This is a genomic window from Shinella sp. WSC3-e, from assembly GCF_945994535.1.
Lineage (GTDB): Bacteria > Pseudomonadota > Alphaproteobacteria > Rhizobiales > Rhizobiaceae > Shinella > Shinella yambaruensis.
This window is the reverse complement of sequence record NZ_OZ000530.1, coordinates 1,455,852-1,566,765: the sequence shown is the minus strand read 5'-3', so window position 1 is coordinate 1,566,765 and position 110,914 is coordinate 1,455,852. Positions and strand designations below refer to the sequence as shown.

Genomic DNA, 110,914 nt, shown 5'->3' with positions numbered 1-110,914 from the left:
GCTCGCCTATCACAAGGAAGGCCTCGACGACGAGGTGCTGGCCGCCTTCGGCATCGAGCCGGCGCCCAAGCCGCGCCTCGAAGCCTGGCAGACCGTTTCCGATCGCATCAAGACGCCCGAGGGCGAGGTGACGATCGCCATCGTCGGCAAGTATACCGGCCTCAAGGACGCCTACAAGTCGCTGATCGAGGCGCTGTATCACGGCGGCATCGCCAACCACGTCAAGGTCAAGCTCGAATGGATCGAGTCGGAGGTCTTCGAGAAAGAGGACCCGGCGCCCTACCTCGAAAAGGTGCACGGCATCCTCGTTCCCGGCGGGTTCGGCGAGCGCGGGTCGGAGGGCAAGATCAACGCGGCGCGTTTTGCCCGCGAGCGCAAGGTGCCCTATTTCGGCATCTGCTTCGGCATGCAGATGGCGGTGGTGGAAGCGGCGCGCAACCTCGCCGGCATCGAGAAGGCCTCCTCGACCGAATTCGGCAAGACGGCGGAACCCGTCGTCGGCCTGATGACGGAATGGGTGAAGGGCAACGAGCTGGAGAAGCGCTCGGCGTCCGGCGACCTCGGCGGCACGATGCGCCTCGGCGCCTATCGCGCGGCGCTGAAGGGCGGCACGAAGATCGCCGACATCTACGGCTCGACGGATATTTCCGAACGCCACCGCCACCGCTACGAGGTGAATGTCGACTACAAGGACCGGCTCGAAAGCTGCGGCCTCGTCTTCTCCGGCATGTCGCCGGATGGCATCCTGCCGGAGACGGTGGAATATCCCGACCATCCGTGGTTCATCGGCGTGCAGTACCACCCGGAGCTGAAGAGCCGCCCGCTCGATCCGCATCCGCTCTTCGCGAGCTTCGTGGAAGCGGCGCTGGAACAGAGCCGCCTCGTCTGAGGAAAGCCTCCTTCGCGTCTGTCGGGCCAGACCCGACCAGCCATGCCGCGGGTGCGGTGGTGGATCCTCGGGTCAAGCCCGAGGATGACGGCAGAGGGCTGGGAGAGGCTTGTCAAAGAATCGAGCCCGGTGGCGACACCGGGCTCTTGCTTTTGGAAGGACCACCTTTCCGTCATCCTCGGGCTTGACCCGAGGATCCACACGCACCCGTGGTTCGGAGAGGTTGATTGCCTTGGCGATGGAAGGAGCCCGGCATTTCTGCCGGGCTTCCTGCTTTTGTCATTCGGCCGCCTGGGCGAGGGCGCCGATCCCGTCGTCGGGATTCTGGCCGGCGAGGACGCGCTGGCCGATGCCGATGGTGAGCGCCGCGCCGAGGCCGGCGGCGACGGAGACCCAGAAGCCGTTCTGGGCGCCGAAATTGTCCACCGCCCAGCCGGCGACGAAGGCGCCCAGCGCCATGCCGATGCCGATGCCGGTCGTCACCCAGGTGACGCCTTCCGTCAGCATGGCGGACGGCACGCGGCGTTCGACGAGGCCGAAGGCGGTGATGAAGGTGGGCGAGATGGCGATGCCGCTGACGAAGACGGCGAAGGCCAGCAGCGGCACCGTGCCGGCGAAGGGCAGCGGCAGGGCGGTGAGCGCCAGCACGGCGACGGCGATCATCAGCTGCTTCTGCAGCGCCATCCTCGGGTTCAGCGCGCCGAGGACGAGGCCGACGACGAAGGAGCCGATGGCATAGACGCCGATGACGAGGCTGGCGGCGTTCGGCTGGCCGAGGTCCTTGGTGATCGCCACGGCCGAGACCTCGGCGGTCGCGAAGGTGGCGCCGACGAAGACGAGGGCGAGCGTGATGATCTGGACGGGGCGCAGGCGGATCGCCGATTTCTGCGGCGCGCTGCCGGCGACATGCTGCACGGCCGGCTCCGTCGCGCGCTGCAGCACGAAGGCGAGCGTGCCGACGGCGAGGAAGGCGGTGCTGACCAGCATGCCGGCCTCCGGGAAGAGCGCGACGGCAAGGCCGACCGAGAGCGAGGCGCCGGCGATGTAGACCAGCTCGTCGGCGGCCGATTCGAAGGCGAAGGCCGTGTTGAGCTCGGGCCTGTCGCGAAAAATCTCCGTCCAGCGGGCGCGCAGCATGGCGGGCATGGAGGGCATGGCGGCAGCGAGGAAGGCGGAGGCGAAGAGCGTCCAGGCCGGCCAGCCCTGGTGGGTGGCGGTTATCAGCGCCAGGAAGGCGAGGACGGAGACGATCGTGGCGGGCGTCAGCACCGCGGCCTGGCCGAAGCGGTCGACGAGGCGGGAGACCTGCGGGGCGATGAGCGCATTGGTGAGCGCGAAGGTGGCGGAGACCGCGCCGGCGAGCCAGTATTCGCCGTGGGTCTGCGAGAGCATGGCGACGATGCCGATCGGCGCCATGGCGATGGGAAGGCGGGCGAGGAAGCCGGCGGCGGAGAACGACTTCGTTCCCGGCACGCTGAAAATTTCCTTGTAGGGGTTGGACATGGCCTGCTCCTGGAAAGGGACGGGTTCGATAATTACATACGCGGCGTATGTTGAAGAGATAGTTGCATACGTGGCGTATGTCAAATAAAATACGCGGCGTATGTGAATGAGGAGACGCCATGCGCAAGCCGCGTGAGGAAATGATCGCCGAAACACGGGCCAAGCTGATCGCCGCCGGACGGCAGGCCTTCGGCACGGTGGGCTATGCCGCCGCCTCGATGGACGATTTCACCGCCGGGGCCGGGCTGACGCGCGGCGCGCTCTACCACCATTTCGGCGACAAGAAGGGGCTGCTCCAGGCGGTGATCCAGCAGATTGACGCGGAAATGACCCTGCGGCTCAACCGGATCTCGGCCGCGGCGCCCGACCGCTGGCAGGGTTTTGTCGCGGAATGCGTCGCCTATATCGAGATGGCGCTGGAGCCGGAGATCCAGCGCATCATGTTCCGCGACGGGCCGGCCGTGCTCGGCGACGTCTCGCAATGGCCGACCAACAATGGCTGCATCGCCGCCCTCAGCCGCAGCATCGAGCAGCTGAAGGCCGATGGCGTGATGGGGGACATCGACACGGAGGCGGCGGCCCGGCTGATCAACGGGGCGAGCAGCCATGCCGCCCTGTGGATCGCCAAGTCCGACGATCCGGAGGAGACCTCCAGGCGGGCGGTCAAGGGGTTCCGGACGCTGCTGGAGGGGCTGCGCGTCAAGGGCTGAGGGCCGCCTACGGCCCTGCCGGCGCTTCCTTCAATTCGCAGGCATTCGTGCCTATCGTCATCGTGTTGCCGCGCCAGTCGATGGCGCCGCCGATCCAGGCGCGCAGCCAGATGGCCGGCATCATGGCGTCCCGCACCATCATCGCCGGCACGGACCACAGGGAAAGCCGCCAGCCCTTGGCAAGCGCAAGGGCGGCTTCCGGCAGGTAGAGGCCGGCGAGCACGAGCAGCACGGCGGGCAGGACCGGCGCAACGCCGAGGAGCACCGCGGCGAGCGCGAGAAGCAGCGGCGGGACGGCGCCGAGCAGGATTTCCGGGCTGAAGAAGGCGGGGAAGGTGACGCGGCGCAGGCGCGACCAGCGGCACTGGCGCGACCAGACCTCCTGCCCGGTGCGCCGCCCCAGCGGCTGCTCGAAGGGCGAGGAGACGAGGTGCACCTTGAGGCCGAGCCGGCTGACGAGCTTGGTGGAGGCGGCGTCCTCGGCGATCTCGGCGTTCAGCGCCTGGATGCCGCCATTGGCATCGAGCATCGGCTTGTACCAGAGCATGCTCTTGCCCTGCGCGAAACCGAGGCCGAGCGCCTCGCCGGCATATTGCCAGCGGGCCTGCTGGGTGTTGAGGAACATGCATTCCACCTCCGCCCAGAAGCCGTCCGGCCGCGAGCCGAGCGGCGTCGAGCAGACGAGGCCCGAATCGCTGCGCCAGCCGCCCATCAGGTGCCGGATATAATCGGGCGGCATCAGGACGTTCGAATCGGCAAGGATCACCCAGTCGTGCCGCGCCGCCTGCCAGCCCTTGACGCAATTGTTGAGCTTCGGATTGGCGCTGATGCGATCATCGCCGACAAGGATGCGCGCGGCGACATGCGGATGGGCGGCGGCCGCCGCCTCGATCAGCGGCACGATGGGATCGCCCGCATGGGCGACGCAGAAGAGCAGCTCGTAGTCCGGCCAGGTGAGGCGGAAGGCGCGCTCCAGCGTCTCCGCGGAGAAATTCTCGATGCCGCGCACGGGAATGACGATGGAGACGGGCGGTCTCTCCTCGATCTCGGGCGGCGCCGCGCCCGTCGGCTTCAGCCGCTTACCGGCGATGAGGATGCTGAGGAGGTTGGTGGCGACGAGGGCGCCCGAGGCAAGGGCCAGGGCCTGAGCCGTATCCATTCACGCGTACTCCGCTGGGCGCCGGATCACGATGCGGCCGCCGGGGTGCATTCACGCGCGAAGAGACACCATCGTCCCATGACAGGGGAATGACGGGCGGCGCGACGGGCTTTGGCGGGGGTGTCCGCGCTCCACAGACCGCGCCTGCCAGGGCCGGGCCATATGCGGCATCGTCTTCTTCCCTTCTCCCCCTGGGGAGAAGGTGGCCCGAAGGGTCGGATGAGGGGGCGATACGGACGAATCCTTTGCTTTTCTTGCCTTCGCCATCCCCCTCATCCGCCTGCCGGCACCTTCTCCCCGCGGGGGAGAAGGGGATGTGGCGACGGTTTCCTTGCCTGTGCGATAGCCCTTGCGCCCGGGGCAGGGACGGCCGTTGCCGGGGATTATGACAGGAAATCGGCGGTCGTGGTGACCTTGCCGTAGCCGAATTCCAGCGCCGACATGATGGTGGCGTGGACCTGGGCGGCCGGGACGAGCGAATCACCGAAGGCCTTGTCGCGCGTGGCGCAGGCGTCGTGCACGACGGTGAGGTTGTAGCCGAGGTCGGCGGCGGCGCGCGCCGTCGCGTCGATGCAGACGTCGCTCATCGCGCCGACGACCACCACGTCCTCGATGCCGCCGTCCCGCAGCGTCTCGTCGAGCGCCGTCCCGCGGAAGGAATTCGGATGGTTCTTGACGATGACCGTGTCGTCTTCGCGCGGCGTGACGGCCGGGATCGGCTCGATGCCCTCCGTGCCCGGGGCGAAGAGCGGCGAGGCGGCTTCCTTCGCGACGTGGTGGACATGGATGATCCGGTCGCCCCTGCCGCGCCCGGCCTCGACGATACGCGCGGCATTGGCGGCGGCGGCATCGATGCCCGCCAGCGCGAAGCTGCCGGAGGAAAGATAGTCCTTCTGGAGGTCGACGATGATGATGGCGCGCTTGCTCATGGCGGTTCCTTCTTGCAGGCGATGGACGATGTGGACATTCTGCCCCCGGCCTGCCATCTCTCGCCATTGGCGGGACCGACATAATCCGGGGTGAAAGTGACATGGCGCGTGCAGCCGAGATCGGACTGGTTCTCTATCCCGGCGTGCAGATGGCCGCCGTGCTCGGCATGACCGATCTCTTCCGGTCGGCGATGGAACTCGGCCGGAAGAAGGGGCGGGCAGGGCCTCTCCTCACCGTCAGCCACTGGCGGCTGGAGGACGGCGTGCCGGTGCGGGTGGACGCGGAGGGCGACGCGGCGTCGCGTCCCTGCGTGCTCGTCCTGCCGCCGGCGCTCGGCGATCCGATCCGGCGCGAGGAGGCGGCGCCCTTTGCCGCCTGGCTGCGCGAATGCCATGCGGGCGGCATCCAGCTCGCCTCGATCTGCGCCGGCGCCTTCCTCCTGGGCGAGACGGGGCTTCTCGCCGGCCGCACGATCACCACCAACTGGGTGATCGCCGAGACGTTCGAACGGCGGTTTCCCGACGTCACCGTCGATACCGACCGGCTGCTCGCCGACGACGGCGACATCGTGACGGCCGGCGGCGTGATGGCCTGGGTCGATCTCGGGCTGAAGCTCATCGACCGCTTCCTCGGGCCGACGATCATGCTGGAGATCGCCCGGCAGTTCGTCATCGATCCGCCGGGCCGCGAGCAGCGCTATTACAGCACCTTCTCGCCGCGCCTCCTGCATGGCGATGCGGCGATCCTGAAGGTGCAGCATTTCCTGCAGGCGAGCGAGGCGCGCGAGATCGGCCTCGACCTGCTCGCCGCGCAGGCCGGGCTGGAGGAACGCACCTTCCTCAGACGCTTCCGCAAGGCGACGGGGCTGACGACGACGGACTATTGCCAGCGCCTGAGGGTGGCCAAGGCCCAGGAGCACCTGCAGTTCACCACGCGCTCCGTCGACCGCGTGGCGCTCGATGTCGGCTACAACGATCCCGGCGCCTTCCGGAAAGTCTTCGCCCGCATCGTCGGGCTGACGCCGGGGGAGTATCGCAAGCGGTTCCGTTCGTGAGCGCGCGCGGCTGACGAGGTGCCCCCCTCTGGCCTGCCGGCCATCCCCCTTGAGGGGGAGATGGCCGGCAGGCCAGAGGGGGGATTGCGGCACGCTCCACCCTACACTCGCGACTGCCGCTCCTTAGGGTCTCACCCCGTATCGGGCGCCCCTCCCGGCCGCGGGCGGTTGCGCACCACGGTGACGGTGCAGGGGGCGTGGGCGGCGACCTCGCCGGAGACGCTGCCGAGCATGGAGCGCATGGCCGATTCGGCGCGCGCGCCCATCACGATGTGGTCGACATAGTTTTCCCGCGCATAATCGAGGATGGCGTCGGCCGGCGAGACGGCCTCCAGCACATGGAAGGTGATGCCGCCGCCGGGGACGGCAAGGCCTGTCGACCAGGTGCGCAACTCGACCAGGCGCAGCACATGCTTGTTGCGGCCTTCCTCGTCCAGCGAGGTGTCGATGGCGATGCGGTTGATCTTCAAGACGTTGATGCAGGCGATGCGGGCGTCCGGCGTGTTCTCGATGATGCGGGCGACGGTCCTGTGCATGGCGTCGGCAAGGTCCGGCGTGCTGGCGGCAAGGTCGATCGCCACGGCGACGATCGGCGCATTGGCGAGCTGGGCCTCGGCGGTCTGCGGCTTGACGGTCTCGATAGGCACCGGGTTGAAGCGGCGGCGCAGCACCATGCCGAGCGGGTCCCGCTTCATCTTCTCCGCCCGTGCCGTCAGCTTGACGGCGGAAAGGTCCTGCAGGTCGAGCGCGAGCTGGGCGGCGCTCGGATAGCGCCAGGCGGGGTTGACCTCCAGGCAGCGCAGGATGACCTCCTGCAGGGCGGGCGGGATGGCGGCGTTGCGGGCGCGCGGCGGCAGCGGATCGCGCCATAGGCGCCGCTTCAGGCCCTTCAGGCGCTGCGGATCGCCGAAAGGACGCTCGCCGGTCGCGAAGAAGTACAGGAGGACGCCGAGGGCGAAGAGATCGCTGCGGAAATCGCTGCGCGTGCCGAGAACCTGTTCCGGCGCCATGTAGGGCGCGGTGCCGTAGGGCAGGCGGAACTGCTCGTCCATCAGGTCGGGCAGGTGGATGTGGCGGGCAAGGCCGTAGTCGATCAGCACGGCCTCGCCGCTTTCGCGGAACATGACGTTGGAGGGCTTCAGGTCGAGATGCACGACATGCTGGCGGTGCAGCGAATCGAGCGCGACGGCGATCTTCGCGCCGAGCGCGGCGACCTCCTCCGGCGGCAGCGGAAGGCGCTCCAGCAGCGGATAGAGCGAGGTGCCGGGCAGGCGCTCCATGACGATATAGGGCAGCGTCGCGAAATCGCCGTTGGCGACGAAGCGCGGCACATGCGGGCCGGACAGGCGCGGCAGGATCATCTGCTCCATCTCGAAGCCGACGATGGCGGCCGGATCGTCGCCCTCGCCGATGACGGGCACCTTCATCAGGATCGGGAAATCGATGTCGGGCCGCGACACGGCCCAGATGCGCGCCATGCCGCCATTGTGCGCGATGGCCTCGATGAGGAAGCCGTCGATGACATCGCCGGGTTTCAGCCGTGCCTTGACCATCAGCGCCCCCGCAAGAGCCGGTCGGCGAGCGAGGCCGGCAGCCCGGCCGCGCGGATCTTCCCGGCCGCGCGCTCCACGTCATAGGCGGCGCGCTGGAAGCGGAGCTCGGCGCTCTGTGTGTCGTAGAGCGCGTAGGCGGCCGCGGGATCGCCGTCGCGCGGCTGGCCGACGGAGCCCATGACGGCGAGCCAGCGGCGCTGCGGCAGGAGCGGCACGGGGGTGGCGGCGACAGGGCGGAAATGCGTGACCCTGCCGCCCGGCGCCGTCGAATAGAGCGCCGGCTTGTGCACATGGCCGCAGAAGCTGACGCGCGCCGCGCAGGCCGCTAGGTGCCGGCCGGCATCGCTGGCGTCGAGCACATAGTTCCAGGCGGGCGGCGCGCTGGCATCGGCATGCACGAAGAGGCAGTCGCCCTCGCGCGCCTCGAAGGGCAGGGCGGCGAGGAAGGCGCGGCTTTCGCCGCCGAGCTGGCGGCGCGTCCATTCGAGGGCGAAGGTCGCGGTCGGGTTCATCGAGACGGCGGGATTGCCGACCGCCTCGTCATGGTTGCCGCGCAGCACGACGGCGCCGCCTGCGGCAAGCGCCATCGCCCGTTCCGCGCACCATTCCGGATCCGCCCCGTAGCCGACGATGTCGCCGAGCAGCACGAGGCGGTCGGCCCCGGCGCCTTCGACGGCGGCGAGCACGGCCTCGAAGGCTTCGCGGTTGGCGTGGATATCGGAGAGGATGGCAAGCAGCATGGCAGTCCGGCTTCGTCGACGTCGGGCGAGCATAACCCGGCTTTGCGCCTGCAGCCATTCAACGGAAGGGGAATATCGGCCGGCCGGACCTTCGCTTCGTCAAGTCTGGCGGCTGGGGAAGGCGAAGAGGTCGGTATCCGCATCGGCATGGCCGGCGATCCCGGCCGCGACGATCTCGGCGGCGATCTGGCTGAAGGTGATGCCGTTGCCGCCGAAGCCCATGACGGCGAAGACATTCTCGAGGCCCGGCACGCGCCCGATCAGCGGCAGGCCGGTGCGGGTGATGCCGAAGGGGGCCGCCCAGACGTGGTCGGGCTCCGGCAGGGCAAGGCCGAGCAGGGTTTCGGCCTTGCGGCGGATGGTCGCCGCCTTCTGCCGCAGCTTCCTTGCGGACGCATAGGCCTCGGCGCTGTCCTCGTCCTCGCCGCCGACGATCAGCCGTCCGTCGCGCGTGCGGCGGAGATAGAGATAGGGGTCGGCGCCCTCCCAGACGATGCACGTCTTCAGCCAGTCCGGCAGCGTGGTGCCGGGCGGGGTGGCGAGGGCCCAGGTGGAGACGATGGCATGCTCCTTGTCGGCGACGGCCTCCAGGAACTCGTAGCCGGAGCAGAAGGCGGCGTGGCCGGCCGACAGGATCCGTCCTTCCGCCGTCGCCAGGAACACCCGGCCCGCGGCGCTGCGCAGGTCGGTGATCTCCAGCGGGCTGACGAGCTCCACGCCGCGCGCCATCGCCGCGCGCAGGATGCCGGCGGCCATCTGCGCCGGATTGGCCGCGGCGGAGATGTCGCTGAGGATGGCGCCGGTGCGCGTGATCGAAAAGCGTTCGGCAAGGGTGGCGGTGTCAAGATATTCCGCCGCGATGCCGGCGGCGCCGCGCGCCTCGGCCTCCTCCCGCAGGGCCCGGCGGCCATAGGCCTCGCCGGCGAGGAACAGGGTCTGCTTGCGCTCGAAGCCGCAGGTGAGGCCGAGATCGGCGACGATGCCCGACAGGCGCTCGACGGCGCGGGCGGAGCGCTGCCAGGCACGGCGGGCCTTCGGCGCGCCGATCATGTCCGAGAGCCTCGAGAGGGGGATGTCGATCTCGTGCTGGATCATCGCGGTGCTGGCAAGCGTGCTGCCATGCACGGGCAGGCGCCGGTCGACGACGAGCACCGAGCGCGTGCCGTCCGCCAGCGCATGGGCCATCAGCGCCCCGGAAATGCCGGCGCCGACGATGATGACGTCATAGTCGGTACGCGACGGCCTTGGCCGCGCGCGAAGCGAAAGGCGCGGCGAACCGGCCCAGAGGGGGCGGGATTCGTGGAGGTCGCGCTGGCGGGTGATGTCGCGGGATCTGGAAATGGGCGGGCTCCGGTGCGGGGACGCTGCGGGAAATGATCGGGTGGCGGAAAAGTTCCCGCAGGGCGCGGCGGGCCGTGCTGGCGCTTGCATTGCGCGCCGAAAGCGGGCAAAGCACGGGGCGCCTGAAACACGCCGGATTTTTCGCCATGACCGTGAGTTCGAGAACGCCCCGCCCGATCGACCATCTGGTGCTGCCGGTGTCCGACCTCGGGGTGGCCCGCGCGCGCCTGACCGCGCTCGGCTTCACCGTCGCCAGGGACGCCCGCCACCCGTTCGGCACGGAGAACTGTTGCGTCTTCCTTGCCGACGGTTCCTATCTCGAACCGCTCGGCATCGCCAACCGCGAGGAATGCGAGGAAGCGGCGCGCGGCGGCAATGTCTTCGTGGCGCGTGACCAGGCCTTCCGCTTCCGCCGCGGCCTCGAGGGCTTTTCCGCCATCGCCATGGCGAGCGGCGATGCCTGGGAGGACGACCAGCGCTATACCAATGCCGGCCTTTCCGGCGGCGAGGTGCTGGAATTTTCCCGCGACATGCTGCTGCCCGACGGGACCAGCGCGACCGGCAGCTTCCGCCTTGCCTTCGCCGCCGACCTGCGCAGCCCCGATTTCTTCTTCTTCGCCTCGCAGCGCATCCTGCCGCTGCCGGCCGACCGCAAATCGCTGGAGGCGCACGAGAATGGCGTCACCGCCCTGTCGGAGGTCGTCCTTTCGGAACAGAACCCGACGGATTTCCAGTATCTCGTGCAGGAGGCGGCCGACGAGCGCGCGGTCGAGGCCCTGTCCTTCGGCATGTCCGTCGATACGCCGCGCGGGCGCATCACCGTGCTCAACGATGCGGGCCTGGAGGGGTTTTACGGGATCGCGCCGGTCGCCGGCACGGATCGCGGCCTGAAAGGGCGCGCGGTCGTCTTCAAGGTTGAAAATACAGCGGAATGCGAGCGCCTCCTGACGGAACGCGGCGTCGCCTTCCATAAACGGGACAACCGCCTCCTCGTGCCGCCGGCACCCGGGCAGGGCGTCCTCCTTGTCTTCGGAGAATGAGATGAACACCAATTCCACCGTCGTCGTCGGCGAAGGCGCCAAGAAGGTCACCTTCGCCCAGGACAAGCGCTTCTCGCTGATCGCCGGCCCCTGCCAGATGGAGAGCCGCGACCATGCCTACATGATGGCCGGGGCGCTGGTCGAGATGACCGACAAGCTCGGCCTCGGCCTCGTCTACAAGTCCTCCTTCGACAAGGCCAACCGCACCTCGCTCTCCGGCAAGCGCGGCATCGGCCTTGAAAAGGCGCTGGAGGTCTTCGCCGACCTCAAGAAGGACTTCGGCTTCCCTGTCCTCACCGACATCCACACGGAAGAGCAGTGCGCCGTCGTCGCCGGGACGGTCGACATCCTGCAGATCCCGGCCTTCCTGTCGCGCCAGACGGACCTGCTCGTCGCCGCCGCCAGGACCGGCCGCGCGATCAACGTCAAGAAGGGCCAGTTCCTGGCGCCCTGGGACATGAAGAACGTGCTGGCGAAGTTCACCGAGAGCGGTAACCCCAACGTCATGCTGTGCGAGCGCGGCGCCTCCTTCGGCTACAACACGCTCGTCTCCGACATGCGCTCGCTGCCGATCATGGCCTCGCTCGGCGCGCCCGTCGTCTTCGACGCCACCCATTCGGTGCAGCAGCCGGGCGGGCAGGGCGGCTCGACCGGCGGCGACCGCCGGTTCGTCGAGACCCTGGCACGCGCGGCCATCGCCGTCGGCATCGCGGGCCTCTTCGTGGAGACCCACGAGGATCCGGACAACGCCCCCTCGGACGGCCCGAACATGGTGCACCTGAAGGACATGCCGCGGCTCCTGGAAAAGCTCGTCGCCTTCGACGACATCGCCAAGGCCTGACATTTCAAACGGATGACATGGAGACATGCCATCCGTTTTTCCCAAGGCGACGCACGCCATTGTAATTTCTGCATCCTCGATTAAAAGTGGATTTTAATCGATTTATAAACCCCGGAACAGGACGATCTCCATGACTGCAATCATCGACATCATCGGCCGCGAGATTCTCGACAGCCGCGGCAACCCCACCGTCGAAGTGGACGTGCATCTCGAAGATGGCAGCTTCGGCCGCGCGGCCGTTCCGTCGGGCGCCTCCACCGGCGCGCATGAAGCCGTCGAACTGCGCGACGGCGGCCAGCGTTACCTCGGCAAGGGCGTCGAAAACGCCGTCGCCGCCGTCAACGGCGAGATCTTCGAGGCGATCGGCGGGCTCGACGCCGAGGACCAGATCGCCGTCGACCAGACGATGATCGAGCTTGACGGCACGCCGAACAAGGCGCGCCTCGGCGCCAACGCCATCCTCGGCGTCTCGCTCGCCGTCGCCAAGGCCGCCGCGGAAGCCGCCAACCTGCCGCTCTACCGCTATGTCGGCGGCCCGAACGCCCGTGTCCTGCCGGTGCCGATGATGAACATCATCAATGGCGGCGCGCATGCCGACAACCCGATCGACTTCCAGGAGTTCATGATCGTCCCGGTCGGCGCCGACACCGTCCGCGACGCCGTGCGCATGGGCTCGGAAGTGTTCCACACGCTGAAGAAGCAGCTTGCGGCGGACGGCCACAACACCAATGTCGGCGACGAGGGCGGCTTCGCGCCGGGCCTCGCCTCCGCCCCCGCCGCCCTCGACTTCATCATGAAGTCGATCGAGAAGGCCGGCTACCGCCCGGGCGAGGACATGTTCATCGCGCTCGACTGCGCCTCGACCGAATTCTTCAAGGACGGCAAGTACGTGCTGGAAGGCGAAGGCCGCACGCTGGAGCCGGGCGCCATGGCCGATTACCTTGCGGAGCTCGCCGGCAAATACCCGATCTTCTCGATCGAGGACGGCATGGCGGAAGACGACTGGGACGGCTGGAAGGCGCTGACCGACAAGATCGGCAAAAAGGTCCAGCTCGTCGGCGACGACCTGTTCGTGACGAACTCGGCGCGCCTTCGCGACGGCATCAAGATGGGCGTCGGCAACTCGATCCTCGTCAAGGTCAACCAGATCGGCTCGCTCTCCGAGACGCTCGACGCCGTCGAGACCGCGCACAAGGCGAGCTACACCGCCGTCATGTCGCACCGCTCGGGCGAGACCGAGGATTCGACGATCGCCGACCTCGCCGTCGCCACCAACTGCGGCCAGATCAAGACCGGCTCGCTCGCCCGCTCCGACCGCACCGCCAAGTACAACCAGCTGATCCGCATCGAGGAACAGCTCGGCGCCCAGGCGAAATACGCCGGCCGCGGCATCCTGCGCGGCTGATCGGCTGCACGGCATCTTCCGGCGGCAGGGCGCAAGCGTTGCCGCCGGTTTCTTTTTGTGGAGGGCAAGGCTGCGGCATGTGGCAAAGCACCCCCCTCTGGCCTGCCGGCCATCTCCCCCTCAAGGGGGGAGATCGGATGGAGCAGCGCCTCGCCTCTCTTCAACGGTGCTGATCAAGCCAGGTTTGCACGTCTTGCCAATCTCCCCCTTGAGGGGGAGATGGCCGGCAGGCCAGAGGGGGGGACGCAAAGCGCAGACTGCCTATCCTTGTGCAATCGCCCCACGCAAAGGGCAGGCCCCCGGGCCGGCGGCTCAGTCCGCCAGTGCCACGGCGATTTCCGCCGCCAGCCGCGCATTGTTCTCGACGAGCGCGATGTTCGTCTTGAGGCTGCGGCCGTCCGTCAGGCGGAACAGGCTGTCGAGCAGGTAGGGCGTGACGGCCTTGCCGGCGATCTCGTCGCGTTCGGCATTGTCGAGCGCGCGGGCGATGTAGATCTCCATCTCCTCGCGTTCGATCTCGTCGGCCTCCGGCACCGGATTGGCGATCAGCATGCCGCCGTCGACGCCGAGCTGGTCGCGCACCTTCTGGAAATTGGCGATGGCCGCCGGGCTGTTCAGCGTCAGCGGGCTCATCAGGCCCGAATCGCGCGACCAGAAGGCCGGGAAGACCGGGCTGTCATAGGTGACGACGGGCACGCCGCGCGTCTCCAGCACTTCCAGGGTCTTCGGGATGTCGAGGATCGCCTTGGCCCCCGCGCAGACGACGATGACGCCGGTGCGCGACAGTTCGTCGAGGTCGGCGGAGATGTCGAAGGTCTCCTCGGCCTTGCGGTGCACGCCGCCGATGCCGCCGGTCGCGAAGACCCTGATGCCGGCGCGCGCCGCGCCGATCATTGTCGCCGCCACGGTCGTCGCGCCCGTGCGGCGCTCGGCGATCGCGAAGGCGAGGTCGGCGCGCGACAGCTTCATCGCGCCCTCGGTCTGCGCCAGCGCTTCCAGCCGCGCATCGTCGAGGCCGATATGCAGCACGCCGTCGATGACGGCGATGGTCGCCGGCACGGCGCCTTCCTCGCGGATGATGCGCTCGACGCTGCGGGCCATGTCGAGGTTGCCCGGATAGGGCATGCCGTGGGTGATGATCGTCGATTCGAGCGCGACGATCGGTGCGCCGCGGCTCTTGGCGGCGGCGACTTCGTCCGAATACTGCATCGGCAGGAGGGTGGAAACGGGTCTGGTCATGCGGTGTCCTTGCAGGAATTTCGGCAAAAAAGTCTCATGCCATCCCTTCGGCCTCCGGCACAAGGGAAAGTGCGGCCTGAAGCGCCGCCTGCGACATTTCTTCGGCGACGGCCAGCGGCGAACGCACGGTGATCGCCGCGGCGGCGACCCCGCGGCGCAGCGCCTCGCCGATATCGTGGCCGGTCATCCAGGCATCGAGGAAGCCGGCGGCGAGCGAATCGCCCGCCCCGGTGACGTCGCCGAGCGCGGGCGCCTCCGGCGGCGTGACGAGAACCGCCTTTTCCGCATCGAAGGCGACGACGCCCCGGCCGCCGCGCGTCACGACGCCGGCGCAAAGGCCGGCCGCGCGCAGCGCCTTCGGCCAGCCGGCCGGGTCCTCCGGCGCCGCGCCCGCCAGCGTGCGTGCCTCCGCCTCGTTCATGAACAGGAAGGCGAGGGCGGAGAGGCTCGCCGCAAAGCGCGGCACCTTGGCCGGCGAGATGGCGATGCCGGCGATATGCACGCCCGCGGCGCCCGCCGCCGTCGTCATCGCCGCCAGCGTCTCGGCCGGCAGGTTGGCGTCGGTGAGGATCAGCCCCGCTGCCGCGACCGCCTCGCGCATCGCCCGCTGCTGCAGGCGGCGCGGCGAGAACAGGCGGTAGAGCTCCATGTCCGCCAGCGCGATGACGAGGTTGCCGTCGCGCTCGATGATCGCCGTGTAGCTCGGCGTCGCCCGGTCGAGGAAGGTGAAGGGCGTATCCTCGACGCCTGCCGCCTCCGCCGCCGCCGCGACGATGGCACCGTCCGCATCGCCCCCGCGCGGCGAGACGAGCCGCACCGTGCGGCCGAGCCGGGCCAGGTTGCGCGCCGCATTGAAGGCGCCGCCGCCCGCTTCCACGAACCAGGCGCCGGGATTGCTCGCCCCCGGCGCCGTCTCGCCGGCGATGCGTCCGCGCCTGTCCACATGGGCGCCGCCCATCACCAGTATCGTCTTTCCCGTCATCGTCTTCCTTCATTCCCGCGAGGGACGCGATTCGCCGGCAAAAGCGAGGCGCCCGCGCGGATACATCCTTGTTCCGCCACGGCTTTCAACAGCCGTAAACGAAAAGAGAACACACGCTCGATTCACGAAATCATTCAAATGGATGAATGGACCTTGCAAAAAGAGAACAAAATGTGTACATAGCTTTCATCGACGGCTTCGTTGCCTGTCTTGCTTCAATAACCTAAAGGTGGACCAAATGGCACAGAACACTTTGCGGCTCGTAGAGGATAAAGCAGTGGATAAAAGCAAGGCACTCGAAGCGGCACTCTCCCAGATCGAGCGCTCCTTCGGCAAGGGCTCCATCATGAAGCTCGGCTCGAAGGACAGCGTCGTCGAGATCGAGACGGTGTCGACGGGCTCGCTCAGCCTCGACGTCGCGCTCGGCATCGGCGGCCTGCCCAAGGGCCGCATCATCGAGATCTACGGCCCGGAAAGCTCGGGCAAGACGACGCTGGCGCTGCAGACCATCGCCGAGGCCCAGAAGTCGGGCGGCATCTGCGCCTTCGTCGACGCCGAGCACGCGCTCGACCCGGTCTATGCCCGCAAGCTCGGCGTCGATCTCCAGAACCTGCTGATCTCGCAGCCCGACACCGGCGAACAGGCGCTCGAAATCACCGACACGCTGGTGCGCTCCGGCGCGATCGACGTGCTGGTGGTCGATTCGGTCGCCGCGCTCACGCCGCGCGCCGAAATCGAGGGCGAGATGGGCGAGAGCCTGCCGGGCCTCCAGGCGCGCCTGATGAGCCAGGCGCTGCGCAAGCTCACCGCCTCGATCTCCAAGTCGAACACGATGGTGATCTTCATCAACCAGATCCGCATGAAGATCGGCGTCGTCTACGGCTCGCCGGAAGTGACGACGGGCGGCAACGCGCTGAAGTTCTACGCCTCCGTCCGCCTCGACATCCGCCGCATCGGCGCCGTCAAGGAGCGCGACGAGGTGATCGGCAACCAGACGCGCGTCAAGGTCGTCAAGAACAAGATGGCCCCGCCCTTCAAGCAGGTCGAGTTCGACATCATGTACGGCGAGGGCGTCTCCAAGACCGGCGAGCTCATCGACCTCGGCGTCAAGGCCGGCATCGTGGAGAAGTCCGGCGCCTGGTTCTCCTACAACAGCCAGCGCCTCGGCCAGGGCCGCGAGAACGCCAAGACGTTCCTGCGCGACAATCCGGACCTCGCCCGCGAGATCGAAATGGCACTGCGCCAGAATGCCGGCCTGATCGCCGACCGCTTCCTGGAGAACGGCGGGCCGGATCCGAACGACGCCGACGACGCGGCCGGCATGTAATCGCCGCGCAACGGTTCCGCAAAAATGGGAAAGACCGGCCTCTTCTTCGCGAAAGGCCGGTTTTTTGGTGTCTGGACAGGGGCCGAGGCGGGCGATAAAAGCCTTCAGTTCTCGCGCGCGCCAAGGTTTTCGGCCTTTCCGCATCCAAGCGGCAGGCGCGGGCGGTTTCGACGGAATTCGCAAAAGGGCGGCCTTGTGGGGTCTTCCGGGCGGGCACTCCGGCCGGCGAGGCGGTTTTACCGTCGTTGCAGTGACATTGGGTGGGTGATGCGCCGGTCTTCCGGCGTGAATGGGCAGAGATGAAGGACGCGATATGAGCGGCGTGAATGAGATCCGGTCGACTTTCCTCGACTATTTCCGAAAGAACGGCCACGAGATCGTGCCGTCCAGCCCGCTCGTGCCGCGCAACGACCCGACGCTGATGTTCACCAATGCCGGCATGGTGCAGTTCAAGAACGTCTTCACGGGCCTTGAATCGCGCCCCTATTCCACCGCGACGACCGCCCAGAAGGTCGTGCGTGCCGGCGGCAAGCACAACGACCTCGACAATGTCGGCTATACCGCGCGGCACCTGACCTTCTTCGAGATGCTCGGCAACTTCTCGTTCGGCGACTACTTCAAGGAGCGCGCCATCGAGCTTGCCTGGACGCTGGTGACCAAGGGCTTCGACCTGCCGAAGGACCGGCTGCTCGTGACCGTCTATTCCGAGGACGAGGAGGCGGCGGTCCTCTGGAGGAAGATCGCCGGCCTGTCCGACGACCGGATCATCCGCATTCCGACCTCCGACAATTTCTGGCAGATGGGGGACACCGGCCCCTGCGGACCCTGTTCGGAAATCTTCATCGACCAGGGCGAGCACGTCTGGGGCGGCCCGCCCGGCTCGCCCGAGGAGGACGGCGACCGGTTCCTCGAATTCTGGAACCTCGTCTTCATGCAGTTCGACCAGACGGCGCCCGGCGAGCGCAGCCTTTTGCCGCGCCCCTCGATCGACACCGGCATGGGCCTCGAGCGCATGGCCTGCATCCTGCAGGGCGTCCAGAGCGTCTTCGAGACCGACCTTTTCCGCACGCTGATCTCGGCCGTCGAGGAGACGGTCGGCATCAAGGCGGAAGGCGAGGCGGCCGCAAGCTGCCGGGTCATCGCCGATCACCTCCGCTCCTCCGCCTTCCTGATCGCCGACGGCGTCCTGCCGTCGAATGAAGGCCGCGGCTACGTGCTGCGCCGCATCATGCGCCGCGCCATGCGCCACATGCAGCTGCTCGGTGCCCGCGAGCCGCTGATGTGGTCGCTGCTGCCGGCGCTGGTCGGCGAGATGGGCCGCGCCTATCCCGAGCTCGTGCGGGCCGAAGCCCTGATCTCCGAGACGCTGAAGCTGGAGGAAACCCGGTTCCGCAAGACGCTGGAGCGCGGCCTGTCGCTGCTGTCGGATGCCACCGTGACGCTCAAGAAGGGCGACATGCTGGACGGCGAGACCGCATTCAAGCTCTACGACACCTACGGCTTCCCGCTCGACCTCACCCAGGACGCGCTGCGCGCCCGCGACATCAATGTCGACCTTTCCGGTTTCAACGATGCGATGCAGCGCCAGAAGGCGGAAGCGCGGGCGAACTGGTCCGGCTCCGGCGACAAGGCGACGGAAGCGGTCTGGTTCGAGCTGAAGGAAAAACACGGCGCGACCGAGTTCCTCGGATACGACACCGAGGCGGCCGAGGGCGTGGTGCAGGCGATCGTCAGGGACGGCAGGACGATCGACGGCGCCAGTGCCGGCGACACTGTGCAGATCGTCGTCAACCAGACGCCGTTCTACGGCGAATCGGGCGGCCAGATGGGCGATACGGGCGTGATCGCCAGCGACCATGCGCGCCTTTTGGTGACCGACACGCAGAAGAAGGGCGAGGGCGTCTTCGTCCACAGCGCCGTCGTCGAGAGCGGCAAGCTTTCCGTCGGCGATGCCGTGGCGCTGACGGTGGACCATGCCCGCCGCGCGCGCCTTCGCGCCAACCACTCCGCCACCCACCTGCTGCACGAGGCGCTGCGCGAGGTGCTCGGCACCCACGTCGCCCAGAAGGGCTCGCTGGTCGCGCCCGAGCGCCTGCGCTTCGACGTCTCGCATCCCAAGCCCATGTCGGCGGAGGAGCTGCGCGTCATCGAGGACATGGCGAACGAGATCATCGTGCAGAACGCCCCGGTCACCACCCGCCTGATGACGGTGGACGATGCGATCGCGGAAGGCGCCATGGCGCTCTTCGGCGAGAAGTACGGCGACGAGGTGCGCGTGGTCTCCATGGGCACCGGCCTGCACGGCGCCAAGGCGAACCGGCCCTATTCGGTCGAGCTCTGCGGCGGCACGCATGTGTCGGCGACCGGCGAGATCGGCCTCGTGCGCATCCTTTCGGAGAGCGCCGTCGGCTCCGGCGTGCGCCGTCTGGAAGCGCTGACGGGCGAGGCGGCCCGCGCCTACCTTGCCGAGCAGGACGAGCGCGTGAAGGCGCTCGCCACGACACTGAAGGCGCAGCCGGGCGACGTGCTCGCCCGCGTCGAGGCGCTGGTCGAGGAGCGCCGCAAGCTGGAGCGCGAACTGACCGAGGCGAAGAAGAAGCTGGCGCTGTCGGGCGGCACCGCCGGCGGCGACGAGGGCGTGCGCGAGGTCGCGGGCGTGAAATATCTCGGCAAGGTCGTCACCGGTGTCGAGCCGAAGGACCTGAAGAGCCTTGCCGACGACGGCAAGAAGAGCCTCGGCTCCGGCATCGTCACCTTCGTCGGCGTCTCGGCGGACGGCAAGGCGAGCGCCGTGGTCGCCGTCACCGAAGACCTTACCGGCCGCTACAGCGCCGTCGATCTCGTGCGCCGCGCCTCCGAAGCGCTCGGCGGCAAGGGCGGCGGCGGGCGTCCCGATATGGCGCAGGCCGGCGGCCCGGACGGCGCCAGGGCAGGCGCGGCGATCGAGGCGGTTGCCGGCGCCATCGCCGGCTGAACCTTCCCGCAGCCGCGCGATCGCCTGTGCCTCCACAAGGGTAGGCGATCATATATCGAGTTCGACATTGCCCCATCCCCTTCTCCCCGCGGGGGAGAAGGGGATGGGGTGGCGTTTCATTCCCCATGCGACGACCCTGCACGCAAGGAACGGATCACGGCGGCGGGCTTCGGCCCGCCGCTTTTGTTTGCGAAGTCTTCAAGGTTTGCCCCTAGCATCCTGCGCGTGCGGAGTGCGTATTTTGATTGAAGACATCATCAGCATCTCAACCTTGATGATCTGTACGTTCCTGGCGACGACCGCCGTCGGGATCTTCATGCTGCAGGTGTGGCTGACCGACCGGCGGCACAGGGCGGCCGGCTACTGGTGCCTGTCCATGTGGGTCGGCTCGCTCTGCACGCTGCTGTTCGCGCTGCGCTCCGTCGGCCCGCCGCTTCTGACCGTCGGCCTCGGCAATGCGCTCGCCGCCTGCGGCTATGCGTTCATGTGGGCCGGCTTCCGCGTCTTCGATCGCCGCCGCGTTTATCGTTCCGTCGTTCTGGCCGGCCCCGTCCTGTGGGGCCTCGTCTATCTTCTCGTCCCGCAGGTGTCGGAGGATGTGAACAACCGCATCATCGTCAGCTCGACCATCATCACCGCCTATTGCCTGTGGATCGGCATCGACATCTGGCGCGGGCACCGCACCGAGCCGCTGCCGACCCGCATGCTTGCGGCGGCCTTCTTCGTCAGCCATGGCATCATCTATGGCCTGCGCATTCCCATGGCGATCGCCCTGCCTGCGGCCTTCGGCCATGGCACGGCCTATTCCGCCTGGTTCGCGGTCTTCTCCCTGGAACTGTTCGCCCATACGATCCTTGCCGCCGTCGCCATGCTGGTGCTGATCAAGGAGCGGGGCGAGGCGCTCTACCGCCAGGCCTCGCGCACCGACGCGCTGACGGGCATCGCCAACCGCGGCTCGTTCCTGGACGACATGCAGAAACTGCTGGGCGACCGGCGGCAGGGCACGCTGATGATCTTCGATCTCGACCGGTTCAAGGCGATCAACGACACCTACGGCCATGTCGCCGGCGATCTCGTGCTGAAGCGGTTTTCCGCGCAGGTCGCCGCCCGCCTGGAGGCGAACATGCTGTTCTGCCGCTTCGGCGGCGAGGAATTCGCGCTCTTTGCGCCGGGGCGCGACATGGCGCCCGCCGAACAGTTCGCCGAGGCGCTGCGGCTGGAGGTCGCCGCCCTGCCGGTGCGCGCCGGGGATCACGAGATCGCGGTCTCGGTCAGCATCGGCCTTGCGGATGTCGCGACCTTCGGAGCGGATTTCGACCGCCTGCATTCGGCGGCCGACGGCGCGCTCTATGCGGCCAAGGAGGCCGGCCGCAACCAGGTGAAGCGCGCAGCGCCCTCGCTGGGGCTTCCGGGTGTCGCCGAGCGCATGAGGAACCCGGCCGCCTCGGATGTCGCCCGCGCCGGCTGAGGCGTCTGCGCTTTCCTTTGCATGACAAGCACCGGACGGAGAGCCGTTCGCGCCGCTCCGGCACGGTTTCAGCGCGTGGCCGCGGCGATCTCGCCCATGGCGGCGTCCACGGTGGCCGTGAAGGTGACGCGCGGGGCGTGCAGCTCATGGGCTTCCAGCATGCGGCGCATGTCGGGTTTCAGGCCCGTGATGAAGACGCGCACGCCGGCCCGCTCGGCCTTGCGCACCAGGCCCTCGATGACGCTGGCGGCGGTGGAATCGAGCAGGGGCACGTCGGCGCAGTCGAGCACGAAGTTGCGCCGCTGGTCGGCGATGCGATCGAGCACGGAGCCGACGCTGGCCGCCGCGCCGAAGAAGAAGACGCCGCTGATGCGGTAGATCACCGTATCCGGATCGTCGCCGGCGACCGGCCGCTCGGGCAGGCCGCTGTCCTCGCCGGCATTCTCGATGGCCCGCACGACGCGCGGCACCGTCTCCTCGCGGATGTCGACGGACTTGCCCATGCGGTCGATGAACAGCACCGCGCCGAGCAGGAAGCCGACGACGATGCCCTCCGTCAGGTCGCGGAAGACGACCAGCAGGAAGGTGACGACGAGCACCGCCGCATCGCCGCGCGAGGAGCGGAAGAGGGCGGCGATGGCCGGACGCTCCACCATGTTGAACGCGACGACCGCCAGCACGCCGGCGAGCGCGGCGAGCGGGATATAGCTGGCGAGCGGCGCGGCGACGAGCATGAAGAGCAGGAGGAAGACCGCGTGCAGCATGCCGGAGACCGGGCTGGTGGCGCCGGAGCGCACGTTCGTGGCGGTGCGGGCGATGGTGCCCGTCACGCAGATGCCGCCGAAGAGCGCCGAGCCCACATTGGCGACCCCCTGGGCGACAAGCTCCATGCTGGAGCGGTGCCTGCGCCCCGTCATGCCGTCGGCGACGACGGCCGAGAGCAGCGATTCGATGGCGCCGAGCAGCGTGAAGGCGACGGCGTCCGGCAGGACGGCGAGCACGAGCTCGGGGGAGAAGGACGGCAGAGCCGGCAGGGGCAGGCCGCGCGGAATGCCGTTGAAGCGGGTGCCGATCGTGTCCGCCGGCAGGGCGAGAAGCGCGGTGGCGAACGAGGCGACGGTGACGGCGATGAGCAGGTTCGGCCAGCTCGGCCGGAAGCGGCGCAACAGCAGGATGACGGCGATGGTAAGCCCCGCGACGCCGAAGGCGGCCGGATTGAAGCTGGGCCGGGCGGCCCAGAGCGCCTCGAGCTTCTCGACGATCGGCCCCGGCTCGCGCCCGTCCAGCTTCAGGCCGAACAGTTCGCCGATCTGGCTGGCGAAGATGATGACGGCGATGCCGGCCGTGAAGCCGACCGTCACGGGATAGGGGATAAACTTGATGTACTTGCCGAGCCTGAGATAGCCGGCCAGCGCGAGCATGAGGCCGGAGAGCAGCGTGGCGACCAGCAGGCCCTCGACGCCGTGGCGGGCGACCGTGGCCGAGACGAGCACGATGAAGGCGCCGGCCGGCCCGCCGACCTGGAAGCGGCTGCCGCCGAGCGCGGAAACGAGGAAGCCGCCGATGATGGCGGTGTAGAGGCCACGATCCGGCGTGACGCCGGAGGCGATGGCGATCGCCATGGACAGCGGCAGCGCGACGATCGCCACCGTGAGGCCGGCCAGCGCATCGGCCTTGAAACGCGCGGGGCCATAGCCCTCCGCGAAAACGCTGGCGAGCTTCGGCGTCAAGGTATCGGTCATGGGTGCCTCGGAAGGCCGGAGGATGGAGTAAGGGAGGGCCGGCGGGGGCATCTCACGCCGAGTCGCCCGTTTTTGCAATGGCACAAGGCAAGGCTATGCAGAAATTGCAGAGCATGACAGAAGCGCAGGATTTGTGAAATCGCTCCGTGCTTGGTTGAATGCGTTCCGGCGAGAGGGAAGCGGCATGAGCGAGAGCGGGATCTGGGCGGCCTATGAGAAACGCCTGCTGCGGGTTTCCGCCTATATCCACGAGCACCTGGAAGAGGATCTCGACCTCGACCGGCTGTCGGAGATCGCCTGCCTTTCCGCCCATCACTGGCACCGCGTCTACCGCGCCGTGCACAACGAGACGCTGGCGGCAACCGTCCGCCGGCTGCGTCTGCACCGTGCGGCGGGCGATCTGGTGCGCAGCGACCGCTCCGTCCGGGACATTGCCGCGCGATGGGGGTACGCCAACCTCCAGTCCTTCACGCGTACCTTCGCGGCTGCCTATGGCATGCCGCCGGCACGCTACCGCAAGGAGGGCTCCCATCGCGCCTACGAACCCGAGAACGACAAGGAGTGCTCCCGCATGTTCGACGTGACCATCCGCACCATTCCCGAGCAGACGCTGCTTGCCGTTGCCCATTCCGGTTCCTACATGGGCATCGGCAAGGCCTTCGAGGCGCTGCATGGCGCGCTCTTCTCCCGCAACCTCTTCCGGCCGGACATGCGCATGATCGGCGTCTTCCTCGACGATCCCGATCTCGTGGCGGAGGAAGAGCTTCGCTCCTTCGCCTGCGTGACGGCGGATGCGACCATTCCCGCCGAGGCGCCGCTCGAGCGCCGCACGCTGGCGGGCGGCGACTATGCGGTGCTGCGCCACCAGGGCCCCTATGCCGATATGGGCGCGGCCTATCGCTGGCTCTACGGCACATGGCTGCCGGCCTCGGGACGCTCGATCCGCGACGAGGTGATGTTCGAGGCCTATCTCAACAATCCGCGCGAGGTTGCGCCGAACGCGCTTCTGACGGAAATCTGCCTGCCGCTCCAGCCGGCGGCCGAAGCCGCGGCCTGAACGGCAGGGGGCTGGCGGTAAGCCCGCCCTAACCCTTCGCCGCCTGAAGCTGGCGGTGCATCTCCTCGTCGTCGATTGCGGTCGCGCGCTTGCTGGCCGGCCGCTCCTTCAGGCGATCCCAATAGGCCTTGAATTCCGGCCGGGGCTCCAGCGAGCCGAATTGCAGGCCCCAGCTGATATGGGCGCCGACATAGACATCGGCGGCGGTGAAATTGTCGCCGGCGATGTAGGGACAGCGCGTGACGGCCAGCGACAGGGCGCCCATGACCGCGTCATAGCTGCCGCAGCCGATGCTGCGCTCGCGCTCCCTGGGAACCTCGATGCCGAAGGCCTTCAGCGAGACCGCCATTTCCAGCGGGCCGGCTGCGAAGAAGAGCCAGCGGTAGTAATCGCCGCGCTTTTCGGGCGGCGGGGCGAGGCCGGCTTGGGGGAAGGCATCGGCGAGATAGGCGCAGATCGCCGCCGCCTCCGTCACCACGGTCTGGCCGTGGCGGATGGTCGGCACCTTGCCCATCGGGTTGATCGCCAGGAATTCCGGCGATTTCATCGAGCCGTCGAAGGTCAGCCATTCGGTGCGATAGGGCGCGCCGACCTCCTCCAGCATCCAGCGGGCGATGCGCCCGCGCGACATCGGGTTGCTATAGAAAACCAGTTCCTCGGCCATGCCGTCCTCCTCTTGCAAACCGGCCGGGAGGATAGGGCACACGGGCCCTGCCGCAAGAGGCCGCAACGAAAAAGCCCGGCGCTTGGCCGGGCTTTCCGTGGTCTTGCTGGATCAGGCCGCCATGGCCTTCTGGAGGTTCTCGTCGATCTTGTCGAGGAAGCCGGTGGTGGAGAGCCACGGCTGGTCGGGGCCGATGAGGAGCGCGAGGTCCTTGGTCATGAAGCCCGATTCGACGGTCTCGACGCAGACGCGTTCCAGCGTCTCGGAGAACTTCGCCAGCTCCGCATTGCCATCCAGCTTGGCGCGATGGGCAAGGCCACGCGTCCAGGCGAAGATCGAGGCGATCGAGTTGGTCGAGGTTTCCTCGCCCTTCTGGTGCTGGCGGTAGTGGCGCGTCACCGTGCCGTGCGCGGCTTCGGCTTCGACGGTCTTGCCGTCCGGCGTCATGAGGACCGAGGTCATCAGGCCGAGCGAGCCGAAGCCCTGGGCCACGATGTCGGACTGAACGTCGCCGTCGTAGTTCTTGCACGCCCAGACATAGCCGCCGGACCATTTCAGCGCCGAGGCGACCATGTCGTCGATCAGGCGGTGTTCGTACCAGATCTTGGCTTCCTTGAACTTTTCAGCGAACTCGGCGTCGAAGACCTGCTGGAAGATGTCCTTGAAGCGGCCGTCATAGACCTTGAGGATGGTGTTCTTGGTCGAGAGATAGACCGGCACCTTGCGCTGCAGGCCGTAGTTGAACGAGGCCCTTGCGAATTCGGTGATCGAATCGTCGAGGTTGTACATGCCCATGGCGACACCGGCGGACGGGGCGTCGAACACGTCGTATTCGATCTCCTTGCCGTCCTCGCCGACGAACTTCATCGTCAGCTTGCCCTTGCCGGGGAACTTGAAGTCGGTGGCGCGGTACTGGTCGCCGAAGGCGTGGCGGCCGACGATGATCGGCTTGGTCCAGCCCGGAACGAGGCGCGGCACGTTCTTGCAGATGATCGGCTCGCGGAAGATGACGCCGCCGAGGATGTTGCGGATCGTGCCGTTCGGCGACTTCCACATCTTCTTCAGCTTGAACTCCTCGACGCGGGCCTCGTCCGGCGTGATGGTGGCGCACTTGACGCCGACGCCGTGCTTCTTGATGGCGTTGGCCGCGTCGATCGTCACCTGGTCGTCGGTGGCGTCGCGGTTCTCCATGCCGAGGTCGTAATATTCGAGGTCGATATCCAGGTAAGGATGGATCAGCTTGTCCTTGATGAACTGCCAGATGATGCGCGTCATCTCGTCGCCGTCGAGTTCGACGACGGGGTTGGCGACCTTGATCTTTGCCATGGAGAGCCTCGTGTTTTGTCGGGGCCTTGCGCCCCGGATCGTGGACTTGAAAGGAACGTTTGGCCCTATAGCATTCGTGGCCGGGAAGGCAAAGCCGACCAATTGCCGAGACGGTTTATTTTCGCCGGCGTTGAGAATAAGTTTCGCCAAAATTCCGTTTCAGGAAGGCTCTTCGGCGGCCCGTTCCGGCCCGCCGTCATCCAGTGGAGAATATGATGTCGCGTTTCGGCCTCGTGGCGCTCGCCCTTTTGCTTCCCGTTTCCGTTGCAGCCGCCGATTTCAAGGCGCCCGTTTCGGAGGTCATGGCGGCTGCGACGGTCAACTGGCAGGACCTGGGCGAGGACGCCGACACGCCGCCGCCCTATACGGACTACTTCTCCGAGGATTTCCTGAAGCGCCTCTACAGCAAGGATTTCGTTGCGAAATACAAGGCGGCGGCGAAGTTCCCGGCCTATGACGACGGCGATTCGCCCTTCGACTACGATCCGGTGATCGGCGGCCAGGACAGCTGCGCGCTGAAGGACGTGACGACCACCGAGGGGCAACTGGCGAACGACGCGGAAGACGTGACCGTGACCTTCGACAACAGCCATTGCTTCGGCGAGCGGCCTGCCGGCTGGCAGCCGGAAACGCTGGTCTTCAAGATGATCGAGGAGGACGGCCGGGCGGTCATCGACGACATCGAGCGCCCGAGCTTCGAGGAGGGCGCCTCCCTGAAGAAGGAAATGGTGGAGATCGCCGAGGCCGGCGCCAATGGCGGCAACGGCAGCGCCGCCGAATCCCCCGAATGAGCGGCTTCATGCTTTTCATTTGCCGCTTATTGTGCCAGTGAAGCCCGAACTTTCCAGGGATATTTGGGCATGGCAGGCACGAACAGCGAACGCACGCTGATCGCCGAGGGACCGGCGATCATCCTCGTTCATCCGCAACTCGGCGAGAATATCGGCATGGTGGCGCGCGCCATGGCGAATTTCGGCCTGGCCGAACTGCGCCTCGTCAATCCGCGCGACGGCTGGCCGAGCGAGAAGGCGATCTCCGCCGCCAGCAAGGCCGACCATGTCATCGAGGCGGCGAAGGTCTACCCGTCGCTGGAAGCGGCCGTCGCCGATCTCGAATTCGTCTATGCGACGACTGCGCGCGACCGCTACGGCTACAAGGAGGTCCGCTCGCCGGTCGTTGCCGCCGACGACCTGCGCGTGCGCTTCCGCGCCGGGCAGAAGACCGGCATCCTCTTCGGCCGCGAACGCACGGGCCTCACCAACGAGGAGATCGCGCTCGCCGACGAACTGGTGACCTTCCCGGTCAACCCCGCCTTCGCCTCGCTCAACCTCGCCCAGGCCGTGCTCCTCATGAGCTACGAGTGGATGAAGAGCGGCCTTGCCTCCGTCAAGGACACGCCCTTCGACGCGCTGCCGCAGCGCCCGGCGAAGAAGGAGGAGCTGCAGGGCCTCTTCGACCATGTGGAGGAGACGCTGGAGGCGCGCGGCTATTTCCGGCCCGCCGAAAAAAAGCCCAAACTGGTGGAGAACCTGCGCGCCATCCTGACGCGTCCTTCCTTCACCGGCACGGAGATCCAGGTCATGCGCGGCATCATCTCCTGCCTCGATCGCTTCACCCGCGAATCGCCGCGCGGCGCGACCAACCCGAACCGCACCCGCAACCGCCGGCCCAAGGTGCCCCGTGACGACGCATAGGCCCTTTCCGGAACAGGCGGCGGCCAAGCCCATCCTGATGTTCGACAGCGGCATCGGCGGCCTGACCGTCCTGCGCGAGGCGCGCGTGCTGATGCCCGAGCGGCACTTCACCTATGTGGCCGACGATGCCGGCTTTCCCTATGGCGGCTGGGAAGAGCCGGCGCTGAAGGCGCATATCATCGATCTCTTCGGGAAACTGCTCGCCGAGCACGATCCGGAAGTCTGCGTCATCGCCTGCAACACGGCCTTCACGCTGGTGGGCGCGGATCTGCGCGCCGCATTTCCCCACATGCCCTTCGTCGGCACCGTGCCCGCGATAAAGCCCGCCGCCGAGCGCACGCGTTCCGGCCTCGTCTCGGTGCTGGCCACGCCCGGCACGGTGAAACGCGCCTATACGCGCGATCTCATCCAGTCCTTCGCCAGCCAGTGCGACGTGCGCCTCGTCGGCTCGGAGAACCTCGCCCGCATGGCCGAGGCCTATATCCGCGGCGAGACCTTCTCCGACGCGGCCGTGCGCGCCGAGATCGTGCCCTGCTTCGTCGACGAGGACGGCCGCAAGACGGATATCGTCGTGCTCGCCTGCACGCATTATCCCTTTATGGCCAACCTCTTCCGCAAGCTCGCCCCCTGGCCGGTCGACTGGCTCGACCCCGCCGAAGCCATCGCCCGCCAGGCCCGCCGCCTTGTGCCCCCGCTGGAAACCCTCGCCCCGGGCGAGGACATCGCCGTGTTCACCTCCGGCAAGCCGGACTTTTCGACGCGCCGCCTGATGCAGGGTTTCGGGCTTCGGGTCGTCTGATGCTTGTATCGCGTATCGATACGCGATACACTGCGCCATGATCGTCAGTTTCCGACACAAGGGTCTGGAACTCTTCTACATGTCGGGTTCGACGAAGGGAATCCAGGCATCGCATGCCGCCAAGCTGGGGCGTATCCTTGGCTTGCTGGATGTCGCGGGCACGCCCGCCGACGTCAACCTGCCGGGCTTCAGGCTTCATCCCCTCAAGGGGACGATGAAGGGACATTGGTCGGTTTGGGTGAACGGCAATTGGCGCGTGACGTTCCGCTTCGTCGGAACCGACGTCGAACTGGTCGACTACCAGGATTATCATTGAGAGGACACGGCGATGATGAAACTTCCGCCCCATCCCGGTGAATTGCTCCGCGAGGACGTGCTTCAGCCGCTCGGCCTTTCGGTGACGGATGCGGCCGGCCGGCTCGGCATGTCCCGGGTCGCGCTTTCGCGCGTGCTGCATGGGCGTGCCGCCGTCAGCCCCGATCTCGCCCTGCGCCTGGAACGGGCAGGGGCCAGCACGGCGCGCGCATGGCTTGCCATGCAGGCCAATTTCGACCTGGCGCAGGCGATGCAGCGCGCGCAGCCCGAGATACAGCCGCTCGATGACAAGGCCGCTTGAACGCGGCCTCGGCGAGAACCTTGTGGATTCTTTCAAAAAGCCGGGCGTGACGGCTGAAGGTTTCGTGTTAGGGCTTGCCGGATATCCGGTGGCGGTCGGCGAATCAGGAATTTTGGAACGAGGAACGGGATGAAGGTCGGCATCGACATGGGAACGGTGCAGGGCGGCGCACCGGCCAGGCTCGATATCGAGGAACTGCTGGCGACGCGCCTGCTCGTGCAGGGCAATTCGGGCTCGGGAAAGTCGCATCTCCTGCGGCGCCTGCTCGAGCAGTCCGCCCAATGGGTGCAGCAGGTCATCATCGATCCCGAAGGGGATTTCGTCACGCTTTCCGACCGGTTCGGCCATGTCGTGGTCGATGGCGAGCGCACGGAAGCCGAACTCGTCGGCATCGCCAACCGCATCCGCCAGCACCGCGTCTCCTGCGTGCTCTCGCTGGAGGGCCTTGAGGCCGACGAGCAGATGCGGGCGGCCGGCATCTTCTTGAACGCGCTGTTCGATGCGGACCGGGACTTCTGGTATCCGGTGCTCGTCGTCGTCGACGAGGCGCAGCTTTTCGCGCCCGCCGTCAGCGGCGAGGTCTCCGAAGAGGCGCGAAAACTGTCGCTCGGCGCGATGACCAACCTGATGTGCCGCGGCCGCAAGCGCGGCCTTGCCGGCGTCATCGCCACGCAGCGCCTCGCCAAGCTTGCCAAGAACGTCGCGGCCGAGGCATCCAACTTCCTGATGGGCCGCACCTTCCTCGACATCGACATGGCGCGTGCCGCCGACCTGCTCGGGCTTGACCGCCGGCAGGCGGAGATGTTCCGCGACCTGCCGCGCGGTTCCTTCGTCGCGCTCGGCCCGGCGCTGTCGCGCCGCCCCTTGCCGGTGACGATCGGCGCGGTCGAGACCTCCGCGCGCTCGACCAGCCCCAAGCTGATGCCGCTGCCGGATGCGCCGCAGGACGTGGAAGACCTGATCTTCACGCCCGATCCGGACGAGTTTTCCCGCCCGCTCGTCCGCCGCGCGCCGCCGGCGCCGCGCCCGACGACGGACATCCTCGCCGAACTGTCCCGGGCGCGGCCGGAGCCGGTGCAGGCGGAGGCGAAGGCACCCGCGCCGGAAATCTCCGCGGAGGAGCGGGAAGGCCTGCTCGACCAGGCGCTCGCCGAAATCCTCGGCAATCCCGATGCGGCCTTCCGGGCCGATGCCGAACTGTTCCAGGATTTCCTCGTGCGCTGCCGCATCCGCCGCGTGCCCGGCGCGCCGCTGTCGCTTCCCGCCTTCCGCCGCAAGATGGCAGTCGCGCGCTCGGGCGTCGATGCCGAGACAGCGGCGACGGAAATCTGGGGCAGGGCGCTCGATCTGTCGCGCAGTGTCACCGAGGACCTGCAGGGCGTGTTCCTGCTCGTCGCGCAGGCCGCGGTGCGCGGGCTAACCTGCCCCTCGGATGCCCGGATCGCGCGGGCCTACGGCACGCATTCGGCCCGCCGGGCGCGCCGGCTGCTCGGCTATTTCGAGGAGCAGGGGCTGGTGGTCGTGCACAGCGATCTTGCCGGCCACCGCATAGTCGCCTTCCCGGACCTCGGCTGCGAGACGCTGCCGGGCGACGCCAACGGGCCGGACCTTGCCGATTCCCACCGCGATGCGGCGGAATAGGCGGATTTTCCGGGCCTTGCTCGTTGACAGTCCTGTAAAACTCCCCTAATGACCCCGCCAACGCCGGGCAGAAATGTCCGGTGTTTCATTTGACATGTCCCGTGGATTCTCCGGTCGCGATCGTGAGAAGCCTGTCGGAACCCGAAAGGTTCAGAGGAGGGCGTGTTTCCTTCAGCCGGTCCGGCAACGGCCCGGCATAACAAGACCAAGAGGAAATGCGATGAGCAAGCGCGCTGCATCCAAGTACAAAATCGACCGCCGCATGGGCGAGAACATCTGGGGCCGTCCGAAGTCCCCGGTCAACCGTCGCGAATACGGCCCGGGCCAGCACGGCCAGCGCCGCAAGTCCAAGCTTTCGGACTTCGGTGTCCAGCTCCGCGCCAAGCAGAAGCTGAAGGGTTACTACGGCGATATCCGCGAGAAGCAGTTCCGCGCGATCTTCGCCGAAGCCGAGCGCCGCAAGGGCGACACCCCGGAAAACCTGATCGGCCTGCTCGAATCGCGCCTCGACGCGATCGTCTACCGCGCCAAGTTCGTTCCGACGGTCTTCGCTGCCCGTCAGTTCGTCAACCATGGCCACGTCAAGGTCAACGGCGTGCGCGTCAACATCGGTTCCTACCGCTGCAAGCCGGGCGACGTCATCGAAGTCAAGGAAAAGTCCAAGCAGCTCGTCACGGTTCTCGAATCCGTCGGTCTGGCTGAACGCGACGTTCCGGACTATATCGAAGCCGACCACAACAAGATGACCGCGACCTTCGTTCGCGTTCCGGTTCTCTCCGACGTGCCCTACGCCGTCATCATGGAACCGCACCTGGTCGTCGAATTCTACTCGCGTTAATTCGCGGGCGACACCTTGCGCAATCGGGAAAAGCCGCCAAGAGATTGGCGGCTCAGATTGCCGGCAAGCCTTGCCACCCACCGCCGTCATCCTCGGCCTTGAGCCGAGGATCCAACCTTCTCAACGGTTTATGGATGCTCGGGTCAAGCCCGAGCATGACGGAGGAGAGGGGTTCGGGACTTTGCCAGTCAGTCTGAGCCGCCAAGAGATTGGCGGCTTTTTCGTTTCGGGGGAACGGGATGACGGACTTGCAGGGCATTGTCGAGGAGATCCACGCGAACCTGTCGCCACGGTGCGGCGAGGGCAGGGTGGCAGACTATATTCCGCAGCTTGCCCATGTGGATCCGAAGAAGTTCGGCATCGCCGTGGTGACGGTCGACGGCGCGGTGCACCTTGCCGGCGACGCGGACGAGGCCTTTTCCATCCAGAGCATTTCCAAGGTCTTCACCCTCACGCTCGCCCTCGGCAAGCATGGCGAGGCGATCTGGAAGCGGGTCGGCCGCGAACCGTCTGGCTCGGCCTTCAACTCCATCGTCCAGCTCGAGCACGAGGGCGGCATCCCGCGCAATCCCTTCATCAATGCCGGGGCGATCGCCACCACCGACCTCGTGCTCGCCGGCCATACGCCGAAGGAGGCGATCGGCGAGATCGTGCGGTTCCTGCGCTATCTCGCGGACGAGGACGACATCATCATCGACCAGGCCGTGGCACGCTCGGAGCAGGCGACGGGCTTCCGCAACTTCGCGCTCGCCAATTTCATGCGCTCCTTCGGCAGGCTCGATCATGCGGCCGAACTGGTGCTCGGCGTCTATTTCCATCAATGCGCGCTGGCGATGAGCTGCCGGCAGCTCGCCAAGGCGGGGCTGTTCCTCGCCAACAGCGGCACCAACCCTTTGACCGGCCACCGCGTCGTCTCGCATCTTCGGGCGCGGCGTATCAACGCACTCATGCTGACCTGCGGCCACTATGACGGCTCGGGCGACTTCGCCTACCGCGTCGGCCTGCCGGGCAAGAGCGGCGTCGGCGGCGGAATCCTGGCCGTCGCGCCGGGAAAGGCCTCGGTCGCCGTCTGGTCTCCGGGGCTGAACGAGAACGGCAATTCGCTCATCGGCTCGCTGGCGCTGGAAATGCTGGCGGCGCGCACCGGCTGGTCTGTCTTCGGGGCTTGATTGTGCGGCCGGTTCGGGGCATTGCAGGCCCATGACGGCATCTACGACCCTGGCCTTTGCTGACACCGACGACGACGCACCGGATGCTGGCCGCCATCCGCTCTTTGCGGACGCTCCCTCCAGTGTCTCCTTCAACAAGCTGCGCAAGCGCCTGCTGCGGCAGGTCCGGCAGGCGATGGACGATTTCGCCATGCTGAAGGGCCAGAAGCGCTGGCTCGTCGGCCTTTCCGGCGGCAAGGACAGCTACGGCCTGCTCGCCCTGCTGATGGACCTGCAATGGCGCGGCCTTTTGCCGGTGGAGCTCGTCGCCTGCAATCTCGACCAGGGCCAGCCGAATTTTCCGAAGCACATATTGCCGGACTATCTGACGTCGATCGGCGTCAAACACCGCATCGAATATCGTGACACCTATTCCATCGTGAAGGAGAAGGTGCCGTCGGGGGCGACCTATTGTTCGCTCTGCTCGCGGCTCCGGCGCGGCAATCTCTATCGCATTGCCCGGGAGGAGGGCTGCGATGCGCTGGTGCTCGGCCACCATCGCGAGGATATTCTCGAAACCTTCTTCATGAACTTCTTCCACGGCGGGCGGCTCGCCGCCATGCCGCCAAAACTCCTGAACGACGAGGGTGACGTCATGCTGCTGCGTCCGCTCGCCTATGCGGCGGAGGATGATCTTGCCAAATTCGCCGCCGCCATGCGGTTCCCGATCATCCCCTGCGACCTCTGCGGCTCTCAGGACGGCCTGCAGCGCAATGCGATGAAGGCGATGCTGGCGGAGATCGAGACGCGCATGCCGGGCCGCAAGGACGCCATGCTGCGCGCGCTCGGCCACACCAATCCGTCCCATCTTCTCGACCCGAAGCTTTTCGATTTCTCCTCCCTCGAAACGGTAAGGCCCCATGACGACGATTGACATCAATGCCCTCGCCCTCGTGCTTGCACAGGCGGCGGAGGCGGAAATCCGCCCGCGCTTCCGCGCGCTCGCCAAGGGAGATGTCCGCACCAAGGCGGATGCCAACGACCTGGTGACGGAAGCCGACGAGGCGGCCGAGCGCTTCATCAGCCGGGAAGTTGCGGCGCAGTTTCCGGGCGTGCTGTTCGTCGGCGAGGAATCGGTCGCGGCCGATCCGGCGCTGCTGCCGAAGCTCAAGGATGCGGACGTCGCGATCGTCGTCGACCCGATCGACGGCACCTTCAACTTCGCGGCCGGCGTGCCGCTCTTCGGCGTCATGGCGGCGATCGTCTCCGGCGGCGAGACGGTCGGCGGCATCATCTACGACCCGATGGGCGACGACTTCGTCATGGCGGAAAAGGGCGGCGGCGCCTGGCAGACCGGCGATCACCGCCCGGCCGTGCGGCTGAAGACGCGGGGCGGCGCACCGCTCGAAGCGATGACCGGCATGGCCTCGACCAGCTTCCTCGACCGGGCGCGCCGGGCGCGCATCCTGTCGAACCTCGCCAAGGTGGCCTTCGTCTCCAACTATCGCTGCGCGGCGCACGAATACCGCACCCTTGCCGGCGGCCACCTGCATTACCTGATGTACAACAAGCTGATGCCCTGGGACCACCTCGCCGGCACGCTGATCGCCGAGGAGGCCGGCGCCTATGCCGCGCGCTTCGACGGCTCGGCCTACAAGCCGCACCATGTCGAGGGCGGCCTCCTGGTCGCGCCGGACAAGGACAGCTGGGAGATGCTGCGCCGCGAAGTCTTCGTCGACTGAGGCGGCTTGACCACCGATGAAAAGGCCCGGCTGCATCCGCAGCCGGGCCTTTTGTTTGTCCGCAACCTTCTGCTTTCGTCATCCTCGGGCTCGACCCGAGGATCCACGCGGCCCCCTGGGCCTGGATGGTCGGGTCAAGCCCGACCATGACGGAGGGGAGGTAAGGCGCCTTCCTCGCGAGCGGTTCGGCTGGAGGTGAGGGCAAGTGCCTTTCTCACGCTGGGCCGGCTGGAGGAGAGCGACGACGATCCCCCCTCAAACCGGCTTGTTGTGCGGCTGGAACAGCTTGCCGCGCTCGGCGATCAACACGAAGACGAGGCCGATGACCGAGAGCACGAAGAAGCCCATGACGAGCGGCAGCGCCGTGCCGTTGAAGGCCTGGCCGATGATGGCGCCGAGGACCGTGCCGCCGGCCGTGCCCATGAAGCCGAGCACCGAGGAGGCCGTGCCGGCGACGTGGCCGAGCGGCTCCATGGCGAGCGAGTTGAAGTTCGAGCCGATCCAGCCGAACTGGAACATCGACAGCGCGAAGAGCACGATGAAGATCGCGAACGGCAGGTGCGGTGCCCAGACCAGCGTCAGCAGCAGCCAGAACGCATTGACGCCGAGGAAGCCGAGGAGCGCGCCATGCGACAGCCGCCGCATGCCGAACCGGCCGACCAGCCGGGCATTGACGAAGGACGACAGGGCCATGAAGGCGGCAACGCCGGCAAAGGCGACCGGGAACCAGACGCCGAGCCCGTAGATGCCGACATAGATCTGCTGCGCCGAGTTGATGAAGCCGAACAACGCGCCGAAGATGAAGGTGCTGGCGAGCGTGTAGCAGAGCGCCACGCGGTCCGTCAGGACGATGCGGAAGCCGCCGAGGACCGAGCGCACCGTAAAGGGCCGCACGTCTTCGGGATGCAGGGTCTCCGGCAGGCGGAAATACATCCAGGCCCAGATCACGGCGGCCATCACCGCCATGAAGACGAAGATGAGGTGCCAGTCGCCGAACAGCATGACAATCTGGCCTGTGCCCGGCGCCAGCACCGGAACGACCATGAACACCATCATGATGAGCGACATCGCTTCCGCCATCGCGCGGCCGCCGAAAATGTCGCGGACGATCGAGACGGTGATGACGCGCATGGCGGCCGAGCCGATGCCCTGGATGAAGCGCAGCGCCAGAAGCGCGGCGAAGCTCGGCACGAGGATCGCGGCGAGCGACGACACGACATAGATGGCAAGGCCGACGAACATGGGCGCACGGCGGCCGAAGCGGTCGGAGACCGGACCATAGATGAGCTGCGCGAGCGCAAAGCCGATCAGGTAGGCGGAAATGACATATTGCCGGTGGTTCTCGTTCTCGACGCCGAGGCTGGCGCCGATTTCCTGCAGGCCGGGCAGCATGATGTCGATGGCGAGCGCATTGAGCGCCATCAGCAGCGCCATGAGCGCAATGAATTCCATCTTGCCCATGCCTTTGAGGCGCTGGGCCGATTCAGGGGAAAGTCCAGACATAATCTATATATTCCATGAAAAAGAGAGAAGGCGCCGCTGGGATGCGGCGCCTTTGAAAAGCTTGGGGCCTTGGGAAGACCGTTAAGCGTCAGGCAGCGCCCTTGATCGAAATACCCTGTTCCTGAAGATGCGACTGCAATTCGCCCGACTGGAACATCTCGCGCACGATGTCGCAACCGCCGACGAACTCGCCCTTCACGTAAAGCTGCGGGATGGTCGGCCAGTTGGAATAGTCCTTGATGCCCTGACGGATGTCGGCGTCGGCGAGCACGTTGATGCCCTTGTAGCCCACGCCCACGTAGTCGAGGATCTGCACGACCTGGCCGGAGAACCCACACTGCGGGAATTCGGGCGTGCCCTTCATGAAGAGGACGACGTCGTTGGTCTTCACTTCGTTGTCGATGAAATCGTGGATGCCACTCATAGCAGTCTTCCTTGGCAAATCGGCTTCAAGGGCCGATGCGATGATCCGTTTGCCCTAGATAACAACCTCGGGTGACAATTGCCAGAAGCCCCGCCACAAAAAATGCAGGGGGCTGCCTTACCGTTTCGCAAGTGTTGCGTGTTCGCCGCGCCTATGCCTATCCGGCACGCTGGCGGCTGCGGCTTGCCGCCGTGCGACGGCGGCTCACCTGTTTGCGCGGGCGCTTCGCCGGTTTCTTTTCCGGCTTCAGCACGGCCTCGAGGATGTCACCGAGGAGCCCGCCGGACGCCTTCTTGCGCGTCGTCGTCGTCTTGCGGCGCGTGCGCTTCGTCGAGGCCTTGCGCATGCCGGTCTTCTTCAGCACCTCCTTGAGGGCTGCATCGACCACGCCGCTGACGAGCTCCTTGATGAGATCGGCCATGGATCGGTCAATCCGGGATCGAGGTCTGCAGGGCGAGGGCATGCAGGATGCCGCCCATATTGCCCTTCAGCGCATCGTAGACCATCTGGTGCTGCTGCACGCGGGTCTTGCCGCGGAAGGCTTCCGCGACGACTTCGGCGGCGTAGTGATCGCCGTCGCCGGCAAGATCGCGGATGACCACCTTCGCTCCGGGGATGCCGGATTTGATCATGTCTTCGATATCGCCGGGTGACATAGGCATGTGAACTGCTCCCTTATCTTATTCCGCGGCGGCAGCGGCGGTGCCGTTGCCGTCCATGAAGTCAGGGAACCACGATTCATGGGTGTCGCGCAATTGTTCAATCGGCAGCGACAGCAGGCCGTCCACCACGAGCGCATCGCCGCCGACCGTGCCGAGGCGGCGGAACGGCACGCCCGCGCCTTCCGCATTGGCGCACAGGAAGTTGGCGAGATCGGCCGGGACGGCCAGCACATAACGGGCCTGGTCCTCGCCGAAGAGCAGCGCATGGGCCGGGCCGTTGGCCTGCGAAAGGTTGGCCTTGATGCCCTTGCCGGAGGCCATCGCCATTTCGGCGAGCGCGACGGCGAGGCCGCCGGAGGAGATGTCGTGGCAGGCGGTGACCTGGCCGTTGCGGATGGCCGAGCGCACGAAATCGCCGTTGCGGCGTTCGGCGTGGAGGTCCACTTCCGGCGCCGGGCCGTCGACGAGGCCGAGCACGTCGCGCAGATAGACGGACTGGCCGAGATGGCTGCCGTCGACGCCGATCAGCACGAGCTGGTCGCCGTCCCTGGCGCCGCCGATCCTCGCCATGGCGGACCAGTCGGGCAGGAGGCCGACCCCGGCGATGGTCGGGGTCGGCAGGATGGCGATGCCGTTCGTCTCGTTGTAGAGCGAGACGTTGCCCGAGACGATCGGGAAATCGAGCGCCCGGCAGGCTTCGCCGATGCCCTGGATGGCCTTGACGAACTGGCCCATGATCTCCGGCTTTTCCGGGTTGCCGAAGTTGAGGTTGTCGGTGGCGGCGAGCGGCTCGGCGCCGGTCGCCGTGATGTTGCGCCAGCATTCGGCGACGGCCTGCTTGCCGCCCTCGAACGGATCGGCCTCGACATAGCGCGGCGTCACGTCGGAGGAGAAGGCGAGGGCCTTGGTGGCATGGCCCTCGACGCGCACGACGCCGGCATCGCCGCCCGGGATCTGCAGCGAATTGCCCTGGATCAGCGTGTCGTACTGCTCGTAGACCCAGCGGCGGCTCGACTGGTTCGGCGAGCCGACCAGCGCCAGCACGGCTTGGCCGTAATCAGCGGGTTCGGCGACGAGATTGGCCGGTAGCGGCGCGGGCTTGCCCGGCTCGCGCCAGGGGCGGTCGTATTCCGGCGCCTGATCGCCCAATTCCTTGATCGGCAGGTTCGCCACTTCCTCGCCCTGGTGCAGGATGCGGAAGCGCAGGTCGTCGGTCGTGTAGCCGACAATGGCGAAGTCGAGACCCCACTTGACGAAGATCGCCTTGGCGACCTCTTCCTTGGCGGGTTCGAGAACCATGAGCATGCGCTCCTGGCTTTCCGACAGCATCATCTCGTACGCCGTCATCTGTTCTTCGCGAACCGGCACGAGATCGAGGTTCAACTCGATGCCGAGGTCGCCCTTGGCGCCCATTTCGACGGCCGAGCATGTAAGGCCGGCAGCGCCCATGTCCTGGATCGCGATGACGGCACCGGTCTGCATCAGTTCGAGGCAGGCTTCCAGCAGGCACTTTTCCGTGAAGGGGTCGCCGACCTGCACGGTCGGGCGCTTCTCCTCGATCGTTTCGTCGAATTCCGCGGAGGCCATGGTGGCGCCGCCGACGCCGTCGCGGCCGGTCTTGGCACCGAGATAGACGACCGGCAGGCCGACGCCCTTGGCTTCCGAGAGGAAGATCGCGTTGGATTTCGCAAGGCCGGCGGCAAAGGCGTTGACGAGGATGTTGCCGTTGTAGCGCGGGTCGAACTCGACCTCGCCGCCGACGGTCGGCACGCCGAAGGAATTGCCGTAGCCGCCGACGCCGGCGACGACGCCGGAAACGAGGTGGCGGGTCTTCGGATGGTCCGGCGCGCCGAAGCGCAGCGCGTTCATCGCCGCGACCGGGCGCGCGCCCATGGTGAAGACGTCGCGCAGGATGCCGCCGACGCCTGTCGCCGCGCCCTGGTAGGGCTCGATATAGGACGGGTGGTTGTGGCTCTCCATCTTGAAGACGACGCAGTCGCCGTCGTCGATATCGACCACGCCGGCATTCTCACCCGGCCCCTGGATGACGCGCGGACCCTTGGTCGGCAGCGTGCGCAGCCAGCGCTTGGAGGACTTGTACGAGCAGTGCTCGTTCCACATGGCCGAGAAGATGCCGAGTTCGGTGAAGGTCGGCTCGCGGCCGATCAGCGAGAGGATGCGGTCGTATTCATCCGGCTTCAGCCCGTGGGCGGCAATCAGCTCCGGGGTGATCGGGCGGGTGTTCGAAATGGTCATCGTCGCTCGTCTTGTCGTGGAGGGCAGGATTGCGGTCTCTTTAACCTATGCCGCCCGGCAGCGCGACAGGAAAATGACCGCAATCACAGGCGAAACGGCCTGTTCAGGCCGGGCTGTCGTAACCCGTCGGGCCGTGGGCGATGAGGCTGCGCAGCCGCAAGAGGCCGGCCGCGACATCCGCGCGGTTCTCCGGCGAGGACAGGCCGATGCGCACGCGGTAGAACGTCTTCTCCGACCGGCCGGCCTTGAACTCGTCCTCGTCGTCGATGAGGATATCCTCGGCGAAGGCCGCCTGGCGGAACGTGCCGGACAGCCACGGGTCCGGCAGCTTCAGCCAGAGGAAGGGCACGCGGGGGTGCGAATTGAAATCGAGCCCCGCGAAGATTTCCCGCGCACGCGCCTCGCGTGCCTCGACTTCCGCGGAGACCTTCGCGCGGATGGCGTCCGCCATGCCCGACAGCACCAGCCGGGCGCCGAGCTCGGCGAGCAGGTAGGGCAGGCCGCCGCTCACCATCTTGTGGGCGATGCGCACGCGCTGGGCAAGGTGCGGCGGGCAGGCGATCCAGCCGCCGCGCACGCCCGCCGCCACGCTCTTCGAGAGGCCCCCGACGAGGAAGGTCCGATCGGGCGCGATTTCGGCGAGGAGCGGAATGCCAGCGTCGATCGTGCCGCCATAGAGATTGTCCTCGATGAGGAAGACATTGTGCCGCCGGGCGATGGCGGCAATGGCGCGGCGGCGATCCTCCGGCATGATGGCGAGCGTCGGGTTCTGGCCCGACGACATCAGGAAGGCGAGCTTGGGATGCTGCTGCACGCAGACGCGCTCGAAATCCTCCGGTATCACGCCGTGGGCATCCGATTCGACGAGCACCGTCTGGCGGCCGATGAGGGCGGTGCCGCGGCTCACCTGCGAATAGGTGACATGCTCGAAGACGATGCGGTCGCCGGGCGCGGTGATGACCGAGACGGCGGCAATGACGGCGGCATGGGCGCCGAGCGTCGGCACGATGCTCTCGATCGCCGGCTGCCAGTCGTCCCGCCTCAACCAGCGCCGCCCGGCCTCCAGCCATTGCAGCGGGAAATTCCGGGTGTAGCTGGCGATCTCGTTCGCCTGCTCCCGGCAGATGTCCGTGAGGATGTCGGTGATCGCCGTCGACTGGCCGACATCGGTGGCGGCCGTCGTGTCGAAGCGCAATTTGCCGGGCGGTGCATTCGCCGCGCGGGTGCCGACCAGCCGGGCGCTGACCGGATCCATGGCCGCCGGATCGGCATCCTCTTTCGAGCCGAGCACATAGGTGCCGCGGCCGACCTCGCCGCTGACGAGGCCGCGTTCGCGCACCATCGTATAGGCGCGGCTGACGGTGCCGATGGTCACGCCGATGTCGTAGGCGAGGTTGCGCTGGGGCGGCAGCTTGCTGCCGGAGGCGAGCGCGCCGGTGCTGATCGCCTGCTCGATCTGGTCGGCAATGCGCACATAGAGCGGACCGTCGGAGGCCTGGAGATCGGGAAGCCAATTTGTCATGGTGCCAATTCTTAGATTGCACCGCAATGAGAGTCAATTATTTCCTGAATGCACCGTTTGTCACGAGAGCTTGTGACGCTTCAGGAGAGACGACCATGGCAATCGATACAATATTCACCGCGGCAGAATCCGGCAGGCCTGGCGGCCTGCGGGCGATGCTGCGCCGTGCCTGGCGCGCAGGCCGCGCCTGGAGCGTCACGCGGCGCACGCGCCACGCGCTGGTGGAAATGACGGACGAACAGCTCCGCGACATCGGCGTCAGCCGTGCCGAAGCGACGCGGGAAATCCGCAAGTCGATCTATTGGGATTGACGGCCGGGGTCAGCAGCCCTTGCCGCCGGCGGCCCAGCGCTTGACGTCGGTCGCGATGCGCGGGCCGACGGCCTCGCCCATCATCGGGCCGAAGGCATCGAGCCTGGCCGGGTTGCCCTCCGCCTGCACGACGAGCAGCGGGCGCGATTCCGGCGAATTGCGGTGGACGACGAGGATGCGCGGGCGGCCGGAGAAGGAGTTCAGCTCCGGCGCGAGGCGATAGGCCTTGAAGGCCGGGTCGCCCGACTTGAACCAGCAGCTGTTCGCCGCGAGCGCGACGCGCTCCATGGTCGGCAGGGCGCCGCCACGGACCTGCGGCGCCGGGGTTTTCGCCTGGCACGCGGCAAGCGCCACGGCGGCGAGAAGCGGCAGGACGAGCTTGGCGGGAAGAAGCGGGCGCATGAAAAGCCTTTCGGGGACGGACATGCGCCCTTGATAACAACGACCGGTTAAGCGGCGATTACGTCGAGCACCGAGGCGAAGAGGCCGCGGCCGTCGGAACCGCCATGGGCGGCCTCGATGAGGTTTTCCGGGTGCGGCATCAGGCCAAGCACGTTGCCCTTCGCGTTCATCACGCCGGCAATGTCGTTGATCGAGCCGTTCGGGTTGGTGCCTTGCGCATAGCGGAACACGACCTGGCCATTGCCCTCGATGGCGGCCAGCGTCTCGGCGTCGGCGAAATAGTTGCCGTCGTGATGGGCGACCGGGCAGCGGATGATCTGGCCCTTCTCATAGGCGCGGGTGAAGTCGGTCTCGGCATTGGCGACTTCGAGCTTCACCTCGCGGCAGACGAATTTCAGCGAGGCGTTGCGCATCAGCGCGCCGGGCAGGAGGCCGGATTCGAGCAGGATCTGGAAACCGTTGCACACGCCCAGCACCTTCACGCCGGCCTCGGCCTTCGCCTTGATCGCCTGCATGACGGGCATGCGGGCGGCAATCGCCCCGCAGCGCAGGTAGTCGCCGTAGGAGAAACCGCCCGGGATGACGATCAGGTCGACATCCGGCAGCTCCGTTTCCGTCTGCCAGACGGTGACCGGCGCCTGGCCGGAGATCTTGGTCAGCGCCGCGATCATGTCGCGGTCACGGTTGAGGCCGGGAAGTTGGACGACGGCGGACTTCATGGGTGGGGTTCAAACCTTGCCTGGGCCTCGGCGAGTTCACGCAGTTCGAGGCGGTTTTCGATACGGTCGAGGCGTGTCAATACCTGTGCCATGCTGCCATGCAGGTTGTTGATGTCTCCTTGCATGACATGCATGTGATTTCGCAGACTTACGATATCTTGCCGCACATCTCTCTGGCCATCCTTGAGCGTGGCGAGATCCGACTGGATTCGCTTCATGAGCTCAAGCATCAGTTCCTGAGAAATATCGGTCACGATCGTCTCCTTCAACCGTCAGGCGAGGGCGATAGTATAGTTCTCGATTACCGTGTTGGCCAGCAGCTTGTCGCACATGGCCTTGAGGTCGGCCTCGGCCTTGGCGCGGTCGGCGGTCGCGAGCTCCAGATCGAAGACCTTGCCCTGGCGGACCTGGCCGACGCCGTCGAAGCCGAGGCTGCCGAGGGCGCCCTCGATCGCCTTGCCCTGCGGGTCGAGAACACCGTTTTTCAGCGTAACCGTTACGCGTGCCTTGATCATGTCTGTCTGTCCATCCTTGGAAGGCGTGTTACTTCACCAGAACCGGGCCGGTGCCGCGCACGGGCTCGTTCTCGTTGATGATGCCGAGGCGGCGGGCCACTTCCTGATAGGCTTCGACGAGGCCCCCCATGTCGCGGCGGAAGCGGTCCTTGTCCATCTTCTCCTGGGTGGCGATGTCCCAGAGGCGGCAGCTGTCCGGCGAGATCTCGTCGGCGATGATGATGCGCATCATGTCGCCTTCGTAGAGGCGGCCGCACTCGATCTTGAAATCGACGAGCTGGATGCCGACGCCGAGGAAGAGGCCGGAGAGGAAGTCGTTGACGCGGATGGCGAGCGCCATGATGTCGTCGAGTTCCTGCGGGCTCGCCCAGCCGAAGGCGGTGATGTGCTCCTCGGAGACCATGGGGTCTTCCAGCGCATCGGCCTTGAAATAGAATTCGATGATCGAGCGCGGCAGCACGGTGCCTTCCTCGATGCCGAGGCGCTTGGAGAGCGAGCCGGCGGCGACGTTGCGCACGACCACTTCCAGCGGGATGATCTCGACTTCCTTGATCAGCTGCTCGCGCATGTTGAGCCGGCGGATGAAGTGGGTCGGGATGCCCATCTTGTTGAGCTGGGTGAAGATGTACTCGGAGATCCGGTTGTTCAGCACACCCTTTCCGTCGATGACATCGTGCTTCTTCTTGTTGAAGGCGGTCGCGTCATCCTTGAAGAACTGGATCAGCGTGCCCGGCTCGGGACCCTCGTACAGGATCTTGGCCTTGCCCTCGTAGATACGGCGGCGACGGTTCATGGATTTTGTCTCTGTTGTTGGCGCGCTTGGGTCGCGCAGGTGTCGTTCGTTTGCGCTCCCATAAACGAAATGCCGCAGTTTAACAATCGCTGTCACGGCCGATCCCCCGTTTTCCGGGAAGTTCGGACCTCACGAAAGTTCGCATTGCACTTTTGCCGTTGTTTTGATTTATGGGCGGAAAGCCTAACGGGTCAGAGAATCTACGGGAGCCATAGATGACCAGCATGCAGGATCGGGAAAAGGCCTTCGAGGCCAAGTTCGCGCTGGACGAGGAGCTGCGCTTCAGGGCCGAAGCACGCCGCAACAAGCTGGTCGGCCTGTGGGCCGCCGGCCTGCTCGGCAAGACGGACGGCGAGGCGGAAGCCTATGCCAAGGAAGTCGTCGCCGCCGATTTCGAAGAAGTCGGTCATGAGGACGTGGTGCGCAAGATCAAGGCCGATTTCGACGCCGCCGGCATCGCCCGCAGCGAGGACGAAATCCGCGTCCAGATGATCGAGCTCCTGGCCGTCGCCATCGCGCAGCTCGAAGTGGGCTGACCGGCCTTTCGCCGTCAGGCCGTACCATCGAAAGCCGTCCGGCTTGCCGGACGGCTTTTCTCGTTCTAGCCGCCGGCGGCCCGGCGGACCTCGTTCTGGAGGTCGCGTGCCCCGCCGCCCGGCTGGCGCCATTCCTGGCGCCGCACGAAATCCGCGATGGCCTCCGCCGGCATGGGCCGGGCGAGCGCATAGCCCTGCAGGATGTCGCAGCCGAGATCGCGCATGATGGCGACATGGGCCGGCGTCTCGACGCCTTCGGCGACGACCTCGATGTTCAACGAGCGGCCGATCTCGACGATCGTGCCGACGAGCTTGCGCTGGCCGGGCGAGCGGCTGACCGGCTTGACGAGCTGCCGGTCGATCTTCAGCCGGCGCGGCGAGAGCTTCATCAGGCTGACGATCGAGGCATGCCCGGTGCCGAAATCGTCGATCTCGATATCGATGCCGAGCTTGCGGATCTCGGCGAGGTTTTCCAGTACGATGCGGTCGCAATCGTCGAGGAAGATCGATTCCAGGAGCTCGAAGGACAGGGATTTCGGGCGGATGGCCAGCGTGTGCAGCGAGCGTGCGAGCTCCGGGTCGTGCAGGCGCTTGGAGGAGACGTTGACCGAGATCTTCTCGATGCCGAGGCCGAGCGCCCGCCAGCCGGCATAGTCGGCGAGCGATTTCTCGAGCACGATCCGGTCGATCATCGCGACGCAGTCGAGATCCTCGGCGATCTTCAGGAAAGCGTCCGGCGCCAGGATGCCGCGGGTCGGATGGTCCCAGCGCGCCAGCGTCTCGACGCCGACGACGTCGAGCGTGCGGGCGCAGAACTGCGGCTGGTAGTAGGGCAGGAAGCGCTGCTGCTCGATGCCGGTGAGGATTTCGTCGGCCGTCTGCTTGTTGACGATGATCTGCGCCTGGAAATCGCTGGTGAAGAATTCATGCCGGCTGCGCCCGCGGTTCTTGGCGCGATAGAGCGCGAGATCGGCATTGACGAGGAGCTGCTTGGCATCGATGGCCTCGCCCGACTGGCTGGCGATGCCGACGCTCGCGCCGAAGCGGCAGATATGGCCGTTGAAGGTGACGGGCTTGCGCATCGCCGACACGATCGCCTCGGCGAGCATGGCGAGGTTGCGCCCGGCGGAGCCGGTCGACAGGAAGACGAACTCGTCGCCGCCGATGCGGGCGACGAAATCACCGGGGCCTTTCAGATCGTTGAGCACGCCGGCGGCGTGGACGAGCATCTGGTCGCCGGCAAGGTGCCCGAGCGTGTCGTTGATCTCCTTGAAGCGGTCGAGGTCGATATGCAGCACGGCAAGGCGGCTGCCGGATCGCCGCGCCTCCTGCGCGGCCGCCTCGATGGTGGCGTCCAGGAAGCGGCGGTTCGGCAGGCCGGTCAGGTGATCGTGCAGGGCGGTATATTCGATCCGCGCCCGGGCGGCCTCCAGTTCCGCATTGCGCGCCTCCGCCAGGTCCTTGGCGTGCTGCAACTCCTCGCGAAGGCGCATGTCGTCCGTGACGTCCCAGTTGGCGCCGATGAGGTGCGGCACGCCCGTCATGTCGACATAGGGCGCGGCGCGGCCGCGGATGTGGCGGATCTGCCCGTCGCCGCGGATGATGCGGAACTCGTTGGCGAAATCCTGGCTCTGGAAGAGGCTGTCGCTGACCCGCGCCGTCGCCTTGCGCCGATCCTGCGGATGGAGCGCCCGTTCCCAGGTGCCTTCGTCGGGCTCTTCGGTCAGGCCGTACATTTCGATCATGCGGTCGTCCCAGCGCACGTCGCCGGTTCTCAGATTGACCTCGAAGACGCCGATGCGCGACACGTCGAGCGCCAGTTCCAGGCGGCGGGACATCTGGGCGAGGCGCTCTTCCGCCTCCTTGCGCTCCGTTATGTCCGTGTCGGTGCCGGCGATGCGGCTCGGCTTGCCGTCCGGGCCGTAATCGACGACGGCGCCGCGGCTCTCGATCCAGACCCAGCGGCCGTCCTTGTGGCGCTCGCGATAGCAGAACACGTTGAACGGCGTCTGGCCGGTTTCCTGCTTGCGGATCTCCTCCAGGACATGCGCCCGGTCGTCGGGATGCACGGACTGGAGCCAGCCTTCCAGGGACGAATCGATTGGCTCGTCCGGCCGCAGGCCGCGGATCGCCCGCCACTGGCGGGAATAGAAAAGGTCGCCGCGCGCAAAATCGTGGTCCCAGACACCCTGGCCGGCGGATTCGAGCGCATGGTTCCAGCGGCTTTCCCGCTCCGCCAGCTCGAGCGCGTTGCGCTTGCGCTCGTCGACATCCGTGATCTGGACGATGAGGGCGGGCGCGACGGGTTCGCCGGGTAGGGCCGGGGGCTCGACGAAGGACGCCAGAACCCAGAATTCCCCGCCGTCCGGCCGCTGTAGGCGAAGCTCCCACGGCGCCTGCTCGGCAAGGCTCGGGCGCATCGCAAAGGCAAGGACGGCGCTGTCCCTCGGCGAGACGCAGTCCGGAAAGGGCGGAAGGGCGGAAAGACAGGTGACGCCGAAGGACCGTAGGAACGTCCCGTTCGCCTCGATGATGCGCCCCTCGGCATCGAGTGCGGCAAAACCGAATCCGGACCGCGCGAAAAGCCGGCGATAAAACGGCTCGCGCTCCGTTTCATGCACGGCAATGGAGGTCGAACCGGATGGTTTGGCCATGAAACGCGGCGCCTGCTTGGAACTCAACGGGGCCAGCGTGCAGGATTTCTATGAAATTCCTCTTAATGGGGCCGGGAGGCGCCCGTCATTCGGGCGCCTTGAGCCGGCTCAGGAACTGGGCGAAGACCATCGTGCCCTCCGGCCAGGGACCATGGCCGGACTCCGTGTTGATATGCCCGGCCTCTCCCGCATCGAGCAGCAGCGCGCCCCAGGCGGCGGCGATGTCGTCGGCATGCTCGTAGGTGCCGAAGGGATCGTTGCGGCTCGCGACGACGAGCGAGGGGAAGGAGAGCGGCTCACGCGGATAGGGGCCGAAGGTCATCAGGTGCTTCGGCCGGATGCCCTCGTTGGCGACATCGGGCGGCGCGACGAGAAAGGCGCCGGCCACCTTGTTGCCGAGATGCGGGGCGGCGTGGATCGCCGCCGCCACGCCCAGCGAATGGGCGACCAGCACGACGGGCTTGCTGGCGGCCGCGACCTCCTCGATCACGCGCTGCACCCAGTCCTCGCGCACGGGCTTGGACCATTCGGTCTGCTCGACACGCCGCGCCGAACCGAGCTTGGACTGCCAGCGGCTCTGCCAATGCTCAGGCCCGGAATTGGTGTATCCGGGGATGATGAGGATTTCTGCTTCTGAGGCTTTCATGCGCCGGCATGTGCGTTCACGAAGTGCTGAAGTCAAGGGGGAGGGACAAATCATCCCCCCGGGTGTATGATTCGACCCCTTCAATGCCAATCACCGCACGCCGTGCTGGCGGACGATCGCCCTCCACGTGCGCGCCGAGACGGTCCCGAACCGGCAAGGAGGAATTGTCATGACGACATTTCATGTGATGGCAGGCCACGACCAGATGGTGGCGCGCCCGGCGATCCGGCGGATCGGCATTCCCGACGTGATGGATGCGCTTCGCCGCGGCTTCGACGATTTCCGCGCCAAGCCGTCCCACTATGTCTTCCTCAGCCTCATCTATCCGATCGCGGGCGTGGTGCTCGTCACCTGGAGCTCCGGCGCCAACATGCTGCCGCTGATCTTTCCGCTGGTGGCCGGTTTTGCGCTGCTCGGACCGTTCTTCGCCATCGGCCTCTACGAGATCAGCCGGCGGCGCGAGCGCGGCATGGATGCCTCCTGGCGCCATGCGCTGGAGGTGCGCAACTCGCCGGCCCTGCCATCCATCCTTGCCGTCGGCGCCATGCTGATGGCGCTGTTCATCGCCTGGCTGGTCTTCGCGCAGCTTCTCTATACCAGCCTGTTCGGGCCGGAGCCGCCGCAGTCGCTCGCCCTGTTCCTCGCCTCCGTCTTCGGCTCGGAGAATGGGCTGCTCCTGATGCTGGCCGGCAATGCGATCGGCTTCTGCTTCGCGCTCGTCGTGCTGGCGACGACGGTGATCGCGTTTCCGCTGCTGCTCGACCGGGATGTCGGCGCCGTGGCGGCCATCGAGACCTCGCTGCGCGCCACGCTGGTGAACCCGGTGCCGGTCGCCTGCTGGGGGCTGATCGTCGCCGCGCTGCTGGTCGTCGGCTCCATCCCGGTCTTCGTGGGGCTCGCCGTGATCATGCCCATCCTCGGCCATGCCACCTGGCATCTCTATCGCAAGATCGTCGTCGACGAGCAGCGATGACGCCGTTTCGCGGGCGGCACGCGCCAGGAGGAGAGTGCAAGACCGCCCGTCAGAGGGGAGCGATGGCGCCATTGGCGCCATCGCCGTTTCCGGCCCTCATTTACTCAGCGGATAACACCTGTCGGTGGAAAAGGCGCCGTCCTTGAAGCCGACCTGGCAGATGACGACCGTGTCGTCCTTCTCCAGGAAGACCGCATAGCTTTCGGCGATCGGCGACACGTTGATGATGTCATAGCCGGCGGCCAGAAGTTCGACGACGGATTGCGGTGTCTGTGCTTGCGCCGTTCCGGCAAAGAAAGCCACGGCGAGAAGCGCGGCAGCAGCAAACCTCATGTTCAGCCCCCGGGAAGACGTGCGCCATTGCACGCAAGGGAAGTCTAATACAGAGGGGCCGGCCGGCGAAGCCTCTTCGCCGGCCGATCTCGAAAGCGTGGGCTACACGGTGCCGAAGACGCGGCGGAAGATCGTGTCGACGTGCTTGGTGTGGTAGCCGAGATCGAATTTCTCGCGGATCTGCTCCTCGGTGACGGCGGCGCGCACCTCGGCGTCGGCCAGGAGTTCCTCCAGGAAGTCCTTACCCTGCTCCCAGACCTTCATGGCGTTGCGCTGCACGAGACGGTAGGAATCCTCGCGCGAAACGCCGGCTTGCGTTAGGGCAAGCAGGACGCGCTGCGAGTGAACAAGTCCGCGGAACTTGTTGAGATTCTTCATCATGTTGTCCGGGTAGATCACCAGCTTCTCGATGACGCCGGCAAGCCGGTTCAGCGCGAAGTCGAGCGTGATCGTCGTATCCGGGCCGATGCCGCGCTCGACGCTGGAATGGGAGATGTCGCGCTCGTGCCAGAGCGCCACGTTCTCCATGGCGGGGGTGACGGCCATGCGCACGAGGCGGGCAAGGCCCGTCAGGTTTTCCGTCAGCACCGGGTTGCGCTTGTGCGGCATGGCGGAGGAGCCCTTCTGGCCGGGCGAGAAGAATTCCTCCGCCTCCAGCACTTCCGTGCGCTGCATGTGACGGATCTCGATCGCGACGTTCTCGATGGACGAGGCGATGACGCCGAGCGTGGCGAAGAACATGGCATGGCGGTCGCGGGGGATGACCTGCGTGGAGACCGGTTCCGGCACGAGGCCGAGCTTGGCGCAGACATGTTCCTCGACGCGCGGGTCGATATTGGCGAAGGTGCCGACGGCGCCGGAGATCGCACCGGTGGCGATTTCCGCGCGGGCGGCGACGAGGCGGGCGCGGCCTCGGTCCATTTCGGCATAGAAGCGGGCGAGCGTCAGGCCCATCGTCGTCGGCTCGGCATGGATGCCGTGGCTGCGGCCGATGCGGATCGTGTCCTTGTGCTCGAAGGCGCGGGCCTTCAGCGCGGCGAGCACGCGGTCCATGCCGGCAAGCAGGATGTCGGCGGCGCGCACGAGCTGGATGTTGAAGGTCGTGTCAAGCACGTCGGAGGAGGTCATGCCCTGGTGCACGAAGCGGCTGTCCGGGCCGACGAATTCGGCGAGGTGCGTCAGGAAGGCGATGACGTCATGCTTGGTGACGGCCTCGATCTCGTCGATGCGGGCGACGTCGAATTCGGCCTTGCCGCCCTTCTCCCAGATCGTCTCGGCGGCCGACTTCGGGATGACGCCGAGCTCGGCGAGCGCATCGCAGGCATGGGCTTCGATTTCGAACCAGATGCGGAACTTCGTTTCGGGCGACCAGATGGCGACCATGTCCGGTCGGGAATAGCGAGGGATCATCGGCTCTTGGCTTTCCTTGGGAGGGTGGGAATTGCCGCCGCTTTAGCAAAGATGGCCGGCAAGCTCAACGTATGGATCGGGAGAGCCACAGGCTGGCGCCCGCAACGACGGGCAATCCGACCGGCAGGTACAGGCTGAGGCCCATGACGAGGAACTGGTAGACGGCCCCGGCAATGGTGAAGACGAACTGGTAGATCCAGATGCGCGTGCCGGGCGGGTGGTGCCACTGTGCGTAGAACAGACGGTAGTCCAGGGCGAAGAGGAAGGCCGTCACGGCGATGGTGCCGAGGCTGAGCAGCGCGAAATGGGCGGCAAAGCGGGTTTCGAACGGCCGATGGCGTGTGAGGAGCCGGGCCAGCGGCAGGGCGAGAGGCCAGGCGGCAAGGCCGCCGGCAAAGTAGATCGCGAGGATCCGCACGAGCTGGAAGTTTTCGGCGCGTCCCTGCAGCGCCAGCGACAGAAGGGCGCCGGCCGCCATCAGCGCGCCCCAGCCGATGGCGCCGCCGAGACAGACCGGCAGCGACGGGAAGATCGGCGCGGACGACTGCCGCCCTGCGGCATCGGGCCCGTCCCGTCCCGCCGCGGCCAGCTCCATGGTCAGGGCCGGAAGGGCACGGCGATCCAGCGACCGTCGCTGCCCTCGAAGCCGAAGCTGCGCACCAGGACGAGCGCGACATGGACCGGGTCGCCGTCGATCGGATTGAAGGTGAGTGCGCCGGAAAGCTGGTAGGAAAGCGGGCAGGCGCGGCTGTCGGGCACGCGCGCATCCTCGTGCACCACCGTGTCGGCCGCTTCGCCGTCGCGCCTGACGAGTTTCAGGCGGAACCCCTTGCCACCCTCCGGCGTGATGTCGCGGCACTTCTCGGAGAGCGCGAGCGGGATTTCCTCGAGCGCGAGGGCGAAGCTGCCGCCCGGCGTCGGTTCGATGGCGTGTTGCAGATATTCGATACGGCTCCTGTCGGCGCCGACCTCGCCCATCGGGTTGAACGCGGCCATCACGCCGGGATGGGAGAGTACCTTGTGCGTCTCGATCAGCGCCCCGGCCTTGTCGCGGCTTTGCGCGCGCGCCTGGGCGACATCCGCCGTCTCGTCGTCGATGCGCACGCGGATCGGCGTGCCCGGGAGATAGGTGTCCTTTTCCGTGTCGATGAAAAAGACGTTGGAATAGGGAAAGCCCGAGCCGTCCTGGACGCCGAATTCCTCGAAGGCGTAGACCTTGCCGTCCGGCGAGAAGCCGAGCGACTGGAAGGTGGAGAAATCGCCGGCCGTGGCCGCGCTCGCCGCCAGCAGGCATGCCGCAAGGGCGCTCGCCGCCTTCCGGAACATCGTCACGCCCGCGCCCCCTCCGCATTGCTGCGCAGAGTGTCGATGGTTTTGCGGTAGGCGTCAACATGACCGTCGCCGAAGATCGCCGAGCCCGCGACGAAGACATTGGCACCGGCGGCGGCGGGCAGGGCGATCGTATCGACCGCGATGCCGCCGTCGACCTCAATGTCGATCGGCCGGTCGCCGACCATCTTGCGCACGCGGCGCAGCTTCTCCTGCATGGCGGGAATGAACTTCTGGCCGCCGAAGCCGGGATTGACCGTCATGACGAGGATGAGGTCGATCTTGTCGAGCAAGTAGTCCAGCACGCTTTCCGAGGTGGCGGGGTTGATCGACACGCCCGCGCGCTTGCCGAGCGCGCGGATCGCCTGCAGCGAGCGATCGAGATGCGGGCCGGCCTCGGCATGCACGGTGATGCCGTCGCAGCCGGCCTTCGCGAAGGCTTCGAGATAGGGATCGGCAGGCGCGATCATCAGGTGGCAGTCGAAGAAGGCATCGGTGTGCGGGCGCAGCGCCTTGATGACGTCGGGGCCGAAGGAGATGTTCGGCACGAAATGGCCGTCCATGATGTCGAGATGGACCCAGTCCGCCCCGGCCGAAACGACGTCGCGCACTTCCTGACCGAGTTTCGCATAGTCGGCGGCGAGGATGGAGGGCGCGATCCGGATGGGAAGGGTCATGTCAGGCTCCGTGAGGAAGGAATTTGGCGTCGCCATACCATTCCCGGCAAAGGCGGACAACGGCCGAATCAGCGCAGCGCCCACGCCGGCAGGACATCGCCGGGCATTGGCGTCGCATCGTGCACGCCGCGGGCGATGGCGCGGGCCATGGTGGCGGCGGCGGCGGCGCAGAGCGTGATGAAGTCCTCCGGCGCCGGCCGGCGGCCGCTCCCGCCGGTCGAAAGCGCGAAGACGAGGTCGCCGTCGAGCGGCGTATGGGCCGGCCAGAGGGCGCGGGCGAAGCCGTCATGGGCGGCGATCGCCAGCCGCTTGGCCTCGGCCTTGGTGAGGACGGCGTCGGTGGCGATGACGGCGATCGTCGTGTTCTCCGTGCCGCTCGGCCGGAGCGACAGTTTCGTGCGCGGCGTGCGGGCCTCGGGCGGGAACGGGAAGGGCAGGCCGAGGCCGCCGAATTCGTCCGCCTCCTCGAACGGCGCCGCCCAGAAATGCCGGGTGTCGCCGATGGTGGCGGAGCCGAGCGCATTGACGGCCGCCAGCGCGCCGACCGTGAAGCCGCCCTCGACCACGCTGGAGGCGGTGCCGAGCCCGCCCTTGCAGGTCGCCGTCAGCGCGCCGGTGCCGGCACCGACGCTGCCGGTGGCAAAATCCGCCGCCGCCCCGGCAAGCGCCGCATGGCCGAGCTCGCGATAGGGCGGGTAGCGGCCCCAGTCCTTGGCACCGCCGTTCATCAGGTCGAAGAGGATGGCGGCCGGCACGATCGGCACGCGGTGCGGGCCGACGGCAAAGCCGCGCCCCCGTTCGCGGAGGCCCGCCTGCACCCCCGATGCCGCATCGAGCCCGAAGGCCGAGCCGCCGGACAGCACCAGCGCATCGACGGTCTCGACCGTGTTGTGCGGTTCAAGGAGATCGGTCTCGCGCGTGCCGGGCGCGCCGCCCAGCACCTGCACGGCGGCCGTCGCCGGCTCCTCGCAGAGGACGACGGTGACGCCGGAGCGGATCAGATGATCCGTGGCGTTGCCGACCGTGAGCCCGGCGACATCCGTCAGGCGGTTCTTCGGGCCGGGCCGCATCATTCTCCCTCCGCCGGCACGAAGGCGCCGGCGCGCCAGACGAGCAGGCGATAGGGATTTTCGGTAAGTTCGTGGTCGGCCCCGAAGGCGACGGTGCCGATCGCCGTTGCGAAGGGCGTACCGGAAAGCGCCGCCGCAAGATCGCCGCCACGGCTTGCCGCCGTCGCAAGGACGGTGACGGCCGCATGGGCCGGCAGCACATAGCCTTCCGCGACGATACCCCGTTCCTTCATCGCCGCCGCGACGGCCTCGCCCTCCGGCAAGGCCTGGTAGTCCGGCAGCGCGATCGCCCCGACGCCGTCGGTCATCGGCACGAGCGGATCGGCGCCCATCAGGGCCTCGCCGCCGATGAGCGCCAGCGCCACCTTCTCCGCCCTGGCATCGCGCGCGATCACCGCCATATCCGTCCGGTCGCCGCCGACGAAGACGCGCGTGACGCCCGTCTGGGCGAGGCGGCGCACGAGGGTGAGCTGCTGCTCCTGCGCCGGGCGATAGGTATCGACGAAGGCGGCCTTCATGCCGACCTCCTCGAGCCGCAGGCGGATCGTCTCGACCAGCTCGCGGGCGTGGATCGTGCCGTCGTCGATGAGCGCGAAGGGCTCGGCCTTCCAGTCCCGGACGATGACCTCGACCGCCTTGTCGGCCTCCGCCTTCGGGCCGGGGGCGAGGCGGAAGAGCGGCCAGTTCTTCTTCAGCGCGTCCTCCATGAGGATGCCCGAGCGCACGGAAAGCGTGATCGCGGGGACCTTCGCCTCGGCAAGGGCGGGCAGGGCGGCCGCAAGCCCCTCCGTGCAGAGGAAGCCGACCGCGGCAACGGCATCCGCCGCCAGGATCGCCTTGCCGATCGCCGCGCCGTCGCTCTCGTCGCAGGCCTCGGGAATTTCCACCACCGTGTCGCCGTTCGCCTGCGCGGCGAAGCGGGCACCGTCGCGCACCTGCTGGCCGAGGATGGCGAGCGGCCCTTCCGCCGGCGCGACCACGGCGAAGGTGAGGCCGGCCGCGGCCGCGGAAGAGGCGGCAAGCACCGAGGCGCCGAGCAGGCTGGCAAGGAAGGCGGTTCTCATTCTCAATCCATCGATCGCGATGACGCTCTTTGTAAGGATCGGGCCGGCAGCGTCAAAGAGAAATATCCACGCAAAGCCCGGCCTTGTCTCTGACGGGACAGGAAAATTCGAGAACGGGGGTTACATTTTTCTTCACTTTCGCCATGTATCACCTGTGGTGAAGGAGAATGCCGTGTTGGACAGATTGATGCTGGACCCGTCGCTCTACCGTGATGCGATGAGCCGCTATGCCGGCCATGTGCAGATCGTGACGACGGCGCATGCGGGCGAAAGGCGCGGCGTGACGATCACCGCCGCCTGCTCGGTGTCGGACAATCCGGCCATGGTGCTCGCCTGCGTCAACGCCTCCAACCCGAAGAACGCGATCTTCTCCAGGAGCGGCAATTTCGCGCTCAACACGCTCTCGGGCAGCCAGATCGAGCTTGCCAACGCCTTTTCCGGACGCGACCCGGCGCTGACGTCCGAGCAGCGCTTCGCCATGGGCAACTGGCAGGAGCTGGTGACCGGCGCGCCCGTGCTGAAGGACGCGCTGGCCGCCTTCGATTGCCGGCTTGTCGAGCTCAAGGTCATGGCGACGCACATGGTGCTGATCGGCGAGGTGATGGGCGTCTCCTTCGGCGAGCCCGGGGAGGCCCTTCTCTATATGGACCGGGGCTATCGCACGCTATAAGTTCGTTCTTCCAGACGGAGGAATGGCGTGGCCTATCAACGCGGAAACAGACCGCAATCCATCGACGAAACCGTGGACATGCTGGCGGCGGGCAACTATCTCGCCGGAAGGTCGCTGGCGACCGTCCTGTTCCTCGCGCTGCGCATGAAGCGGCCGCTCTTCCTGGAGGGCGAGGCCGGCGTCGGCAAGACGGAGATCGCCAAGGTGCTCGCCGCCGCGCTCGACCGCCCGCTGATCCGCCTGCAATGCTACGAGGGCCTCGACATCTCCTCGGCGGTCTATGAGTGGAACTATCCGGCGCAGATGCTGGAGATCCGCCTTGCCGAGGCCGCCGGAACCACGGATCGCGGCCGCATCGAGGCCGATATCTTCTCCGAGCGCTATCTCATCCGCCGCCCCGTGCTGCAGGCGCTGTCCTCGCCGGACGGCCGGGCGCCGGTCTTCCTGATCGACGAACTGGACCGCGCCGACGAAGCCTTCGAGGCCTTCCTCCTCGAAGTGCTGTCCGATTTCCAGGTGACGGTGCCGGAACTCGGCACCATCCGCGCCGCCGAGCCGCCCATCGTCATCATCACGACGAACCGCACCCGCGAGGTGCACGACGCGCTGAAGCGCCGCTGTCTTTACCACTGGGTCGACTATCCTGCCGCCGCGCAGGAGCTGGAGATCATCCGCCGCAAGGTGCCGGGCTGCAACGCGGCGCTCTCGCGCGAGGTCGTCGCCTATGTGCAGAAGCTGCGCGGGCTCGATCTCTTCAAGAATCCGGGCGTCGCCGAAACCATCGACTGGGCGAGCGCGCTCACCGAGCTCGACCGCGTCGCGCTCGACCCGGAAACCGTGTCCGACACGCTCGGGACGCTGCTCAAGTACCAGGACGACATTGCCCGCATCGAGGGCGCGGAAGGGCGCAGGCTGCTGGATGGCGTGAAGGCCGACCTGGCGGCGGCGGGCTGAGCGATGACGGCGGCGGCGGACAATGGCCCGGCGGGCGCGGCCCTCGAAGGGCGGCTTGCCGACAATATCGTGTTCTTCGCCCGCGTGCTGCGCAAGGCGGGCCTGCGCATCGGGCCGGCGGCGGTGACGGATGCCATCGAGGCGGTGCGGGCGATCGGCATCGGCGAGCGCGAGGAATTCTATACGGCGCTGCATGCGACGCTGGTCAAGCGGCACGAGGACGACGCTGTCTTCGACGAGGCGTTCCGGCTGTTCTGGCGCTCGCGCGATCTCGTCGGCAAGATGATCGCGCTGATGTCGCCGGTGGTGCGGCGCGAGGAAGAGCGGGAAAAACGCAAGGCGGGCGAGACGCGCGTCTCCGATGCACTGTTCGGCGGCCGGCAGGACGAGCGGCGCCTGCGCGACGAGCCCGACATCGAGGTCGATGCCCGGTTCACCGCCTCCGGCAGCGAGGTGCTGCGCAAGACCGATTTCGCGCAGATGTCCGCGGCCGAGCTTGACGCCGCCAAACGCGCCATCGCCGGCCTCGTGCTGCCTCTCGACGAGGTGCGCACGCGCCGCTTCCGCCGCTCCACCCGGCCGGTGGCGATCGACGCGCGCGCCACGATGCGCCATGCCATGCGCACCGGCGGCGCGCTGATCCTGCCGCGCCACCGGGAGCCGAAGACGGTGCATCCGCCGCTCGTGGTGCTGGCCGACATTTCCGGCTCGATGAGCCAGTACACGCGCATCTTCCTGCATTTCCTGCATGCGCTCGGCGAGCACCGCCGCCGCCTGCACGCCTTCCTGTTCGGCACGCGGCTCAGCAATGTCACGCGCCAGATGCGCCACCGTGATCCCGATATCGCGGTGGAGGCGTGCAGCCAGTCGGTCAGCGACTGGTCCGGCGGCACGCGCATCGGCGAGACGCTGAAGGAATTCAACCGGCTCTGGTCGCGCCGCGTGCTGGGGCAGGGCGCCGTCGTGCTGCTCATCACCGACGGGCTGGAGCGCGAGGGCATCGACCTCCTGGAAAGGGAGATGGACCGGCTGCACCGCTCGTGCCGGCGGCTCGTCTGGCTCAATCCGCTGCTGCGTTTCGAAGGGTTCGAGGCGCGGGCGCGCGGGGTTCGGGCGATGCTGCCGCATGTCGACGAATTGCGGCCAGTGCACAACCTGGAGGCCATGGCCGACCTGGTGGCGGCGCTTTCCGGCGCGGCGCCGCGCGGCACCGGCGATCCGCGGCGTTTCCTGCCGGCGGCATGAGGAGGGGAGAATGGAGACCAACGACGTGTTCGATCCGCTGGCCATCGCGGAACGCTGGATGGACGACGGGCGCATGGTGGCGCTCGCCACCGTCATCGAGACCTGGGGCTCGGCGCCGCGCCCCGTCGGCAGCCATCTGGTGATCGACGGCGCGGGCAATTTCCACGGCTCGGTTTCCGGCGGCTGCGTCGAGGGCGCCGTCATCGGCGAGGCGATGGAGGTGATTGCGGACGGCGAGCCGCGGCTGCTGGAATTCGGCATCGCCGACGAGACCGCCTGGCGCGTCGGCCTGTCCTGCGGCGGGCGCATCCGGGTCTATGTGGAGCGCGTCGGCTGATGGATCCCTATCTGCTGCGCAAGCTGAACACGGAGCGCGCCGCCCGCCGCGCCGTCATCCACCTGACCGATCTCGGCGACGGGCGCGACCGGGTGATCCGCGAGGGCGATCCGGTCGCCGGCCCGCTCGGCGAGGCGATCGCGCGCGCCTTCCGCTCGGGCCGGTCCGGCCTTGTGGAGGTCGAGGATCGAAAATTCTTCCTCAATGTCCACCTGCCGCCCGCCCGCATCGTGGCCATCGGCGCGGTCCATATCAGCCAGGCGCTGGCGCGGATGGCGGGCGTCGCCGGCTTCGACATCACCATCATCGACCCGCGCACCGCCTTTGCCACGGAAGAGCGCTTTGCCGGCATCGACCTTGTCGCCGACTGGCCGGAGGATGTGCTGAAGGCGCGGCCGCTCGATGCCTATACCGCCCTCGTCGCCGTCACGCACGATCCGAAGATCGACGATTTTCCGCTGTCGCAGGCGCTCACCACCGGCTGTTTCTATGTCGGCGCGCTCGGCAGCCGGAAGACCCATGCCAAGCGTGTCGAGCGCCTGACGGCGCTGGGGCACGGCGCGGCGGAGATCGCCCGCATCTCGGCACCCATCGGCCTCGATATCGGCGCTGCGAGCCCGGCGGAGATCGCCGTCGCCATCCTGGCCGACATCGTGGCGCATCTGCGCCGGCGCCCCCTCCTCGGGGCCGGACCATGATCTTCGGGGAGGTTCCGGTGTCCGGGGCGCTGGGCGCGCGGCTGGCGCATGGCGTGCGCGTGGCGGGCCTGTCGCTGCACAAGGGGCATGTGTTGACGCAGGCGGACTGCGACGGGCTGCTTGCCGCCGGCATCGCGACCGTCATCGCCGTGCGCCTCGAAGCCGGCGATCTCGACGAGGACGCGGCGGCGGCGCTGATCGCCGGGGCGATCCCGCCGGACCACCTGACCTTCACCCCGCCCGCGACCGGCCGCATCAATCTCCATGCCGCCGCCAACGGGCTCTTCGTTGCCGACCGGGCGGCCGTCGACCGGTTCAACCGGGTCGATCCGGCCATCACCATCGCCACCCTGCCGGACCATGCCAGCGTGACGGCCGGCGACATGGTGGCGACGATCAAGATCATTCCGCTGGCGGTGGCCGGCGATCTCGCGCGCAAGGCGGCGGCGGTGCTGGCCTCCAGCCGGGCGCTGGAAGTCAAGCCGTTCGCGCCCCGCCGCGTCGGGCTCGTCGCGACGGAACTGCCGACGCTGAAACCCTCCGTGATGGACAAGACGCGCCGGCTGCTCGAACAGCGCCTGCATCCTTCCGGCAGCCGCCTTACCGGCGAGGTGCGGGTGCCGCATCAGGCGGCCGGCGTCGCGGAGGCGATCCGTATGGCTGCGGCCGACAACGACCTCGTGCTCGTCTTCGGTGCTTCCGCCGTCACCGACGGCAACGACGTCATCCCCGCAGCCATCCGGGCTGCCGGCGGCGTGGTCGAGCATGTCGGCATGCCGGTCGATCCCGGCAACCTGCTGGTCCTCGGCCGCGTGGGCGCGGTGCCGGTCATCGGCGCGCCCGGTTGCGCGCGCAGCCCGAAGGAAAACGGTTTCGACTGGATCCTCGCCCGCATCCTCGCCGGGGAAACGCCGGGCCCCGCCGAGATCACCGGCATGGGCGTCGGCGGCCTTCTCGCCGAAATCCCGAGCCGGCCGCAGCCACGCGATACCCGCGCGGCGGAACGGCCGCTCTCCGTCGCTGCGCTGGTGCTCGCCGCCGGCCGCGCCAGCCGCATGAACGGCCGCCACAAGCTGCTCGCCGCCTTCGACGGCAAGGCGCTCGTCCGCCGTTCGACGGAGGCCGCGCTGGCAGCCCGGCCGGCGCGCGTGCTGGTGGTGACGGGACATCGGGCGGAAGAGGTGGAGGCGGAGCTTTCCGGCCTCAGGGTCGATCTCGTGCGCAATCCCGATCACGCGCAGGGCATGTCGACCTCGCTGCGGGCGGGCGTCGCCGCGCTCGGTCCGGGCTGCGACGGGGTCGTCGTCATGCTGGCCGACATGCCGCATGTCACCGGCGAGGACGTGCGCCGGCTGCTCGACGCCTTTGCCGCGGCCGGCGGCCATGCCATCGTGCGGGCCGTCTCCGGCGGAAAGCGCGGCAATCCCGTCGTGCTGCCGCGCACCACCTTTGCCGCGATCCTGCAGCTTGAAGGCGATGTCGGCGCGCGCCATATCGTCGAGAGCGCCGGGCTCGACGTCGTCGACGTGGAGATCGGCGCGGCGGCGCATGTCGATGTCGATACGCCGGAGGCGGTGCTGGCCGCGGGCGGGGTTCTGAAAGGGTAGGGCATGGATCGGGACGCGATCGAGGAGATGTTCCAGGCGCTGGGACCGGTGACGATCAAGCGCATGTTCGGCGGCAAGGGCATCTACCACCAGGGCCGCATCCTGGCGCTGGAAGTCTATGACGAGATCCTGCTCAAGGCCGACGCGGTCAGCGCTCCGGATTTCGCGGCCGCCGGCTGCCGGCAATGGCTCTATGACGGCAAGAGCGGCAGGCCGGTGAAGATGCCCTACTGGTCCATTCCGGACGAGGCCTTCGACGATCCCGACCTCATGGCGCTCTGGGTGCGCCGGGCCTACGAGGCGGCGCTGCGGGCGAAATAACCGCCGCCCGGAAAACACCGCATTCAAACTTGACTTATATTGTCATGTTGTCCATTACCGGACGGTCCGCGCGTCAAAATTGCGCGGGCAGAGTGCGGTGAGGTCTCCATGAAAAAGGTTCGTTTCCACGCGTCGACGCTTCTTGCGGGCACGGCCATGGCGTTGGAGCGTTTCCGCTTCTCTCCCAGTCGCAAAACCGCTCCAAACTTCTGCTTCGCTGCGATCCCGGACGCAAAACCGCTTTGCACTTTTGCCGGAATTGCTCTGGCGCTGCTGGCGGCCGCTGGCCCTGCCGCCGCGCAGGACGTGACGGCGACCGACCTCCAGCAGATCAACGTGGAAGGCGACGGCAATGGCGACGGCATCGTCGACGTTCCGGCCGGCGTCTCGACCGCCGACCGCGAGAAGATCCAGGACCGCTATGCCGGCGACGTGATGCAGGTCCTGCGCTCCGCACCCGGCACGTTCACGCGCGAGCCGGCGGACCAGCCGGGCATCACCGTCAATATCCGCGGCATGCAGGGCATGGGCCGCGTCAACAGCATGATCGACGGCGTGCCGCAGACCTTCAGCAACCTGTCCGGCCATGGCGGCACCTTCGACAGCCTGCTCTATGTCGAGCAGAACATGCTGGTCGGCGTCGACGTGACGCGCGGCGCCGTCTCGGGTGCCGAGGGCATGGGCACGCTGGCGGGCGCGGCCAATTTCCGCACGCTCGACGTCGACGACGTGCTGCTGCCCGGAAGGGACTACGGCGTGATGACCTCGGTGCGCGCCGGCACCAACGGCTTCGACTATTCGCGCCTTCTCAGCGGCGCCGTGCGTACCGAGATGGGCGAGGGCGAGATCGGCATCGTCGGCGCGCTCAGCGACACGAAGAAGAGCCCCTACGAGAACGGCTCGGGCATTCTCTACCCGAATGCCGGCGACCAGCACCCGAAATCGGGCCTCTTCAAGGTCAACCTGGCGCCGAATTCCGATCACAAGCTGTCGCTCGGCGGCGTCTGGTACGGCAACGAGTTCCTGCCGGGAAGCTCCGGCTACAACTGGATCGTCGAGAACCAGACCTATACGGCGAAATACAGCTACCAGCCCGGCAGCGACCTGATCGACCTCTCGATCAACGCCTATCTCAACATCACCGATCTCGAATTCGACGGCACCAACGGCAATGTCAGCACGTTCGACGGCCGCAAGGGCACCAACACGACGACCGGCTTCGACATCTCCAACCGCATGCGCTTCGATCTCGGCGAGGAAACGGAGCTGAAGCTCACCTATGGCGGCGCCTACAGCCGCGACCGCTACGAGGGCAATGCCAAGCGCGGCGCCAATCCGGACGGGACGCTGGTGAAGGCGGGCGTCTTCAGCGAGGCGACGATCTCGCACGGCATCTTCGACCTGACCGGAGGCCTGCGCTACGACTACTGGTCGCTCGAAGGCATCAGCGGCTACGACGCGCCGGGCACGAACGGCTGTGCCGCCGGCGGCGATCCGTGCCCGATGGAGACGCTGTCGCGCGACGGCGGCGACCTCAACCCGAAGGTCACCCTCTCGGCGCGCCCGCTCGAATGGCTGCAGCCCTATGTGACCTATGCCCATACCGCCCGTCCGCCGACGGCGGCCGAGATGTTCTATCCCGGCGGCCACAGCTTCGACGGCTCCTCAGACCCGATCAACAACAATCCCAACCTCGTGCCGGAAAAGAGCCGCGGCTGGGAGCTCGGCGTCAACATGACGGCGGACGACCTCCTGACGCCGGGCGATTCCGCCTGGCTGAAGGTCGGCTACTTCCACAACCGCATCCGCGACTACATCACCTACGACATCGACACGGACGGTGCCGCGCGCTGGGTCAACGTGGATGGCACGACGGTGATGAAGGGGCTGGAAGTGGAGGGCGGCTACGATGCCGGCCGCTACTATGCCGGCTTCTCGCTGACGCTTGCCGACACCAAGCAGCCGGAGGGCGCCGCCGCCGGCGTCGGCAGCGACACGGGGCGGCTGCCGGACGACTTCCTGACGATCGACGCCGGCATGCGCTTCCTGGAGGAAACGCTCACGGTCGGCGGCCGGATGCGCTATGTCGGCAAGAGCAAGCAGGCCTATATCAACCAGAGCATGGCCTTCGACGTCGACGCCTATACGCTGTTCGACGCGCATGCCTCCTGGCAGATCAACGAGAACGCCAAGATCTTCTTCAATGTCGAGAATGTCTTCGACACGACCTACATGAAGGCGAATTCCGGCCTGATGGACAATTACGGCGGCGTCAAGAACGGCCGCGGCCGCACCTTCATCATCGGCGCGACGGCCCGGTTCTGATCATTTCCGCAAGGCTTTCACCGCATCGGCGGCAAAGCGAGAGAGCGGCGCGGGCAGGGCATCGAGCGCGAACCAGCCGAATTCCGGCAGCTTTTCCGGCTCCATGACGCGCGGCTCGCCGGAGAAATCCTCCGTCACATAGATGAGCGACAGCCAGTGCTGGCGTTCGTCCGCGATGATCTGTTCGGAAACGCAGAGAAAATCGACGGCGCCGATGGTCAGCCCGGATTCCTCCTCCGCCTCCCGGCGGGCGGAATCCACGGCGCGCTCCATGTGGTCGATCTTGCCGCCGACGATGTTCCACGCACCCGCCTCCGGCGCGCGCAGGCGCCGGTAGAGCAGGAGCCTGCCCTCACGCAAAATCGCCAGGCCGCAACCGAGGCCTGGCACATCGATGCCTGGAATGGACATTCGGGGAGATCAGGCCTTGCCGGCGATCAGCATGAAGGCCGGAACCTCGTCGCCGAAACCGAGCGGCGTCGGGCCGTCGTCCTCGTCGCGGCGGTAACGGCTGCGGCGATCGCGGCTGTCGTCATTGGCCGGACGCGGCGCGCTATGGTTTGCGGCACGCGGATTGCGAGCGGGATTCTGCGGCCGCCCTTCCGCCTTGCGTTCAGCTTTCACGGCTTCCACCTTCTCTTCACTCTCGCTGGTCTCGATGCGCGTTTCGGTCGCGCGGGGTTCACCCTTGCGGCCACGGGAACGATCGCGGTCGCGGTCACGACCGCCCCGATCGCGGCCGCCGCGGGGACGCTCGCGCTCCTCGCTCTCGGCCTGCGGCGGCAGGTCTTCGATGCCGCCGCTCAGCCATTCGATCTTCTGATCGATCAGCTTTTCGATGGCGTCGAGGAACTTCCCGTCGCGCTTGGATACCAGGGTGAAGGCGGCGCCCGAGCGGCCGGCACGGCCGGTGCGGCCGATGCGGTGGACATAGTCCTCGGCATGAATCGGGACGTCGAAGTTGAAGACGTGGCTCACATCCGGAATGTCGAGGCCGCGGGCCGCGACGTCGGACGCCACGAGCAGCGTGAGCTTGTTTTCCTTGAAATTGGCCAGCATCGTCGTGCGGGCCCGCTGGTCCATGTCGCCGTGCAGCGCGCCGACGGAGAAGCCATGGCGATCGAGCGAGCGGAAGAGGTCCGCCACGTCGACCTTGCGGTTGCAGAAGATGATCGCGTTCTTGAGATCGTCCTGGGCGCGGATGAGATCGCGCAGCGTGGCGCGCTTCTCGTAGTCCTTGCCGTGGGTGGCGACGAGGCGCTGCGTCACGGTCTTGGCCGTGGAGGAGGGCGGTGCCACCTCGACGCGCTCCGGGTTCTGCAGGAAGCGGTCGGCCAGCTTCTGGATCTCCGGCGGCATGGTGGCCGAGAAGAACAGCGTCTGGCGCGTGAAGGGAATGAGCTTGGCGATGCGCTCGATATCCGGGATGAAGCCCATGTCGAGCATGCGGTCGGCTTCGTCGATGACGAGGATCTCGACGCCGGTCATCAAGAGCTTGCCGCGCTCGCAATGGTCGAGCAGGCGGCCGGGGGTGCAGATCAGCACGTCCGCGCCGCGCTCCAGCTTGCGGTCCTGCTCGTCGAAGGAGACGCCGCCGATGAGGAGGGCGACGTTCAGCTTGTGGTTCTTGCCGTATTTCTCGAAGTTCTCGGCAACCTGGGCGGCAAGCTCGCGCGTCGGCTCCAAGATGAGCGTGCGCGGCATGCGGGCGCGGGCACGGCCCTTTTCGAGCAGCGTCAGCATCGGCAGAACGAAGGAGGCGGTCTTGCCGGTGCCCGTCTGGGCGATGCCGAGAATGTCGCGCCGTGCAAGGGCCGGCGGAATGGCGCCCGCCTGGATCGGGGTCGGGATCGTGTATCCCGCGTCGGTGACGGCGGACAGGACTTTCGGGCTCAGGCCAAGATCAGCAAAAGTGGTCAAAGGGAAAACAGTTTCCGTTCCGGTTCTTACGAACGCAATGAGGTTCAGCGGCCCTATCGCCGCAAGGATGCAGCGCAAATATGCCGAAAGTGCCGGAAAGTCAAGGAAATCAGCGAATTTGGTAAATCCGCGAGAGATTTGAAGCCGATGGCGGATATTTTTGTCATACCAAGGCGTATCGCCTTGCCTTACGTCAATCCATATAGGTCGTCAGCTTCATGCCGGCGGTGAGGAAACGCATGGGGTCGAGCGCCTTGCCGTCGCGGCGCACTTCATAGTGCAGATGCGGGCCCGTGGAGCGGCCCGTCGTGCCGGAAAGCCCGATCGGGGTGGAGGCTTCCACATGGTCGCCGACCCTGACGAGCACGCGGGAAAGGTGGGCATAGCGCGTCGTCAGGCCGTTGCCGTGGTCGATTTCCACCATGTTGCCGTATCCGCCGTTGCGCCCGGCCACGACGACCGTGCCCGCGCCGGTTGCGCCGATCTCCGTGCCGGTGCGGGCGCGAAAATCGATGCCGGCATGCAGCGCGAGACGGCCGAGGAACGGATCGGTGCGGTTGCCGAAACGGCTCGTGATGCTGCTGGCGGGCGCGGGGTTGCCGAAGGGCAGCTTTCGCGCCGTGCGGCGGGCATTGTCGAGGCGGTCCAATGCGACGTCGAGGTCGTTGATCGAGGCCTCGAACGGATCGGTGACGTCGACCGGCTCGACAAACGGGCCGCCGATCGCCGTTTCCGAATCGCCGCCCTCCGCCGTTTCGGTGACATCGAAGCCGGTGCGGCGCAGGATGGTCTGGATCGCGTCGGCGGTCTCCGAGGCGCCGGCCGCCAGCGTCTGGATGCGGTCGATCTGCTCGTGTTCCAGGTCCTTCAGCGAGAGCGTGACCTTGGAGAAGAGCCGGTCGGCGCGATCGGCGACCGATTCGTTCGTCGCAGCATAGGCAAGCTGCGTCGTCTTCTTCTGTGCGCCGCCGGTCGCGCCCATGATGGCGTTGATGGCACCCACCGCATCGGCCCGGCGCCCGTCGACGACAGGCGTGCCATCGGTCAGGGGCGCGGTGCCGGTCGCCTCGGCACCGGCATTCTCCGCGCGGTTCAGCAGCGCGTCGAGCTTGCCGTGGCGGGCGGAGAGGGCGAGCTGCTGCTGCATCAGCTTCTCGACCTTCTCCTCGACGACCTGCTGGTCGAGCAGCTGGCGGCTGGTGACGCGGTCGACCTGCGCCCGCAGCGCGGAGATACGGTCCTCGTAGTCGTGCTGCATGCGGGCCTGGCGTGCCATGGTGGCGCCGATCAGGTCGTCGCGCAGCACGAGATAGGAGGTGGCGGCGAGATAGCCGACGGTGAACATGCCGGCAAAGCAGAAGGTGACGGCGGCCATCCAGGGACGGATGGTCATGTGGCGGATCTTGTCGCCGCTCGCGAGGATCACGACATGCTGCTGCGCACGCTTTCCGAAGACGCGGTTTTCAGGACGCTCCGCCACCATCTACTCCCCGACCGATTCTCAAGGTCTCGTGCGGGAAATTACACATTGTTAGGGTTAACAAAGCCTTTCCCGGAGGGGTTGTGCGGGTTGAATATCAGCTCTGGCTGACGGAAACGAGGGAACGGTAGAAGGAGGGAGTCAGCCCGGCTTCCGCCCGCGCCACGTCGTTGAAGGGCGGTTTCAGCGGCCCGCGGAAATTCGCGCGCACCAGTTCCCTGAAGGTGGCCGACGGATCCTTCCTCTCGCGGGCGCAGAGGAAGCGGAACCATTTCGCGCCCACCGCCACATGGCCCTTCTCGTCGTTGTAGATGACGTCGAGGATGTCGGCGCTGGCATCGTCCCCGGTCTCGCGCATCTTGGCCTGCAGCGTCGGCGTGACGTCGAGCCCGCGCGCCTCCAGGATGAGCGGCACGACGGCAAGGCGCGCGGTCAGGTCGTTGCGCGTGTCGTGCGCGGCCTGCCAGAGCCCGTCATGGGCCGGCAGGTTGCCGTAATCCGCGCCGAGCTCGCGCAGGCGGTCGCGGATCAGCCGGAAATGCTTGGCCTCCTCGAAGGCCACCTGCATCCAGCCGTCGAAGAAGGAATGCGGCACGCGCTCCGTCGTGAAGCGCGCGACGATGTCGAGCGCGAGGTCGACGGCATTGAGCTCGATATGGGCCAGCGCATGGAGAAGCGCGATGCGGCCCTTCAGCGTGTGCAGCGAGCGCTTCTCCATGTGCCTGGGCGGAATGAGCTCCGGTCTTTCCGGCCGGCCGGGCCGCGCCGGCAGGGCCGGATCGCGGGGCGAGCGCATCGAAAGCGTGCGGGCGAACCAGCGGCGCGCCGTCTCCTGCGCGAGCGCCGTCTTCAGGTCGAGATCGGCGGCCGCGATGGCCGCCGTGGTGCCGCCACGGAGGCTTTCGATATGTGGAAGTTCCGTCATTTCAAATATTTGCCTTTAGAATTTAAAGCTTTCTGGCGGCTTCCAGCACGGCCTCGACATGGCCCTTGACCTTCACCTTCGGCCAGATCTCGGCGATCTTGCCGTTGGCGTCAACGAGCACGGTCGTGCGCTCGACGCCCATATAGGTGCGGCCATACATGCTCTTTTCCTTCCAGACCCCGTAGGCCTCCAGCGTCTGGAGGCTTTCGTCCGAGGCGAGCGGTATGCCGAGCGTGTGTTTTGCGACGAACTTGTCGTGCTTCTTCACCGGATCGGGCGAAAGGCCGAGGAGGGCGACGCCGGCCGCCTCGAAATCCGCTTTCGCGGCGGTAAAATCCTTCGCTTCCGTCGTGCAGCCTTCCGTGTCATCCTTCGGATAGAAGAAGAGGACGACGGGCCGGCCGCGCAATGCGGAGAGCGAAATGGTGCCGCCGCCATCGCGCGGAAGGGTGAAGTCCGGGGCATCGGTGCCCGGGGCCAGTTCTGCCATGGGATTTCCTTTCTTTGGCCGGCTTTTTGAGTCAAGGAGCCGGCTTCCCGCATATATAGTGGCACACCGAATCGTCCAGCGGCGAGCGGACGACAGGCAGCGATTCCACGGACAACGCTGCACAAAGGGGCAAAGGAAACAATCGCACGATGGGAGAAATCCGCGGCGAGAAAGTCGTGTTCCGCAGAAAGGACATCGTTCCGCTGCATGAATTGCCGTCCGCGCAGGCGCACGAGCCCATCGTCCTGCACGCGGTCGAGGCGAGCCGCACCGGCATCGCCTGCCGCATCGTCGCCGCCACCGTCGCGCTCGTGCTGTTTCTCGGCGCCGTGCTTGTCGGCCTCGTGGAAACGGGCATTTTCGACAGCGCGCTGAACGCCCGCGCCGTCGCCGCCCTCAACCAGGCGCTGGGGGAGCGCTACCGCGCCTCCGTCGATCATACCGTGCTGCGGCTTGCCGGCTTCAACGGTTTCGCGCTGAAGGCGGAGAACGTCCGGATCGTCGAGGTCGAATCGGGCAAGGAGCTGGCGGCGACCGATTCGATCGGCATCGTGCTCGATCCGCTGGGTCTTGCCGCCGGCCGCCTTGCCGTCTCGCGGCTCGACGTAGACGGCGCGATGTTCAACGCGGCGCTGCTGCCCAAGAGCAAGCCCCTCGATCTGACGGCCCTGCGCATTTCCGACGTGCCGGACTATCTCGAAACCACCTTCGAGCGGCTCGACGGCGTCAGCCATCTCATCGATGCCAACGGCATGCAGACCGTCAAGGTGGCCGATCTCGGCGCGACCTTCCAGGGGCCGGACGGCAAGGCGGTGACGCTGGCCATCGCCAGCCTGCAATTCACCCGCGACGGCGACGGCACCATGTCGATCGACGGGCATTTCTCGATGGACGGCGCCGAGGGCGAGATCGACCTGACGGCCTCGGGCGCCGAGGGTTCGGTGCGCACGCTGGACGGCTCGATCCGCAATGTGGCGCTCGGAAAGTTCCTGCTCGGCAACGACGTCAACGGCAATGTGCATGCCGGCATCGACACGACGGCGGATGTTTCGGTGAATGCCGTGCGCGAGGCCGCCGGCACGAGGCCGGTGCTCGGCCTCAACGTCGCCATGGCCGCCGGCGCGGTCTATGGCGACGGCATTGCCGCCGCGCTGCGCCCGTCCACCCTCAAGGTCGCCTACAATTTCGACAAGGGCTCGATCGAGCTCGCCTCGCAGGATGCCGGCGTCGGCCAGTCGCATTTTCCCTTCACCGGCGGCCTCATCGACCTCGACCGGATCTCCGACCGGCCGGACAAGGGCTTTGCCATCGATCTCGTCTTCAGCAACGCGGTGAGCCGCCCCGTCGATTCCACCGAGGCGCCGATCCGTTTCGATGCCAAGGTCAACGGCTACTATCTTCCGGAGACGAAGAAACTGCTGTTCGAGGAGATGGCGGTGTCCAGCGAGAAGGGCAACGTCGCCGGCTCCCTTGCCATGCGCTTCGGCGACCGGGACCCGGAAGTCAGCTTCGTGATGATCGCCAGCGAGCTGGAATCGGCCGCCGTCAAGCAGTTCTGGCCGTTCTGGATGGCCAAGACGGCGCGCAGCTGGGTGATCAAGAACATTTTCGGCGGCACCGTCACCAACGGCCGCATCGAATTCTACGTCGCCGAAGGCCGCGAACGCCTGCCGGGCGTGCCGATGCATCTCGGCCCGGAGGAGCTGAAGATCGACTTCGACATCGAGGGCGCGCGCATGAACGTCGCCGGCGAGATCCCGCCGCTGCGCGACACGTCCGGGAAGTTCCGCCTGCGCGGGCCGCGCACGGAGATCGCGATCAACGGCGGCACGGCCTATTTCCCGTCCGGCCGCTCCGTCGCGCTGACCGGCGGCACCTTCGTGCTGCCGGACAACTATACCAAGCCGCTGATGGCGGACATGGACATCGACGTCGCCGGCAATGCCGACGCCATTGCGGAGCTGGTGACCTACCGGCCGATCCGCGCCCTGCCGGCCACCGGTTTTGCGCCGGACGACTTCAGCGGCCAGGTGAAGGCCAAGGTCAAGGCGCATTTCGGCGTCATCTCCGCCCACAACCCGCCGCCGCCGCAGTGGACGGCGGCCCTCTCGCTGGACGCCGTCGACGTCGGCAAGCCGATCGCCGGGCGCACCGTGACGGGCCTGCGCGGCCTCCTTGCCATCGATCCGCAGAAGGCCGACCTCAAGGCCAGGGGCGATATCGACGGCGTGACGCTCGACCTGGAGCTCGTCGAGCCCGTCGGCAAGGCGGCCGGTTTCAAGCGCAAGACGGTGCTGTCCGGCACGCTCGACAACAGGGACCGCCGCACGCTGCTGCCGGGCCTCGAGGATGTGGTGGAAGGCCCGGTCGAGGTGCGGCTGGAGCAGGACGGCGACGGGCCGCGCACGGTGGAGGCGGATGTCGGGGCGGCCGCGGTCTCCATACCCTGGATCGGCTGGACCAAGGGCGCGGGCATCGGCGGCAAGGTGACGCTGACGGCGGACACGAAGGAGGGCGTCACCCGGATTTCCGATTTCCGCTTTGCCGGTGACGGGTTCACCGTGGCGGGCAATCTCAGCTTCCGCGGCACGCGGCTCGATGCGGCGAATTTTTCCACCGTCCGGCTCTCGGCCGACGACCGGTTCCGGCTGAAGGTGGAGCAGGGCAAATCCGGCTATACGGTCGTGGCGGATGGCGAGGCGGCCGATGTGCGCGCCGTGCTGGCACGCCTCAAGACCGCGAGCGGCGGTGGCGGCGGCGAAAAGCAGGGCCTCAACATCCGGGCCGACCTCGCGCGGGCCATCGGCTTCAATGGCGAAACGCTCTCCAATGTCAGCTTCCGCTACAGCACGGCGGGCAGCCGCATTTCCGGCATGGACCTTTCGGCGGTGACGAAGAGCGGCGCCCCCGTGGTGGCGCAGCTTGCCAGCAACGGCGGCACGGACGCCATCCAGCTCACCAGCGGCGATGCCGGCGCTGTGGCGCGCTTTGCCGATATCTACAGCCACATGCGCGGCGGCCTCCTGAATGTCCGCCTGCGCGAGACGGCGGGCAGCATCTGGCGCGGCTCCGTCGACATCCGCAATTTCTCGCTCGTCGGGGAAGAACGGCTGCGCTCGCTGGTCTCGACGCCGGCGGGCGAAAGCGGGCGCAGCCTCAACGACGCGGTGCGCCGCGAGATCGACGTGAGCGCGGTGAAGTTCTCCCGCGGCTTCGCCCAGGTGCGCACCGGCGGCGGCGCGCTGAGCCTCGAAAACGGCGTGGTGCGCGGCGAAACCGTCGGCGCCACCTTCCAGGGCACGGTGCGCGATGCCAGTGGCCGGACCGACATGACCGGCACCTTCATGCCGGCCTACGGCCTCAACCGGCTGTTCGCCGAGCTGCCGCTGATCGGCATCCTGCTCGGCAACGGCAACGACCGCGGCCTGATCGGCATCACCTTCAAGCTCTCCGGCCCCTTCGACAAGCCGAAGCTGACGATCAACCCGCTGTCGATCATCGCCCCCGGCGTCTTCCGCAACATCTTCGAGTTCCAATGAAAAAGGCCGCCCGGAGGCGGCCTTCAGGTTGTCGACAAAGTCCGCAGACCTCTCCTCCGTCATGGTCGGGCCTGATGTAAAGCCCGGAGAGATGCGTGACAGGTGTTCGCAGACATGGCTGACAGTCAAGCGTTGGATGTGAGGTCGATTTTGGCGACCTGGGTTGCGCCGAAGAAGACGCCGTAGAGACCGTCCTGGTCGAGGGGCCGGATGGCGAGGCGTTCGTTTCTGAAGGCGTCGGGCACGCGCCATGATATGCCTTTGAAGCTGATATAGCCTTTGGTCGTGCCGACACGCCGGACGATCTCGCCGCTGTCGTAGTCCGGCTCTGGCAGCGGATCGGGAAAGGGCCGCGGCGAAGGCCGGTAGCGGCTGGCCGGCACCGCCATGCCGATCCCCTGGTGTGGACGGTGATGATTGTAGATGTTGCGCCAGCGATCGAAGGCGCGTTGCGCCTGTGCCTGGCCGGCCGGCGCGGCAAAGGCGAGCACCTCGGCTTTCAGGCTGCGGTGGAAGCGTTCATTCTTGCCACGGCCCTGCGGGTGGTAGGGTCGTGCATGGATGAGGCCGATGCCGAGCTTGAGCAGCCAGACGCGCAATCGTGTCCACTGGCCCGGCACACCCGTCCCCCAGGGATTGCCATTGTCGGTATAGATCGCCATCGGCAGACCGTAGCGCCGCAGGATGGGCTCCAGCCGGTCGCGCACGGTCTGCGTCGTCTCGTCGGTGCAGGCCTCGATGGCGATGGCGATGGCGATGGCGAAACGGGAATGGTCGTCGAGGACAGTCAAGGGATGGCACCAGCGGCCACAGGCAAGCTGCGTGCGTCCCTTGAAGTCCATCTGCCAGAGCAGGTTGGGGGCCTCGCGCTCGAAGCGGCCGGGCGCCGTGCCGTCCCTTGCGCCCGGATCGATCCTCTCGTGACGCTGCAGGATCGCATGCACGGTGGAGGTCGAAGGCGGTGCGATGCCAAGGTCCTGCAGGCGCCTGGCGATCTTGCGGGCGCCCCAGGCCGGATGGTCATCACGCAGATCGAGCACCGATCGTTCCAGATCGGCCGGCGTCCGGCGCGGGCTTGTATGCGGGCGGCGGGAGCGATCCGTCATCGGTTCGCCCGCCTTCGATCGGCCCAGCCACACATAGCCCGTCTGCCGACTGATCCCGAAACGCGCGCACAGCCGCGAGACGTTCGCCCCTTCAAGCCCTGCCAGCCGGCAGAATTCCAATCGCTCGTCCACAACAGACCTCGCCCGCCAAACCATCCAAACCTCCCGGAAACAATCCGAAAAGTGTCAGGTATGTCTGCAAACACCTGTCAGGTATGTATCAGGGCCGTACATCAAGCCCGACCATCCACCGCCGAGGATACCGCGTGGCAACTGTGTTCAAGCGAAGTTGGTTTTGTCGCGCTGCATTGCATTGAGGATCGTGATGAGCTTTCGCGCGACGGCGATGATGCCGGCCTTTGCGGAGTCTGTTCTGGCTGAGACGGCCTGATGGAAGGCGCGCAGGCGCGCTGAGGCCTTGATTGCGCCGAGGGCCGCCATGTAGAGGGCCTTTCGCACCCTTGGCCTGCCGCCCTTGATGCGGCGGCGGCCGTTTCTCCTGCCGGAATCGTCATTGAAGGGGGCAAGGCCGGCAAGGCTTGCGGCTGTTTTGGGCGAAAGGCTGCCGAGTTCGGGCATATGGGCCAGCAGGGTCAAGGCTGTCACCTTGCCCACGCCGGGCGCGGAGGTAAGGCGGTGCGCCTGCTGAGCGAGATGTCCATTCTTCATCTGCTCGTCGATCGCAGCCTGGATCGAGGCGATCCTCTCGCCGAGGATGGCGATCATGGCCTCGATGTCGGCGCGGACGGCGGGATCGAAGGCATCGCAAAGATGCCGGCGCTCGGTTGCACGGGCATCGACGAGCTGATCCCGGCGGCGGGCAAGGGCCGCCAGCCGCTCGCGCACCGGGCAAGGCGGCGCCTCGGCCGTCAGGCCGAACATGGTTCCCATCTCGCAAAGCGAGCGGGCATCGATGCGGTCGGTCTTGGCCAGCCGTCCCCGCGCTTCGGCAAAGCGCCGGGCCGTCTTCGGGTTGACGCGGGCAAAGGCGATGCCGGCCTGCGAAAGACACAGGCGCAGCAGCCGGTCGCAATGACCTGTCGCCTCGAAGACGACCAGGTCGGTGGCCGGGTCGAGGCGACAGGCAAAAGCGGACAGCGCGGTCTGCTCGTTGGGGATGCGGCAGAACCTGGCCGTTTTCGGATCGAAGATGTCGATCATGTCCTTGCCGATGTCGCAGCCGATGAAGGTATGGTGTATCGTCATGGCGCCTGCTCCTGTGTGCGGGGTCTGTGGCGACAGCCCCATGCAACTGTTCAGGTTGATGGGCGAAGCGGGAAGGGACCAAGCCATGCCGCGGCCTGCCGTCAAAAACGGCGGCCTGGATCCTCTCGGCCTCCTTCCCGCAACCATCTTACATCAGACCAAACACACAGGATCCTCGGGTCAAGCCCAAGGATGACGGGGGAGAAGGCGGTGGTCAGGCCGGGCGCACCAGAATGTGCTTCTTCTTGCCCAGCGAGAGCTTGATCACGCCGTCGCCCGAAACGTCGGCGGTGCCGATGACACGGCGCTCGTCGGAAACGGCGGCATCGTTGATGCGCACCGCGCCGCCCTGCACATGGCGGCGGGCTTCACCGTTGGAGGCGGCAAGGCCGGCCTTGACGACGAGGGTGAGGAGGCCGATGCCGGCTTCGAGCTCACCGGCGGACACCTCGATCGACGGCAGGTTCTCGGCGATCGCGCCTTCCTCGAAGGTTTTTCGCGCGGTTTCGGCGGCCTGCTCGGCGGCCTCGCGGCCGTGCAGCATCGCCGTCACCTCGGTGGCGAGGATTTTCTTCACCTCGTTGATCTCGGCGCCGCCGAGCGCGGAGAGCCGGGCGATCTCGTCCATCGGCAGCGTCGTGTAGAGCTTCAGGAAGCGCGAGACGTCGGCGTCCTCCGTGTTGCGCCAGTACTGCCAGAAGTCATAGGCCGACAGCATGTCCGGGTTGAGCCAGACGGCGCCGGAGAGAGACTTGCCCATCTTGGCGCCCGAGGCGGTCGTCAGGAGCGGCGAGGTGAGCGCGTAGAGCTGCGGCGTGCCCATGCGGTGGCCGAGGTCGATGCCGTTGATGATGTTGCCCCACTGGTCCGAGCCGCCCATCTGCAGGCGCACGTCGTAGCGCTTGTTCAATTCGACGAAGTCGTAGGCCTGCAGGATCATGTAGTTGAATTCGAGGAAGGACAGCGAGTGCTCGCGGTCGAGGCGCAGCTTCACGCTGTCGAAGGAGAGCATGCGGTTGACGGAGAAATGCCGGCCGACATCGCGCAGGAATTCGAGGTAGTTGATGCCGAGCAGCCAGTCGGCATTGTTGATCATCAGCGCGTCCTTCGGGCCCTCGCCATAGGTGAGGTAGTTCGAGAAGACCTTCTTGATGCTGGCGATGTTGCTGTCGATCGTCTCCGGCGTCATCAGCTGGCGCGCCTCGTCCTTGAAGGACGGGTCGCCGACCATGCCGGTGCCGCCGCCCATCAGCGAGACCGGGCGGTGGCCGGTCTTCTGGAACCAGTGCAGCATCATGATCTGGATGAGGCCGCCGGCATGCAGGCTCGGCGCGGTCGGATCGAAGCCGATATAGGCCGTCACGGTTTCCTTTGCGAGAAGGTCGTCGAGGCCGGTTTCATCGGAGATCTGGTGGATGAAGCCGCGCTCTTTCAGCGTGCGGAGGAAATCGGATTTGAATTCGGACATGGCCTGTCTCTCTTGCCGGGATGCTCTGGGCGGGATGTTTGCGGCCGGAGATAATTTTCCGGCGGACCGCCGGGCGTTTAGCACTGTTTCACCGCATAATCACTCCTAAAGTGATTCTGGAGCGGATGGCATGACGGGACTGCGGACGGCGATCGGTCTTATGAGCGGCACGAGCCTCGACGGCATCGACGTCGCGCTGCTGCGCACGGATGGCGAGGCCGTCGTCGAGCGCGGCCCCTTCCTGGCGCGGCCCTACGACGCCGCCTTCCGCCGCCGCCTGCAAGGCGCGCTGGAGATTGCCAAGACGATCGGCGAGCGCGACGAACGGCCGGGCGATCTTGCCGAGATCGAGCGCGCGCTGACGCTGCGCCACGGCGAGGCCGTGCGCGCCTTCCTGGAGGAGAACGGGCTTGCGGCATCCGACATCGACGTCATCGGCTTTCATGGCCAGACCGTGCTGCACCGGCCGGATGCCGGCCTGACGGTGCAGCTCGGCGACGGCGGTCTGCTCGCCCGCGAGACCGGCATCGACGTGGTCTACGACATGCGGGCGAACGACATGGCGCATGGCGGGCAGGGCGCGCCGCTCATTCCCGCCTATCACGCCGCGCTTGCCGCCGGCCTTTCCGGCGCCATCGGCAAGGCGGTCGTCTTCGTCAATATCGGCGGCATTTCCAACATCACCTTCATCGGCGCGGGCGGGGCGATCGTCGCCTATGACAGCGGCCCAGGCAACACGCTGATCGACCAGTGGGTGGAGGCCCATGCCGGCATTCCCTACGACCAGGGCGGCATGATCGCCTCGGAGGGCCGCGTCGATCCCGGCCTTGCGGAGCGCTATCTCGGCCATGCCTTCTTCACCGATCCGGTGCGCCGCTCGCTCGACCGCAACGATTTCCGCCCGCCGGAGGGGCCGGACGCGAGCCTGGAGGACGGTGCGCGCACGCTGGCCCATGTCACGGCGGCGGCCATCCTGCGCTCGGCCCGCCACCTGCCGGAGCGGCCGAAACTCTATGTCGTGTGCGGCGGCGGCCGGCTCAACCGGGTGATCATGAGCGATCTTGCGGCGCTTGCCGAGACGGAGGGGGCGGAGGTGGTGACGGCCGAGGCGGTCGGCCTCGACGGCGACAGCATGGAGGCGGAGGCCTGGGCCTATCTCGCCGTCCGCTCGCTCCGCGGCCTGCCGCTCACCTTCCCGGGCACGACGGGCGTGACGGCGCCCGTGACCGGCGGCCTACTGCAGAAACACGCCCCCCGCGATTAACGGTTTTTTCGCGGGCACCGTCTAGGAATCGGTGAGATCGTTCCGGGGCGCCCTGCACGGAACGGCTTTGTGTCTTGCTTTAGGTGGCCAATGAGTGGCGCGGGCTTCCTGCTGGCGGTGAACTTTCTCATCGCGCAGTGTTTCTGCATGTTTTTCCTGGCGGTGTCCGCCAGGAGCCGCAACCGCGTCGCCGCCCGCTGGTTTGCCGGCACCTATGCCGTCGCCTCGCTCGCCACCATCTTCGAATTCCTCGTCGCCTATGTGCCGCCGGCAAAGCTCTGGGCGATCCTCGCCTTCGCCGCCATGCTGGGCGGCATGCTGATGCTGCGCGTCGGCGTCGGCCATCTCTACGGCCTTCGCACCAACCGGTGGGTCCTGGCGGGTATCTTCGTCGCCTTCGTCGCGCTCGACTATGTCATCTACGACCTGCCGCGCGGCACGCTCGCCCATGCGCTGCCCTATCAGACGCCGTTCGCGGTGGCGCTCGGGATGAGCGCCTTCGCCGTCTGGCGGGCGCGTCCGGCCAGTTTCGTCGACCGGGCGCTCATCGTCCTCCTTGCGCTGACCAGCGGGCATTTCATCGTGAAGGCCTTCGCCGCCGTGCTCGCCGGGGCGGGCAACACGGCGGAGGACTATCTCGCCAGCCAGTTCGCGCTCGTCTCGCAGAGCATGGGCGCCGTGCTGATCGTCACGGTCGGCCTGATGCTGCTCTGCGTGCTCGTGCTGGAGATCGTCGCGGAGGAGAAGGGCAATGCGGAGGTCGATCCGCTGTCCGGCCTCCTCAACCGCCGCGGCTTCGACAACCGCATCGACGCGCTGCTGGCGGGCGCCGGGCCGCATGGCCTCATCCTGTGCGACATCGATCATTTCAAGTCGGTCAACGACACGCATGGCCACCAGGGCGGCGACAGCGCCATCCGCGCCTTCGGCGAGGCGCTGCGTGTCGCGGCGCCGCCAGGCGCGCTCGCCGCGCGCATCGGCGGCGAGGAGTTCGCGCTCTTCCTGCCGAACACCGGCAGGGAGGCGACGCTGCTCTTCGCCCAGACCCTGCGCGCCACCCGTGCCGTCGCGCCCATTCCCGGCCTGCCGCCGGCCGTGCGCATCACCGCCAGCTTCGGCGTCGCCGAGGTGACGCGCGGCGAGCCGCTGCGTTTTGCCATGCGCCGGGCGGACGATGCGCTCTATGCGGCCAAGAATGCCGGGCGCGACTGCGTGCGCGAGGCGGAGCCGCCCGCGGTGGTGCTGGAGGTCGTCAAGCGCGCGAACTGAGGCGTGCGACCGGAAGGCAAAGAAAAAGCCCGGTGAACGTCACCGGGCTTCTTTCTGTTTTCCTCTCGGCCGGTCAGCGGATGCGCTTTGCGGCCGGTTCCGGCGTCAGTTCGCCGGCGAGGCGGCGGTCGAGGTAGTCCTCGCATTCGGCCATCAGGGTTTCCGTCTGGCCGTTGAAGAAGTGGTTGGCGCCCGGCACCGTGCGGTGGGTGATCAGGATGCCCTTCTGCGTCTTGAGTTTCTCGACGAGGCCATTGACGTCCTTCTCCGGCGCCACCTTGTCGGAATCGCCGTTGATGATGAGGCCCGACGACGGGCAAGGGGCGAGGAACGAGAAGTCGTAGATGTTCGGCTGCGGGGCGATCGACATGAAGCCTTCGATCTCCGGGCGGCGCATCAGGAGCTGCATGCCGATCCAGGCGCCGAAGGAATAGCCGGCAACCCAGCAGCTCTTCGAATCGGGATGCAGGCTCTGCACCCAGTCGAGCGCCGAGGCCGCATCCGACAGTTCGCCCGCGCCATGGTCGAATTCGCCCTGGCTGCGGCCGATGCCGCGGAAGTTGAAGCGCAGCGTCGTGAAGCCGCGCTTCTGGAACATGTAGAACAGCTGGTAGACGATCTGGTTGTTCATCGTGCCGCCGAACTGCGGGTGCGGGTGCAGCACGATGGCGATCGGGGCGTTCTTCTGCTTGGACGGCTGGTAGCGCCCTTCAAGGCGACCGGCGGGTCCGTTGAAGATGATTTCGGGCATTCTTACTCCGGCAAGTTCGCGTTCTGGAACGGATTCTTGTCAACTGAAGTCTTGACGAAACCAGTCAGCTTTTCTAGAACCTAGTTTAGAACCATTCGAAACTGTGTAGGCGCCCATGGGACGCCGTGCGTTTGGTGTCATAAGGCAAGCCAGACGGAAATTTCAAGGAAAATGCACGCCGCCGTGAACTTGGCCTGGCAGGCATGGGTAAAGAATGACGAAGACGGAGCGCACATATCTGGACTGGAACGCCACGGCGCCCTTGCTGCCGGCGGCGCGCGAGGCCGTTCTTGCCGCGCTCGACAGCGTCGGCAACCCGTCTTCCGTACACGGCGAGGGTCGGGCGCTGCGCATGCTGGTGGAGGCCGCGCGCCGCGACGTCGCCGCGCTGGTCGGCGCCGGGCCGGCCCATGTGATCTTCACGAGCGGCGCCACCGAGGCGGCGAACCTCGTCCTGACGCCCGACTACCGCATGGGCCGCACGCCGCTCGCCATCGGCCATCTCTATGTGTCCGAGATCGAGCACCCGGCGATGCGCGAGGGCGGGCGTTTTGCGCGCGAGGCCGTGACGACGATCCCCGTCACCCGCGCCGGCCTCGTCGATCTCGACGCGCTGGAAACGCTTCTTGCACGCCATGACAAGGCGATGGGCCTGCCGATGGTGGCGGTCATGCTCGCCAACAACGAGACGGGCATCGTGCAGCCGGTGAAGGCGGCGGCGGAGACCGTGCGCCGCCATGGCGGCCTCCTTGTCGTCGATGCGGTGCAGGCCATCGGCCGCGTGCCGGTCGATATTGCGGCGCTCGATGCCGATTTCCTGATCGTCTCCTCGCACAAGCTGGGCGGCCCGAAGGGCGCCGGCGCGCTGATCTCGCGCGGCGAGGTGCTGATGCCCGTGCCGCTGATCCGCGGCGGCGGGCAGGAGAAGGGGCATCGCTCCGGCACGGAAAACCCGGCGGCGCTTGCCGGCTTTGCCGCGGCCGCGCGGCTTGCCGCCGCCGACCTTGCGGAGCGCAACGGACGGATCGCCGCCCTGCGCGCCACGCTGGAGGCCGGCATGCGGGCGGCGACCAATGACGTCATTATCCACGGCGCGGATGTCGAGCGTGTCGCCAACACCTCGTTCTTCAGCCTGCCGGGCCTGAAATCGGAGACGGGGCAGATCGCCTTCGACCTGGAGGGCATTGCGCTTTCGGCAGGGTCGGCCTGCTCTTCCGGCAAGGTCGGGCAGAGCCATGTGCTGGCGGCCATGGGCTTCGATGCCGCGCTCGGCGGGCTGCGGGTCTCGCTCGGGCCGGGCTCGACGGCGGAGGATGTGGAACGCTTCCTCGCCGTCTTCTCGCGCGTCGTTTCGCGGCGGCGCATGACGGGAAACGCGGCGTGAGGTGAATCTTGCGGGAACGCAAGTTTTCGCTTGCCAAAGGGTGGGAAAAACCGCCTTTGGCGCTTACATAACCGGCGGGAGGCCCGCCACACGTTGACAAACTGCCGGACCTTGGATCCGGCAAGATTGGAGAACGACATGCCTGCGGTGCAGGAAACGATCGATCAGGTCCGTCAGATAGACGTCGACCAGTACAAGTACGGCTTCGAGACGAAGATCGAGATGGACAAGGCGCCGAAGGGCCTGTCCGAGGATATCATCCGCTTCATCTCGGCCAAGAAGAACGAGCCCGACTGGATGCTCGAATGGCGCCTGGAGGCCTATCGCCGCTGGCTGACGCTCGAGGAGCCGACCTGGGCGCGTGTCGACTATCCGAAGATCGACTTCAACGACCTTCACTACTACGCCGCGCCGAAGAACCAGACCGGCCCGAAGTCCATCGACGACGTCGATCCCGAGCTTCTGAAGATGTACGAGAAGCTCGGCATTCCGCTGCGCGAGCAGGAGATCCTCGCCGGCGTGCAGACCTCGAAGATCGCCGTCGACGCCGTGTTCGATTCGGTCTCGGTCGTCACGACCTTCAAGGAAGAGCTGAAGAAGGCCGGCGTGATCTTCATGTCGATCTCCGAAGCCATCCGCGAGCATCCCGATCTCGTGAAGAAGTATCTCGGCTCCGTCGTCCCGACGACCGACAATTTCTACGCGACGCTGAACTCCGCGGTCTTCACCGACGGCTCCTTCGTCTTCGTGCCGAAGGGCGTTCGCTGCCCGATGGAACTGTCCACCTACTTCCGCATCAACGAGAAGAACACCGGCCAGTTCGAGCGCACGCTGATCATCGCGGAGGAGGGCGCGTACGTGTCCTACCTCGAAGGCTGCACCGCGCCGCAGCGCGACGAGAACCAGCTCCATGCGGCCGTCGTCGAGCTGGTCGCGCTCGATGATGCCGAGATCAAGTATTCCACCGTCCAGAACTGGTATCCGGGCGACAAGGAAGGCAAGGGCGGCATCTACAACTTCGTGACGAAGCGCGGCGATTGCCGGGGCAAGAACTCCAAGATCTCGTGGACGCAGGTCGAGACCGGCTCCGCCATCACCTGGAAGTATCCGTCCTGCATCCTGCGCGGCGACGGTTCGCGCGGCGAGTTCTACTCGATCGCCGTCTCGAACGGCCATCAGCAGATCGACAGCGGCACGAAGATGATCCATCTCGGCAAGAACACGTCGAGCCGCATCGTCTCCAAGGGCATTTCCGCGGGTTTCTCCAACAACACCTATCGCGGCCAGGTCTCGGCCCACCGCAAGGCGGAGAACGCGCGCAACTTCACCCAGTGCGACTCGCTCTTGATCGGCGACAAGTGCGGCGCGCATACCGTACCCTATATCGAGGCGAAGAACGCGACCGCCCATTTCGAGCACGAGGCGACCACCTCGAAGATCTCCGAGGACCAGCTGTTCTACTGCCTGCAGCGCGGCATCCCGACCGAAGCGGCGATCGCGCTGATCGTCAACGGCTTCGTCAAGGAAGTCATCCAGGAACTGCCGATGGAATTCGCCGTCGAGGCGCAGAAGCTGATCGGCATCTCGCTGGAAGGCTCGGTCGGCTGATCGGGTGAAGGAATGTCCCGGCGGGTTCCGCCGGGGGGCCGGACAGGCCTCACGATGAAGTTCCCGCGTGATCCGTTATAATAGCGGATGCGGCTCTCATCTGGAGGCGACGACATGGATCCGGTCAATCTGACGTACTACGCCGTGGTTTGCGGTGGACTTGCAGCCTATTCGCCGACGCTTACGAACAGGATCGTGCGATTGGCGATGGGGTTCGGGGTGGGTGCCCTTTCGGCGACGCTCCTTCCGGTGGTCCACTTCTTCCTCGGCTTCTGAAACGAAGACGGGAGCGCGGGACGCGCTCCGAAGCCAGGATCGAAAACCATGCTTGAAATCAAGAATCTGCACGCCCGCATCGCCGAAGACGGCACCGAGATCATCCGCGGCCTGAACCTTTCCGTGAAGGCCGGCGAAGTCGCCGCCATCATGGGCCCGAACGGCTCGGGCAAGTCGACGCTCTCCTACATCCTCTCCGGCCGCGAGGACTATGAAGTCACCGAAGGCGACATCCTCTACGACGGCGAGAGCATCCTGGAGCTCGACCCGGCCGAGCGCGCCGCCAAGGGCATCTTCCTCGCCTTCCAGTACCCGGTCGAGATCCCGGGCGTCGCCACCATGCAGTTCCTGAAAGTGGCGATGAACGAGCAGCGCAAGGCGCGCGGCGAGGCGGAACTGACGACGCCGGACTTCATGCGCCGCGTCAAGGAAGCCGCCGCCGAACTGAAGATCGCGCCGGAAATGCTGCGCCGTCCGCTGAACGTCGGCTTCTCCGGCGGCGAGAAGAAGCGCGCCGAAATCCTGCAGATGTCGCTCCTGGAGCCGAAGCTGTGCATCCTCGACGAGACCGATTCCGGCCTCGACATCGACGCGCTGAAGATCGTCGCCGACGGCGTCAACGCCCTGCGCTCGCCCGACCGCGCCGTCGTCGTCATCACGCACTACCAGCGCCTGCTCGACTACATCGTGCCGGACACGGTGCACGTTCTCTACAAGGGCCAGGTCATCAAGTCCGGCGACAAGACGCTGGCGCATGAACTGGAAGCAAACGGCTACGCCGACATCATCGGTGCTGCGGCCTGACGGCACCCGTGAAGGAGTGATCTCATGAACATGCAGACAGGCATGAAGCTCTCCGTCGCCGAGACGGCGCTCTGCGAAGCCTACGACCATGCGCTCGGCGAACTGCCGGGCGACGGCGCGGTGCTTGCCGCCCGCGATGTCCTCATCAGCGACTTCAAGGAAGCCGGCCTTCCGACGCGCCGCGTCGAGGCCTGGCACTATACGGACCTCAGGGCGCTGCTGCGCGCCGTGCCGGCCTTCGATCCGGCGGCCTCCGCCGCCAGGATCGGTCCGCTGGTCGAGGGCTCCACGGTGCTTTCCGTCGTCAACGGAGTGGCGGATGCACGGGGCGCGGTCGAGGGCGTGACGCTGCGCACCTTCGCCGGTGCGCTGGCCGACGGCACGGCCGCGGACGGCCTTGTCGCCCGCGACGGCGACGACACGATCGGCCGCATCAACGGCGCCTTCGTGCGCGACGGTTTCGTGCTGGATTTCCCCGCCGGCACCGAACTTGAAGCGCCAGTCGAGATCCAGACGATCCAGAATGCCGGCCAGGTCCATACGCGATTCCCGGCGACCTTCGGCGCGAACGTCAAGGCGACCGTCATCGAGCGCCATGTGGCGGCCGGCGACAATGCCGCCTTCGTCACGACGATCAGCGACATCTCGCTTGCCGACGGCGCGGAGGTCACCTGGGTCATCTTCCAGGGCCAGGGGGCGGCCGATACCCATCTCGGCCAGATCCGCATCACGCTCGGCACCGACGCCAAGCTGCGCCTCTACGTGATCAATGCCGGCGGCAAGCTCGTGCGGCAGGAAATCCACGCCGTGGTGGCGGGCGAGGGCTCCGATCTCATCCTGCGCGGCATCAACCTGCTCGGCGGCGAGACGCATACCGACGTGACCTTCACGGTCGGCCACGACGTGCCGAACACGACCTCCACCGAGGTGATCCGCAACGTGATCTTCGATCGCGCCCGCGGCGTCTTCCAGGGGCAGATCCGCGTTGCGCCGGACGCCCAGAAGACAGACGCCAAGATGTCGTGCAACACGCTGCTGCTCTCCGACGAAGCCGATTTCTCGGCCAAGCCGGAGCTGGAGATCTTCGCCGACGACGTGCAGTGCGGCCACGGCGCGACCGTGATCGACATCGACCACACGCAGCTCTTCTACCTGATGGCCCGCGGCATCCCGGAAAACAAGGCGCGCGCCATGCTGGTCAACGCCTTCGTCGCCGAGATCGTCGAGGAGCTGGAAGACGAGCCGCTGGTCGAGGCGCTGGAAGGCGTCATCGCCGACTGGCTCGACAAGCACGCCTAACAGGAGCAATCCCAGCAAAAGTGTACAGCGGTTTTGCGTCCGGGATTGCGTAAACAAGGAAGTCGAGATGGAACACGCCCCCGCACTGGCCTATGACGTCGAGGCGATCCGCAAGGATTTCCCGATCCTGTCGAAAACGGTCTACGGCAAGCCGCTGGTCTATCTCGACAACGGCGCCTCGGCGCAGAAGCCGCAGTCGGTGATCGATGCGATTTCGCACGCCTATTCCAGCGAATATGCCAATGTGCATCGCGGCCTGCACTTCCTGTCGAACGCGGCCACGGACGCCTACGAGGCGGCGCGCGAGAAGGTGCGCCGTTTCCTCAACGCCTCCTCGGTCGACGAGATCATCTTCACGAAATCCTCGACCGAGGCGATCAACACGGTCGCCTACGGCTACGGCATGCCGAAGATCGGCGCGGGCGACGAGATCGTGCTGTCGATCATGGAGCACCATTCCAACATCGTGCCGTGGCACTTCATCCGCGAGCGGCAGGGCGCCAAGCTCGTCTGGGCGCCGGTGGACGATACGGGCGCCTTCCACATCGAAGACTTCGAAAAGTGCCTGACGGAGCGCACCAGGCTCATCGCCATCACGCATATGTCGAACGCGCTCGGCACCATCGTGCCGGTCAAGGAGATCTGCCGCATCGCCCGCGAGCGCGGCATTCCGGTGCTGGTCGACGGGTCGCAGGGCGCCGTGCACATGCCGGTGGACGTCAGCGACATCGATTGCGACTGGTACGTGATGACCGGCCACAAGCTCTACGGCCCCTCCGGCATCGGCGTGCTCTACGGCAAGATGGACCGGCTGAAGGAGATGCGGCCCTTCCAGGGCGGCGGCGAGATGATCGTCGACGTGACCGAGGACATCGTCACCTACAACGACCCGCCGCACCGCTTCGAGGCCGGCACGCCGCCGATCGTGCAGGCGATCGGGCTCGGCCATGCGCTCGACTACATGGAGAAGATCGGCCGCGCGGCGATCGCCACCCATGAGGCGGACCTGCGCGACTATGCCCATGAGCGGCTTTCGGCGATCAATTCGCTGAAGATCTTCGGCACGGCGCCGGGCAAGGGCTCGATCTTCTCCTTCGAGCTGGAAGGCATCCATGCCCATGACGTCTCGATGGTCATCGACCGGGCAGGGGTGGCGGTGCGCGCCGGCACCCATTGCGCCCAGCCGCTCTTGAAACGCTTCGGCGTCACCTCCACATGCCGGGCATCGTTCGGCCTGTACAACACGCGCGCCGAAGTCGATGCCCTGGCCGACGCGCTCGACCATGCCCGCAAATTCTTTGCCTGAGGAGGTGGACCCATGTCCCTCGACGCAACGGAAGACAAGACCGACGTCCGCGACGGCATCGTGCATTCGGCGATCCCGGACGACGAACTGGCGCGCCTTTCCGACGACATCATCTCCGCCCTGAAGACGGTCTACGACCCGGAAATCCCGGCCGACATCTTCGAGCTCGGCCTGATCTACAAGATCGACATCGAAGACGACCGCATGGTCAAGATCGACATGACGCTGACGGCGCCCGGTTGCCCCGTGGCCGGCGAGATGCCGGGCTGGGTGGAAAACGCCGTGGGCGCGGTCGAGGGCGTGTCCGGCGTCGAGGTCAAGATGACCTTCGATCCGCCGTGGACGCCGGACCGCATGTCGGAAGAGGCGCAGGTCGCCGTGGGCTGGTATTGAAGCGAGGGGCACTGGCTGAGGCCTGCCCCTCATCCGCCTGCCGGCACCTTCTCCCTGCAAGCGGGGAGAAGGACGACCGGGCAATGGTTTCCTCGATAGGGATGCCTCTTCGTTTGGGAAAACCGTGCGGCATATCCCTTCGCCCCGCTTGCGGGGAGAAGGTGGCGGCAGCCGAATGAGGGGCAAACTCTCAGCGCTGTGACTTGATCCGTTAACCCGCCAACACTAGATTCGGATTCGCAGACCGCCGGGCCTTGAACCCGGCCGGCGAAGGAGAAGCGGCCCATGGCCTTTGCAGTGATGACACTCACCGACGCGGCGGCAGACCGGGTCAAGGCGATCGTCGACAATGCCGGCGGCGATGCCAAGGGCATTCGCGTCGGCATCAAGAAGGGCGGTTGCGCCGGCATGGAATATGCCATCGACCTCGTCACCGAACCCAATGCCAAGGACGACCTGATCGAACACAACGGCGCCAGCGTCTGGGTCGCGCCGGAGGCGGTGCTCTACCTTCTCGGCACGCAGATGGATTTCGAGGTGACGACGCTGCGCTCCGGCTTCACGTTCCACAACCCGAACCAGACGTCCGCCTGCGGCTGCGGCGAATCGGTCGAGCTGAAGCCGGCCGATCTTGCGGCCCTCGCGGCCTCCGGCCAGCCGACGGTGCGCGCCGGCTGAGCCGGTCGGGCATTGCGGAGCCCGTCAATCCTTGCGGCTTTCCTTCTCCGGCGGTCTTGCCGGGAGCGTTTCCACGCCCTTTCCGAAATCGCTCCAGCCTTTCGTCCCGGCGCAATTCCGGCAAAACCGCTTCGCACTTTTGCCGGAATTGCTTTAGTCTCCCGCGCGCGGCGCGCGAATCCGGCGCCGGCGTGATCGCCAGGGAGAGGGGCGCGAGCGATGGACGACTTTGCCGCGGCACTTTACCAGAACCTGCCCTTTCCCGTGGTCATCGTCGACGCGCAGGGGCGCCTCGTTTCCCATAATGATGCGGCGGCCCGCACCTTCGGCTGGAGCCGCGACGACGGGGCGGCGGCGGGCGTAGCCGTTCTCGCGGGCGAGGCGGCTGCGGCGCGCCTTGCCCGGCAGGCCGCGGGCGGGCGCGAGAATACCCATGCTCTCTGCTTCCGCCACGACAACGGCACCACCTTCGACGCGACGGCCCATGTGATCGCCATGCCGGATGCGGGCGAACGGCCCTCCTATGCGATCCTCCTGCGCAGCCTTCTGAGCGGAGGCAGCCACGGCGAGCAGATCCTGCTGGGCCAGCGCATCGCGGCGGCGCTCGACACGATGCCCGAGGGGTTTGCGATCTTCGACGAGACGGAGCACCTCGTCATGTTCAACCGCTCCTACAAGGAGCGGTGCGGACCGGCCCGCGATGCCGTGCGCGTGGGCGTGACGCTGGAGAGCATTACGCGCGCCAATATCCGCGCGGGCATGTTTCCCGGCATCCGGGAGGGAACGCCGGAGGCCGAGGCAATGGTGCGCGCCCGCCTCGAAAGCCACAGGAACACCGGCAGCGGCGGAACCGTCTTCGAGTTCGGCAAGGACCGGTGGATCCGCGGCGAGAGCCATGTGGCCGAGACCGGCGACATCGTCGCGCTGCGCGTCGACGTAACGGAGCTGAAGCGCACCGAAGCGGCGCTGGAGATGAAGCGCCGCGAATATCTCTCGCTGCTGCAGATCCTGCCCGACATGATCCTGCGGTTCGATCGCGACCTGACAATCCGCTTCGCCAATGACAAATACGCCCATTTCGTCGGCTCGACGACGGACGGGCTGATCGGCCGCTACCTGCCGGATATCGCCTGCGCACCGGAACATACCGCGGCGCTGATGGACGTCGAGAACTACACCCGCGCCGCGCCCGTCAAGACCGTGGAGATCTGCATCGAGGGGCATGACGGCCAGATGATGTGGATGCTCTGGACCGCCGTGGCGATCTTCGACAAGGAGGGTGTCTGCGAGGTCGTCTGCGTCGGGCGCGACATCACCGAGGCCAAGCGCCAGCAGCAGCAGGTGGAAGCCCAGACGAAGGAGCTGCGCCGCAAGAACGAGGCGCTGGACCAGTTCACTGCCACGGTCTCGCATGACCTGAAGGCGCCGCTGCGCCACCTTTCCATGTTCGCCGAGATGATCTCGGAGGACCTGCACCGCGGCGACATCGCCGAACTGCCGACCTATGCCGACCATGTGCGCAAGAGCGCCACACGCATGCGCCGGATCATCGACAGCCTGCTGGAATTCTCGCAGATCGCCTACCGGATCTCGGCGCCGAAGCCCGTTTCGCTCTCCGACGTGGTGCGCGACGCGCTCGCGCTGCTGGAAAGCCATGTGCAGGAGGCGGGCGGGCGTGTCGAGGCCGCGCCCATGCCGGACGTGATGGGCGATCCGGAACTCCTGAAGCGGCTGGCGCAGAACCTCATCGGCAATGCGCTGAAGTACCGCCGGCCCGGCGCCGCGCCGGTCGTGCGCGTCTACTGCCGCGAGCGCCCGGGCGGCATCGATTTCGTCGTCGAGGATGACGGCATCGGCATCGACCCGCAGCATGCCGGGCGGATTTTCGAGGTGTTTCAACGCCTTCACCGGGACGAGGCGGTGTACCAGGGCACCGGCGTCGGACTCGCGCTGGCGCGCCGGATCGTCGAGAGCCACAACGGGGTGATAACGCTTGACACGCAGTACGGTCCGGGGGCACGCTTCGTCGTGACGTTTCCGCAACCCGTAAAATCAAAGGGGAACGATCGTGGGAGGCTCGGCTAGAAAGCTGATCGTCGTGGACGACGACCTTGTGGACGTGCGCTTCGTCATGCGCGCCTTCAGCGATGCCGGCAGCACGATCGAGATCACCCATGTCGCCGACGCGGAACTGGCGAGCGACCGGCTCGACCGCGAGGCCTTCGACTATATCCTGCTCGACATCAACATGCCCGGCACCAGCGGCATGGACCTGCTCAAGCGGCTGCGCGGGCGCGCCCGCACGGCGGTGACGCCCGTCATCATGCTGTCCTCGTCCTCCAGCACCGCCGATGTCAACCGCGCCTATCAGAACGGTGCCAATGCCTATGCCGTCAAACCCTCGACGCTGAGCGGCTACCGCGATTTCGCCGAGGGCTTTACCCGCTTCTGGGTGGACGTCGCCGTCTCGCCCTGATCCTCTCCCTGCCCGCAATGAAAAAACCCCGGCCGATGGATCGGCCGGGGTTCGTCAGTCTGTGGCGTGAATCCTCGGGTCGAGCCCGAGGATGACGGAGGAGAGGTTGCGGGACACGCCGTTGGAAACCGGACCCGGCCGACAGGAACGGCCGGGACACAAAGCTCCTACTCGGCAGCCTCCGCATAATCCTCCAGCGGCGGGCAGGAGCAGACGAGGTTGCGGTCGCCGTAGACATTGTCGACACGGTTGACCGGCGACCAGTACTTGTCCACCCGGAAGGCGCCCGGCGGGTAGCAGGCCTGTTCGCGCGAATAGGGGCGGTCCCATTCGCCGACGAGGTCTTCCACCGTGTGCGGGGCGTTCTTCAGCGGGTTGTTGTCCTTGTCCATCGTGCCATCCTCGATGGCGCGGGCCTCCTCGCGGATCGCCAGCATCGCCTCGCAGAACCGGTCGATCTCGGCCTTGGTCTCCGATTCGGTCGGCTCGATCATCAGCGTGCCGGCAACCGGCCAGCTCATGGTGGGGGCGTGGAAGCCGCAGTCGATCAGCCGCTTGGCGACGTCGTCGACGGTGACGCCGGCGCTTGCCGCAAGCGGGCGCGTGTCGATGATGCATTCATGCGCCACGCGGCCCTTGGAGGAGGTGTAGAGCACGTCATAGGCGCCCTTCAGGCGGGCGGCGATATAGTTGGCGTTGAGGATCGCCACCTTGGTCGCCTGCGTCAGGCCTTCGCCGCCCATCATCAGGCAGTAGCTCCAGGAGATCGGCAGGATGGAGGCCGAGCCGAAGGGCGCCGCCGAGACGGCGCCGGTATTGCCGAGGCCCGCGACTTCCGGATGGCTCGGCAGGAAGGGCGCAAGGTGCGCCTTCACGCCGATCGGCCCCATGCCGGGGCCGCCGCCGCCATGCGGAATGCAGAAGGTCTTGTGCAGGTTCAGGTGCGAGACGTCCGAGCCGATGTCGCCCGGGCGGGCAAGGCCCACCATGGCGTTCATGTTGGCGCCGTCCATGTAGACCTGGCCGCCATGCCTGTGCACGATCTCGCAGACCTCGCGCACATTCTCCTCGAAGACGCCGTGCGTGGAGGGATAGGTGATCATGCAGCAGGAGAGGTTTTCCGCGTACTGCTCTGCTTTTGCACGGAAATCCTCCATATCGATATCGCCGTTCTCCGACACTTTCACGACGACGACCTTCATGCCGGCCATCTGGGCGGAGGCGGGGTTGGTGCCGTGCGCGGAGGTCGGGATGAGGCAGACGTCGCGATGCGTGTCGCCATTGGCGAGGTGATAGGCGCGGATCGTCAGGAGGCCGGCATATTCGCCCTGCGCGCCGGAATTCGGCTGCATGGAGATGGCGTCGTAGCCGGTGATGTCGCAGAGCTTCTGCGACAGGTCTTCGATGAGGTAGCGATAGCCCTGCGCCTGGTCGGCGGGCACGAAGGGATGGATCTCCGCGAATTCCGGCCAGGTGATCGGCAGCATTTCCGCCGTCGCATTGAGCTTCATCGTGCACGAGCCGAGCGGGATCATCGCACGGTCGAGCGCGAGGTCACGGTCGGAGAGGCGGCGGATATAGCGCACCATCTCGCTTTCCGCGCGGTTCATGTGGAAGATCGGATGCGTCAGGTATTCGCTGGTGCGCAAGAGGTCTTCCGGCAGGCGGTAGTCCGGCTCGAACGCGGCCACCTCGAAATTGCCGCCGAAGGCGCGCCAGACAGCCTCCAGCGTGACGGGGCGCGAGCGCTCGTCGAGACTGATGCCGATGCGGTCGTCGCCGATCTTGCGCAGGTTCACCCCTTCCGCGACGGCGGTCTTCAGGATGATGCCCTGCAGCTTGCCGACATGGACGGTGATCGTGTCGAAGAAGACGTCGGGCTCGACCGTGTAGCCGAGCTTTTCGAGGCCCTTGGCGAGGCGGACGGTCTTCTGGTGCACGCTCTGGGCAATCGCCTTGAGGCCCTGCGGCCCGTGGAAGACGGCGTACATCGAGGCCATGACGGCGAGCAGCACCTGCGCGGTGCAGATGTTCGACGTCGCCTTTTCGCGGCGGATGTGCTGTTCGCGGGTCTGGAGCGACAGGCGATAGGCGCGGTTGCCGCGCGCATCGATCGACACGCCGACGAGGCGGCCGGGCATGGAGCGCTTGTAGGCGTCCTTGACGGCCATGTAGGCCGCGTGCGGCCCGCCGTAGCCGACCGGCACGCCGAAGCGCTGGGTGGAGCCGATGGCGATGTCCGCATCCATGTCGCCGGGCGATTTCAGGAGCGCAAGCGCCAGCGGATCGGCCGCGATGACGGCGATGGCGCCGGTCTGGTGCAGGCGGGCGATGAGGCCCGAGAAATCACGCACATGGCCGTAGGTGCCGGGATACTGGAAGATCGCGCCGAAGACGTCGACGGGGTCGAGGTCGGTGAAGGGATCGCCGACGATGATCTGCCAGCCGAGTGGTTCGGAGCGGGTCTTCAAGAGCGCGATCGTCTGCGGGTGGCAGTTCTCGTCGACGAAGAAGGCCTTCGCCTTGGATTTCGCCACGCGTTCGGCCATGGCCATGGCTTCGGCGGCGGCGGTCGCCTCGTCGAGCAGCGAGGCGTTGGCGACGTCGAGGCCGGTCAGGTCGCAGACCATGGTCTGGTAGTTGAGCAGCGCTTCGAGGCGGCCCTGGCTGATTTCCGGCTGGTAGGGCGTATAGGCGGTGTACCAGGCGGGGTTTTCCAGGATGTTGCGCTGGATGACCGGCGGGGTGATCGTGCCGTAATAGCCCTGGCCGATCAGCGACACGAGCTTTTTGTTGCGGTTGGCGGTCTCGCGCAGCTTGTCGAGCGCCTCGCGCTCGGTCATGGGCGCACCCCATTCCAGCGGCTTTGCCTGGCGGATCGACTGCGGCACGGTGTCGTCGATCAGCGCGTCGAGGCTGTCATAGCCGATCACCTTCAGCATCGCCTCCATCTCCTTCGGCGAGGGGCCGATATGGCGACGGTTGGCAAAATCGTAGGGCTGGTAATCGGTAAAGGCGAAATCCTTGGGAAGAGACATCAGCCGACAAGCTCCTTGTAGGCGGCTTCGTCCAGCAGGCCGTCCGCATCGGCCGGGTTGGCGAGCTTCAGCTTGAAGAACCAGCCGGCGCCCTGCGGGTCGCTGTTGACGAGGGAGGGATCGGCGGTGATCGCCTCGTTGATTTCGACGATCTCGCCGTCGAGCGGGCAATAGACGTCGGAGGCTGCCTTGACGCTCTCGACGGTGGCCGCATCGCCGCCCTTGTCGAAGGTCGCGCCGACCTCGGGCAGTTCCACGAAGACGAGGTCGCCGAGCTGTTCGGCCGCGTGCACCGTGATGCCGACGGTCGCAACGCCGCCTTCGATCTTCAGCCACTCGTGTTCTTCGGTGAATTTCAGCATGTTCGTTCCTCTCTATGGGAAGGTTCGTTCGTTCTTCCGCCCCTCATCCGCCTTGCCGCGCCCTCGCGTCTCCCTCGCCCCGCTTGCGGGGAGAGGGCGGGGTGAGGGGCAATAGCCGGGTGGAGCGGGTCATGGTCAGCGCTTGAAGGTGTTCTTGACGAAGGGCATGGCCGCGACGGTGACGGGCAGGAATTTGCCGCGCACGCCGGCGTAGAGCTGGGTGCCGGGCGCCGTCGCCGCCTTGGTGACGTAGCCCATGGCGACCGGGCCGTCGGCATTCGGACCGAAGCCGCCGGAGGTGACGGTGCCGACGACGTCCTCGCCCTCGGCATCGGTGGCGAGCACCGCACCGCCGCGCACCGGCGCGCGGCCCTCCGCCTTCAGGCCGACGCGGCGGCGGGATGCGCCGTTTTCGAGCTCACCGAGGATGACGGCCGCGCCCGGAAAGCCGCCGGCGCGCTCGCCGCCCGTGCGGCGCACCTTCTGGATGGCCCATTCGAGGCCGGCTTCCACCGGGGTCGTCGTCGTGTCGATGTCGTTGCCGTAGAGGCAGAGGCCGGCTTCGAGGCGCAGCGAATCACGCGCGCCAAGGCCGATCGGCAGCACGTCCGGATGGTCGAGCAGGCGGCGACAGACCGCTTCGGCAAGGCTGGCGGGAATGGAGATCTCGAACCCGTCCTCGCCCGTATAGCCCGAACGCGAGACGATGCAGTCGGCATCGTGCAGGTCGCAGGCGCGCACGTCCATGAAGCGCATGGAGGAGACGTCCGCCCACAGTTCGGCGAGCACGGCCTCGGCATGCGGGCCCTGCAGCGCGATGAGGGCGCGGTCGTCGTGCAGGGTCAGTTCGCAGGTGTCGCCGATCTTCGCCTGCATGTGGGCGAAATCCGCCTCCTTGCAGGCGGCGTTGACGACGACGTAGAAATGGTCGCCGCGATTGGCGATCATCAGGTCGTCGAGGATGCCGCCCGCGTCATTGGTGAAGAGGGCGTAGCGCTGGCGGCCCTCGCCGAGGCCGAGGACATCGACCGGCACCAGCGTCTCCAGCGCGCGGGCGGCGTCCGCATTGTCGCCGGAGCGGGCGCGCACGGTGACCTGGCCCATGTGGGACACGTCGAAGAGGCCGGCGCTCGCGCGGGTGTGCAGATGTTCCTTCATCACGCCGGCGGCATATTGCACCGGCATCTCGTAGCCGGCGAACGGCACCATGCGGGCGCCGAGCGAAAGGTTCAGCGCATGAAGCGGGGTTTTCTTGAGTTCAGACGATCCGTCCAAAAGGCGCCCTCCAGTCCTGTGGCGCCCCCTATCCAACGGGCACCGGCTCACAATCCCGGCGCTTTCGCGCCGCTCTCCTGAGCCCCCTCTGTCCCTTCGCCTGAGATTGTTATCCCTTCGGCGAGCGCTCGAAAAACGCTTCTCTCCAGAGTTCCGACGGCACCTTGCTGGTCCTTTTGCCTGAGAGTTTCCGGGGCGGTTGCTCCTTCGGCACCGGCCATGCCCTTGGTCGGGCGGCCAGCTTCTCCCAGCGAGGTCGCCTCCAGATAAAGGCGTTGCCCGCGCTTTGGCAAGAGCGTTGCGTCGCTCCCAAGCGAATTTTTGTCGTAGCGGGAAAGGCCGGGCAGGGACCGCGCAAGGAAAAGCCCCCGGAGGGGCGGCAGGTTGGAGGACGGCTGTTTTCCGAAGGAGGATCAGGCGGGTTCCGGCACGGCGGGCAGGTCGTTCTCGACATAGAGGCGCTGCGCCTGCGAAACGGTTACCGCGCTTCCGGGGGCGGTGATCAGCGCCAGGGCCAGGGCCGGCGGGTGGATGACGGTGAGCGCGGCGATCGCGCGGGCATCGCCGCGGACCTTCGCATCCTCGCTCCAGGCATGGATGCGCTCCTCGAAGAGGGTGTGCGCACGCGTCTGCGACCGCATTCCCTGCGATGCGTAGGCGGCCGTTGCCGGCGAAACTGTCACGATCTGTGTCATGGCATTCAACGGAGTTGGTTTTGCATCGTTGCAATTTATCAGTTGCATCTTTCCGAGGCATGAAGTGCCACGGTTGCATTTTCATCGAATTTTAACGGTCTGTACGATTATCGGCCGGCCTTGCCTTTGGCGGCGGAATTCCGCCATAAGAGATATGGAATGCCGCCGGAATCGGGCGGGAACACGCATGCCGCCGATGGCGCGGGAGGAACCGATGAAGCCGATTTTCGTGCAATTGCAATGCGCTCCGGGCAAGACCTACGAGGTCGCCGACGCGCTTTACGCTACGGAACTCATTTCGGAGCTCTATTCGACGAGCGGCGACTACGACCTTCTCCTGAAGATCTATGTCGACAGCGAGGAGGATATCGGCAAGTTCATCAACGATCACGTCGCCTCCATTCCCGGCATCGTGCGATCCCTGACGACGCTGACCTTCCGCGCATTCTGACGCGCGCCGTTTCCAATATTCCCCTTCGCCCGTTCTTGCGCTAAAGCACGGCGCAACGAAAGAAGGCGAAGATGGCAGGCATCGAACACAAGCAGGTGGAGAACGACGAGGCGGGCATGCGGCTCGACCGGTGGTTCAAGGTCCACTATCCGGGCCTCGGCTTCGGCCAGCTGCAGAAACTGCTGCGCTCCGGCCAGGTGCGCGTCGATGGCGGCCGCGCCAAGAGCGACACCCGCGTGCAGCCCGGCCAGATGGTCCGCATCCCGCCAATGGACGTGGATGCCAAGGGCCCGAAGGCAGGCCCAATCGCCGGCCGCGACCTGAAACATTCCCCCGATGGCGAACTGCTCGCCCGCATGCTCTTGCATGAGGACGACAAGGTCTTCGTGCTCAACAAGCCGGCCGGCATCGCCGTGCAGGGCGGTTCGGGCGTCACCCGGCATATCGACAAGATGCTGGAGGCCTGGACGAGCCAGAAGGGCGAGAAGCCGCGGCTCGTGCACCGGCTCGACCGCGACACGTCCGGCGTGCTCGTCATCGCCCGCACGCGGGGCGCGGCGCAGAAGCTGACCGCCGCCTTCCGCGAGCGCGACACCAAGAAGACCTACTGGTCGCTGGTCAAGGGCGTGCCGAAGAAGCGCGAGGACAAGATCTCCACCTGGCTCGTCAAGGAGCAGACGCCGGACGGCGACCGCATGCGCATCGCCAAGCACGGCGAGGACGGTGCGGACCACGCCGTGTCCTTCTACCGTATCGTCGAGCAGGCGGGGCAGAACTTCGCCTGGCTGGAGATGGAGCCCTATACCGGGCGCACGCACCAGCTGCGCGTGCACGCCGCCCATATCGGCCATCCGATCCTCGGCGATCCGAAATATTTCGACGCGGATGTCAACTGGAGCTTTCCGGGCGGCGTGCAGAACCGCCTGCATCTCCATGCCCGCCATATCGACATCCCGCACCCGTCCGGCGGGCGCCTGCGCGTCACCGCGCCGCTGCCGCCGCACATGGTGCAGACCTGGAACCTCTTCGGCTTCGACCAGAACGCGGCGGACGAGGAAGACTGATGCGGCTCGTCCTTTTCGATTGCGACGGCACGCTGGTCGACAGCGTCAACCTGATCCATGAGGTCATGGCGCGCACTTTCGTCGATTTCGGCTTCGCACGGCCGGATATCGCGCAAACCAAGGCGATCATCGGCCTGACGCTCGACATCGCCATCGCCCGCATGCAGGGCAAGCCGCATGTCGACGACGAGGCGCTGGCGATGACCGCGCATTACAAGGCGGCCTATACCGGCGTGCGCGCCGAGCCCGGCTTCCAGGAGCCGCTCTTTCCGGGCATCGCCGCCATGATGGCCCGCCTCGAGCGGCAGGACGACCTGATCCTCGGCGCCGTGACGGGAAAGTCCCGCCGCGGCCTCGATCTCATCCGCGCCGCGCACGGCTTCGACAGGACGTTCTTCGTCTCGCGCACGGCCGACGACTGCCCCTCCAAGCCGCATCCGGCCATGGTGACGGAATGCTGCAGCGAGGCGGGCGTGGATGCGGTGCGCACGGTTGTCATCGGCGATGCGGTCTACGATATGCAGATGGCGAAGGCGGCGGGTGCGAAGGCGATCGGCGTTTCCTGGGGCTATGCCACCGTGCCCGAACTGGTCGAGGCCGGCGCGGACCACATCCTGCGCACGCCCGCCGACCTTCTCGAATGGCTGGAGATTTCCGATGCGTGATATCCTGAGCGACCTTTCCGATGCGATGAGCGATCCCGACCCGGTGCGCCGCGCGCAGATCCAGATGAAGCGCCCGTTGCCGAAGCGGTTCTACAAGGCGGTTTCGACGGACGAGGTGGAGGAGGGTCACCGAATCCTGCTCGACGGCCGCCCGGTGCGCACGCCCGGCAAGAAGCTGCTCGCCGTGCCGGCCCGGCCGATCGCCGACCGGCTCGTGGCCGAATGGGACGGGCAGGGCGAGGAGATCGACCCGGCGAAAATGCCGGTGACGCGGCTCGTCAACACGGCCGTCGACGGCGTCGCGGCGAATTTCGACGCGGTCTTCGACGAGATCGTGCGCTTTGCCGGCACGGACATGCTCTGCTACCGCGCGGATTCGCCGGCCGGGCTCGTCGAGCGGCAGCGCGAGGGCTGGGACCCGATCATCCGCTGGGCGGCCGATGCAAGGGGCGCGCGCTTCATCCTCGTCGAAGGCGTGATGCACCAGGAACAGCCGGCGCCGGCGATCGAGGCCTTTTCCAAGGCGCTTGCCGCGTTCCGCGATCCGCTGGCGCTCGCCTGCCTGCACACGGTGACGACGCTCACCGGCTCGGCGCTGCTGGCGCTGGCGCTCGCCGAGGGCGTCATCGACGCCGACAGGGCCTGGACGCTCGCCCATGTCGACGAGGACTGGCAGATCGAGCATTGGGGCACGGACGAGGAGGCCTTCCACCGCCGCGCGCTGCGCCGGGCGGAAATGGACGTCGCCGCCGCCGTGCTTGCGGAAATTCCGCGCTGAAAAGACTTTGCTAAGAGGTTCGCACCATTTTGGCGCGCGACCGAAATCCGACATCGCATACCGGTTTGACTTCATGCAGTTCCTCGTTCGCGTCCTTCTTTCCGCCAGCCTTCTGTTCTCCACTCCCTTCGCCGCCAGCGCCGACGAGGCCTATCCGGTCCGAGACATCCGCAAGATCGTCGTCAGCGGCGACGGCAGCGCGTCCGCCACGGTGCTGAAGCGCGCCGGCGAGCACCTGAAGCGGGCTGCCAAGGCGACGCGCCGGGCCGTCGCGATCGACCGGGCGGTAATGGATGTGCGGGTTTCCGGCGTGAGGCAGGGCAGCGACGGCCGGAGCACGGCCCGCGTGACGGTGACGCTGGACGGTCCCGGCGAACCGTCGCGCCGGACCCTGACGGTCAACAGCTTCATGCCGGAGCAGAGGGGACGCGAGGCAGCGCTCGGCGATGCCATCGCCAAGCGCGTGGCGCTCGCCTATCACCTGGCGCTGGTCGCCACCGGCAAGGCGACCTATGGCAAGCGTCCCGGCAAGGATCGCAAGGAGGCCGGCGGCAAGCGCCGCACGCCGACGAGGACCTCCATCCAGGCCTATCCGGGTGGGGAGAAACGCCCGCTGGTCATTCCCAGCGAGGCGGCGCTGACGGTGCGCTCGCGCGCGTTGCCGGAAGGCTCCAGGAAGAAGGTGGCGCCCTGCGTCGTCACGCAGGCGATCAGCTGCGACTGATCGCGCGAAATGCGCCTCGGCGAGGAGCAGGCGAATCCGTGCGGGAAGCGTGATAGAGTTCCCTTCTTCTTGAAACGGAGGGGAACGAAGGCATGTTCGACGGTCTATCCGCCTATCGGCCGCAGGCGCTGGCGGCGCTGCGCATCATGACGGCATTGCTCTTCATCGAGCATGGCACGCAAAAGTTCTTCAATTTCCCGCCCTCGGACCAGCCCTTCGGCGATCTGATGAACCTGATAGGGCTGGCCGGCGCGCTGGAGATCGCCGGCGGCCTTTTGATCCTGCTCGGCCTCTTCACGCGGCCGGCGGCTTTCGTGCTCTGCGGCTTCATGGCGGTCGCCTATTTCATGGCGCATGCGCCGCAGAGCTTTTTCCCGATCAATAATCGCGGCGACGCCGCGATCCTGTTCTGCTTCGTCTTCCTGTACCTGACCGCCGCAGGGCCGGGCGCCTTCGCGCTCGACAATCGCCGTTAGAGCCGTCCGCTCTAGGCAGCGAATTTCAGGCCGAGGATGCCGGTGACGATGAGCGCGATGCAGCCCATGCGCATGGCGGTCACCGGCTCGGCGAAGAGGACGATGCCGAGCATCACGGTGCCGACCGTGCCGATGCCGGTCCAGATCGCATAGGCGGTGCCGATCGGCAGCGTCTTCACGGCAAGGCCGAGCAGGATGATGGAAACGACCATCGAGCCGGCGGTGAGGGCCGTCGGCAGGGGCCTGGTGAAACCGTCGGTATATTTGAGGCCGATCGCCCAGCCGATTTCGAACAGGCCGGCGAGGGTGAGATAAATCCAGGGCATTGCCCACTCCATAAGAAAGGAGCGAGGCCGTCCCCGCGGTCGTGACCGGATGCCATCCGGCGGTAGCCGTCTACCGGGGCGCACTATACCCCGGTGGCGGGGAAGGGCAAGGACGGGGGCGGCATGCCAGCCATGCGCCCCCGCCATGGCAATGGCTTAGAGCATTTCCGCTTTTCTCCGAATCGCGAAACGCTCTATCTGTTTGTTTTCACGCAATCCGGACGCAAAACCGCTCCGCACTTTTGCTGGAATTGCTCTAGCCGAGACGCTCGGCATGCCACTTCAGGTGATCGTCCATGAAGGTGGAGATGAAGTAGTAGGAGTGGTCGTAGCGCTCGTGCATGCGCAGCGTCAAAGCGATGTCCGTATCCTTGACCGCCGCCTCGAAGAGCCAGGGGCGCAGGCCGTTTTCCAGGAAGCCGTCCGCCTTGCCCTGGTCGATGAGGAATTCCGGGAACCGGGCGCCATCGGCAACCAGTGCGCAGGCATCGTATTGCCGCCACGCCGCCTTGTCGGCGCCGAGATACTTTTCGAAGGCCGGGGCCGACCAGTCGGCGGTGGAGGGCTCGACGATCGGCGCGAAGGCCGAGCAGCTCCTGAAGCGCTCCGGGTTCCTGAGCGCGATCGTCATGGCGCCGTGGCCGCCCATCGAATGGCCGAAAATGCCCTGGCGCGCCATGTCCATGCGGAAATGCTGGCTGACGAAATTCGGCAGCTCCTCCGTCACGTAGCTGTACATTTGGTAGTGTTCCGCCCAGGGCGCCTCGGTCGCGTCGAGATAGAAGCCGGCGCCCTTGCCCATCTGCCAGTTGGTGATTTCGTCCGGCACGTCGTTGCCGCGCGGGCTGGTGTCCGGGCAGACGACGATGAGGCCGAGCTCGGCGGCCATGCGCCGGTATTCGCCCTTCTCCATGACATTGGCATGGCTGCAGGTGAGGCCGGACAGATACCACAGCACGGGGCGCGGCTCGTGGATCGCCTGCGGCGGCACGAAGACGGCGAAGGTCATCTCGCACTTGCAGGCTTCCGAATCGTGGGCGAACACGCCCTGCATGCCGCCGAAGGCCGTGTTCTGGGAAAGCACTTTCATCTGGGAACTCCGTAGGGTTCAGGTGGCGAGCGACACCGCCGCATTGACGGCGGCGGCAACCAGCACCGTGTTGAAGAAGAAGGAAACGATCGCGTGCAGCAGGTTGACCTTGCGCATCGCCGTGGAGGTGATGGCGACGTCCGAGGTCTGCGCGGTCATGCCGATGACGAAGGCGAAATAGAGGAAATCGTAGGCGCCGGGCGCGGCCTTACCGGGGAAATCGAGGCTTCGGCCGGCATCGAGGCTCGTTTCCGTGCTGCCGGGGCGCCAATAGAGATGGGCATAGTGCATGGCCGCCATGGTGTGGATGGTCAGCCAGCCGAGCGCGACGGAGGCGAAGGCGAGCACGAATTCGCCGAGGGAGGCGGCCGGCCGGTTGAGCACCACGAAGAGCGAGCCCGTGGAAACGGCGACGGCCGCGAACGTCACGGCGAAGATGACCGTGACCGGCTCGTCCGTGTCCGTCGCATAATGTTCGAGATGGGCGGCGGTCAGGCGCGGCACGCGCCAGGCGGTCAAGAGGAGATAGCAGAGGAAGAAGGCGACGGCCGCGATGCCGATGGCGAAATCCGGCTTGAGCCAGAGCGCAAGGAAAAGCGCGAGGGCCGCCGCGCCGATGCCGACATAGAAGGGCAGGTGCCTGCCGTATATCCTCGGCCCCGGCGCCTTTTTCATGGGGACGGGCCAGCCTGCGCGTTCTTCGCCCGGCGGCAGAGGCGGTCGAGCATTTCGAGGAAGGCGGAGCGGTCGCGCGGCGAGAAGGCGGCATTGTAGCCCTTGCTCTCGCCCGTTTCGCGCAGATGCGCGCCGAGGTCGCGCATGGCGCTCGCCATGCCGATATTGGTCTTGTCGAAGAGGCGGCCGGTGGGGCCGGTGACATGCGCGCCCTTCTCGACGCAGCGCACCGCCAGCGGCACGTCGGCCGTCACGACGATGTCGTCGGCGCCGACATTGTCGGCGATCCAGTTGTCCGCCGCGTCGAAGGCGCCCGAGACGATGACGTTGCGCACCATCGGGTCGCGCGACGGGCGCAGGCCCGAATTGGCGACGAAGGTCACCGCCATGCCGTGGCGTTCCGCCACTTTGAGGATTTCGGGCTTTACCGGGCACGCATCCGCGTCAACGTAGATCATGGCGCCGCAATTTCCTGTATGTCGTGGTTCCGCGCAGTCTCAAGAATGGCCGGCAGGACGCTGCATGTCGATATGGGGAATACCATCCTCGACATATTCCCCCGATGTCGGCGCGAAACCCAAGGATCGGTAGAAGCGCTCCAGATGGCCTTGCGCGGAAAGGGCGATCGGTTGCCCCGGGAAATGCGCCTCGCAGGCCGATATCGCTTCGTGCATCAGGGCCTCGCCGAGGCGTTTGCCCCGGTGTCCGGGCGAAACGAGGACGCGGCCGATGCGCGGCGCCCTGTTCTCCGGTTGCCACAGGCGCGCATAGGCGGCCGTCTCGCCGTCGATCAGCAGCCGCAGATGCAGCGCGTCCTCATCCTTGCCGTCGAGTTCGGGATAGGCGCAGGCCTGCTCGACGACGAAGACATCGACGCGCAGTCTCAAGAGAGCATAAAGCTCGACGGCGGAGAATGCTGCCATCCTCCGCACGTCGATTGTATAGGGGGCCGTGTCCGTCAATAGACCACGACACCGCGGATGGACTTGCCGGAATGCATGAGCTCGAAGCCCTCGTTGATGTCGTCGAGGGGCATGGTGTGCGTGATCATCGGGTCGATCTGGATCTTGCCGTCCATGTACCAGTCGACGATCTTCGGCACGTCCGTACGCCCGCGCGCCCCGCCGAAGGCCGTGCCCATCCACTGGCGGCCCGTGACGAGCTGGAACGGGCGGGTGGAGATTTCCTGCCCCGCGCCCGCAACGCCGATGATGACCGACTTGCCCCAGCCGCGATGGGCCGATTCCAGCGCCTGGCGCATCACCTTGGTATTGCCCGTGCAGTCGAACGTGTAGTCCGCGCCGCCGATCAGGTCGCCGTTCCGCTTCGTCATGTTGACGAGATAGGGCACGATGTCCTCGCCGACTTCCTTCGGGTTGACGAAATGCGTCATGCCGAACTTCTCGCCCCATTCCTTGCGGTCCGGGTTGATGTCGACGCCGATGATCATGTCCGCGCCGGCAAGGCGAAGGCCCTGCAGGACGTTGAGGCCGATGCCGCCGAGGCCGAAGACGATGGCGGTGGAGCCGATCTCGACCTTCGCCGTGTTGATGACCGCGCCGATGCCGGTCGTCACGCCGCAGCCGATGTAGCAGATCTTGTCGAAGGGGGCGTCCGGATTGACCTTGGCGAGCGCGATCTCGGGCAGGACCGTGAAGTTCGAGAAGGTCGAGCAGCCCATATAGTGGTGGATCTTGTCCTTGCCGATCGAGAAGCGGGAAGTGCCGTCGGGCATCAGGCCCTGGCCCTGCGTCGAACGGATGGCCGTGCAGAGGTTCGTCTTGCGCGACAGACACGAATAACATTCGCGGCATTCGGGCGTGTAGAGCGGAATGACGTGGTCGCCTTTCTTCACCGAGGTGACGCCCGGCCCGACATCGACGACGATGCCCGCGCCCTCATGGCCGAGGATGGCGGGGAAGAGGCCTTCCGGGTCGGCGCCCGACAGGGTGAAGTCGTCGGTGTGGCAGATGCCGGTCGCCTTCACCTCGACCAGCACCTCGCCGGCCCGCGGGCCTTCGAGCTGCACGGTCATGATCTCAAGCGGTTTTCCGGCCTGAACGGCAACGGCGGCGCGTACGTCCATCTTCGTCTCCCTATGCGGATTCTGTGTCGGGCCGACCATTGCAGAGCAGGTCCGGCCTCTCAAGTGCGGTTTCCGGAAAAAATCAGCCCTGATCTTTTTTGATCAATTTTGCGACCTCGGTTTCGAGCGCGGCGATCGCCTTGCCGGTCTGGTCGTGCAACTGGTGGATTTCACGCAGCTGGCGCAGGAGCGGATGCAGGTGCTCCTCGCCGGAGGGATCCGCCGGCGCCTCGCCGATGCCGGCGATCAGCCAGGAGGGGGAGACCGAGAGAACGCCGGCCAGCATGAACAGCGCCTTCGTCTCCGGCTCGGCATGGTCGCGCTCCCAGCCGCTCACCGTGGCTTCCGGCAGGCCGAGGCGGGCGGCGAGGTCTTCCAGGCCGAGCCCCAGCGCATCGCGCGCCCGCCAGATGCGCCCGCCGAGCGTGTCGCCGTCGGCGCGGCCCGAAGGGAAGGGGATGGTGTTGCTCTCGCCGGGAAAGGTCATCGCGGCCTCCATTGTCCTTGCCGCAAGTCTACAGGCAAGGCGCGAGGCCGGGCTACCTCAAATGCGCCGCCCCGATGACGCGATTTCCGGCATTGCCAGCGTGCGGAAAAGGACTATGCAGAGGCGAACGAAGGAGTCGCAGCATGAACACCACGGCCAGCACCACCGATCCGTCGGGCGCCGGCACGATGCAGGGCGTGGCGCTGATGGCGATCGCCATGCTGCTCCTGCCCTGCATGGACGCCATCGCCAAATACATGGCGACCTTCGCGGACATGTCGCCGGGCCAGGTGACGTTCTACCGCTTCTTCTTCCAGGTGGTCTGCACGATCCCGCTGATCTTCACGGCGGCCGGCAGCGCCATGCTGCGGCCGAAGCGGCCGTGGCTCAACCTGCTGCGCGGCGCGATCCACGGGGCGGCGAGCCTTCTCTTCTTCGCGGCGGTGAAATACATGCCGCTCGCCGACGTCTTCGCGATCTATTTCGTCGAACCCTTCATCCTGACCGCCATGTCCGCGGCCTTCCTCGGCGACAGGGTCGGCTGGCGGCGCTGGCTCGCCATCGTCGTCGGCTTCGGCGGGGCGCTGATCGTCATCCAGCCGAGCTTCGTGCTGTTCGGCTGGACGGCGCTACTGCCGGTCGCCTGCGCCTTCCTCTATTCCATCTATCTCTTCATGAACCGCGCGATCGGCGAGGCCGATTCGCCGCTGACCATGCAAACCATCGCGGGCTTCGGCGGCACGATCTTCATGGGCGCGGCGCTGTTCCTCGGAAATTCGGCCGGCATCGCCGATTTCGAACCCTCGCTGCCGGGCTCGCTCTTCGGCCTCGTCCTGCTCGTCATCCTCGGCGCGCTCTCCGGCTATGCGCATATGCTGGTCGTGCGCGCGTTCCGCATGGCGCCGCTCTCGCTGCTCGCCCCGTTCCAGTATTTCGAGATCATCTCGGCGACCGTGCTCGGCTATGCCATCTTCGGCGACTTCCCGACGCCCTCGAAATGGCTCGGCATCGCCATCATCGTCGCCTCGGGCCTCTTCATCATCTGGCGCGAGCACAGGAGCCGCAGGCTCCGCGCCGACATCGCCTTCGACTGACGGATTTTTCGCGCAGGGCCGAATCTTAACATTTGTTAGGAGATTGCCGCTAGGCTCGATGCAACCTGCCATGACGGCCGGGGAGGGTGGCATGTCGACATCGGTTTCGGTGATCCTGCTTCTGGCGATCAATCTCGGCCTGATCTGGCTGCTGATCGCCGCGCCGGTCGGCCGCCGCACGCTGCACCTCACCCGCATCTTCAAGGCTCCGCCACCGCGCCTCGCTGCGCTCGTCAGCCCGCTCGGCGCCGAGGCGGACTGGCACCCTTCGGTCGTCTCCAGCGAGCGGCTGTCGGCCGGCCGGGTTCGGCAGACCTTCTCCCATCCCGACCGGCGGGGAAACCCGATCACCCGCACGCTGGCGGTGAACGAGGCGGCGGATGCGGAAAACATCGCCTGCGAAACGCGGGTGATCGAGGACAGCGCGCTCGATGCCGCCTTCTGGCGCAATTATGTGGAGCGGCGCACGCTGCGCCCGGTGCCGGGCGGGACGGCCCTGACCGTCGAGCAGACGGACCGCTATCGCGGCGTCGCCTTCCTCCTCTTCCGCTACATCCAGCTCCGCCGGGAGATGGCGGCGCTCGAGCAATGGCTGGAGACCGGCAGCGGCGAGGTGCGCGGCGTGCTGGAGCGCCCGGCGACGCAGGCCGGCCTCGCGGTGCTCTCCACCCTGCTGCTCTGGCCGTTCTTCGGGCTGACTGCGCATGGCCTCCTGCTGTCCACCCTGCTGACGGTGGTGATCGCCCTGCACGAGCTCGGCCACATGGCCGCCTACCGCACCTTCGGGCACCAGCGGGTGCGCATGATCTTCGTGCCGCTGCTCGGCGGCATCGCCGTCGGCGGGCGGCCGTACAATTCGCGGTTCGAGGTGGCGGTCTGTGCCCTGATGGGCGCCGGCATGCCGGCCTTCCTGGTGCCGCCGCTCATCGCGCTGCACGATGCGGCGGGCCCTTCCTCGGGCGCCGTGCTGCTGGTCTTCCTGCTGATTCTCGGCGCCTTCAACCTTCTGAACCTGCTGCCCATGCACCGGTTCGACGGCGGGCAGGTGCTGCGGCAGGTGTTTTCGAGCCGCGTCGGCCTTCTTTCGGCGAGTTTCCTGGTGACGCTGGCGATCCTCTGGGTGGGCTGGCGGATCGGCCTGCCGGTCGGCCTCCTGATCGCCGGCCTTGCGGTCTTCACCGTGCTAAGCCTCATCGGCGGGGGCGGCGTGAAGCCGCGCACGGCGCTCGACCCGATGACGGCGCCGCAGCGCCTGCTCGCCGGCTTCGGCCTCTACGCCGCCATCGTCCTGCACGGCTATGCGATCATCTATGCCTGCGACAGGCTGACGGGCTGACAGTCCGCCTCCGAAACGGTGGGGCCGAAGACATGCTCGAACGAATCGCGGATGCGCACATCCACATCGCTCATCATGACGGGCAGGCCGAGATCGACGAGGCTCGTCACGCCGTAGCCGCGGATGCCGCAGGGCACGATGCCGGAGAAATGGTCGAGATCCGGATCGACATTGAGCGAGAAGCCGTGAAAGCTCACCCAGCGCCGCAGGCGGATGCCGATGGCCGCGATCTTGTCCTCCGCCGGCGAACCGTCCGGCAGGGGCGGACGCTCCGGCCGGCGCACCCAGACGCCCACCCGGTCCTCGCGCCGCTCGCCGCGAACGTTCATCGAGGACAGCGCGTCAATGACGACCTCCTCCAGCGCCGCCACGAAGGCGCGCACGTCCTGCCGCCGCCGCTTGAGGTCCAGCATGACATAGACGACCCGCTGGCCGGGGCCGTGATAGGTGTATTCGCCGCCGCGGCCCGTGGAGAACACCGGGAAGCGATCGGGCGCCACGAGGTCGGCGGCATCCGCGCTGGTGCCGGCCGTATAGAGCGGGGGATGTTCGACGAGCCAGACGAGTTCGTCGGCCTCGCCGTTCGCGATCGCCGCCGCCTCCCTTTCCATCGTTTCGACCGCCTCGTCATAGGCGACGAGACCCTGCGCGACGCGCCAGCGCACCGGCGGCGAGCCGGGAATGGCGAGAAGGGAAGCGGATATGTCCTGACGCTGCATGATGGCCGTCCTTTTCGTTCCTTTGTGCCAGATATAGGCGCAATCCTGCAAGGATTTCAGGGGTTTCAGGGGGCTTGCGCAGGCTCTGTTGAAATTGTTCGCTTTTCGTCATTTTTCTTTCGCAACGGCCTTGTGCACCCCAAATGCTTTTGCTACATGCACCCCCGTCGCCGCAAGACGACACCTACCACGATGCGGTCGTGGCGGAATTGGTAGACGCGCAGCGTTGAGGTCGCTGTGGGGCAACCCGTGGAAGTTCGAGTCTTCTCGACCGCACCAAAAAAACCCGGCTTTTCAGCCGGGTTTTTTGTTTCTGCTCGCTGTTTCGATCCGCACACGGTCCAACGGTGTTGAACGGCGGCGCCCCTCGCTCAGGCGACGATTTCCACGCGGGCTTCCCGCGCCGCCGCGATGAAGGCGAGGCGGGCACGGGCGGCGCTGGTGCGGCCCTCCAGCGCGCGGGTGCAGAAGGCAAGCGCCCGCTGGTAGGCCTTGCCGTAGGTCACCGGCCAGAGCTCGGCCAGGACGTACATCGCATTGCGGATATCCTCGATGAAACGTGGGCGCAGGGCACCCGGCAGCAGGATGCCCAGTTTTCGGTTCCAGTGGGTGGTCGGCATTTGTCTCGTCCCTTCATTCGCGCTTGAGAATGCGGGTCGGGACCGATGGTTCCAAAAAAAATCGCGAGGCGATTCCGCTTCGTGCAGGAGGGGTTTCTCGGTTCAGGCCTTGCCCTTGGCGTACTTCTTGACGATGCGCTCGCGCTTCAGCCGCGAAAGGCGGTCGATCCAGAAGATGCCGTCGAGCTGGTCGATCTCGTGCTGCAGGCAGACCGAGAGCAGGCCGTCGGCCTCCTCTGTCCGCGGGGCGCCGGAAAGGTCCTGGTAGGCGACGCGGATGCGGGCAGGGCGCTCCACCTCGTCGGTCACGCCGCGCATGGAGACGCTGCCCTCCGTGTGGCGCTGCTTTTCCGGCGAGAACCATTCGATGCGCGGGTTCACATAGGCCTTGAGCGAGCCCGGCCCGTCGAGCTCGATCACCGTCAGCCGCTCCAGGATGCCGACATGGGCGGCGGTGATGCCGATGCCGGGGGCGGCCCGCATCGTGGCGGCAAGATCGTCGGCGAGCGTCGCCAGCCGCGCATCGAAGACCTCGACCGGCCGGCAGGGCAGGCGCAGTCGCGGATCGGGGTAGCTGAGGATGGGAAGGATCGCCATGGGGCCTCCGGACGCCGGTTGTGCGCCCTTCCTAGCCTGTTTGCGGCAGGGGGAAAACGCCATGCCGGCGCAAGGCGTCGCGATTCGTGTGATTTTCGTGAAATTGCAACAGCTTGCGAAATTTTTGCGTCCAGCCGGCTTTTGCCGCTTTCGAAGATGGACCGGCCGCGCGCTTTGCTTTAGCAGGGGGGAAGGCAGCGTATCCGCCCGGCGGCGCGCTGCGCCTCAACCCTCTACGCAATCCCTGTCGTCCCAGCGCCGCCGACATGCCGGGCGGGACGAGCCCGATACAAGGAGCGGCCCGATGGACGACACCGGCGACGACGACCGTATCCATCAGGGACAGGCAGAGCACAGTACCTTCGACGGCGAGGACATCTATGCCGAGGACGGTTCGATCCGCTCGGACTTCCTCATGCATGTCGGCGCGGCGATCGCCGACCGCGACCTCCTGTTCCTGCGCCGGCACGTCGCGCGGCTGCACGAATCGGAAATGGGCGACCTTCTGGAGGCCATCCAGCCGGAGCAGCGCCGCCAGCTCGTCTCCCTGCTCGGCGACGACTTCGATCTTGCGGCGCTGACCGAGGTCGACGAGGCGATCCGCCTCGACATCGTCGAGCACATGCCGAACGAGCAGATCGCCGCCGCGCTCGGCGAGATGGATTCGGACGATGCCGTCTACATCCTGGAAGATCTCGACCAGGAGGACCAGGAGGAGATCCTCTCCAAATTGCCGTTCACCGAACGGATCCGCCTGCGCCGCTCGCTGGACTATCCCGAAAGCACGGCCGGGCGCCGCATGCAGACCGAATTCGTCGCCGTGCCGCCGTTCTGGACGGTCGGCCAGACGATCGACTACCTGCGCGAGGACGCCGACCTGCCGGAGAGCTTTTCGCAGATCTTCGTCATCGACCCGACCTTCCGCCTGCTCGGCGCCATCGATCTCGACCGCGTGCTGCGCACCAAGCGCGGCACGAAGATCGAGGCGATCATGCGCGAGACGAACCATCCGATCCCGGCCGAGATGGACCAGGAAGAGGCCGCCCAGCTCTTCGAGCAGTACGACCTTCTCTCCGCCGCCGTCGTCGACGAGAACGGCCGCCTCGTCGGCGTCCTGACCATCGACGACGTGGTCGACGTCATCCAGGAGGAGGCCGAGGAGGACCTGATGCGCCTCGGCGGCGTTGGTGACGAAGAACTGTCCGACACCACCATCGAGACCGTGCGCTCGCGCGCGCCCTGGCTGCTCGTCAACCTCCTGACGGCCTTCGTCGCCGCCTCGGTCATCTCGCTCTTCGAGGCGACGATCGAGGAGATCGTGGCGCTCGCCGTGCTGATGCCGATCGTCGCCGGCATGGGCGGCAATGCGGGCTCGCAGACGATGACCGTCACCGTGCGGGCGCTGGCGACGCGCAACCTCGACATCCACAACGCCTGGCGCGTCGTGCGGCGCGAGGCGGGCGTCGGCCTGCTGCACGGCCTCGCCTTCGGCCTGATGATCGGCCTCGTCGCCGGCATCTGGTTCCATGATGCCAATATCGGCGGCGTCATCGCGGCGGCCATGCTGATCAACATGAGCGCGGCGGCGCTCGCCGGCATCGCCATTCCGCTCTTCCTCGACAAGGCGGGGGCGGACCCGGCCGTCTCCTCCGCGGTCTTCGTGACCGCCGTCACGGATATCGTCGGCTTCTTCGCATTCCTCGGGATCGCGACATGGTGGTTCGCCATCCGCTGAGGCTTTTGCGGGGAACGAATGGCACGATCTTCCGTTGGGATAGACGTCGAAAAGAGCGAAAATTGACTTATACGTAAAAGTCAATAAAATGCCCGCCCAGACGAGATCGGAGCAGGCGTGGACAAGTTTTATACCATAACCGAGCTGACGCGCGAATTCGGGGTTTCCACCCGCACGCTGCGCTTCTACGAGGACGAGGGGCTGATCAACCCCGAGCGCCGCGGCCGCACGCGTCTCTTCCGCCCGGCCGACCGCCGCCTCATCCAGGAAATCCTGCGTGGCCGGCGCATTGGCTTCACCATTGCCGAGATCCGCGACATCATCCGCGTCTACAAGGACCCGCCGGGCGAGGTCGGGCAGCTGGAGATGCTGATGGCGAAGGTCAGCGAGAAGCGCGACGAGCTGCGCCAGAAGCGGCGCGACATCGAGGAAACGCTGGCCGAACTCGACAATGTCGAGGAGGCCTGCCTGACGCGCCTCGCCGAAATCGGCGTCGGCACCTGACCCCTCGTCAGATCCAGCGCGTCGTCCCGTTGCAATAACGCTCGAAATCGATGCCGAAGCGCGAGAGCAGGTGCAGCTCCTCGCGCTTGATGGCGACGATGCTCGTCAGCACGGCGGCGACCATGGCGGTCACGATGCACCAGGGATTGAGCACCGCAAGGCCGATGCCGGCGGTGGCCAGCGTATAGCCGAGATAGATCGGGTTGCGGGTGAAGCGGTAGGGGCCGGACGTCACGAGATGGGTCGAGCAGCGGTTCGGCAGGATCGTCGTGTGACAGTCGAGCAGCGTGCGCATCGCCCAGACATCCAGCACGATGGCCATGACGATCAGGATGCCGCCGGCCGTGCGGGCGATCCAGATGTTCGTCTCGGCCGCCGCGAGCGGAAAATACGCCTGGAGCAGGAAGGCCGCCGCGAGCGCCGCGCCGTAGATCAGCGGGGGCCAGGGAAAGGCGAGTGGCTTCATGCGATAGGCGTTCATGATCCTACTCCTTCAGGTCGGTCTTCGTTTCCGCATCCATCGTGCATTGCGACGAGATCGCGGCGATGCGCTCGTCCTTCGTCACGTCGATCGCACCGCGCGCGAGGTCGGTGAGCAGGTTCTCTTCCGTCAGCCGGTCCAGCGTGCAGCCGCAGAAACTGCGGCAGAACCCGTCGCCGCGCTCGCTTTCGCAGGCGCGCATGCAGCTCTTCGTATAGCCGACGACGGGATCGGCTGAAGGCGCGGGCACCACGAGGGAAAAACCGTAGACCAGTGCGATCAGCACGGGCTGATGGATAAGGTAGATGGCGAGACTGTGGCGACCGGCCGTCTCCAGAAGGCTTTTCCACCAGACTTTCGTCTGACCGCCGAAGCCGGCGAGCCGCTCAGGAAGCGGGCTTGCGACGAAGAGCCTGCCGAGCACGATGCCGATGAGCACCGGGGCGATCCAGGGCAGCAGCGGCACATAATCGTTCGAGCGCGGGATGTCGACCGAAAGCCCGACCCACCAGAGCGCCGGGTGATCGAAGAACGGCGCGCGCAGATAGAAGGGCGCTGCGACGGCGGCGGCGGCGGCAAGCAGCGTCACGACGAGCGGCAGGCGCAGGAAGAGGAGGCCGACGAGGCTCGCCGCGGCAATGGCATGCAGGATGCCGAAGAAGATGAAGGTCTCCGGGAAGGCGAACCAGGTGGCCAGGGTGATCGCCGCCGCCGCCAGCCCGATCTTTCCGAGGCGGACGAGGAAGGGCCTTGCGCGAAAACCCTGGACATGACCGAGCACCAGGCTGAAGCCGACGAGGAACAGGAAGGAGCCGGCGATCAGCCGCGCGAAGATCTTCCAGCCGCCGGTCGTCGCCGTATCCGGCTCGATATAGCCGAAGAAGCCGAGGTCCCAGGTGAAATGGTAGACCGCCATGGCGATCAGCGCGAGGGCACGGAGCTGGTCGATCAGCGGGATGCGCGGAAGGCGGCGCGGTACCGCGCCTTCTCCTGCCACATTGCCGTCAATCACCGTCGTCGTCATGGGTCGGGGTCGCCGCATTGCTTTGGTCCATGGGAGAATGTCACGCCAAGCTTGCGCCGGGCGGATGGCCGAAAGGTGGCCGCCGGGGGGATGTCAGTCGAGCCGTTCGAGAACGGCGAGGCGCGCTTCGGAATAGAACTGCCGGCGCACGAGCACGACGATGATGCTGACCGTCGTCGCGATGAAGAGATAGGGGCTGACGAACCAGCCAAGATAGCCGATCGACAGGAAGATGGCGCGCAGCCCCATGTTGAAGTGTTTTGCCGCGAGGATGTTCATGCGGATGACCTTGTCGGCGGCAAGGTCGGCGCCGGCCGGGTCCTTGTGGATGTCGCCGCTCATCGGGATCGCGCCGAGCAGGATCGTGCAGTAGTTGAAGAGGCGGTAGGACCAGCCGAACTTGAAGAAGGCATAGCCGAAGATGCCCGCGAGCCCGCCGACCTTCAGCTCGAAGCCGGCGCGGCTGCCCTGGAAGACCAGCGGCAGGTCGCTGAAAATGGCGAAGACCTGCTCCGTTGCGCCGAGCAGCGCGAAACAGCCGCCGAGCGCCAGGATCGAGGTGGAGGCGAAGAAGGCCGTGCCGTTCTGCAGG

The 110,914-nt window shown here is 66.7% G+C and carries 110 protein-coding genes, 1 tRNA gene, 1 pseudogene and 1 riboswitch (2 of these 113 only partly in view); of the genes and pseudogenes, 55 read left to right on the top strand and 57 right to left on the bottom strand.

The genetic code is table 11. The annotated features are described in order from the left end of the window. On the top strand, positions 1–889 hold the 3' portion of the coding sequence (locus tag AABF56_RS07935; protein ID WP_244765408.1) for a CTP synthase. The gene continues 740 nt to the left of window position 1, outside the view; 889 of the gene's 1,629 nt are visible here — the last part of the coding sequence; the start codon falls outside the window, past its left edge; its stop codon occupies positions 887–889. 279 nt (positions 890–1,168) lie between these two features. Here AABF56_RS07935 and AABF56_RS07930 read toward each other — a convergent pair whose 3' ends face one another. Further along, positions 1,169–2,392, bottom strand: a complete 1,224-nt coding sequence (locus tag AABF56_RS07930) for an MFS transporter (RefSeq protein WP_272805516.1) — start codon at positions 2,390–2,392, stop codon at positions 1,169–1,171. 119 nt (positions 2,393–2,511) lie between these two features. Here AABF56_RS07930 and AABF56_RS07925 point away from each other — a divergent pair, with 119 nt between their 5' ends. Then, positions 2,512–3,102: a TetR/AcrR family transcriptional regulator gene (locus AABF56_RS07925; protein WP_244765410.1), complete on the top strand. Its 591-nt coding sequence runs from the start codon at positions 2,512–2,514 to the stop codon at positions 3,100–3,102. Between the two features lie 7 nt (positions 3,103–3,109). On the opposite strand, the gene AABF56_RS07920 is transcribed toward AABF56_RS07925, so the two are convergent. Beyond that, a complete protein-coding gene (locus AABF56_RS07920; protein ID WP_272805515.1) occupies positions 3,110–4,261 on the bottom strand; it encodes a ceramide glucosyltransferase in 1,152 nt (383 codons plus the stop codon). Positions 4,262–4,644: 383 nt separating this feature from the next. Next, positions 4,645–5,190, bottom strand: a complete 546-nt coding sequence (locus tag AABF56_RS07915) for a cysteine hydrolase family protein (protein WP_272805514.1) — start codon at positions 5,188–5,190, stop codon at positions 4,645–4,647. A gap of 101 nt (positions 5,191–5,291) precedes the next feature. Between AABF56_RS07915 and AABF56_RS07910 the strand changes: the two genes are divergently transcribed. Further along, positions 5,292–6,245, top strand: coding sequence for a GlxA family transcriptional regulator (locus tag AABF56_RS07910; protein ID WP_272805513.1), 954 nt, complete (start codon positions 5,292–5,294; stop codon positions 6,243–6,245). A 131-nt stretch (positions 6,246–6,376) separates the two neighbouring features. On the opposite strand, the gene AABF56_RS07905 is transcribed toward AABF56_RS07910, so the two are convergent. The 3 genes from AABF56_RS07905 to AABF56_RS07895 form a co-directional block, all read right to left on the bottom strand. Beyond that, positions 6,377–7,798, bottom strand: a complete 1,422-nt coding sequence (locus AABF56_RS07905; RefSeq protein ID WP_272805512.1) for a serine/threonine protein kinase — start codon at positions 7,796–7,798, stop codon at positions 6,377–6,379. Further along, positions 7,798–8,538: a metallophosphoesterase family protein gene (locus AABF56_RS07900; RefSeq protein WP_272805511.1), complete on the bottom strand. Its 741-nt coding sequence runs from the start codon at positions 8,536–8,538 to the stop codon at positions 7,798–7,800. The genes AABF56_RS07905 and AABF56_RS07900 overlap by 1 nt, the downstream gene beginning before the upstream one ends. Positions 8,539–8,637: 99 nt before the next feature. Next, positions 8,638–9,969, bottom strand: coding sequence for an NAD(P)/FAD-dependent oxidoreductase (locus AABF56_RS07895; protein WP_272805510.1), 1,332 nt, complete (start codon positions 9,967–9,969; stop codon positions 8,638–8,640). A gap of 56 nt (positions 9,970–10,025) precedes the next feature. On the opposite strand from AABF56_RS07895, the gene AABF56_RS07890 reads away from it, so the two are divergent. From AABF56_RS07890 to eno, 3 genes are all read left to right on the top strand, one after another. Continuing rightward, positions 10,026–10,919 carry a VOC family protein gene (locus AABF56_RS07890; RefSeq protein ID WP_272805509.1) on the top strand — a complete coding sequence of 298 codons (894 nt, stop codon included), beginning with the start codon at positions 10,026–10,028 and terminating at the stop codon, positions 10,917–10,919. A gap of 1 nt (position 10,920) precedes the next feature. Then, positions 10,921–11,760 carry a 3-deoxy-8-phosphooctulonate synthase gene (gene kdsA, locus AABF56_RS07885; protein ID WP_272805508.1) on the top strand — a complete coding sequence of 280 codons (840 nt, stop codon included), beginning with the start codon at positions 10,921–10,923 and terminating at the stop codon, positions 11,758–11,760. A 130-nt stretch (positions 11,761–11,890) separates the two neighbouring features. Beyond that, the gene (eno, locus tag AABF56_RS07880; RefSeq protein ID WP_272805507.1) at positions 11,891–13,165 is read left to right on the top strand and encodes a phosphopyruvate hydratase; all 1,275 of its coding nucleotides are present in this window, start codon (positions 11,891–11,893) and stop codon (positions 13,163–13,165) included. A 312-nt stretch (positions 13,166–13,477) separates the two neighbouring features. Here the strand turns inward: eno and AABF56_RS07875 are convergent, their stop codons facing one another. Continuing rightward, entirely contained in the window at positions 13,478–14,404 is a 927-nt protein-coding gene (locus tag AABF56_RS07875; protein WP_272805506.1) for a pseudouridine-5'-phosphate glycosidase, read from the bottom strand. Positions 14,405–14,438: 34 nt separating this feature from the next. Further along, positions 14,439–15,386 carry a carbohydrate kinase family protein gene (locus AABF56_RS07870; protein WP_272805505.1) on the bottom strand — a complete coding sequence of 316 codons (948 nt, stop codon included), beginning with the start codon at positions 15,384–15,386 and terminating at the stop codon, positions 14,439–14,441. Positions 15,387–15,624: 238 nt separating this feature from the next. Between AABF56_RS07870 and recA the strand changes: the two genes are divergently transcribed. The 3 genes from recA (at position 15,625) to AABF56_RS07855 (ending at position 21,155) form a co-directional block, all read left to right on the top strand. Then, positions 15,625–16,713, top strand: coding sequence for a recombinase RecA (recA, locus tag AABF56_RS07865; RefSeq protein ID WP_244765420.1), 1,089 nt, complete (start codon positions 15,625–15,627; stop codon positions 16,711–16,713). A gap of 313 nt (positions 16,714–17,026) precedes the next feature. Beyond that, entirely contained in the window at positions 17,027–19,687 is a 2,661-nt protein-coding gene (alaS, locus tag AABF56_RS07860) for an alanine--tRNA ligase (RefSeq protein WP_272805504.1), read from the top strand. A 274-nt stretch (positions 19,688–19,961) separates the two neighbouring features. Then, on the top strand, positions 19,962–21,155 hold the full coding sequence (locus tag AABF56_RS07855) for a GGDEF domain-containing protein (RefSeq protein ID WP_272807464.1): 1,194 nt from the start codon (positions 19,962–19,964) through the stop codon (positions 21,153–21,155). A gap of 68 nt (positions 21,156–21,223) precedes the next feature. Here the strand turns inward: AABF56_RS07855 and AABF56_RS07850 are convergent, their stop codons facing one another. Next, complete coding sequence (locus AABF56_RS07850; protein WP_272805503.1) at positions 21,224–22,897, bottom strand: SulP family inorganic anion transporter; 1,674 nt, start codon at positions 22,895–22,897, stop codon at positions 21,224–21,226. 184 nt (positions 22,898–23,081) lie between these two features. Between AABF56_RS07850 and AABF56_RS07845 the strand changes: the two genes are divergently transcribed. After that, positions 23,082–23,954, top strand: coding sequence for an AraC family transcriptional regulator (locus AABF56_RS07845; protein ID WP_272805502.1), 873 nt, complete (start codon positions 23,082–23,084; stop codon positions 23,952–23,954). Between the two features lie 28 nt (positions 23,955–23,982). Here AABF56_RS07845 and AABF56_RS07840 read toward each other — a convergent pair whose 3' ends face one another. Both AABF56_RS07840 and AABF56_RS07835 read right to left on the bottom strand, forming a co-directional pair. Then, positions 23,983–24,618, bottom strand: a complete 636-nt coding sequence (locus tag AABF56_RS07840) for a glutathione S-transferase family protein (protein ID WP_272805501.1) — start codon at positions 24,616–24,618, stop codon at positions 23,983–23,985. 111 nt (positions 24,619–24,729) lie between these two features. After that, positions 24,730–25,944 (bottom strand): NADP-dependent isocitrate dehydrogenase, encoded by a 1,215-nt coding sequence (locus AABF56_RS07835; protein ID WP_244765426.1) that lies wholly within the window; start codon positions 25,942–25,944, stop codon positions 24,730–24,732. A gap of 215 nt (positions 25,945–26,159) precedes the next feature. Between AABF56_RS07835 and AABF56_RS07830 the strand changes: the two genes are divergently transcribed. The 10 genes from AABF56_RS07830 to AABF56_RS07785 all read left to right on the top strand — a co-directional run bounded on the left by AABF56_RS07830 (position 26,160) and on the right by AABF56_RS07785 (position 34,422). Next, the gene (locus AABF56_RS07830; RefSeq protein ID WP_272805500.1) at positions 26,160–26,735 is read left to right on the top strand and encodes a hypothetical protein; all 576 of its coding nucleotides are present in this window, start codon (positions 26,160–26,162) and stop codon (positions 26,733–26,735) included. Between the two features lie 69 nt (positions 26,736–26,804). After that, positions 26,805–27,638, top strand: coding sequence for an RNA methyltransferase (locus tag AABF56_RS07825; RefSeq protein ID WP_244765428.1), 834 nt, complete (start codon positions 26,805–26,807; stop codon positions 27,636–27,638). A gap of 37 nt (positions 27,639–27,675) precedes the next feature. Next, entirely contained in the window at positions 27,676–28,437 is a 762-nt protein-coding gene (gene murI, locus AABF56_RS07820) for a glutamate racemase (RefSeq protein WP_272807463.1), read from the top strand. Between the two features lie 37 nt (positions 28,438–28,474). Next, the gene (locus tag AABF56_RS07815) at positions 28,475–28,753 is read left to right on the top strand and encodes a type II toxin-antitoxin system RelE/ParE family toxin (RefSeq protein WP_272805499.1); all 279 of its coding nucleotides are present in this window, start codon (positions 28,475–28,477) and stop codon (positions 28,751–28,753) included. A 12-nt stretch (positions 28,754–28,765) separates the two neighbouring features. Then, positions 28,766–29,053, top strand: coding sequence for a HigA family addiction module antitoxin (locus AABF56_RS07810; protein ID WP_272805498.1), 288 nt, complete (start codon positions 28,766–28,768; stop codon positions 29,051–29,053). A gap of 129 nt (positions 29,054–29,182) precedes the next feature. Continuing rightward, positions 29,183–30,694: an ATP-binding protein gene (locus AABF56_RS07805; protein WP_272805497.1), complete on the top strand. Its 1,512-nt coding sequence runs from the start codon at positions 29,183–29,185 to the stop codon at positions 30,692–30,694. 220 nt (positions 30,695–30,914) lie between these two features. Next, positions 30,915–31,532: a 30S ribosomal protein S4 gene (gene rpsD / locus AABF56_RS07800; protein WP_244765430.1), complete on the top strand. Its 618-nt coding sequence runs from the start codon at positions 30,915–30,917 to the stop codon at positions 31,530–31,532. Positions 31,533–31,771: 239 nt separating this feature from the next. After that, entirely contained in the window at positions 31,772–32,701 is a 930-nt protein-coding gene (locus AABF56_RS07795) for a glutaminase (RefSeq protein WP_272805496.1), read from the top strand. A gap of 31 nt (positions 32,702–32,732) precedes the next feature. Further along, positions 32,733–33,614 (top strand): tRNA 2-thiocytidine(32) synthetase TtcA, encoded by an 882-nt coding sequence (gene ttcA / locus AABF56_RS07790; RefSeq protein WP_272805495.1) that lies wholly within the window; start codon positions 32,733–32,735, stop codon positions 33,612–33,614. Beyond that, a complete protein-coding gene (locus tag AABF56_RS07785) occupies positions 33,601–34,422 on the top strand; it encodes an inositol monophosphatase family protein (protein WP_272805494.1) in 822 nt (273 codons plus the stop codon). The genes ttcA and AABF56_RS07785 overlap by 14 nt, the downstream gene beginning before the upstream one ends. A 255-nt stretch (positions 34,423–34,677) precedes the next feature. Here AABF56_RS07785 and AABF56_RS07780 read toward each other — a convergent pair whose 3' ends face one another. From AABF56_RS07780 to AABF56_RS07755, 6 genes are all read right to left on the bottom strand, one after another. After that, positions 34,678–35,883 carry a multidrug effflux MFS transporter gene (locus AABF56_RS07780; protein ID WP_244765986.1) on the bottom strand — a complete coding sequence of 402 codons (1,206 nt, stop codon included), beginning with the start codon at positions 35,881–35,883 and terminating at the stop codon, positions 34,678–34,680. 130 nt (positions 35,884–36,013) lie between these two features. Further along, the gene (grxD, locus tag AABF56_RS07775; RefSeq protein ID WP_244765434.1) at positions 36,014–36,349 is read right to left on the bottom strand and encodes a Grx4 family monothiol glutaredoxin; all 336 of its coding nucleotides are present in this window, start codon (positions 36,347–36,349) and stop codon (positions 36,014–36,016) included. A gap of 157 nt (positions 36,350–36,506) precedes the next feature. Beyond that, positions 36,507–36,770 (bottom strand): hypothetical protein, encoded by a 264-nt coding sequence (locus AABF56_RS07770; RefSeq protein ID WP_272805493.1) that lies wholly within the window; start codon positions 36,768–36,770, stop codon positions 36,507–36,509. Between the two features lie 7 nt (positions 36,771–36,777). Further along, the gene (locus AABF56_RS07765; protein ID WP_064330139.1) at positions 36,778–37,011 is read right to left on the bottom strand and encodes a BolA/IbaG family iron-sulfur metabolism protein; all 234 of its coding nucleotides are present in this window, start codon (positions 37,009–37,011) and stop codon (positions 36,778–36,780) included. Positions 37,012–37,029: 18 nt separating this feature from the next. After that, complete coding sequence (purL, locus tag AABF56_RS07760) at positions 37,030–39,267, bottom strand: phosphoribosylformylglycinamidine synthase subunit PurL (protein WP_272805492.1); 2,238 nt, start codon at positions 39,265–39,267, stop codon at positions 37,030–37,032. Between the two features lie 103 nt (positions 39,268–39,370). Further along, positions 39,371–40,789: an aminotransferase-like domain-containing protein gene (locus AABF56_RS07755; RefSeq protein WP_272805491.1), complete on the bottom strand. Its 1,419-nt coding sequence runs from the start codon at positions 40,787–40,789 to the stop codon at positions 39,371–39,373. 95 nt (positions 40,790–40,884) lie between these two features. On the opposite strand from AABF56_RS07755, the gene AABF56_RS07750 reads away from it, so the two are divergent. Next, positions 40,885–41,100, top strand: coding sequence for a DUF1127 domain-containing protein (locus AABF56_RS07750; RefSeq protein ID WP_272805490.1), 216 nt, complete (start codon positions 40,885–40,887; stop codon positions 41,098–41,100). Positions 41,101–41,109: 9 nt separating this feature from the next. Here AABF56_RS07750 and AABF56_RS07745 read toward each other — a convergent pair whose 3' ends face one another. Genes AABF56_RS07745 through purC form a run of 5 tightly spaced genes read right to left on the bottom strand, consistent with a single transcriptional unit; the run spans position 41,110 to position 43,529 of the window. Then, complete coding sequence (locus AABF56_RS07745) at positions 41,110–41,502, bottom strand: hypothetical protein (RefSeq protein ID WP_272805489.1); 393 nt, start codon at positions 41,500–41,502, stop codon at positions 41,110–41,112. A 47-nt stretch (positions 41,503–41,549) separates the two neighbouring features. Next, on the bottom strand, positions 41,550–42,221 hold the full coding sequence (gene purQ / locus AABF56_RS07740) for a phosphoribosylformylglycinamidine synthase subunit PurQ (protein ID WP_272805488.1): 672 nt from the start codon (positions 42,219–42,221) through the stop codon (positions 41,550–41,552). Continuing rightward, positions 42,218–42,475: a hypothetical protein gene (locus AABF56_RS07735; protein ID WP_272805487.1), complete on the bottom strand. Its 258-nt coding sequence runs from the start codon at positions 42,473–42,475 to the stop codon at positions 42,218–42,220. The genes purQ and AABF56_RS07735 overlap by 4 nt, the downstream gene beginning before the upstream one ends. Positions 42,476–42,493: 18 nt before the next feature. Further along, complete coding sequence (purS, locus tag AABF56_RS07730; RefSeq protein WP_023517061.1) at positions 42,494–42,736, bottom strand: phosphoribosylformylglycinamidine synthase subunit PurS; 243 nt, start codon at positions 42,734–42,736, stop codon at positions 42,494–42,496. Between the two features lie 28 nt (positions 42,737–42,764). Continuing rightward, a complete protein-coding gene (purC, locus tag AABF56_RS07725) occupies positions 42,765–43,529 on the bottom strand; it encodes a phosphoribosylaminoimidazolesuccinocarboxamide synthase (RefSeq protein WP_064330132.1) in 765 nt (254 codons plus the stop codon). Between the two features lie 215 nt (positions 43,530–43,744). Here purC and AABF56_RS07720 point away from each other — a divergent pair, with 215 nt between their 5' ends. Next, a complete protein-coding gene (locus AABF56_RS07720; RefSeq protein ID WP_244765443.1) occupies positions 43,745–44,065 on the top strand; it encodes a DUF1476 domain-containing protein in 321 nt (106 codons plus the stop codon). A 65-nt stretch (positions 44,066–44,130) separates the two neighbouring features. On the opposite strand, the gene AABF56_RS07715 is transcribed toward AABF56_RS07720, so the two are convergent. Together AABF56_RS07715 and AABF56_RS07710 are read right to left on the bottom strand one after the other, a co-directional pair. Next, positions 44,131–46,719 carry a sensor domain-containing protein gene (locus tag AABF56_RS07715; protein ID WP_272805486.1) on the bottom strand — a complete coding sequence of 863 codons (2,589 nt, stop codon included), beginning with the start codon at positions 46,717–46,719 and terminating at the stop codon, positions 44,131–44,133. Positions 46,720–46,804: 85 nt separating this feature from the next. Next, the gene (locus tag AABF56_RS07710; RefSeq protein ID WP_272805485.1) at positions 46,805–47,365 is read right to left on the bottom strand and encodes an RBBP9/YdeN family alpha/beta hydrolase; all 561 of its coding nucleotides are present in this window, start codon (positions 47,363–47,365) and stop codon (positions 46,805–46,807) included. Between the two features lie 169 nt (positions 47,366–47,534). On the opposite strand from AABF56_RS07710, the gene AABF56_RS07705 reads away from it, so the two are divergent. Further along, a complete protein-coding gene (locus AABF56_RS07705) occupies positions 47,535–48,338 on the top strand; it encodes a DUF2189 domain-containing protein (protein WP_244765446.1) in 804 nt (267 codons plus the stop codon). Between the two features lie 96 nt (positions 48,339–48,434). Here AABF56_RS07705 and AABF56_RS07700 read toward each other — a convergent pair whose 3' ends face one another. The 7 genes from AABF56_RS07700 to AABF56_RS07670 form a co-directional block, all read right to left on the bottom strand. Then, entirely contained in the window at positions 48,435–48,671 is a 237-nt protein-coding gene (locus tag AABF56_RS07700; RefSeq protein ID WP_272805484.1) for a hypothetical protein, read from the bottom strand. A gap of 102 nt (positions 48,672–48,773) precedes the next feature. Next, positions 48,774–50,081, bottom strand: a complete 1,308-nt coding sequence (purB, locus tag AABF56_RS07695) for an adenylosuccinate lyase (protein ID WP_272805483.1) — start codon at positions 50,079–50,081, stop codon at positions 48,774–48,776. A 64-nt stretch (positions 50,082–50,145) separates the two neighbouring features. After that, positions 50,146–50,676 (bottom strand): hypothetical protein, encoded by a 531-nt coding sequence (locus tag AABF56_RS07690; RefSeq protein ID WP_272805482.1) that lies wholly within the window; start codon positions 50,674–50,676, stop codon positions 50,146–50,148. A 2-nt stretch (positions 50,677–50,678) separates the two neighbouring features. Beyond that, the gene (locus AABF56_RS07685; protein ID WP_272807462.1) at positions 50,679–51,407 is read right to left on the bottom strand and encodes a DUF2259 domain-containing protein; all 729 of its coding nucleotides are present in this window, start codon (positions 51,405–51,407) and stop codon (positions 50,679–50,681) included. A 2-nt stretch (positions 51,408–51,409) separates the two neighbouring features. Continuing rightward, positions 51,410–52,087 (bottom strand): ribulose-phosphate 3-epimerase, encoded by a 678-nt coding sequence (gene rpe, locus AABF56_RS07680; protein ID WP_272805481.1) that lies wholly within the window; start codon positions 52,085–52,087, stop codon positions 51,410–51,412. Positions 52,088–52,155: 68 nt separating this feature from the next. Continuing rightward, positions 52,156–53,160 (bottom strand): P1 family peptidase, encoded by a 1,005-nt coding sequence (locus AABF56_RS07675; protein WP_272805480.1) that lies wholly within the window; start codon positions 53,158–53,160, stop codon positions 52,156–52,158. Continuing rightward, positions 53,157–54,221, bottom strand: coding sequence for an ABC transporter substrate-binding protein (locus AABF56_RS07670; RefSeq protein WP_244765452.1), 1,065 nt, complete (start codon positions 54,219–54,221; stop codon positions 53,157–53,159). The genes AABF56_RS07675 and AABF56_RS07670 overlap by 4 nt, the downstream gene beginning before the upstream one ends. A 187-nt stretch (positions 54,222–54,408) precedes the next feature. On the opposite strand from AABF56_RS07670, the gene AABF56_RS07665 reads away from it, so the two are divergent. The 8 genes from AABF56_RS07665 to AABF56_RS07630 all read left to right on the top strand — a co-directional run bounded on the left by AABF56_RS07665 (position 54,409) and on the right by AABF56_RS07630 (position 62,378). Further along, the gene (locus tag AABF56_RS07665; protein ID WP_244765988.1) at positions 54,409–54,891 is read left to right on the top strand and encodes a flavin reductase family protein; all 483 of its coding nucleotides are present in this window, start codon (positions 54,409–54,411) and stop codon (positions 54,889–54,891) included. A 78-nt stretch (positions 54,892–54,969) separates the two neighbouring features. Next, positions 54,970–55,845: an AAA family ATPase gene (locus tag AABF56_RS07660; RefSeq protein WP_272807461.1), complete on the top strand. Its 876-nt coding sequence runs from the start codon at positions 54,970–54,972 to the stop codon at positions 55,843–55,845. 3 nt (positions 55,846–55,848) lie between these two features. Continuing rightward, positions 55,849–57,090, top strand: coding sequence for a vWA domain-containing protein (locus tag AABF56_RS07655; RefSeq protein ID WP_272805479.1), 1,242 nt, complete (start codon positions 55,849–55,851; stop codon positions 57,088–57,090). Between the two features lie 10 nt (positions 57,091–57,100). Continuing rightward, the gene (locus AABF56_RS07650) at positions 57,101–57,427 is read left to right on the top strand and encodes an XdhC family protein (RefSeq protein ID WP_272805478.1); all 327 of its coding nucleotides are present in this window, start codon (positions 57,101–57,103) and stop codon (positions 57,425–57,427) included. Then, positions 57,427–58,125, top strand: coding sequence for an XdhC family protein (locus AABF56_RS07645; RefSeq protein ID WP_272805477.1), 699 nt, complete (start codon positions 57,427–57,429; stop codon positions 58,123–58,125). Before AABF56_RS07650 ends, AABF56_RS07645 begins: the two co-directional genes overlap by 1 nt. Then, positions 58,122–59,732, top strand: a complete 1,611-nt coding sequence (locus AABF56_RS07640) for a molybdopterin-binding/glycosyltransferase family 2 protein (protein ID WP_272805476.1) — start codon at positions 58,122–58,124, stop codon at positions 59,730–59,732. The genes AABF56_RS07645 and AABF56_RS07640 overlap by 4 nt, the downstream gene beginning before the upstream one ends. A 3-nt stretch (positions 59,733–59,735) precedes the next feature. After that, positions 59,736–60,053 (top strand): TfoX/Sxy family protein, encoded by a 318-nt coding sequence (locus tag AABF56_RS07635; RefSeq protein WP_272805475.1) that lies wholly within the window; start codon positions 59,736–59,738, stop codon positions 60,051–60,053. A gap of 108 nt (positions 60,054–60,161) precedes the next feature. Then, a complete protein-coding gene (locus AABF56_RS07630) occupies positions 60,162–62,378 on the top strand; it encodes a TonB-dependent receptor domain-containing protein (protein ID WP_272805474.1) in 2,217 nt (738 codons plus the stop codon). On the opposite strand, the gene AABF56_RS07625 is transcribed toward AABF56_RS07630, so the two are convergent. The 5 genes from AABF56_RS07625 to AABF56_RS07605 form a co-directional block, all read right to left on the bottom strand. After that, the gene (locus AABF56_RS07625) at positions 62,379–62,789 is read right to left on the bottom strand and encodes an NUDIX domain-containing protein (RefSeq protein WP_272805473.1); all 411 of its coding nucleotides are present in this window, start codon (positions 62,787–62,789) and stop codon (positions 62,379–62,381) included. Between the two features lie 9 nt (positions 62,790–62,798). Then, complete coding sequence (locus AABF56_RS07620) at positions 62,799–64,298, bottom strand: DEAD/DEAH box helicase (protein ID WP_244765459.1); 1,500 nt, start codon at positions 64,296–64,298, stop codon at positions 62,799–62,801. 193 nt (positions 64,299–64,491) lie between these two features. Next, positions 64,492–65,781 carry a M23 family metallopeptidase gene (locus AABF56_RS07615; RefSeq protein WP_272805472.1) on the bottom strand — a complete coding sequence of 430 codons (1,290 nt, stop codon included), beginning with the start codon at positions 65,779–65,781 and terminating at the stop codon, positions 64,492–64,494. Between the two features lie 94 nt (positions 65,782–65,875). After that, positions 65,876–66,703 (bottom strand): ferritin-like domain-containing protein, encoded by an 828-nt coding sequence (locus AABF56_RS07610; RefSeq protein WP_272805471.1) that lies wholly within the window; start codon positions 66,701–66,703, stop codon positions 65,876–65,878. Between the two features lie 22 nt (positions 66,704–66,725). Beyond that, positions 66,726–67,193, bottom strand: a complete 468-nt coding sequence (locus AABF56_RS07605) for a peroxiredoxin (protein ID WP_272805470.1) — start codon at positions 67,191–67,193, stop codon at positions 66,726–66,728. Positions 67,194–67,369: 176 nt separating this feature from the next. On the opposite strand from AABF56_RS07605, the gene AABF56_RS07600 reads away from it, so the two are divergent. Next, the gene (locus AABF56_RS07600) at positions 67,370–70,732 is read left to right on the top strand and encodes a YhdP family protein (protein ID WP_272805469.1); all 3,363 of its coding nucleotides are present in this window, start codon (positions 67,370–67,372) and stop codon (positions 70,730–70,732) included. A gap of 81 nt (positions 70,733–70,813) precedes the next feature. On the opposite strand, the pseudogene AABF56_RS07595 reads toward AABF56_RS07600, so the two are convergent. From AABF56_RS07595 to tyrS, 3 genes and pseudogenes are all read right to left on the bottom strand, one after another. Beyond that, positions 70,814–71,994: pseudogene (locus tag AABF56_RS07595) on the bottom strand (IS481 family transposase); the annotation flags it as partial. A 123-nt stretch (positions 71,995–72,117) separates the two neighbouring features. Next, a complete protein-coding gene (locus tag AABF56_RS07590; RefSeq protein ID WP_272805468.1) occupies positions 72,118–73,044 on the bottom strand; it encodes an IS110 family transposase in 927 nt (308 codons plus the stop codon). Between the two features lie 214 nt (positions 73,045–73,258). Beyond that, complete coding sequence (gene tyrS / locus AABF56_RS07585) at positions 73,259–74,512, bottom strand: tyrosine--tRNA ligase (protein ID WP_272805467.1); 1,254 nt, start codon at positions 74,510–74,512, stop codon at positions 73,259–73,261. 130 nt (positions 74,513–74,642) lie between these two features. Between tyrS and AABF56_RS07580 the strand changes: the two genes are divergently transcribed. After that, on the top strand, positions 74,643–75,776 hold the full coding sequence (locus AABF56_RS07580; RefSeq protein WP_272805466.1) for an anhydro-N-acetylmuramic acid kinase: 1,134 nt from the start codon (positions 74,643–74,645) through the stop codon (positions 75,774–75,776). A gap of 147 nt (positions 75,777–75,923) precedes the next feature. Then, positions 75,924–77,045 carry a GGDEF domain-containing protein gene (locus AABF56_RS07575; protein ID WP_244765466.1) on the top strand — a complete coding sequence of 374 codons (1,122 nt, stop codon included), beginning with the start codon at positions 75,924–75,926 and terminating at the stop codon, positions 77,043–77,045. A 73-nt stretch (positions 77,046–77,118) separates the two neighbouring features. On the opposite strand, the gene AABF56_RS07570 is transcribed toward AABF56_RS07575, so the two are convergent. After that, a complete protein-coding gene (locus tag AABF56_RS07570; protein WP_023516508.1) occupies positions 77,119–77,796 on the bottom strand; it encodes an alpha/beta hydrolase in 678 nt (225 codons plus the stop codon). Between the two features lie 214 nt (positions 77,797–78,010). Here AABF56_RS07570 and AABF56_RS07565 point away from each other — a divergent pair, with 214 nt between their 5' ends. The 10 genes from AABF56_RS07565 to AABF56_RS07520 all read left to right on the top strand — a co-directional run bounded on the left by AABF56_RS07565 (position 78,011) and on the right by AABF56_RS07520 (position 88,020). After that, on the top strand, positions 78,011–79,180 hold the full coding sequence (locus AABF56_RS07565; protein ID WP_272805464.1) for a cysteine desulfurase family protein: 1,170 nt from the start codon (positions 78,011–78,013) through the stop codon (positions 79,178–79,180). Between the two features lie 138 nt (positions 79,181–79,318). Beyond that, positions 79,319–80,788: a Fe-S cluster assembly protein SufB gene (gene sufB / locus AABF56_RS07560; protein ID WP_272805463.1), complete on the top strand. Its 1,470-nt coding sequence runs from the start codon at positions 79,319–79,321 to the stop codon at positions 80,786–80,788. A 114-nt stretch (positions 80,789–80,902) separates the two neighbouring features. Continuing rightward, positions 80,903–81,064, top strand: a complete 162-nt coding sequence (locus tag AABF56_RS07555) for a hypothetical protein (protein ID WP_244765469.1) — start codon at positions 80,903–80,905, stop codon at positions 81,062–81,064. A 48-nt stretch (positions 81,065–81,112) separates the two neighbouring features. Further along, positions 81,113–81,868 (top strand): Fe-S cluster assembly ATPase SufC, encoded by a 756-nt coding sequence (sufC, locus tag AABF56_RS07550; RefSeq protein ID WP_244765470.1) that lies wholly within the window; start codon positions 81,113–81,115, stop codon positions 81,866–81,868. A gap of 24 nt (positions 81,869–81,892) precedes the next feature. Further along, on the top strand, positions 81,893–83,167 hold the full coding sequence (sufD, locus tag AABF56_RS07545) for a Fe-S cluster assembly protein SufD (protein ID WP_272805462.1): 1,275 nt from the start codon (positions 81,893–81,895) through the stop codon (positions 83,165–83,167). 67 nt (positions 83,168–83,234) lie between these two features. Beyond that, a complete protein-coding gene (locus AABF56_RS07540) occupies positions 83,235–84,473 on the top strand; it encodes a cysteine desulfurase (protein ID WP_272805461.1) in 1,239 nt (412 codons plus the stop codon). A 12-nt stretch (positions 84,474–84,485) separates the two neighbouring features. Continuing rightward, a complete protein-coding gene (locus tag AABF56_RS07535; RefSeq protein ID WP_244765473.1) occupies positions 84,486–84,866 on the top strand; it encodes an SUF system Fe-S cluster assembly protein in 381 nt (126 codons plus the stop codon). 285 nt (positions 84,867–85,151) lie between these two features. Next, positions 85,152–85,544 (top strand): Fe-S cluster assembly scaffold SufA, encoded by a 393-nt coding sequence (sufA, locus tag AABF56_RS07530; protein ID WP_244765474.1) that lies wholly within the window; start codon positions 85,152–85,154, stop codon positions 85,542–85,544. Positions 85,545–85,763: 219 nt separating this feature from the next. Next, positions 85,764–87,629 carry a PAS domain S-box protein gene (locus AABF56_RS07525; RefSeq protein ID WP_272805460.1) on the top strand — a complete coding sequence of 622 codons (1,866 nt, stop codon included), beginning with the start codon at positions 85,764–85,766 and terminating at the stop codon, positions 87,627–87,629. Beyond that, entirely contained in the window at positions 87,613–88,020 is a 408-nt protein-coding gene (locus AABF56_RS07520; RefSeq protein WP_244765476.1) for a response regulator, read from the top strand. Before AABF56_RS07525 ends, AABF56_RS07520 begins: the two co-directional genes overlap by 17 nt. 167 nt (positions 88,021–88,187) lie before the next feature. On the opposite strand, the gene gcvP is transcribed toward AABF56_RS07520, so the two are convergent. The 4 genes from gcvP to AABF56_RS07500 form a co-directional block, all read right to left on the bottom strand. After that, complete coding sequence (gene gcvP / locus AABF56_RS07515; RefSeq protein WP_272805459.1) at positions 88,188–91,058, bottom strand: aminomethyl-transferring glycine dehydrogenase; 2,871 nt, start codon at positions 91,056–91,058, stop codon at positions 88,188–88,190. Further along, positions 91,058–91,420, bottom strand: coding sequence for a glycine cleavage system protein GcvH (gene gcvH, locus AABF56_RS07510; protein ID WP_272805458.1), 363 nt, complete (start codon positions 91,418–91,420; stop codon positions 91,058–91,060). The genes gcvP and gcvH overlap by 1 nt, the downstream gene beginning before the upstream one ends. Positions 91,421–91,555: 135 nt before the next feature. Beyond that, a complete protein-coding gene (gene gcvT, locus AABF56_RS07505; protein WP_272805457.1) occupies positions 91,556–92,695 on the bottom strand; it encodes a glycine cleavage system aminomethyltransferase GcvT in 1,140 nt (379 codons plus the stop codon). A 158-nt stretch (positions 92,696–92,853) separates the two neighbouring features. After that, a riboswitch (glycine riboswitch) is annotated at positions 92,854–92,955 on the bottom strand. 153 nt (positions 92,956–93,108) lie between these two features. After that, positions 93,109–93,390 (bottom strand): hypothetical protein, encoded by a 282-nt coding sequence (locus tag AABF56_RS07500; RefSeq protein WP_338341906.1) that lies wholly within the window; start codon positions 93,388–93,390, stop codon positions 93,109–93,111. A gap of 214 nt (positions 93,391–93,604) precedes the next feature. Between AABF56_RS07500 and AABF56_RS07495 the strand changes: the two genes are divergently transcribed. From AABF56_RS07495 to AABF56_RS07470, 6 genes are all read left to right on the top strand, one after another. After that, positions 93,605–93,841, top strand: a complete 237-nt coding sequence (locus AABF56_RS07495) for an Lrp/AsnC ligand binding domain-containing protein (protein WP_024271053.1) — start codon at positions 93,605–93,607, stop codon at positions 93,839–93,841. A gap of 71 nt (positions 93,842–93,912) precedes the next feature. Further along, entirely contained in the window at positions 93,913–94,905 is a 993-nt protein-coding gene (locus tag AABF56_RS07490) for an RluA family pseudouridine synthase (RefSeq protein WP_272805455.1), read from the top strand. Continuing rightward, positions 94,905–95,570: an HAD-IA family hydrolase gene (locus AABF56_RS07485; RefSeq protein ID WP_244765482.1), complete on the top strand. Its 666-nt coding sequence runs from the start codon at positions 94,905–94,907 to the stop codon at positions 95,568–95,570. The genes AABF56_RS07490 and AABF56_RS07485 overlap by 1 nt, the downstream gene beginning before the upstream one ends. Beyond that, positions 95,563–96,348 carry an ATP12 family chaperone protein gene (locus tag AABF56_RS07480; protein ID WP_272805454.1) on the top strand — a complete coding sequence of 262 codons (786 nt, stop codon included), beginning with the start codon at positions 95,563–95,565 and terminating at the stop codon, positions 96,346–96,348. The genes AABF56_RS07485 and AABF56_RS07480 overlap by 8 nt, the downstream gene beginning before the upstream one ends. 73 nt (positions 96,349–96,421) lie before the next feature. After that, the gene (locus AABF56_RS07475) at positions 96,422–97,072 is read left to right on the top strand and encodes a hypothetical protein (RefSeq protein ID WP_272805453.1); all 651 of its coding nucleotides are present in this window, start codon (positions 96,422–96,424) and stop codon (positions 97,070–97,072) included. Between the two features lie 92 nt (positions 97,073–97,164). Further along, complete coding sequence (locus AABF56_RS07470; RefSeq protein WP_244765485.1) at positions 97,165–97,548, top strand: DoxX family protein; 384 nt, start codon at positions 97,165–97,167, stop codon at positions 97,546–97,548. Between the two features lie 11 nt (positions 97,549–97,559). Here AABF56_RS07470 and AABF56_RS07465 read toward each other — a convergent pair whose 3' ends face one another. The 7 genes from AABF56_RS07465 to AABF56_RS07435 all read right to left on the bottom strand — a co-directional run bounded on the left by AABF56_RS07465 (position 97,560) and on the right by AABF56_RS07435 (position 102,212). Continuing rightward, positions 97,560–97,874, bottom strand: coding sequence for a DMT family transporter (locus AABF56_RS07465; RefSeq protein WP_272805452.1), 315 nt, complete (start codon positions 97,872–97,874; stop codon positions 97,560–97,562). Between the two features lie 256 nt (positions 97,875–98,130). Next, positions 98,131–98,964, bottom strand: coding sequence for an S-formylglutathione hydrolase (gene fghA / locus AABF56_RS07460; protein WP_244765487.1), 834 nt, complete (start codon positions 98,962–98,964; stop codon positions 98,131–98,133). A gap of 18 nt (positions 98,965–98,982) precedes the next feature. Next, positions 98,983–99,639 (bottom strand): DUF1345 domain-containing protein, encoded by a 657-nt coding sequence (locus AABF56_RS07455; RefSeq protein ID WP_272805451.1) that lies wholly within the window; start codon positions 99,637–99,639, stop codon positions 98,983–98,985. Continuing rightward, on the bottom strand, positions 99,636–100,097 hold the full coding sequence (locus AABF56_RS07450) for a YaiI/YqxD family protein (RefSeq protein ID WP_244765489.1): 462 nt from the start codon (positions 100,095–100,097) through the stop codon (positions 99,636–99,638). Before AABF56_RS07450 ends, AABF56_RS07455 begins: the two co-directional genes overlap by 4 nt. Before the next feature lie 39 nt (positions 100,098–100,136). After that, positions 100,137–100,562, bottom strand: coding sequence for a GNAT family N-acetyltransferase (locus tag AABF56_RS07445; protein ID WP_272805450.1), 426 nt, complete (start codon positions 100,560–100,562; stop codon positions 100,137–100,139). Between the two features lie 35 nt (positions 100,563–100,597). Then, positions 100,598–101,725 (bottom strand): S-(hydroxymethyl)glutathione dehydrogenase/class III alcohol dehydrogenase, encoded by a 1,128-nt coding sequence (locus AABF56_RS07440; protein WP_244765491.1) that lies wholly within the window; start codon positions 101,723–101,725, stop codon positions 100,598–100,600. Between the two features lie 82 nt (positions 101,726–101,807). Beyond that, the gene (locus AABF56_RS07435) at positions 101,808–102,212 is read right to left on the bottom strand and encodes a helix-turn-helix domain-containing protein (RefSeq protein WP_272805449.1); all 405 of its coding nucleotides are present in this window, start codon (positions 102,210–102,212) and stop codon (positions 101,808–101,810) included. 143 nt (positions 102,213–102,355) lie between these two features. On the opposite strand from AABF56_RS07435, the gene AABF56_RS07430 reads away from it, so the two are divergent. Beyond that, positions 102,356–103,306 (top strand): DMT family transporter, encoded by a 951-nt coding sequence (locus AABF56_RS07430; RefSeq protein WP_244765493.1) that lies wholly within the window; start codon positions 102,356–102,358, stop codon positions 103,304–103,306. 91 nt (positions 103,307–103,397) lie between these two features. After that, complete coding sequence (locus AABF56_RS07425; RefSeq protein ID WP_272805448.1) at positions 103,398–104,642, top strand: hypothetical protein; 1,245 nt, start codon at positions 103,398–103,400, stop codon at positions 104,640–104,642. Here AABF56_RS07425 and lipB read toward each other — a convergent pair. After that, the gene (lipB, locus tag AABF56_RS07420) at positions 104,615–105,361 is read right to left on the bottom strand and encodes a lipoyl(octanoyl) transferase LipB (protein WP_244765495.1); all 747 of its coding nucleotides are present in this window, start codon (positions 105,359–105,361) and stop codon (positions 104,615–104,617) included. The genes AABF56_RS07425 and lipB overlap by 28 nt on opposite strands. 194 nt (positions 105,362–105,555) lie before the next feature. Between lipB and AABF56_RS07415 the strand changes: the two genes are divergently transcribed. Continuing rightward, positions 105,556–105,640: transfer RNA gene (locus AABF56_RS07415), tRNA-Leu, on the top strand. A gap of 92 nt (positions 105,641–105,732) precedes the next feature. Here the strand turns inward: AABF56_RS07415 and AABF56_RS07410 are convergent. Continuing rightward, on the bottom strand, positions 105,733–105,981 hold the full coding sequence (locus AABF56_RS07410) for a DUF982 domain-containing protein (protein ID WP_272805447.1): 249 nt from the start codon (positions 105,979–105,981) through the stop codon (positions 105,733–105,735). A gap of 102 nt (positions 105,982–106,083) precedes the next feature. Next, positions 106,084–106,578: a peptide deformylase gene (locus tag AABF56_RS07405; RefSeq protein WP_272805446.1), complete on the bottom strand. Its 495-nt coding sequence runs from the start codon at positions 106,576–106,578 to the stop codon at positions 106,084–106,086. 304 nt (positions 106,579–106,882) lie between these two features. On the opposite strand from AABF56_RS07405, the gene mgtE reads away from it, so the two are divergent. Then, positions 106,883–108,313, top strand: coding sequence for a magnesium transporter (gene mgtE, locus AABF56_RS07400; protein WP_244765498.1), 1,431 nt, complete (start codon positions 106,883–106,885; stop codon positions 108,311–108,313). A gap of 117 nt (positions 108,314–108,430) precedes the next feature. Beyond that, entirely contained in the window at positions 108,431–108,817 is a 387-nt protein-coding gene (locus AABF56_RS07395) for a MerR family transcriptional regulator (protein ID WP_244765499.1), read from the top strand. A 7-nt stretch (positions 108,818–108,824) separates the two neighbouring features. On the opposite strand, the gene AABF56_RS07390 is transcribed toward AABF56_RS07395, so the two are convergent. From AABF56_RS07390 to AABF56_RS07380, 3 genes are all read right to left on the bottom strand, one after another. Continuing rightward, positions 108,825–109,298, bottom strand: a complete 474-nt coding sequence (locus tag AABF56_RS07390; protein ID WP_272805445.1) for a methyltransferase family protein — start codon at positions 109,296–109,298, stop codon at positions 108,825–108,827. A gap of 4 nt (positions 109,299–109,302) precedes the next feature. Next, positions 109,303–110,322 carry a DUF1624 domain-containing protein gene (locus AABF56_RS07385; RefSeq protein ID WP_272805444.1) on the bottom strand — a complete coding sequence of 340 codons (1,020 nt, stop codon included), beginning with the start codon at positions 110,320–110,322 and terminating at the stop codon, positions 109,303–109,305. A gap of 93 nt (positions 110,323–110,415) precedes the next feature. Further along, positions 110,416–110,914, bottom strand: partial view of a DUF599 domain-containing protein gene (locus AABF56_RS07380; protein WP_272805443.1) — the 3' portion only. 191 nt of this gene lie beyond the right edge of the window; the window shows 499 of its 690 coding nt (coding positions 192–690); the start codon falls outside the window, past its right edge; it ends in the stop codon at positions 110,416–110,418.

Bases quoted from the DNA above. Each gene is read 5' to 3' on its own strand.
- AABF56_RS07930 (WP_272805516.1), bottom strand. From the start codon at position 2,392: ATGTCCAACCCCTACAAGGAAATTTTCAGCGTGCCGGGAACGAAGTCG.
- AABF56_RS07925 (WP_244765410.1), top strand. From the start codon at position 2,512: ATGCGCAAGCCGCGTGAGGAAATGATCGCCGAAACACGGGCCAAGCTG.
- AABF56_RS07920 (WP_272805515.1), bottom strand. From the start codon at position 4,261: ATGGATACGGCTCAGGCCCTGGCCCTTGCCTCGGGCGCCCTCGTCGCC.
- AABF56_RS07915 (WP_272805514.1), bottom strand. From the start codon at position 5,190: ATGAGCAAGCGCGCCATCATCATCGTCGACCTCCAGAAGGACTATCTT.
- AABF56_RS07910 (WP_272805513.1), top strand. From the start codon at position 5,292: ATGGCGCGTGCAGCCGAGATCGGACTGGTTCTCTATCCCGGCGTGCAG.
- AABF56_RS07905 (WP_272805512.1), bottom strand. From the start codon at position 7,798: ATGGTCAAGGCACGGCTGAAACCCGGCGATGTCATCGACGGCTTCCTC.
- AABF56_RS07900 (WP_272805511.1), bottom strand. From the start codon at position 8,538: ATGCTGCTTGCCATCCTCTCCGATATCCACGCCAACCGCGAAGCCTTC.
- AABF56_RS07895 (WP_272805510.1), bottom strand. From the start codon at position 9,969: ATGCAAGCGCCAGCACGGCCCGCCGCGCCCTGCGGGAACTTTTCCGCC.
- AABF56_RS07890 (WP_272805509.1), top strand. From the start codon at position 10,026: ATGACCGTGAGTTCGAGAACGCCCCGCCCGATCGACCATCTGGTGCTG.
- kdsA (WP_272805508.1), top strand. From the start codon at position 10,921: ATGAACACCAATTCCACCGTCGTCGTCGGCGAAGGCGCCAAGAAGGTC.
- eno (WP_272805507.1), top strand. From the start codon at position 11,891: ATGACTGCAATCATCGACATCATCGGCCGCGAGATTCTCGACAGCCGC.
- AABF56_RS07875 (WP_272805506.1), bottom strand. From the start codon at position 14,404: ATGACCAGACCCGTTTCCACCCTCCTGCCGATGCAGTATTCGGACGAA.
- AABF56_RS07870 (WP_272805505.1), bottom strand. From the start codon at position 15,386: ATGACGGGAAAGACGATACTGGTGATGGGCGGCGCCCATGTGGACAGG.
- recA (WP_244765420.1), top strand. From the start codon at position 15,625: ATGGCACAGAACACTTTGCGGCTCGTAGAGGATAAAGCAGTGGATAAA.
- alaS (WP_272805504.1), top strand. From the start codon at position 17,027: ATGAGCGGCGTGAATGAGATCCGGTCGACTTTCCTCGACTATTTCCGA.
- AABF56_RS07855 (WP_272807464.1), top strand. From the start codon at position 19,962: ATGATCTGTACGTTCCTGGCGACGACCGCCGTCGGGATCTTCATGCTG.
- AABF56_RS07850 (WP_272805503.1), bottom strand. From the start codon at position 22,897: ATGACCGATACCTTGACGCCGAAGCTCGCCAGCGTTTTCGCGGAGGGC.
- AABF56_RS07845 (WP_272805502.1), top strand. From the start codon at position 23,082: ATGAGCGAGAGCGGGATCTGGGCGGCCTATGAGAAACGCCTGCTGCGG.
- AABF56_RS07840 (WP_272805501.1), bottom strand. From the start codon at position 24,618: ATGGCCGAGGAACTGGTTTTCTATAGCAACCCGATGTCGCGCGGGCGC.
- AABF56_RS07835 (WP_244765426.1), bottom strand. From the start codon at position 25,944: ATGGCAAAGATCAAGGTCGCCAACCCCGTCGTCGAACTCGACGGCGAC.
- AABF56_RS07830 (WP_272805500.1), top strand. From the start codon at position 26,160: ATGTCGCGTTTCGGCCTCGTGGCGCTCGCCCTTTTGCTTCCCGTTTCC.
- AABF56_RS07825 (WP_244765428.1), top strand. From the start codon at position 26,805: ATGGCAGGCACGAACAGCGAACGCACGCTGATCGCCGAGGGACCGGCG.
- murI (WP_272807463.1), top strand. From the start codon at position 27,676: ATGTTCGACAGCGGCATCGGCGGCCTGACCGTCCTGCGCGAGGCGCGC.
- AABF56_RS07815 (WP_272805499.1), top strand. From the start codon at position 28,475: ATGATCGTCAGTTTCCGACACAAGGGTCTGGAACTCTTCTACATGTCG.
- AABF56_RS07810 (WP_272805498.1), top strand. From the start codon at position 28,766: ATGATGAAACTTCCGCCCCATCCCGGTGAATTGCTCCGCGAGGACGTG.
- AABF56_RS07805 (WP_272805497.1), top strand. From the start codon at position 29,183: ATGAAGGTCGGCATCGACATGGGAACGGTGCAGGGCGGCGCACCGGCC.
- rpsD (WP_244765430.1), top strand. From the start codon at position 30,915: ATGAGCAAGCGCGCTGCATCCAAGTACAAAATCGACCGCCGCATGGGC.
- AABF56_RS07795 (WP_272805496.1), top strand. From the start codon at position 31,772: ATGACGGACTTGCAGGGCATTGTCGAGGAGATCCACGCGAACCTGTCG.
- ttcA (WP_272805495.1), top strand. From the start codon at position 32,733: ATGACGGCATCTACGACCCTGGCCTTTGCTGACACCGACGACGACGCA.
- AABF56_RS07785 (WP_272805494.1), top strand. From the start codon at position 33,601: ATGACGACGATTGACATCAATGCCCTCGCCCTCGTGCTTGCACAGGCG.
- AABF56_RS07780 (WP_244765986.1), bottom strand. From the start codon at position 35,883: ATGGGCAAGATGGAATTCATTGCGCTCATGGCGCTGCTGATGGCGCTC.
- grxD (WP_244765434.1), bottom strand. From the start codon at position 36,349: ATGAGTGGCATCCACGATTTCATCGACAACGAAGTGAAGACCAACGAC.
- AABF56_RS07770 (WP_272805493.1), bottom strand. From the start codon at position 36,770: ATGGCCGATCTCATCAAGGAGCTCGTCAGCGGCGTGGTCGATGCAGCC.
- AABF56_RS07765 (WP_064330139.1), bottom strand. From the start codon at position 37,011: ATGCCTATGTCACCCGGCGATATCGAAGACATGATCAAATCCGGCATC.
- purL (WP_272805492.1), bottom strand. From the start codon at position 39,267: ATGACCATTTCGAACACCCGCCCGATCACCCCGGAGCTGATTGCCGCC.
- AABF56_RS07755 (WP_272805491.1), bottom strand. From the start codon at position 40,789: ATGACAAATTGGCTTCCCGATCTCCAGGCCTCCGACGGTCCGCTCTAT.
- AABF56_RS07750 (WP_272805490.1), top strand. From the start codon at position 40,885: ATGGCAATCGATACAATATTCACCGCGGCAGAATCCGGCAGGCCTGGC.
- AABF56_RS07745 (WP_272805489.1), bottom strand. From the start codon at position 41,502: ATGCGCCCGCTTCTTCCCGCCAAGCTCGTCCTGCCGCTTCTCGCCGCC.
- purQ (WP_272805488.1), bottom strand. From the start codon at position 42,221: ATGAAGTCCGCCGTCGTCCAACTTCCCGGCCTCAACCGTGACCGCGAC.
- purS (WP_023517061.1), bottom strand. From the start codon at position 42,736: ATGATCAAGGCACGCGTAACGGTTACGCTGAAAAACGGTGTTCTCGAC.
- purC (WP_064330132.1), bottom strand. From the start codon at position 43,529: ATGAACCGTCGCCGCCGTATCTACGAGGGCAAGGCCAAGATCCTGTAC.
- AABF56_RS07720 (WP_244765443.1), top strand. From the start codon at position 43,745: ATGACCAGCATGCAGGATCGGGAAAAGGCCTTCGAGGCCAAGTTCGCG.
- AABF56_RS07715 (WP_272805486.1), bottom strand. From the start codon at position 46,719: ATGGCCAAACCATCCGGTTCGACCTCCATTGCCGTGCATGAAACGGAG.
- AABF56_RS07710 (WP_272805485.1), bottom strand. From the start codon at position 47,365: ATGAAAGCCTCAGAAGCAGAAATCCTCATCATCCCCGGATACACCAAT.
- AABF56_RS07705 (WP_244765446.1), top strand. From the start codon at position 47,535: ATGACGACATTTCATGTGATGGCAGGCCACGACCAGATGGTGGCGCGC.
- AABF56_RS07700 (WP_272805484.1), bottom strand. From the start codon at position 48,671: ATGAGGTTTGCTGCTGCCGCGCTTCTCGCCGTGGCTTTCTTTGCCGGA.
- purB (WP_272805483.1), bottom strand. From the start codon at position 50,081: ATGATCCCTCGCTATTCCCGACCGGACATGGTCGCCATCTGGTCGCCC.
- AABF56_RS07690 (WP_272805482.1), bottom strand. From the start codon at position 50,676: ATGGAGCTGGCCGCGGCGGGACGGGACGGGCCCGATGCCGCAGGGCGG.
- AABF56_RS07685 (WP_272807462.1), bottom strand. From the start codon at position 51,407: ATGTTCCGGAAGGCGGCGAGCGCCCTTGCGGCATGCCTGCTGGCGGCG.
- rpe (WP_272805481.1), bottom strand. From the start codon at position 52,087: ATGACCCTTCCCATCCGGATCGCGCCCTCCATCCTCGCCGCCGACTAT.
- AABF56_RS07675 (WP_272805480.1), bottom strand. From the start codon at position 53,160: ATGATGCGGCCCGGCCCGAAGAACCGCCTGACGGATGTCGCCGGGCTC.
- AABF56_RS07670 (WP_244765452.1), bottom strand. From the start codon at position 54,221: ATGAGAACCGCCTTCCTTGCCAGCCTGCTCGGCGCCTCGGTGCTTGCC.
- AABF56_RS07665 (WP_244765988.1), top strand. From the start codon at position 54,409: ATGCTGGACCCGTCGCTCTACCGTGATGCGATGAGCCGCTATGCCGGC.
- AABF56_RS07660 (WP_272807461.1), top strand. From the start codon at position 54,970: ATGCTGGCGGCGGGCAACTATCTCGCCGGAAGGTCGCTGGCGACCGTC.
- AABF56_RS07655 (WP_272805479.1), top strand. From the start codon at position 55,849: ATGACGGCGGCGGCGGACAATGGCCCGGCGGGCGCGGCCCTCGAAGGG.
- AABF56_RS07650 (WP_272805478.1), top strand. From the start codon at position 57,101: ATGGAGACCAACGACGTGTTCGATCCGCTGGCCATCGCGGAACGCTGG.
- AABF56_RS07645 (WP_272805477.1), top strand. From the start codon at position 57,427: ATGGATCCCTATCTGCTGCGCAAGCTGAACACGGAGCGCGCCGCCCGC.
- AABF56_RS07640 (WP_272805476.1), top strand. From the start codon at position 58,122: ATGATCTTCGGGGAGGTTCCGGTGTCCGGGGCGCTGGGCGCGCGGCTG.
- AABF56_RS07635 (WP_272805475.1), top strand. From the start codon at position 59,736: ATGGATCGGGACGCGATCGAGGAGATGTTCCAGGCGCTGGGACCGGTG.
- AABF56_RS07630 (WP_272805474.1), top strand. From the start codon at position 60,162: ATGAAAAAGGTTCGTTTCCACGCGTCGACGCTTCTTGCGGGCACGGCC.
- AABF56_RS07625 (WP_272805473.1), bottom strand. From the start codon at position 62,789: ATGTCCATTCCAGGCATCGATGTGCCAGGCCTCGGTTGCGGCCTGGCG.
- AABF56_RS07615 (WP_272805472.1), bottom strand. From the start codon at position 65,781: ATGGTGGCGGAGCGTCCTGAAAACCGCGTCTTCGGAAAGCGTGCGCAG.
- AABF56_RS07610 (WP_272805471.1), bottom strand. From the start codon at position 66,703: ATGACGGAACTTCCACATATCGAAAGCCTCCGTGGCGGCACCACGGCG.
- AABF56_RS07605 (WP_272805470.1), bottom strand. From the start codon at position 67,193: ATGGCAGAACTGGCCCCGGGCACCGATGCCCCGGACTTCACCCTTCCG.
- AABF56_RS07590 (WP_272805468.1), bottom strand. From the start codon at position 73,044: ATGACGATACACCATACCTTCATCGGCTGCGACATCGGCAAGGACATG.
- tyrS (WP_272805467.1), bottom strand. From the start codon at position 74,512: ATGTCCGAATTCAAATCCGATTTCCTCCGCACGCTGAAAGAGCGCGGC.
- AABF56_RS07580 (WP_272805466.1), top strand. From the start codon at position 74,643: ATGACGGGACTGCGGACGGCGATCGGTCTTATGAGCGGCACGAGCCTC.
- AABF56_RS07575 (WP_244765466.1), top strand. From the start codon at position 75,924: ATGTTTTTCCTGGCGGTGTCCGCCAGGAGCCGCAACCGCGTCGCCGCC.
- AABF56_RS07570 (WP_023516508.1), bottom strand. From the start codon at position 77,796: ATGCCCGAAATCATCTTCAACGGACCCGCCGGTCGCCTTGAAGGGCGC.
- AABF56_RS07565 (WP_272805464.1), top strand. From the start codon at position 78,011: ATGACGAAGACGGAGCGCACATATCTGGACTGGAACGCCACGGCGCCC.
- sufB (WP_272805463.1), top strand. From the start codon at position 79,319: ATGCCTGCGGTGCAGGAAACGATCGATCAGGTCCGTCAGATAGACGTC.
- AABF56_RS07555 (WP_244765469.1), top strand. From the start codon at position 80,903: ATGGATCCGGTCAATCTGACGTACTACGCCGTGGTTTGCGGTGGACTT.
- sufC (WP_244765470.1), top strand. From the start codon at position 81,113: ATGCTTGAAATCAAGAATCTGCACGCCCGCATCGCCGAAGACGGCACC.
- sufD (WP_272805462.1), top strand. From the start codon at position 81,893: ATGAACATGCAGACAGGCATGAAGCTCTCCGTCGCCGAGACGGCGCTC.
- AABF56_RS07540 (WP_272805461.1), top strand. From the start codon at position 83,235: ATGGAACACGCCCCCGCACTGGCCTATGACGTCGAGGCGATCCGCAAG.
- AABF56_RS07535 (WP_244765473.1), top strand. From the start codon at position 84,486: ATGTCCCTCGACGCAACGGAAGACAAGACCGACGTCCGCGACGGCATC.
- sufA (WP_244765474.1), top strand. From the start codon at position 85,152: ATGGCCTTTGCAGTGATGACACTCACCGACGCGGCGGCAGACCGGGTC.
- AABF56_RS07525 (WP_272805460.1), top strand. From the start codon at position 85,764: ATGGACGACTTTGCCGCGGCACTTTACCAGAACCTGCCCTTTCCCGTG.
- gcvP (WP_272805459.1), bottom strand. From the start codon at position 91,058: ATGTCTCTTCCCAAGGATTTCGCCTTTACCGATTACCAGCCCTACGAT.
- gcvH (WP_272805458.1), bottom strand. From the start codon at position 91,420: ATGCTGAAATTCACCGAAGAACACGAGTGGCTGAAGATCGAAGGCGGC.
- AABF56_RS07500 (WP_338341906.1), bottom strand. From the start codon at position 93,390: ATGACACAGATCGTGACAGTTTCGCCGGCAACGGCCGCCTACGCATCG.
- AABF56_RS07495 (WP_024271053.1), top strand. From the start codon at position 93,605: ATGAAGCCGATTTTCGTGCAATTGCAATGCGCTCCGGGCAAGACCTAC.
- AABF56_RS07490 (WP_272805455.1), top strand. From the start codon at position 93,913: ATGGCAGGCATCGAACACAAGCAGGTGGAGAACGACGAGGCGGGCATG.
- AABF56_RS07485 (WP_244765482.1), top strand. From the start codon at position 94,905: ATGCGGCTCGTCCTTTTCGATTGCGACGGCACGCTGGTCGACAGCGTC.
- AABF56_RS07480 (WP_272805454.1), top strand. From the start codon at position 95,563: ATGCGTGATATCCTGAGCGACCTTTCCGATGCGATGAGCGATCCCGAC.
- AABF56_RS07475 (WP_272805453.1), top strand. From the start codon at position 96,422: ATGCAGTTCCTCGTTCGCGTCCTTCTTTCCGCCAGCCTTCTGTTCTCC.
- AABF56_RS07470 (WP_244765485.1), top strand. From the start codon at position 97,165: ATGTTCGACGGTCTATCCGCCTATCGGCCGCAGGCGCTGGCGGCGCTG.
- AABF56_RS07465 (WP_272805452.1), bottom strand. From the start codon at position 97,874: ATGCCCTGGATTTATCTCACCCTCGCCGGCCTGTTCGAAATCGGCTGG.
- fghA (WP_244765487.1), bottom strand. From the start codon at position 98,964: ATGAAAGTGCTTTCCCAGAACACGGCCTTCGGCGGCATGCAGGGCGTG.
- AABF56_RS07455 (WP_272805451.1), bottom strand. From the start codon at position 99,639: ATGAAAAAGGCGCCGGGGCCGAGGATATACGGCAGGCACCTGCCCTTC.
- AABF56_RS07450 (WP_244765489.1), bottom strand. From the start codon at position 100,097: ATGATCTACGTTGACGCGGATGCGTGCCCGGTAAAGCCCGAAATCCTC.
- AABF56_RS07445 (WP_272805450.1), bottom strand. From the start codon at position 100,562: ATGGCAGCATTCTCCGCCGTCGAGCTTTATGCTCTCTTGAGACTGCGC.
- AABF56_RS07440 (WP_244765491.1), bottom strand. From the start codon at position 101,725: ATGGACGTACGCGCCGCCGTTGCCGTTCAGGCCGGAAAACCGCTTGAG.
- AABF56_RS07435 (WP_272805449.1), bottom strand. From the start codon at position 102,212: ATGACCTTTCCCGGCGAGAGCAACACCATCCCCTTCCCTTCGGGCCGC.
- AABF56_RS07430 (WP_244765493.1), top strand. From the start codon at position 102,356: ATGAACACCACGGCCAGCACCACCGATCCGTCGGGCGCCGGCACGATG.
- AABF56_RS07425 (WP_272805448.1), top strand. From the start codon at position 103,398: ATGTCGACATCGGTTTCGGTGATCCTGCTTCTGGCGATCAATCTCGGC.
- lipB (WP_244765495.1), bottom strand. From the start codon at position 105,361: ATGCAGCGTCAGGACATATCCGCTTCCCTTCTCGCCATTCCCGGCTCG.
- AABF56_RS07410 (WP_272805447.1), bottom strand. From the start codon at position 105,981: ATGCCGACCACCCACTGGAACCGAAAACTGGGCATCCTGCTGCCGGGT.
- AABF56_RS07405 (WP_272805446.1), bottom strand. From the start codon at position 106,578: ATGGCGATCCTTCCCATCCTCAGCTACCCCGATCCGCGACTGCGCCTG.
- mgtE (WP_244765498.1), top strand. From the start codon at position 106,883: ATGGACGACACCGGCGACGACGACCGTATCCATCAGGGACAGGCAGAG.
- AABF56_RS07390 (WP_272805445.1), bottom strand. From the start codon at position 109,298: ATGAACGCCTATCGCATGAAGCCACTCGCCTTTCCCTGGCCCCCGCTG.
- AABF56_RS07385 (WP_272805444.1), bottom strand. From the start codon at position 110,322: ATGACGACGACGGTGATTGACGGCAATGTGGCAGGAGAAGGCGCGGTA.